Genomic DNA, 114,748 nt, shown 5'->3' with positions numbered 1-114,748 from the left:
CACTTCATCCAGAACTCGACCGGCGGTATTCTTGGACCGCAGGACAGCTTCCTGCTCGTCCGTGGATTACGGACGCTTGGTATCCGGATGGATGCAATCGAAGAAACATCACACGATCTCGTTCAGTTCTTACAGGAACAGGACGTCGTTTCAAACATCTTCTATCCGGGACTGGCATCACATCCGGGTCACGCGACACAACAGAAACAGGCGACCGGTTTCGGCGGAATGATCAGTTTTGATGTCGGTTCAGCAGAAAATGCGGAGAAACTCGTCGAAGCGACACATTTCTTCACATTGGCTGAAAGTCTTGGAGCGGTCGAGAGTTTGATTTCCGTTCCGGCACGGATGACGCATGCGTCGATTCCAGCAGAGCGTCGCGCAGAACTCGGAATTACAGATGGTCTCGTTCGGATCTCGGTCGGTCTTGAGGACGCGGAAGACTTGAAAGAAGATTTGGCACGTGCTTTCAGTCTGCTTCAACCGGTTTCAGAAAAAACTGTTTGACAAGCAAAATAACCCCTGCTAATATTCAGATTATATTAAAAATAACTAAATACCGATAACTCTTATCGAGAGTGGTGGAGGGACTGGCCCGATGAAACCCGGCAACCGCGGAATTTATTCCGAAGTGGTGCTAATTCCAGCAGACGATTGTCTGCAAGATGAGAGCAAATGGTTTTGTGTACTGAAAAAGTGCGCGCGTTTGCTCTAAAACGTGCGCACTTTTTTTTATGTTTAGGAGGGACCGTATTGATTCGCTTACAGGATGTAGGAAAGATTTATCGCTCGAAGCGCGGATCGGTTGAAGCCGTCGTCAATGTCGACTTGTCAATCGAGCGCGGTGAAATTTTTGGGATAATCGGTTATTCAGGGGCAGGGAAATCAACACTGATTCGTTTGCTGAACATGCTTGAGGCACCGACGAGCGGCTCGATTCAAATCGATGGTGTCGAAATGACGACGCTCAAACCAAAAGAATTACGGGGCGTCCGTAAAAACGTCTCAATGGTGTTCCAACACTTTAATCTGCTTTGGTCACGGACAGTCGAAGAAAACATTATGTTCCCGCTTGAGCTCGGCGGTTATCCGAAAGCCCGCCGTAAAGAACGGGTTGCCGAACTGATTCAGCTCGTCGGACTCGACGGACGTGAAGGCGCTTATCCATCGCAACTGTCAGGTGGACAAAAACAACGGGTCGGGATTGCCCGGGCACTGGCATCCAATCCGGACGTCTTACTCTGTGACGAAGCGACAAGTGCGCTGGATCCAAAAACGACCGACTCGATCCTCGAGTTGTTGGTCGACATCAACAAAAAATTAAAACTGACCATCGTCTTGATCACACACGAGATGCATGTCATTCAAAAAATCTGTCACCGGGTCGCCGTCATGGAAGCCGGAAAAATCGTCGAACAGGGACCGGTTGCTGAAGTATTCCGTCACCCGAAACAGGCGATGACAAAAGAGTTCGTCAAACAATTGACGTCACCGTCTGAAAACGAATTGACGTTTGCGAAATTACGCGAGCGGTATCCGACCGGGAAAATCGTCCAGCTGACGTTTGTCGGTTCGACGGCGGAAAGTCCGATCCTTGCCGAAGTCATGAAAGATTCGAACTTATTATTCAATATCATCGGCGGAAACGTCGGACAGACGCAGGACGGAGCACTCGGAACGCTGTTCATTCAGTTGCTCGGTTCGGAACAGGAAGCACAAGCGGTCATCGCCAAACTTCAAGCGAGTGACGTTGAAGTGGAGGTGGATCACCGATGAGTACATTTTTTGCAGATGTGGATTGGGATATGGTCTGGGAAGCAACCGGCAGCACCGTTTATATGACGGCCGTTGCAGGGCTCGCAACGTTTGTCCTTGGATTGGCAATCGGTCTGTTGTTATATGCGACGAACGAAGAATTGTTGTTTAAAAACCGAACACTATATTCCGTGCTCAGCTTTTTAGTCAATATCTTCCGCTCGATCCCGTTTATCATTCTATTGATTCTGTTGATCCCGATCACGAAAATCATCGTCGGATCATTCTTAGGACCAACGGCTGCATTACCTGCGTTAATTCTCGGTGCAGCACCGTTTTACGGTCGGATGGTCGAACTGGCACTTCGTGAAGTCGATAAGGGTGTCATTGAGGCGGCTGAATCGATGGGAGCAACGAAGTTTCAAATCATCTATAAAGTCCTGATTCCGGAAGCCTTGCCGGCAATCGTCTCAGGAATCACCGTTACGCTTGTCGCACTCGTCGGTTACACGGCAATGGCCGGGTTAGCCGGTGGTGGTGGACTGGGGGACATGGCCTTCATCGAAGGATTCCAGCGTTCACAAAATAACATCACGGTCATCGCGACACTGTTGATTCTTGTCATCGTCTTCATCATTCAAATTATCGGTGACCTGCTTGTCAAAGCCATCGATAAACGGTAACACCTATCTTATTTAACCTTGGGAGGAATCATTCATGAAACTTTGGAAAAAATTCGTCGGCACAGCAACCGTATCGGTCTTAGCAGTCAGTCTTGCAGCATGTGGAGAAGAATCTTCATCAGGCAGCAGCGATTCAAAAACACTCGTCATCGGAGCGTCAAACGTTCCCCATGCTGAAATTCTCGAGCACGTCCAAAAAGAATATGAAGCAAAAGGCTATAAACTCGAAATCAAAAAGTTCCAGGATTACGTCCTGCCGAACAAAGCACTTGCTGAAAAAGAAATCGATGCGAACTATTTCCAACACGTCCCGTACCTGGAGCAACAGGAAAAAGAAAACAAAGACTATAAATTCGCGAGTGCCGGCGGCGTTCACGTCGAACCGCTCGGTGTCTACTCTAAAAAATACAAGTCTTTGGATGAACTGCCAAAAGGTGCAACGATCTTAACGAGCTCAAACGTCGCTGAACGCGGACGTGTCTTGACGTTCCTTCAAAACGAAGGGCTGATCAAGTTGAAAGACGGTAAAACAACCGATGCACAGCTCAAAGACATCGCGGAAAACCCGAAAAACATCAAGTTCAAAACAAACATCGAAGCGTCACTCTTACCGCAAGCTTACAAAAACAACGAAGGCGACGCGGTCCTCATCAACACGAACTATGCGATTGACAACGGGTTGAACCCGTTGAAAGATACGATTGCCCTGGAAGACGAGTCTTCACCGTACGTCAACATCATCGTCACACGTGATGGCGATGAAAAAGACAAACGCGTCACAACATTGCTCGATATTCTCCACGAGAAAAAGAACCAGGACTGGATCACTAAAGAATATAAAGGTGCGGTCGTTCCTGTCAGCAAATAAGTTGCTTCCTTCAATGCATTCTTCCTATATAATGGAAGGATGCATTGTTTTTTGTGCGAAAGGGGGATTTCCATGCAACGTTTGAAACAGCTTCATCCACTGACGGTCGGCGTCCTGCTCGGAACGTTTTTTGCAAGACTCGGGACATTCATCACGATGCCGTTTTTTGCGATTTACTTGTCGGTCGTTCTGAAGTTCAGTCCGGTTGATGTCGGCTGGATCCTCAGTATCTCGGCCATCGCCAGTCTGGTCATGAGTTTCGTCGGCGGGACATTATCCGACCGCTACGGCCGCCGGACGATGATGCTCAGCGGAACGTTTGGTTTTGTGCTTGTCTTTATCGGACTGGCCCAGGTCGAGACCTTTTGGGCATTCTTCATCCTGAGTGCCTTAAACGGTATTTTCCGGTCCATCTTCGAACCGTCCGCCCGGGCGTTGATCAGTGATACGACCGATGAAAAGAACCGGCTGTTCGTCTTTAACATCCGTTACACCTGCATCAATATTGCAGCTGCGATCGGACCGGGGATCGCCTTGTTGCTCAGTGCCGGCAATACGGCGGTTACCTTCTATATTACGGCGTTCGTTTACTTCGGCTACGGCCTCGCAATTTTTATTCTGTTCCGACGTCATCCGATCACGGAAAGTCACGGCGGGAAAAAGGTGTCGTTCGGGGCAACGGTCCGTCTGCTGAAGACCGACGTCGCCTTTACGTTCGCACTCGCCGGAATCATCTTCGGTGTCTTCGGATACAGTCAGTTCAACTCGACGTTGCCGCAGTTTTTAACGACGACGACCTTATTGTCCGGGGGAACGAGTCTGTTTGCCTTGTTGATTACGATTAACGCGATCACCGTGCTCGTCGTTCAGTACCCGATCATGAAGTTCGGTGTCAAGACATCACCGCTCGTCTCGATCACGGTCGGTATTGCGACCGTTGCCGTCGGATTATTCGTCATGGGAACGGCCGGTACGGTCTGGCTGATGATCGGCGCGATGTTCATCTTCACATGCGGGGAAGTGATGATGTTTACGATGACGGACATTTTAACGGACAGCTTTGCGACACCGGAATTACGGGGAAGTTACTTCGGGGCGATGGGCTTGACATCGATTGGTCAATCGGTCGGACCGGTCATCGGCGGACAATTGTTACTTTATTTTGGACCGGAACGTCCGCTGCCGATTTTCGGTATTTTAGCCCTCTTGACAGTTCTCGGAATACCACTGCTCTTACTGTCACAGCGGGTTCATCGTCAAACGAAACCGGAAGAAGAGAAGGAAGTCGTCTCACTTTAAAGTCATTCTCACTAAAAGGCTCGGTTTTGAGAAAAAACCATGAGCGATGACGCTTGAATAATGTGGTATGATTCATTAAGATTAGAATGATACTAAATTAGTAACTCTCGTGAACTGAATCGTCAGACACGAAATGAATAGATGGAGGGATTCTACATGAAGGCTTCACACTTAAAGATTGAAGATTTACACGTTGCAATCGACGGCAAAGAAATCTTGAAAGGCGTCAACTTAGAAATCAAAGGCGGCGAAATCCACGCGGTCATGGGACCAAACGGGACTGGTAAATCAACACTCGCATCTGCATTGATGGGTCACCCGACGTATGAAGTGACATCAGGATCAGTCACACTCGACGGCGAAGACGTCCTCGAAATGGAAGTCAACGAACGTGCGCAAGCAGGTATGTTCCTTGCCATGCAATACCCAAGCGAAATCAGTGGTGTGACGAACTCAGACTTCCTGCGTTCAGCAATCAACTCACGCCGCGAAGAAGGCGATGAAATCTCACTCATGAAATTCATCCGTCAACTCGACGCGCAAATGGGTCTTCTCGAAATGCCGGGCGAAATGGCACACCGTTACCTCAACGAAGGTTTCTCGGGCGGAGAGAAGAAACGGAATGAAATTCTCCAAATGACGATGCTGAAACCAGCGATCGCCATCCTTGACGAAATCGATTCAGGTCTTGATATCGATGCGCTTAAAGTTGTCGCAAAAGGTGTGAACGAAATGCGTTCACCTGAATTCGGCTGCTTGATCATCACGCACTATCAACGTCTCTTGAACTATATCGAGCCTGATTTCATCCACATCATGATGGGCGGAAAAATCGTCATGTCTGGTGGTAAAGAACTTGCTCACCGTCTCGAAGCAGAAGGTTATGACTGGGTTAAAAAAGAACTCGGCATCGAAGAAGTCGAAATCGAAACAAAAGCGTAAGACGAGGGAGGAAGCATGATGACTGTAGAACTGAATCTTGCCGTAAATCGCGAGGCAGTGGCAGAACGTGCGACTCGCTTAGGGGAACCGGCTTGGATGATTACCAAGCGTCAAGATGCACTTGATCTTGCCCCGACGCTCGCATTGCCAAAAGTAGAAAAAATTAAAATCGGTGGCTGGAACTTCACAGAAGGTACAGCAGATCTCGAAACGGTAACTGGTTTGACACCGGATATCGAATCGTTGATCGGTGAAAACCGTGACCATATGCTGATCACGCGTAACGGACAACTCGTCCACGCGCAAAACAGCGAAGCGACGAACGGCGTCATCTTCACGACGCTTGAAGACGCAATGAAGCACCATCCGGAGCTCGTCGAGAAATACTTCATGACAGAAGGCGTCAATGTCAACGAAGATCGTCTCGCAGCACTCAACGCAGCACTCATGAACGGCGGTACATTCCTGTATGTACCAAAAGGCTTGAAGTTGACTGTTCCGATGCAGGCCATCTATACGTTGGAACAAACAGGCGGTGCGTTGTACCACCATGCGATCATCATCGCAGATGTCGACAGTGAACTGACGTATATCGAAAACTTCGTCTCTTACGGCGAAGAAGCCCATAACGTCAACGTCGTGACAGAAGTCTTCGTCGAAGACAATGCGAAAGTTCTTTTCGGAGGCGTCGATACGCTTGCGAAAGGTGCTGTGACGTATATGAACCGTCGCGGTGTCGTCAAACAAGGCGCGAAGCTCGAATGGGCACTCGGTCACATGAATGACGGACACACGATCACGGAAACGAAAACACACCTCGTCGGTAATGATTCGTTCTCGGACACGAAAGCCGTAACGGTTGGTCGTGGCGAGCAAAAACAAAACTTCAACGTCCGGACAGACCATTTTGGTAAAGGTTCGGAAGGTTTCATCTTGATTCACGGTGTTCAGAAAGATTCAGCGACATCGATCTTTAACGGAACATCAATGATTCACCATGGCGCTTCAAAATCAAACGGTGTCCAAACGGAACGTGTCCTCATGTTGTCTGAAAAGGCACGGGGAGACGCAAACCCGATCCTCTTGATTGACGAAGATGATGTCATGGCAGGACACGCGGCATCTGTCGGTCGTGTCGATGAACTTCAACTCTACTACTTGATGAGCCGTGGTCTTTCACGCAAAGAAGCAGAACGCCTCGTCGTTCACGGTTTCTTACAACCGGTTGTTTCGGAACTTGCGATTGACTCTGTTAAAGAACGCCTCGTCCAAGTGATCGAAGGGAAAGTAAACTAATATGGGAATCGATGCATCCATCCGCAATCAGTTTCCGATTCTTGACCAACAGGTTAATGACCGGAAACTCGTCTATTTAGATAGTGCGGCTTCGTCACAAAAGCCGCTCGTCGTCATTGAGGCGATTGAGAACTACTACAAGACGGTTCATTCGAATGTGCACCGTGGCGTCCATACGCTCGGAACACGAGCGACGGATGCGTACGAAGGTGCGCGTGAGAACGTACGTCGTTTCATCAAGGCGCAACACCATGAAGAGATTATCTTTACCCGCGGGACGACGACAGCAATCAATATCGTCGCCTCAAGTTACGGAATGGAGCATGTGGAAGAAGGGGACGAGATTGTCGTCACGTACCTGGAACACCATGCGAATCTCATTCCGTGGCAACAGGTCGCGAAAAAGAAAAAAGCGAAACTGAAATATGTGGATTTGACGGCAGACGGTCGTGTAACGATCGAAGCGGTCAAAGAACAGATTTCGGATCGGACGAAGATTGTGGCAATGGCCCACGTTTCGAACGTCCTTGGAACGATCAACCCGATTAAAGAAGTCACGCAACTCGCCCATGCTGCCGGTGCCGTCATGGTGGTCGATGCAGCGCAAAGCGCACCGCATCAGCAGATTGATGTTACGGATCTCGATTGTGATTTCCTCGCGTTTTCCGCTCACAAAATGTGCGGACCGACCGGCATCGGTGTCCTGTACGGTAAAAAAGCATTGCTCAATGCGATGGAGCCGGTTGAATTCGGCGGTGAGATGATTGATTACGTCGGGCTGGAAGAGTCGACGTTCAAACCTTCTCCGTACCGGTTCGAAGCAGGAACACCGATTATTGCAGGCGCAGTCGGCTTATCGGCAGCGATTGATTTCTTGGAACAAGTCGGACTCGGTAACATCGAAGCCCACGAACGTGAGCTCGCTCAGTATGCGATGGCACAAATGCGTGACATCGAAGGACTGACGATTTACGGTCCGGAAGAACGTGTTGGTCTCGTCACCTTTAATCTCGGTGATGTCCACGCACATGATGTCGCGACGGTTCTCGATATGCAAGGAATCGCAGTCCGTGCCGGTCACCATTGCGCGCAACCGCTGATGCGCTGGCTTGGAGCCAGTTCTACGGCACGAGCCAGCTTCTACCTGTATAATACAAAGGAAGAAGTAGACGCATTAGTGACAGGACTTCGCCAAACGAAGGAGTATTTCAGTCATGGATTTTAACAATCTCGATCACTTGTACCGTCAAGTGATCATGGACCACTATAAAACGCCCCGCAATCGTGGTGCGATTGACGGTGGTGTGACAATCGATATGAACAATCCGACATGTGGCGACACAATCCGTCTGCAGCTCGCAATCGAAGACGATATCGTCAAAGATGCGAAGTTCGACGGTGAAGGATGTTCGATCAGTATGGCGTCTGCGTCGATGATGACACAGGCCGTCAAAGGAAAAACAGTCGAAGAAGCATTACAACTCGCCAACGTCTTTTCCGAGATGGTTCAAGGAAAAGACTACGACGATGAGAAATTTGATCTCGGGGATGCCGAAGCACTGTCTGGTGTGACAAAATTCCCGGCACGAATCAAGTGTGCGACACTTGCCTGGAAGGCGCTCGAACGCGGCGTCGAAGAAGGGAAGTAACTTCGGTCAGTAAGTAAGAGGAGGAAACGAACATGGCTAAGAACATGCCTGAAATTGGCGATTATAAATATGGTTTCCACGATCGCGATATCTCGATCTTCCGTTCAGGACGCGGTTTGACGACAGAAGTCGTCGAGACGATTTCTAAAATGAAGGAAGAACCGCAATGGATGCTTGATTTCCGTCTGAAATCGCTTAAGATTTTCAACGAACAATCGATGCCAGCATGGGGCGGCGATTTATCAGATCTTCGTTTTGATGACATCACGTACTACGTTAAGCCGTCAGAACGTGCTGAAAAATCTTGGGATGAAGTACCGGAAGAAATCAAACGTACGTTTGATAAACTCGGAATCCCGGAAGCTGAGCAAAAATACCTTGCAGGTGTTTCGGCACAGTACGAATCAGAAGTCGTTTATCACAACATGAAGAGCGAGCTGGAAGATCAAGGGATCGTCTTCAAAGATACAGATACAGCACTGAAAGAAAACGAAGATTTATTCCGTGAGTACTTCGGTAAATTGATCCCGCCGACAGACAACAAATTCGCTGCCCTCAATACAGCGGTTTGGTCAGGTGGATCGTTCATCTATGTACCAAAAGGCGTCAAGATGGATACGCCGCTTCAAGCCTACTTCCGGATCAACTCGGAAAACATGGGTCAATTCGAGCGGACGTTGATCATCGTTGACGAAGAAGCATCGGTTCACTACGTCGAAGGATGTACAGCACCGGTCTACACAACGAACTCGCTTCACTCGGCGGTCGTTGAGATCTTCATCAACAAAAATGCGTATTGCCGTTACACGACAATCCAAAACTGGGCAAACAACGTCTACAACCTCGTTACGAAACGTGCAATCTGTGAAGCCGGCGCAACGATGGAATGGGTCGATGGTAACATCGGTTCGAAATTGACGATGAAATACCCTGCCGTCATCCTTAAAGGGGAAGGCTCACGCGGTATGACATTATCAATCGCCATCGCTGGTAAAGGACAACACCAGGACGCAGGCGCGAAAATGATTCACCTCGCACCAAACACGTCGTCCACGATCGTCTCGAAATCGATTTCGAAACACGGTGGGAAAGTCACGTACCGTGGGATTGTCCACTTTGGCCGTAAAGCAACCGGCGCACGTTCGAATATCGAATGTGACACGTTGATTATGGACAACCAGTCGACATCAGATACGATTCCGTACAACGAAATTCTCAACGACAACATTTCGCTTGAACACGAAGCGAAAGTATCGAAGGTCTCGGAAGAGCAATTGTTCTACCTGATGAGCCGCGGGATTTCACAAGAAGAAGCAACTGAAATGATCGTCATGGGCTTCATCGAGCCGTTCACAAAAGAATTGCCGATGGAATATGCGGTCGAAATGAACCGTCTCATCAAGTTCGAGATGGAAGGTTCAATCGGATAATGTTTCTGCTCTCTCATCTCTGGATGAGAGAGTTTTTTTATGACCGGATGAAACGGGTAAAGGATTGAAAAAGGAGGGAGTCATCATGCGTGATATCGTCTATTCCTTTCAAGTCTCGCTCGACGGCTACATCGAGGATGCGTCGGGCAGCATCGCCTTTGCGTCACCGGATGCGGAACTGCATCAGTACTTCAATGATTATGAAAAAGCATTTGATACCCATGTGTACGGCCGTCGTCTGTATGAGATGATGCACTACTGGGAAACAGCCGATCAGGAAGATGAACCGATCATCATCGAGTATGCGAAAACATGGCAGGCCCTTGAAAAAGTCGTCTTCTCGCAAACGTTGACGGCCGTCGAGGGCAATGCCCGTCTTGCGACCCGGCCGCTTGCCGAGGAACTCGCGGCATTAAAGCAGGCACCGGGTAAACAGATTGCGATCGGCGGGGCGACCCTTACCGCGGAAGCCATCCGTTTGGATTTGGTGGACTGTTATCATGTCGTCATCTATCCCGTCTTACTCGGTGGAGGGAAACGAATGTTTCCGCTGTTTGAGCAATCGTTGTCCTTACAGCTTGTAGATCAACAGACCTTTGCTTCCGGTTGCATCGCCTTGACGTATGAACGGATGCGAACCGACTCTTTATGATCATTAATGAATCCATGAAACAAGCAGTCTTTCCTCCTTATTTTTCAAGGAGTAGGAAGGAATTGCTTGTTTTTTATATGAAGAACACATGTGTTTTCCGAGAAGAGTCTTGAAGAGGAAATTCACGATTCTGCTATGCTATGATGAACAATAAGCAGAGGAAACGGAACGGAGGGAGCAGGATGATTTATGTCGGCGTGACCGGTTGGGGCGATCATGACAGCCTCTACCCGACACCACAGGATCGGAAAGAGAAGCTCGCCGCTTATGCGGGACACTTTCCGGCAGTCGAAGTCGATTCAACGTATTATGCGATTCAGCCGGAACGCAACTATCAGAAGTGGGTTTCGGAAACACCGGATGATTTCCGGTTCATCGTCAAGGTCCACCGGGCGATGAGCGGTCATGACCGGGAAAACAAGGATCCACTTGGTCCGATCTTTGAACAGTATCTCGCCTCGATCGAGCCGATGCGGCAAAGCGGCAAGATTGCCGCGATTCTCGTCCAACTGCCACCGTGGTTTGACGTCAGCAAAGTACATCTTGAATATCTTCAGACGATTCGGAAGTCGCTTGCCGGCCTCCCTGTCGCAATCGAATTTCGGAATCCGTCCTGGTATTCGGACGCCTATCAGGAACGAACGCTCCGGTTCTTGGCCGAGCATCAGTTCATTCATACGATTTGTGACGAGCCGCAGACGGAAGACGGATCGGTGCCCTTCGTCCCGGTCGTCACACAGGAGACGGCATTTGTGCGTCTGCACGGCCGGAACGTCGCCGGATGGCTGAAAAAGCCTGGACAAAGCAGCGAGGACTGGCGGAAAGTCCGGTGTCTATACCGCTATTCAGAAGAAGAATTACAAGAGTTGGCCCTACATATCCGTTCACTTGCCGAACAGGCAAAAGACGTGTATGTTTTCTTTAATAACAACTCGGCAGGGGATGCCGTACCGAATGCGAAACGTCTCATCGAGATTTTAAGTCTCGATTATGAATCGCTCGCGCCACGGCAAATTTCACTGTTTTAATACCTGGAGGAGGCTTAAGCGTGAAGTTACACGTCATTCATTATAACGATCTGCATTCACACTTTGATATGTGGCCTCGCTATATGTCGTTTATGAAAGAACACCGGACATATGACTCCCTCGTCTTTGACTTGGGAGATCATGCCGACCGGGTTGCTCCGGCAACGGAAGCGACGCAAGGAAAAATTAACACCCATCTCTTAAACGAATTATCGCCGACGGCTGTCACGATCGGAAACAACGAGGGCATTACGTTTCCACATGACTGGCTGGCGGAACTATACAGCGATGCGACGTTCCCGGTGCTTGTCTCGAACTTGTCGGCCCCATTCGCCAAAGCCGGTATGATTCAGGAATTACCGACGGGGAAAGTCGGTATTTTTGGACTGACGGCGCCGTATTATGAATTATATGATTTACTCGGCTGGTCGATTGAAAATCCGTTCGAAGCAGCGGCCCGCGAAATCGAAGCATTGCGGGATCAGGTTGATGTGCTGATCTGTCTGAGTCATCTTGGTTTTTATCAGGATGAAGACTTGGCGGAACGGTTCCCAGAACTGGACTTGATCATCGGATCGCATACGCATCATGTTCTCGATGACGGTGTTGTCCGGAATGGTGTACTGATTGCCCAGGCAGGAAAACACGGACAGTATGCGGGCGAGATTTATCTGAATACGGATACGGGCGAAAAAGAAGCGGTTCTTCATCCGCTCGAGTCCTATTCGGCGGACGAAGCAACAGCCGTTCTGCTTGATAAAGAGCAATATCTGGCGGAACGTCAGATGAAACAACCGATTGGCCGGACATCAGGTCTAGCGAATGACTGGTTTAATCCATCGCCGTTCACGCAGCTGCTCGCTGATACGATGCGCGATTGGTGTCAGGCGGACCTCGCCTGTGTGCCGGCCGGCATGCTGCTTGGTTCATTGTCCCCGGGACCGGTCTCATCTTACGATTTACACCGGCTTTGTCCGCATCCGATCAATCCGTGTAAGGTGACAATGACCGGAAAAGAATTAAAACAATTCATCGCCGAAGTCGATACGAACCGCTTTGAACAGTTAAAAGTCCGCGGACTCGGCTTCCGGGGAAAGCTGATGGGCAAGATGCATTATGCCGGAAACCGGCAACATCTGGACGATGCGAAACATTACACCGTGGTCCTTCCGGATATGTTTACATTTGGTCCTTTATTTCCGGAAATCAAAGAAATGCCGAAAGAATATTTCATGCCGGAATTGTTACGGGATCTGCTCTTTGATCGCCTATCGGAGAAGTCAGAATTTGGTGAATTACCCATCCGCAAACACTGAATATTTGTTATACTGTAACAGAAATCAGGTCAGTTTTTTACGGATAAAGGGGGAAACCGATTCATGGGACGCAGAGAGATACAACGTAAACCAGAATGGCTGAAGATCAAGCTGAACACGAATGAGACTTACACAGAACTCAAAAGTATGATGCGTGAAAAAAAGCTTCACACGGTATGTGAGGAAGCAAAATGTCCGAACATTCACGAGTGTTGGGCGGTTCGCCGGACGGCGACATTCATGATTCTTGGAAGCATTTGTACACGGGCCTGCCGTTTTTGTGCCGTGACGACAGGACGTCCAAATGAACTTGACTTAGAAGAACCGAAACGCGTAGCGGAATCCGTTCGTCTGATGAATCTGAAGCATGCCGTCATTACAGCGGTTGCACGTGATGATTTAAATGATTTCGGGGCAGGGGTATATGCGGAGACGGTACGGGAAGTCCGTCGCATGAACCCGGAAACATCGATTGAAGTTTTACCGTCCGACATGGGTGGGAACTTCGAGGCGTTGCAGACGCTGATTGAAGCCAAACCGGACATCATGAACCATAACATCGAGACGGTTCGCCGTCTGACACCAACTGTCCGGGCGAAAGCGACATACGACCGAACACTCGAATTCCTGCGCCGTTCAAAAGAACTGGCTCCTGAAATTCCGACGAAATCAAGTCTGATGTTGGGTCTTGGGGAGACATGGGAAGAAATCCTGCAAACGATGGACGATCTTCGTGCCAATGACGTCGATATCATGACGATCGGTCAATACCTGCAACCAACGAAAAAACATTTGGATGTCATCAAGTACTACACACCACAAGAGTTTGCCGAACTCAAGCAGATTGCGCTCGGAAAAGGCTTTTCACATTGTGAAGCCGGTCCGCTTGTCCGTTCGTCGTATCATGCCGACGAACAGGTCAACGCTGCGAAAAAAAATAAAGCCGCTTTACCGATTGATTGATACCGACAGACCGTCCACGCCACGTGCGAGGACGGTTTTCTGCTGTCTGACGATTCGTTTTCAAGTATGATTATGGTAAGATAAAGGAAGCAGGGGGTGGAAAAATGATACAAGTCAATCGTGAAAGATATGAAATCGTGGAAGAAAAAAGAGAAGGATTCAACGAAGAAGCATTCATCGGACGTTTCAGTGATGTTCTCGAGAAATATGATTATATCGTCGGAGACTGGGGGCACGGACAGTTGCGGCTCCGCGGTTTTTATGAGGACAATCACGAAAAAGCAACCTTCGATACAAAAATCTCCCACGTGGCGGATTATTTGTACGAGTATTGCAATTTCGGCTGTGCCTATTTTATCGTCAAACGGATGGAATTCGTAGAAGGAGAAGAAGCACCACCTCGCTTCGACGGATCTTCGGCGAATACGTTAAAACTGAAACGGAAGTTTTCGGCAGCGAAAGAAGAGATGAAAGAAGAACAGTAATCAAAATGACATCTGAAAAGACGTTTCTGATTGGGTGATTTCGGCTAATAGTATAGTATCACGCACCTATAGGGGGAACTATCCATGAGAATCGTCGGGATTTACAAGTCTGTACCAGAAGTTGTCAGTGCTGTTCATGATTTACGTGTCGCAGGTGTTGTATCAACAGATTTGAAAGTCGTTGCCCATGATCGATATGATCTGGAACAGATCGAGGAATTGGCCGATTTGAACAATCATCAAACATCAACACGTCTGTCGCAGGAAGAACATATGAATCTGTGGCAGGAGATCAAAGGAATCTTTAAAAAAGACAGCAACGGACCTTCTTCACACAGCGATGTCCTCGAAGCGAGTGGATTAACGAAAGATGATGTCAACCGTGCCAATAAAGCAGCGGAAGAGGGACAATTCGTCTTACTCGTCGGCGATGAAGCGGATCAACATTCGGAACGTAAAGCCCATGATGAATCCGACAATACGAATGTCTTCAGCGGTCCCAACACACTCAACGAGCGTAACGACCGGTTACTGTAACAGTAAAACAGCCAACTCCCTTCGGGAATTGGCTGTTTTTTTGCTTATAATCCGATATAGTCGCGTAAGTATCCTTCAAGTTCATCCGCCGCTTCATCCTCAAGATCAAAGGCATGAGCGATATAGCCGGGTTCATCAAAGTCATCCGGACCGATGATGGCAAACCGGTTGGATAAGAGATTCAACACTAAAATCTTTCCGAAAAAATGTTCGGAATGGGTGATCGCTAAATCAAACCGGCTCGTCTCACCAATCCAGCAAACGAATCGGGTTTTTGTCTGTTCGACGTCATCATATAAAAAATCACGTTCTTGCATCATCTGTCAGTTCCCTCATTTCCTTCATCTCTGCTTAGATTAAAGGGTTTGAGGAACCTTTTGCAAGTACGGTTTACGTGACAGGCTGTGTTCGGCGATGACTTTCCGGATCGTCCGTGTTTTTGAACGCATGACGAGTGATGTCGTCTCGACGATATCATCCGTCAAGAAGCGGACGCCGTCGAGCATTTCACCTGTCGTCACGCCTGTTGCTGCGAAGATGCAGTCGTCACTTTTGATCAGATCATCAAGCGTCAACAATTGCAACGGATCCGCAAGCCCCATCCGGATGACGCGTGCTGTTTCTTCCTCGTTCATCGGGTGCAGACGTGCCTGCATATCGCCGCCCATTGCTTTGACGGCAGCTGCTGTGATGACGCCTTCCGGTGCCCCACCGGTTCCAATGAAGATATCGATGCCCGTTGATGGTGAGAGCGGAGCGATTCCGGCTGATACATCGCCGTCTTCAAACAGACGGACACGTGCGCCGACACGCATTGCCGCTTCCCGGAAGTGATCATGGCGCGGACGATCCTGCATGATGACCGTGACATCTTCAATCCTTTTCTGATTTAGTTCTGCTGCTTTTTGAATGATGACTTCAAGCGGATCGTCAAGTGAGACATGTCCTTTTAAGTTTGGTCCGACTGTCAGTTTATCCATATACATATCCGGTGCGTGTAACAATGCTCCCTGGTCAGCGACCGCGATGACGACCATGGCGTTACCGAGACCTTTTGCCACGATGTTCGTTCCTTCGAGCGGATCGACGGCGATATCGACGATAGGACCGCTTGTCGTACCAACTTTTTCGCCGATGAATAACATCGGTGCTTCGTCGAGTTCCCCTTCACCGATGACGACCGTTCCTGCCATGTTGACGGTGTTCAAGACTTCGCGCATGGCTGTTGTTGCCGCATCATCGGCTTCGTTTTTCTTCCCCCGGCCAATCCATTTGGCGGATGCCAGTGCAGCTGCTTCTGTTGCTCGGACGATTTCTAGTGCTAATTCGCGTTCCATCTATGAATAACCTCCAAGTCACCTAATGTGACATACTATTTTCGTAAAAATCTAAATTGAGGATAACACATTGCGCAATGTGATGCAAACAGCCTTTCTGCTTTTCATGTTTCGCCGATAGAGCTAAAATGAAGGGTGTGAGGGGGAATGGAAGATGTATTTTGTGAATCGTGAAAAGATTGAACAAACCGTGGTTTGTTTGGAAACGGCATTGCGTCAAAGTAAAGAGTTAACGGGGGATGCTTTGACGGTTTCACTGGCGTGGGAACGGATTGGATTTTTAGTGATTGAAAGCATCATCGACATCGGAAACAGTATGATTGATGGTTTCATCATGCGTGATCCGGGAAGTTATGAAGATATCGTCATGATTTTAGAAGATGAGCGGGTCATCGACGCGTCACTTGCGACGAGTTTGAAGCGCATCGTGGCACTCCGGACACAAATCGTCCGTGAATTTACGACATCAAGTACAGCGGAAATCCGCAACGTTTTGTTTGAGGAAGAAACACAATTACGTCGTTTCCCGGACGCGGTCCGACATTATCTAGAGACAGAACTCGGACCCGTCTCGGCATTTTTACCAAATGAGGAGTGAGTCAGCATGAAGGCAAAAGGCTATTTATTTGATTTAGACGGTACGATGTATAACGGGACAGAACCCGTCAAAGAAGCGGTTGATTTCGTCAACCGGTTGCAGGCAGAAGATGTACCGTATCTGTTCGTTACGAATAATGCTTCGATGACGGCAGAAGCCGTCGCTGAGAAATTACGCGGCATGGGTGTTCACTCGAATGCGGAACATGTCTTAACCAGTGCGATGGCGACAGGTCGCTACATCGCAGAACTCGATCCGGGTGCGAAAGTCTATGCCATCGGAGAAGGCGGATTGGTTGATGCTCTTGAGCGTCAAGGCTTACAAGTCGTTGCGGATGAGCATGCCGATTATGTCGTGATTGGTCTTGACCGTCAGATCACGTATGAGAAGTTAGCGATCGGAGCCCTCGCGATTCGGGCCGGCGCCCGTTTTATCTCGACGAATGGAGATATCGCGATTCCGACAGAGCGCGGCTTCTTACCGGGGAACGGGGCGTTGACATCGGTGTTACGCGTGACGACGGAAAAAGAACCGTTTTATATCGGGAAACCGGAACCGGTCATGGTCAATATTGCGGCTGAGATGATCGGTCTTGCGAAAGAAGATCTCATCATGGTCGGAGATAATTACCATACCGACATTTTATTCGGGATCAACGGCGGTATCCGGACGATGCATGTCAACTCCGGCGTTCATACACCGGTCTTCATTCAAGGACAGGATGCCCAACCGACCTACATGGTCGATACGTTGGCAGAATGGATTCTTTAAACAAAAAAATCCCCATTGACGGATGTCAGTGGGGATTTTACTTCATTAGAAAACTTGTTCGACTTCAACGACGCCGGCTACTTCTTCAAGCAGGGCACGTTCGATACCAGCTTTCAGTGTGATTGTTGAACTTGGGCAGCTGCCGCAAGCTCCCATCAAACGGAGTTTGACGATACCATCTTCTACATCTACGAGTTCAACGTCTCCTCCGTCACGAAGAAGGAACGGACGCAATTTTTCGAGTACTTCGTTTACTTGATCAAACATTTCCATGCGTAAACACATCCTTTCTTATAGAATCATTGTAACAGGGTTGAAAAATGTTCTCAATCTGGAAAACTTGTATACTAAAAAAGAAGTGTAACAAATAGGGGGGACCACAGATGGAAATCAAGGTATATGGGGCGGCACAGACGTGTCCGAGTTGCGTCGGGGCACCGAGTTCAGAAGAGACCTACAGCTGGCTGCAAGCCGTTCTTGGACGGAAGTACGAGACGGCATTGACTTTTGAATATGTGGATTTCGAAGCGGCACCGGTCGAGGATGAATGGATTACGGCTCTTCAGGACGATGTTTATTTTTATCCGCTTGTCCTGCTTGACGGTGAGATGGTCGATGAAGGATACGTCCAGTTGAAAAAAATTACGCAGGCAATTGACAGAAGACTTGAAAAAACGGCCCCGGAATGACCGGCGCCGTTTTTCTTATTTAATCTTTTTATGTTTCCAGAGCACACCGGATTTCAGAAGGCGTGGAACTTTCCCTGTCAACGCCTGTTTCCCCATGACGATGCCGAAGCCGTCTGACTTTCCGAGTGATCCGAGCATACCGCGTAATTTGATTTCCGGCAGTTTCGGCAATGTCTTGCCGGCCCATTTTGCCTGCAGGACATCGACGACCTGATCCGCTTGATGCTCCGCAAGCTGACCGCTTGGCGCATACGGGAGACTGGCACAATCCCCGATGACGAACACATTTTCATGTTCCGGCACATGGTGGTGTTCCGTCAGCTTGATCCGTCCGCCGCTGTCAGCTTCAAAACCAAGATCACGGACGACTTTAACCGGTTGCGTACCCGCTGTCCAAATCGTTAAGTTCGATGGATAGGCGTCATCCCCGTTTTGAACATCATCCGCCGTGACGAAGGTGACGTTCGAGTTATTGATGACTTCGACGTCATGCTCCTCGAACCATTCCTGGACGTAGGTCGACACTTTATCCGAGAGGAAGGACAGAACGGACGGTCCCCGGTCGAATAGGCGAATTTTCAAATCTTTCCGGCTTTCGTGCAGTTCACTCGCGAGCTCGACTCCGGATAATCCGGCTCCGACGATGGAAACGATCGCACCGGGTGAAAGTCCGCAAATCGCCTGTTGTGTTTTCCGTGACTCTTCGAGTGTCTGGATGCTGTAAGTAAACTCTTGTGCCCCCGGTATGTTATGGTATTTATCTTCACAACCTAAGGCGATGATCAAATCATCATAAAACAATTCCGTTCCGTCTTGCAGATGAACGGAGTTCGTCTCTGGTGAAATCTTTACGACATGTCCATACTTATATGAGAGATGTTCCCCTTCCGGAAACGCGATCCGGACATCCCGGTCCGACAATGTTCCGGCAGCAAGTGCATAGTACTCTGTTTTTAACGCGTGGTACGGTAAACGATCGACGAGCGTCACAGCAACATCTTCATCCTTGAATCGTTCACAAATCCGCATGCCACCATATCCGCCACCTAAAACAACCAGTTGCTTCATAACTTAAAATCCCCCTTAGTTCCCCTAAATCAGTCTGACCTTGTATAATACGACATGAGGAAAGATAATTCCTGCCTGAAGGAGGAAAAAAAGTGAATCCGATTATTGAATTTTGTATCAGTAACTTAGCGACAGGGACTCAGGTCGTCATGCAACAGCTCGAACGGGACCCGAATGTCGATGTCGTCGAATATGGTTGCCTCGGTTATTGCGGGATTTGTTCGCTTGACCATTTTTGTCTCGTCGATGGAGAAACCGTTGTCGGGGAGACACCGGAAGAACTGCTTGAAAAGATTTATCAGAAAATCGAAGAAAACGAGCTCTAAAAAAATCCCCGTGTCTCACAAGAGACCGGGGATTTGTGTCTGTCAGCGGGCGCGGCTTCGGACTTAGACAGTTTGTTGACGACGTGTCATCCAAGGTTTTAGTTTCAGGAACAGCGGGATGAAGAGTGCTGAGATGAACATCGCCTTGATGATGTTAAACGGTAAGATACCGGCTGTAATCGTCGTCCACTTGACGGCAGGGTCAAGCATGTAGTCCATACCGAAGAACCAAGCGTACGCTGGAAGAATCAAGATATAGTTGAGGATGGCAAGACCGAATGCCATCGTGATCGTACCTGCGACAAGACCGGTTGCGAGACCTTTTGTCGATTTCTTTTTATGATAGAACCAACTGACCGGAAGAATGAAGGCAACGCCAGCTGCGAAGTTGGCAAGCTCACCGACCGGAACACCACTTCCACGGAAGATGTAGTACAGGACGTTTTTGAGTGCTTCGACGATGACGCCGGCAACAGGTGAGAACATGATTGCGGCGATCAAAGCAGGAACATCACTGAAGTCGATCTTCAAATAGTTCGGTAAAAACGGAAGCGGGAAATTCAGTAGCATAAGAACAAATGAAATTGAACCTAACATCGATAATGTGACCATTTTTTGTGTGCGTTTCATACGAGTATAATCTCCTTTTGCTCGTTCCTCTCGATGAAGTATTGGCATGTCTGCGTTCAAAATAAACCCCCATCGAAGTGTTCGATGGGGGAGAAGTCCGCAGTAAACTAAGCCTGATCGATTTTTGCAAAATCGGTTCAAGAAAGAAACATGCCGCCATCTTCTCCCATCCAGACTATACTGTCGGCTCCTGAGTTACACAGAATCAGCAAATAGCGCCCTATTCGCTCGCGGGCTTCAGGCGAATCGCCTGTTTACCGCCGGTCGGGAATTTCACCCTGCCCTGAAGATGGAACGATTTAATTTTTTTTAATACAACTTATTTATACAACGAATTCAAGATTGTTTCAAGCAACTAGGTTTCGATTCCCCTTAAAATTGCGTATACTAATAAAAAAGGGAAGGTGATGACATGATTCATTTAACAGAAGCGGCCGCACTGCAAGTCAAAGAAATGATGTTGCAGGCGCCGGACGATGAACAAAATCTGCGCATGCTCGTCCAAGGCGGCGGATGCAGTGGTCTCTCCTACGGCATGGGGTTTGACAGTGAAAAAGAGACGGACTTGACCTTTGAGCAACACGGAGTCAAAGTCATCGTTGATCAAAAAGATTATCCGGTCGTTAAAGGACTGGAAGTAGATTATAAACAATCCATGCTCGGAGGCGGATTCACGATTACGAATCCAAATGCAATCGCGACATGCGGTTGCGGGACGTCGTTCCGAACGGCGACGAATGCCGGCACACCGGGCGGCTGTTAATGAAATGACTTGTATCGCAGACGATTGCCGTCTGCGATTTTTTTGTTTTCACGAGCGATTGACAGGACTTTTCAATGGAGATGGAGAAGGACTAACAGGAACGTTAGCACGCTATGATGAGGGAGGACTATCGATGCGAAAGGTACTGATTTTCGGTGGAACACGCTACTTTGGTCGACGGTTGGCATTACGGCTCGCGGAATCGGGGGACGATGTGACGATTGTCACGCGTGGGGAACATACGCCGCCGGTCGCGAAGGGCTTGACATTTTTTAAAGGGGACCGGACATCAAGCAGTACGATGAAGGATCTTGGAAGTCAAAACTGGGATATCATCTATGACAATATCTGTTTTAATCCGTATCAGGCGAAGCTTGCGGTCGATGCCTTCGAAGGAAAAGTCGGTCGTTACATTCTGACGTCGACGATGTCGGTCTATGAGCAGGGCGGGACAAACATTTCCGAGCGGTCCTATAATCCGTTTCCCGGGAAATATGATCTTGAAAAAGAACATGATTACGGCGAAGGAAAACGTCAGGCGGAAAGTTATTTCTTCCAACGTGCGACTTTCCCGGTCATTGCCGTCCGTTTCCCGGTTGTCCTCGGACCGGATGATTACACGGAACGGCTGATCTTTCATGTCAAACGGGCACTAGCCGATCAACCGGTCATCGCTGAAAATCTGTATGCGAAGATGGGATATATCTCGAGTTACGAAGCGGCAGCTTTCCTCGAGTGGTGCGGCCGTTCGACGATGACAGGACCGATTAATGCCGCGAGTGACGGCGTATTATCGATTCAGGACTTAATGGATAAGATTGATCACGTGGCAGGAACGACATCACGGTTTGAGACGACAGGCGAAGAGCCGTCACCGCTTGCACCGGATCACGATTTCTATATGGATACGACGGCAGCCAAACAAGCGGGATATCTCTTCCAACATGTTGATGACTGGCTTGATCGTTTGATTGAAGAGGAGGTCCGGAACCACAAATGATTACCTTAATTAAACCATCGCTGCACTTGGAACCGTAATACCTTGATTATGTATCAGAGTGGCAAGAGTCCGGTGAAAGCATCGTTCCGAGTGTCGTCAGTAAAACGTTTCTGCCGTTGGAGGATTTTTTGGAAGAACAGGAACAAGAGGAACGGGTGGCCCCGACGAACTGGGTGACCCACTCGACGTATTGGTTGTATGACGGGGAAACGATTGTCGGTGCAGTCAATTTCCGGCATGATCTAAACGATCAATTGCAACAAGTCGGAGGGCATATCGGTTATGGCATTCGACCGAGTGCGCGCAATAAGGGGTATGCGACGGAAGGATTACGGCAAGCGCTTGAAGTTGCGCGAAAGCGGGGACTTGCCTCCGTCTTGATCACTTGTAGTGCGGATAACACCGCATCCGGTCGTGTCATTTTGACAAACGGTGGTCAAGAAATCGAATCTTACATCAAAGAAGATGGAACACGGGTCCGGCGATTTATCATTCCACTATGAATACCGGATTTTTAACGATTCGACGAGCCGACATGGAAGACGCTGCTGCGATTGCCAGGATTCATGTCGCATCTTGGCGGGAAACATATCGGACGATTATTCCGGATGCATATCTCGATGAGTTATCTGCGGAGAACCGGGAACCGGGTTGGCGGAACAGTCTTGCCGAAGGTCCGGTTTTCGTGGCACTTGATCAGACAAACGAAATCGTCGGTTTTGCGAACGGTGGACCAAATAGGGAAAATGATACGACGGAGGGAGAGCTGTACGCGCTCTATCTGTTGAAAAGTCATCAGGGGCAACGAACCGGTAAACGGTTGTTTGATCACGTGTTGGAAGATCTCAGGCGGAAAGGCTTCTCGTCTTGTATGGTAAGTGTGCTGGCAGATAACCCGTCCCGTCATTTTTACGAACGTTTCGGCGGACGACTCGTTTCCGAAAAAACCATCGAGCGGGGTGGGAAACAGCTGAGTGAGTGGACGTACCGAATTACACTCGATCCCGTATCCAACGCATAAGCCCAAAAAACAGCGTCCCTTCGATTTCCGAAATCGAGGGGACGCTGTTGTTCGTGATCACTTAATGATTTTTCACTTTTTCGAACAGACTTGTTGAGTGTTGCGGATGGCGGGCTGATGGATCAACAAGCAACTTCGCCTGGTTAACGGCAATCGGTGCTTCTCCGAAACCGGTCGCGATCAATTTGACACGACCATCATACGTCGCGATGTCGCCGCAGGCAAATACGCCGGGAATCGCAGTTTCCATCTTCGAGTTGACACGGATGGAATTCCGTTCGAATTCGACCTCCCACTCTTTAAGCGGTCCGAGTGATGAGACGAAACCAAAGTTACAGACGACATCATCAGCACCGACGACAATCACTTCATCCGTTTCGGCATGTTTGAATGTCAGCGTCTCGATACTGTCTTCTCCGGTGACGGATTCAAGGGTATAAGGTGTCATGACATTGACGGACGAGTTATGCAACAATTCGACCGTATGCTCATGGGCGCGGAATTTATCACGTCGGTGAACGAGTGTGACGGATTTCGCGATTGGCTCGAGCATCAGCGACCAGTCGACTGCGGAATCACCACCGCCGAGCAGGACGACCTGGCGATCTTTGAAGCGGTCCATCTCGTTGACGAAGTAGTGTAAGTTACTGCCTTCAAATCGTTCTGCGTCCGCGACACCGAGGGGACGAGCAGCAAATGAACCGTTCCCGGCTGTCAGGATGACGGTTTTCGTATAATGTTCCCCCTTGTTCGTGACAAGACGGATCAGTCCATCATCGAGACGTTCGTATGCAAGGACGGTTTCGCCGAGCACATACGTCGGATCAAATTCATTTGCCTGTTCCAGCAGCCGATCGACCAGGTCCTGGGCTTTGACTTTCGGGAAGCCGGCAATATCGTATATATATTTTTCAGGGTAGAGCGTCGCTAGCTGTCCGCCGAGTTGCGGCAGACTTTCGATGACTTTCGTCTTCATTTGACGCATCCCTGAGTAAAACGCGGTGAACAGCCCGACCGGACCGCCCCCGATAATCGTGACATCATATGGTTGGTGCATCTGAGTCCCTCCTAAAATTGGATACCTCTATTATATAGGAAGTAGGGTTCGATGTTGCAAGTACGGGACATCTCACATTTTTTTGGGTTTGCATAATTTCCCTTTGCAATCTATGATAGAAAATGGTTCAATAAACGTATAGACGTGTGAACATTATTTGAACAAAGTTTTTGAGCATTTATCTGCAATTGAATGTGAAGAAAATCACAACAAAACTATTATGCGTAAGGGGTATCAGAACATGAACACACCAAACATTGTTATTCTTGGAGCCGGCTACGGTGGATTGATCACAGCAGTCAACCTTCAAAAGAAACTTGGCGTCGACCAAGCCAACATCACATTAATCAACAAACACGATTACCATTACCAAACAACGTGGCTACATGAACCAGCAGCAGGTACGATGTCTGCTGAACAAGCGCGTATCTATATCAACGATGTCATCAACCCTTCACGCGTCAAGCTTGTAAAAGGAATCGTCGAAAAAGTCGATACAGCAAGCAACACAGTGAAACTCGTCGACGGTGGAACAGTCCCTTACGATTATGTCGTCGTGGCACTCGGCGGAGTTCCTGAAACATTCGGAATCAAAGGATTGAAAGAGAACGCTCTAACAATCAGTTCATTGAACAGTGTCCGTAAAATCAAAGAGCACATCGACTACTCATTCGCAGAGTACAAAACGACAGGTTCAACAAACCGTTCACTCTTGACGATCGTCGTCGGTGGCGCTGGGTTCACGGGTATCGAGTTCATGGGTGAGCTCGTCAACCGGATTCCTGAACTGTGCAAACAATATGACATCCCGCGCGAACTCGTTCGTGTCGTCAACATCGAAGCTGCACCGACTGTTCTTCCAGGATTCGATGCAGATCTCGTAAACTACGCACATAAATGGCTTGAGCGCCAAGGCATCGAGTTTAAACTCGGTAACGGCATCAAGGAATGTGGACCGGGCAGCGTTACATTCGGACCGCTCCAAGGGGATACAACAGAAACAATCGAAGCGAACACAATCATCTGGACTGGTGGCGTCAGCGGTAACCCTGTTGTTGCAGCGTCTGGTTTTGAAGCAATGCGTAACCGTGTTGTCGTTCAAGAAGACCTCCGCGTTCCTGGGCATGAAAATGTCTTCATGATCGGTGACTGTTCAGCTGTTATGGATCCGGCTTCAAACCGCCCATACCCGCCGACAGCACAAATCGCAACACAACAGGCACATAAAGTGGCTGAAAACATTGCTGCACTCATCGGTGGACGTCAAACATCGACATTCACATACGAGAACAAAGGAACTGTCGCTTCACTTGGTCATAAAGATGGAATCGGAATGGTCTTCGGTAAGAAGATTTACGGCCGTAACGCATCGTTCATGAAAAAAGTCATCGACAACAAACATTTCCTTGAGCTTAAAAAGATTGGTCTTGCCATCAAAAAAGGTAAATTCTAAGTTCACGTTTTAGGCAAATGTACACTCGTGCATTTGCCTTTTTTGTCGGTTATACTAAAAGAGATTCAAAGGGGGAACATTATGCATATCATTCAAGCCGTGATCGGGAGTGTTCTATATCTCGTCATGTTCTTTAGTATCGGTTTTATCTTAAACATGTTGTTACGCAGTACGTGGATCATGCTTGTCCTGTATCCGATCATCATCATCATGATGATTGATAATCAGTCGACACTGGATTATTTCACGAATGCGCGTGAAGCAATCCCGAAACTCGGGGAACGCATCATGGGTCTGCAGACGGCGGATATCACGATGTTCGTTGCCGGTCTTGCCGGAATCATCATCGCCGGAATGTCAATTCGCTTCCTGCGTAAGAGCGGTTACCAAATGTTTTAAAGTCTACTTGAGCGAGTAGGCTTTTTTAGTATGTGAAAACACGTTATAATAAAATCAGTGTCTTTAAAAAAATGTGTAAGAGCAGATAGGGTTGAGAGCGAATGGATAAACAAATGTACCACGTTATCAAAGTCTTAAATAATAATGTCGTCATTTGTTCGACTGGTGCCAACCAGGAAGTCATTATCCTCGCAAAAGGGATTGGCTTCGGTCGGAAGCCAGGCGATCAACTAACGGATCTTGATAAATTGGAAAAAGTGTATACGTTAAAAGATAAAGACGAGCAAGCGCAGTACAAGGCGCTTGTCGGACATCTGGATGAAAACTTCATCGCTTTGATGAATGAGATCGTTTCAATGATCGAAACGCGATTCGGAAAACGGGTCGATGAGCACATTCATATCGGACTGACGGACCATTTGACGTTTACGTTCAAGCGGCTCGAACAGGGAATGGAAGTCACAAATCCGTTTCTTGCGGAAACGGAAGCGTTATATCCGGAAGAGTATGCGCTCGCTGAAGAAATCGTCGAATTCATCAGTGCCGAGATGAACTTTTATTTACCTCCGGCCGAAACAGGATTTATCGCCCTTCATATTCACTCGGCGACGAACTTCAAAGATGTCCTCGAAGTGAACCGGCATCATCAATTGGTCGGATTGATTGCCAGTCATATTGAACAACGATTACAAATTAAAATCGACCGGAAATCACTGGATTACAAGCGTTTAATCCGGCACTTGCGTTCAGCGATTGAAAGGGTTTCCAATGGGGAGTACCTAGAGGCGCCAGAAAAAGTAGAAAAGCTATTGCGCGAAGAATATCCGCTGTGCTATGATACTGCTTGGGAGCTGATGTCCATCATGGAACGTCAGTTGAAGAAAGCGGTACCGCGCGGTGAAGCGACGTATCTTACGATGCATCTGCAACGCTTAGTGCAGTACGATTTAGGTAAATGACCGCACGGACTACGTGTTACTGATACGATCAGGCATGAGTGGGATGTCGGGCAAGATGATTTATTTCCGTTATTTTTACGGGATAAGTGTATTTTGTCTACAATCCGCTCGTGCCTGATTTTTTTCTGTAAAAATCGGTCAGATGTCTGACTTTTTTCGACCTGTCATTGGTATTATTCCTTATTCTTAGCTCGTACATCAAAAGGAGGAAACACACATGTTCAAACAGATTTTCGCTGTTCTTCAACGTGTCGGTAAAGCGTTGATGCTTCCTGTTGCGATTTTGCCTGCTGCCGGGATCTTACTTGGATTCGGTAACGCGATGCAAAATCCGAACTTGACGTCAAAACTCGAGTTCTTAAAAAATGATGCAATCATTAAGGTTGCAAAATTGATGGAAGCAGCCGGGGACATCATCTTCGGTAACTTAGCACTCTTATTCGCGGTCGGTGTCGCGATCGGATTAGCAGGGGACGGCGCAGCCGGACTTGCAGCCATCGTCGGATTCCTGATCATGAACAAAACAATGAGCGTTTGGCTCGGCGTTACACCAGAAATGGTCGCTAACGGACAAGGTTACGCTAACGTACTCGGTATCCCGACACTTCAAACAGGTGTGTTCGGTGGTATCATCATCGGTTTAATCGCAGCCTGGGCCTACGGGAAGTATCATAATCTCGAATTGCCGCAGTTCCTCGGGTTCTTCGCAGGAAAACGTTTTGTTCCAATCGTTACAGCAGTTGTTTCATTATTCGCAGGTCTTGTACTTGTTTTCGTTTGGCCGTTCGCTCAAGACGGATTGAACACATTCTCCCACTTCATGATGGAGAAAAACCCGACACTTGCAGCTTTCGTCTTTGGTCTCATTGAACGTTCATTGATTCCATTTGGTCTTCATCATATCTTCTACGCACCATTCTGGTTCGAGTTCGGTTCGTACACGAACAAAGCCGGTACAGTCGTTCACGGTGACCAAGCGATCTTCTTCGCTCAGTTAAAAGATAACGTTGCATTGACAGCTGGTACATTCATGACTGGTAAATTCCCGTTCATGATGTTCGGTCTTCCTGCAGCAGCACTTGCTATGTACCATGAAGCACGCCCAGAGCGTCGCGCAGTCGTTGGTGGTCTTCTTGGATCAGCAGCACTTACAGCTTTCTTGACAGGTATCACAGAGCCAATCGAATTCGCATTCTTGTTCGTTGCTCCGATCCTGTTCGCAGTTCACGCAGTCTTCGCAGGTCTTTCGTTCATGACAATGCAACTGTTGAACGTTAAAATCGGTATGACATTCTCAGGTGGATTGATTGACTTCCTTCTCTTCGGTGTCCTTCCAGGACGCACGCAATGGTGGCTCGTCATCGTCGTCGGTCTTGTGCTTGCAGTTGTTTACTACGTCGGATTCCGTTTCGCAATCCGCAAGTTCAACTTGAAAACACCAGGTCGTGAAGACGAAGTACAAGAGACATCAATGGCACAAGGTTCTGAACTCGCAGCTGGTATCCTTGATGCACTCGGTTCTGAATCAAACATCAAACACCTTGACGCATGTATCACACGTCTTCGTGTTGAAGTTCTTGATAAATCAAAAGTTGATAAAAACGAATTGAAAAAATTAGGTGCGGCTGGAGTACTTGAAGTTGGTAACAACGTTCAAGCCATCTACGGACCAAAATCAGATAACATTAAATCTGAGATTCAAGCCGTCATCAACTCACGTAAACAAGAAAAGTCAGTCTAATATTTAAAAGAGCTTTCCCAATTTGGGAAGGCTCTTTTTTTGTGGAAAGAAACATCAGACAAATAGTTTTGCGCAAGAAACATTAAGGGTATGAAGTAAGTAGTTTGGTCAAAAAAAGGAGGGAAATCACTGATGTGGAAAAATGTGTTCGGTGTATTGCAACGGATCGGTAAAGCTTTGATGTTACCGGTCGCAATCCTACCGGCAGCGGGGTTGCTCCTGGCGTTTGGTACGGCGTTTCAAAATCCGAATCTGACGCAGTATCTTCCGTTTCTCGAAAATGACGCACTGGTCGTCATTTGGCGGGTCATGCAGGATGCAGGGGATATCATCTTTGCCAACTTAGGATTACTGTTTGCCGTCGGGGTTGCGATTGGTCTTGCGAACGGTGAAGGGGTCGCAGGATTGGCCGCAATCGTCGGATTTTTGATCATGAACAAAGTTATCAGTTCATTTTTACAGATTACGCCTGAAAAGATTACAGAAGCACAAAAATCGAGTGATTTATCGTATGCGACCGTTTTAGGAATTCCGACCCTGCAAATGGGGGTGTTCGGAGGGATTATCGCCGGGTTGATTGCGGCGTACAGCTATAATAAATTCTTTAAGATTAAACTTCCGGATTTCCTTGGATTCTTTGCCGGTAAACGATTTGTACCGATTGCTACAGCGCTATTCAGTTTAGTCGCTGGTTTTGCCCTGTCCTATATTTGGCCACCAATCGGGACGGGAATCAACACGTTCTCGAAAACCATCATCGAATCAAACGAAACGTTATCTGCCTTCATCTTTGGATTAGTCGAACGTTCTCTCATTCCGTTTGGTCTCCACCATATTTGGTATTCAAGTTTTTGGTTCCAGTTCGGTGAATATACCGATAAAGCCGGTAATCTCGTTAACGGGGATCAGCGGATCTTCTTCGCCCAGTTAAAAGATGGTGTTCCATTTACAGCCGGAACGTATATGACCGGGAAATACCCGTTCATGATGTTTGGACTTCCTGCTGCGTGTCTTGCGATGTATCATACGGTTGCGAAGGATCGCCGGAAAGCGGTTGAAGGGTTATACTTCTCGGCTGCCCTGACTTCTTTCCTGACAGGGATTACTGAACCTGTCGAGTTTTCATTCGTATTCGTTGCCCCGTTATTGTTTGCAGTTCACGCTGTGTTTGCCGGATTGTCATTCATGATCATGGACATCTTAAACGTCAAGATCGGGATGACCTTCTCCGGAGGATTGATTGACTATACGTTGTTCGGTATTTTACCAAACCGAACCTCCTGGTGGCTCGTCATTCCGGTCGGTCTTGTCTTCGCGGTCATTTATTACTTCGGCTTCCGTTTCGTCATCCAGAAATTTGATCTGAAGATTCCTGGACGTGAAGCGATTCAGGAAGGGGCAGCGACAGCCGGTGCGACAGCTGGTGAATTGCCATATGAAATTCTCCAGGCATTTGGCGGACCTTCCAATATCAAACATTTAGATGCCTGTATCACACGGCTCCGGATTACCGTCAATGATAAATCCGGTGTCAATAAAGAGCGCTTGAAACAGTTGGGTGCTGCCGGTGTCCTCGAAGTCGGGGATAACGTTCAGGCTATCTTCGGTCCGAAATCGGATGGTATTAAAACTGAGATGGCAGAAATCATGAACGATCCGAATTACCAACCACCAGCCAAACCGGAAGCCGATCCGATTCCGCAGGTTCCGACAGGCGCGGAAGCACGGACGGAAAACCGGACAGATGACCGATCCGGATTAGCCGGAACAGATGGTGCCTATGTCCCGAGCGAAGGATACGTCTCGCCACTCAGCGGTGTGATTCGTTCTCTCGATGATGTACCGGATCAAGTCTTCTCCGGACGGATGATGGGTGACGGTTATGCCATCGAACCGACGGAAGGATATGTCGTGTCACCTGTTTCCGGTGAAATTACGACCTTCTTCCCGACCAAACATGCGATTGGTATTTTGGCCGATAACGGGGATGAAATTTTGATTCATATCGGTATTGATACAGTATCGCTCGAAGGAAAAGGATTTGAAGCGCTCGCGAAAGCCGGCGACCGGGTCGAACCAGGTTCACCGTTATTGAACGTCGATCTGGAACAAATCCGACCACTTGTCCCATCATTGCTCACACCAATCATCGTCACGAACAGCGGCGACCGGAAAGTCTCCGTTGATGTTGGTAAAACCGTTGAAGCGGGTGAAAAGATTTCGTATGACATTAAATAAGAAGTGGATGCTGAACACGACTCCGATTTTGGAGTCGTGTTTTTTTTGTATTCCGTGAACATTCAACGATGAGATTTTGCACATATGATGATACAATGAATAAGCTATTATGAAGATTAGCTATTTTTTGATAAGGAAGAGGTGAGTCGATGGCTACGACTTCGACAAAAACACGTTATGTCGTGTTAGGATTACTGATCGGGATTTTAGTGGCAGCAATGGATAATACGATTGTTGCGACAGCGATGCCGACGATTGTCAGCGAATTAAACGGCTTCGACCAATATGCGTGGGTCACATCGGCCTACATGATTGCGACTGTAGCCGGGATGCCGATCTTTGGTAAGTTAAGTGATATGTACGGACGGAAGCGATTCTTCTTATTCGGCATGTTGCTGTTCATCACGGGGAGTATCCTGTGTGGAATGGCGGACTCGATTGTTGAACTTTCCGTATATCGTGCGATTCAAGGTTTGGGTGGCGGAGCGTTAATGCCGATTGCCTTTACCATCATCTTTGATATTTTCCCGCCTGAAAAACGCGGGAAAGTCAGTGGTTTGTTTGGGGCCGTCTTCGGAATTTCAAGTATTTTTGGTCCGTTGCTGGGTGCCGTCTTAACAGATGCCATCAACTGGCGTTGGGTCTTTTACATCAATATTCCCCTTGGATTATTGGCGCTTGCCCTTGTTTCTCTGTTTTACAAGGAGTCACCGATTCACCGGACACAAAGAATCGATTATGCCGGTGCTGTGACGTTGGTGGCAGGACTTGTTTTGTTCTTGCTGGCCCTTGAAATGGGCGGAAAAGATTATGCGTGGAACTCACCGCAAATTCTCGGTTTATTTGGCGGGGCGCTTGTTGCCTTCATCGTCTTCGGGTTCATCGAACGCCGGGCAGCGGATCCGGTCATCACGTTCAGTTTATTTAGACGGCAACTGTTTGCCGCGACACAAGGCGTAGCCTTCTTTTACGGTTTTGTCTTCATCTCTGCCAGTGTCTTCATTCCGATTTTTGTCCAAGGTGTCTTCGGGGGCAGTGCGACCAACTCGGGTCTGATCTTGATGCCGATGCTGATTGCATCCGTTGTCTCTGCCCAGCTCGGCGGACGATTACCGAATAAATACGGATTCCGGAATGTCATGCTTGTCTCAGCGGTCTTCTTCTTGTTAGGAGTGTATCTCTTAAGTACGATGTCGCTTGAAACATCGCGCACAGCCATCACAATCTATATGATCATTTTAGGATTTGGTGTCGGCTTCAGCTTCTCGTTACTCAACCTGGCAAGTATCAACGGGATTGAGATGCAACGACGGGGTGCAGCCACATCAATGGGATCGACGTTCCGGACGATCGGCATGACGCTCGGTGTAACGGTCCTTGGAATCGTCCAATCGCGGACCTTCTCATCGACGATCAGTGAACAGTTACCGGGTGGAAACGCACCGGACGGCGGACAATTCCCGACGGCTTCAGCCCTTGCGAAAATGCCGCCGGAAGTAGCAAATGCAATCAAATCGTCACTTGCCGAATCGATTTCGTCGGTCTATCTGTGGGCATTGATTCCAGCCGTGCTCGGCGTTATCTTTGTCTTCTTGATGGGGAATGAACGACCAACCTTAAAAGAAGGACAAGGCGAACGACCGAAAACAAAACAAGCATAATATGCAGGTTAATCTATTTAGTTAAGCATCAACAAAAAAGGAAAGGGGATGTCGAATCCGCTTTCCTTTTTTTGTTGTTTGAAATCATTCGATGCCTGAGACTCTATAATAGGAAAACGTGCAAGTTGCGTTGCCAGAGACAAAAAACACGCCCCGAAAACGGGACGTGTCAGAAAAGATTATTTTTTGATATCGAACGTCGTGCTGAGGAAGTTAACGACATCTTCCGCTGTATCCATATCGAGTACTTCTTCGACGATCGCTTCACACTCTGCTTTGTTCAAGCGAGTCATCAAGCTACGTGCGCGAAGGACTGAAGAAGCAGACATTGAGAATTCGTCGAGTCCGAGTCCGAGAAGGATTGGAAGTGCGAGTTCTTCTCCTGCCATCTCACCACACATGCCGACCCATTTGCCTGCTTTGTGTGCTTCTGTGATGACGTTGTTCAAGAGGTTCAAGATAGCCGGGTTAAACGGTTGATAGAGGTATGAAACTTTCTCATTCATCCGGTCAGCCGCCATCGTGTATTGAATCAAGTCGTTTGTTCCGACTGAGAAGAAGTCGACTTCTTTTGCGAATTGTTTCGCCATGACAGCTGTTGAAGGAATCTCGACCATCATACCGACTTCAACGTCTTCTGAAACTGTCACACCTTCTGCTTGAAGGTTTGCTTTTTCTTCGAGAAGAAGTGCTTTTGCTGCACGGAATTCTTCGAGTGTCGCGATCATTGGGAACATGACAGCAAGTTTTCCATACGCGCTCGCCCGGAGAAGGGCACGGAGTTGCGTCCGGAAGAGATCCGTTTGATCGAGGCAAAGACGAATCGCGCGGTATCCGAGGAACGGGTTCATCTCATGCGGGAGATCGAGATAAGACAATTCCTTGTCGCCACCGATATCGAGCGTCCGGATGACGACTTTTTTATCGCCCATCGATTCGAGAACCGTTTTGTATGCTGTGAACTGCTCGTCTTCCGTCGGGAACGTTTCCGCATCCATGTAAAGGAACTCTGTCCGGTAGAGTCCGACTGCTTCCGCGCCGTTCTCAAGGACACCTTTAACATCGTTTGGTGTTCCGATGTTTGCTGCAAGCTCGACATGATGTCCGTCAGCAGTGACTGTTTTTTCGTTTTTGAGTTTTTTCCACTCTTCTTTTTGCGCGATGTACGCTGAACGTTTTTCTTCGTATTCTGCGATTTGTTCGCTTGAAGGATTGACGATGACGTCACCCTCTGTTCCGTCAAGGATCAAGAAATCACCGTGTTTGACTTCCGTCAAGACGACTTTTGTTCCGACGACAGCCGGGATTTCAAGAGAACGGGACATGATCGCCGAGTGCGAAGTCCGTCCACCGATGTTCGTAGCAAATCCTTTTGCATACTTCCGGTTGAGTTGTGCTGTATCTGAAGGTGTTAAATCTTCGGCAATGATGATGACTTCTTCATTGATTTGAGCCGGTGTAACGAATGTGATACCGAGCAAGTGGGCCATTGTCCGTTTTGTAACGTCACGGACATCGGCTGCACGCTCGCGCATGTATTCGTTATCCATCGATTCAAAAATCATGACCATCATCTGTGACACTTCATCAAGTGCTTGTGCTGCATTGGTTTTTTCATCGTCAATTTTTGCGTTGACTTGGCTGACGATTTCCGGGTCTTCCAGGATCAACAAGTGAGCTGAGAAGATTTCCGCTTTGTCTGCACCGAGTTCTTTTAATGTGTTTTCGCGGATGATTTCAAGTTCACCCTTCGACTTAACGATGGCGGCTTGGAAACGTTCCTTTTCTGCTGCCGAGTCCTCGATTTTATGCGTCGGAATGTCAAAGACAGGTGTTTCCATTACGAATGCCTTTGCAATCGCAATCCCTGCAGAAGCGCCAATTCCTTTGATGTGCTGTGCCATGTGCATTACCCTCTTTTCAGTAAGTTTTTTCGCCGCAGCGACGTCATTTCTTTGCTATCTATAGATACCCATAAACGCATCTCTCTTAACGGGTCGCTTGCGGACTCTCCCTTTGAATGAAAACGTAGACATTTCTGTCGTTGCCAAATGACCGTTAAATAGAAGTGCCTGTCCTTTTCACCTGTTTAATCCTATCATATTGTGAAACGGGCAACAATTGTTTGAAACGTTCCAAATCGACAAATTAAAGAACGTCTTTTTTGAGAACGGTTTCATTCGTCTCAAAGGCTATCAGTTGGAAAATCAGATCAAACGCTTCATACTTATACCTATCACTAAAGGGGGATTTGAATATGCGATGGAATCAAGTAGATCCACAAGCTCATGTCGAAGTACTCGTTGTCGGTATTTCAGGAAACCAGCCGGTCGAGGAACGGATCCGGTCACTATATCCGGATCGTTTGGATGAATGGGTACGCCGCGGGGACATCTCAACGAAACAAGGAGAACTCCGTTTGCTGCCGACACTGACGGGAACGGTGGAACGAGTGTTGTTCGTCGGTCTTGGCAAGGCGGAAGGACTTACAACGGACGGTCTGCGCCGGTTATTCGGAAAAGCGGCTCAGTTCCTGAAGGCACGCCAGCTGTCCAAAGTAACGATTGACGCGACGACCTTCCCGGATCAACCGGTCGAACTGATTGCCGAGACGTTTGGCTTAGCTACATATGAAGTCAAACATTACAAAACTAACACCCGTGCGACATATGATCTGGATGTAACAATCTGGTCAGACGCCGGCGAACAGGCGGTCGAACGTGGAGCGGCACTCGCACAAGCGACGAATCTCGCGCGTCGCCTTGTCACGATGCCCGGAAACTTATTGACGGCACCGGCTTTGGCAGATGAAGCCCGCTTTATTGCCGAGCGTCACGGGCATGAGTTGAAGATTCTTGAAAAAGCCGACATGGAAGCACTCGGAATGGGCGCATTGCTTGCGGTCAATCAAGGATCAACAATTCCACCAAAGCTGATTGTCCTTGAATACAAAGGAGCAGGCGACGACGCTCCGATTGCAGTCGTCGGAAAAGGAGTGACGTTCGATACCGGCGGTTACTCGATTAAACCAAAAGACGGGATTGTCGGGATGAAAGGGGATATGGGGGGAGCGGCAGCCGTCCTCGGATTATTCGAAGCGCTCGGTCACCTAAAACCGAACGTCAATGTCCTCGGTGTCATTCCGGCGACGGATAACATGATTTCCGGTGACGCCTTCAAACCGGATGATGTCATCACGTCGATGGCAGGGAAAACAATTGAAATTCTGAATACGGATGCAGAAGGACGACTTGTCCTCGCAGACGCTGTCACCTATGCGAAAGAATATAAACCGAAGATGATCATTGATCTTGCTACGCTGACAGGCGGAGTGTTAGTGGCACTCGGGACAGAAATTACCGGCGCCTTGACGAATGATGCCGGTCTGTACGAACGATTCGAAGCCGTAACAAAAGAGACGAATGAGATGGTCTGGCAGATGCCGTACGTCGATCAGTTCATCAAGCAAGTCCGCCGCTCGGATGTCGCCGACTTAAACAATTCACCGGGACGAATGGGACATATGATTTTCGGTGGTGCGTTCGTTGGTGAATTTGTGGGCGACACACCATGGCTCCACCTTGATATCGCGGGGACGTCCGAACAGAAAGCCGCGACGGAGCTCGGTCCAAAAGGGGCGACCGGTGTCATGGTCCGCAGTCTCTATCATTTCGTCGAACGCGAAAAATGATGCGCCTAAACAGTGTCCTCGTGTTGGTAACGATCATCAGTATTGTTTGGTACCTGGATTCACGGGAACAGATTCCTTTAGCAGCAGCGACTTTCTTCGGCGTCTTTACGATATTATCGCTGCTCAAGAGTCTGCGGGAGAAGTCCAATGGACGTCACCGGAATTGATGCGGCAAAAGCCGGATGGGTCGCCGTTTCGATTAAAGACGGTCAGTTTTCCTGGACCGTCGCTTCATCGCTCGACGAAATCGAATGCGGGACCCGGACCTATATCGACATGCCGGTCGGACTGGAAGAAAACACACGGCGGGCGGTCGACCGGTTACTACGGGAAGAATTGAAGCCCGGCCGGACGAGCAGCGTCTTTAACGCCCCGTTACGGACTGCACTTGAACAACCGGACTATCACACAGCAAACGACTATTCAAAGCAACACGCAGGTTTTGGTTTATCGAAACAAGCCTGGTACCTGTTGCCGAAAATCGAGCAGGTTCGGACCCATTACCAACCGGGATGGGTCGAATCCCATCCGGAAGTCTGTTTTGCCCGACTGACGGGTCATCCGGCACGTCACAGTAAACGGACGGTCGAGGGAGTGACGGAACGGATTGCATTGTTGCAACGGTATGCTTGTCCGGCTTACTGGGAACTCAACGTGCGTGGTGTCGCGACGGACGATTGGATCGATGCTTGTCTGCTTGCGATTGCGGCAACGTTACCGGCGGTTTATTTGCCGGCTGATTGCCCCGTTGATATAACCGGATTTCCCTTATATGCAGCTTTACCAAAAAAGATCACCTTCACCGAAACGGTGTAGGTGATCCTTTGATAAAGTCCCAAAGATAATGAAAGATTTGAGCGTTGTGTAGTGCTTTAATGATGACCGCAATCAAGGGGCCTAAAATTAATCCGAAGACACCGAATACCTGAATGCCGACAAACAAGGCGATCAAAGCGGTGATCGGTTGGATACCGATATTATCGCCGACGATTTTAGGTTCCATGATATTGCGTTGTAAGATGACGATTGCATAAAGGATAGCGAGACCGATGGCGAGACCCGTATCTCCCGTAATGATGGAATAGGCAATCCAAGGCAAGAAGACGGAGCCGGTTCCAAGGTAGGGCAGGATATCAAAAAATGCTGCGATAAAGGCGATGGCAAACGGATGCTCGACACCGATGATCAACAGTCCAATCAGGACGATGAAAAAGGTGATCGTAATCAATGTCAGCTGCGCTTTAATATAACCGAATAAAGCAGACCGGAGACTCGTGACGACCGATTCGGCACGGGCGAACCACGGCAACATCTCGTATTTTTTCAATCGCAGTTCATATCGGTGCCAGTCTTTGGAGATGAAGAACCAGGCGAGCAAGACGATGACTAAAATCAACGCGATGGACGGCAGCGTGGCTAAAACCGTCTGCAACATCCCGGCGACGCTTTTCGAGCCTTCACCGATGGCACTGGCGAGTGAACTGCCGAGTGACTGGATACTGTTTTGGACGGTGTTTTGTTGTGACGGTTCAAGCGACCGGAGGGCTTCCGACGCATCGTTCCAAATCGGAGCCAGCTTTTCATTGTAGAGTTTCTGGAAATAAAGACTCAGCTCCTGGATTTGGGCCGGCAACTGATTGGCGACAAACACAAGTCCACGAATCAACTGCATGATGATCAGGACGAGTGAGCCGATCAACAAACCGCTCATTAAAATGATCGACAGCAGAGCGCCCCAACCGCGGTTGATCCGAAGCCGCTTTTGGAAAAAGTCGACGAGCGGCCGACTGAATAAAGCCAGTAAAAAAGCAAAGACGAACGGGTACATGAAAGAAGACAAGCGAATTATCAGCCAACCGGTGAAAAAGATGGCAAGGATGACGCCAATGAAACGGGCTATTTGCCATAAACGTTCAGTCGACATAAGCAACACCTCTTACTATGTATGTAATGTCATCATCATATCATGTTTGCCAGACGAACGTATCATTCAAAAGGAGGAATTCAGATGAAACGAAAAGAAATGGGAGTACTCGTCTCACTCGCCGTTGCAAGCGGTCTCGCTGTCCGTGAATGGCGTAAGAATAAACAGTTTGCCAAACGATTTAAGGAACAATCGGAAGACCGAATCGTGAAAGGAATGGCGGAGGTGCAGGACGATGCAGGAGATGATTCTTCTTCAGCAAAAGGTTGATGAAACGATTCGGGCACTTGGCGGATACTTTCGTCCATTGTCTGGACTAGCCCGTTTGATTGAGGAAGTCGGTGAAGTGGGGGAAGCGCTCGAAACTGGAGATGAGTTGTCATTTCAGGCGGAACTGGTGGATGTCCTGATGATCTCGACCTGTCTTGCGAATCAATACGTTACGGATTTGGCACAGCAGCATCAACAGCTCGGAACGATGGAAGACGAGGGGCAAGGTTCGTTTTACCGCCTCGTTCATGAAGTGGGGCAGGTCGCCCGTGTGATGAACGGATATGAAGGGGACAAACCCCCAAAACAGACGGAAGATATCATTCCGATCGGGATGTCGCTTGCCCGTCTTCAACGGGAGTTGTTCCGACTGGTCCGTCCTCACGGCATCAATCTTCTGCAGGAAATCGATCGTACAAACGAAAAAAATTTAAATCGTGACCGCAAACGGTTTGCGTTAACACGTGATCCGGTGACGGAAGCGACGATTGATCATTTCCGGAGTGCGACCGGTAATACGGAACGTCTCTGGGGGGCACCGGCTTATGAAAGTGATCTCGCGCTTGAGGCGCACATTCAAGCGGCTTTACCGTCGCTCCGCCGGTTCCTGCGTTGCGCCCGGATCGAAGGGATTGCCGGATTCGTCATCGAAGCTCCGATGGAACGGACGGACAGTTTGCGGAGCGTCAAAGATCAAGCGGATGAAATCGGCCGGATCGTTAAAGAGCAGACACCGTTGTCGTTTAAAGAAGCACCGTACCGGATTGATGTCTACGCACCGCAACTGGGTCCCGTGTCACCGTATCATGCGGAAGATGATCACCGGATGTTCCTCGTTTTACATGTCGATGAGTAAATCAAAAAATGTCCATTCCAGTCGGAACGGACATTTTTTGTATGGTTTATCTTGAAGGATTCGATAATTCGACTTGCTTTTGATTCAAGTGTTGCATGAAACGGTTGATCCGGTGAATCGCCTGCTGGAGCTGTTCGATCGAACTGGCATAACTGGCCCGGACATACCCTTCACCGCTTGCGCCGAAGACAGAACCGGGGACAACTGCAACGCGTTCCGCGAGCAACAGTTGTTCTGCGAACTCTTCGCTCGTCAAACCCGTCCCACCGATATACGGGAAGGCATAAAATGCTCCGCCCGGCGAATGCGTCGGCAATCCGGCATCGTTGAGCGCCTTGACAAAGTAGTTCCGGCGTTGGCGGTAACTGCGGACCATATCCGGAACGGTCTTGTGACGCGAACGTAACGCTTCGATTCCGGCAAACTGAACGAGCGTCGGGGCACACATCATCCCGTACTGATGGACTTTAAGCATCGCCTGGCTGATCGCGGGAGGGGCACAGGTGAAACCGAGCCGCCAGCCGGTCATTGCAAAGGCTTTAGAGAATCCGTTGATGACAATCGTCCGCTCCCGCATGTCAGGGAGAGTCGCAAAACAGGTCGGCTCATCTTCATACGAAAGTTCGGCGTAGATTTCATCGCTGATGACATAAAGATCATGTTTCTTCGCGAGTAACGCAAGATCGGCCAATTGATCGCGTGTCATGACGGAACCGGTCGGATTCGAGGGGAAACAAAAGATGATGGCTTTTGTCCGCTCTGTCATGACGGCTTCAATCGTTTCCGGCTGAATCGTAAACCCGTCCTCTGCGCGACAGGCTGCCGCGACCGGAATGCCGCCTGCCAGTTCAATCAACGGAGCATAGGAGACGAAGGCAGGTTCGACGACGATGACTTCATCACCCGGATTGATCAAGGTCCGGAAGGCTAAATCCAGTCCTTCCGACGCACCGGTCGTGACGATGATTTCATCTGCGACCCGGTAATCAATCGAAAATTTTTCTTGCATGTACAACTTGATTTCTTGGCGTAATTCGACTAATCCGGCATTGGCACTGTATGCTGTATAACCTTGTTCGAGCGCCGCGAAGCTGGCTTCCCGAACGTTCCAAGGCGTAACGAAATCGGGTTCACCGACACCAAGCGAGATGACATCTTCCATCGAACCGGCCAAATCGAAAAAACGCCGGATGCCGGAGGGTGCCAACCGTTCGACACGTTCAGATAAATGTTTCATGGAGACACCTTCAATCGTTTGTCCTCATCATCCTGGCTGAATAAAACACCATCATGTTTATACGTTTTCAGACGGAAGTGTGTTGTCGTCGAAATCACGGAATCGAGTGTCGATAGTTTTTCCGAGACGAACTGTGAGACTTCCTGCAGTGATTTTCCATCGAGGACGACTTGTAAATCGTAGGCTCCTGACATCAGGTAGAGTGATGTCACTTCCGGGAAACGATGAATCCGTTCTGCGACTTCATCAAAACCGCGCCCCCGTTTCGGCGTCACTTTAACATCGATAAAGGCGGTCACACCGTGGTGGGCGTGGATTTTTTGCCAGTCGATGACGGCTGTATAACCGAGCAGGACACCGTCTTGTTTAAATGTTTCGAGTGAGGATAACACCTCATCCTCTGTCAAATTAAGCATTTGAGCGGCCAGGACAGGATCGACCGGTCCGTTCTGTGTCAATAATTCAAGTAGTTCCAGTTGTTTGTCTGTATACATAATCATCACTCGCTTTCTGTCAGGCAACCATTGAACGTCCGGCGTGTCTCGCGCAGGCGCGAGCGGCGTTCCTCTTGCACGATGTGGAAATTTTTCATATCAGTTGTCGGAAGATGATGCTTCTCGACGAGACGGTCGAAATAGACGCGGCGCGATGCATCCTGCTTCGCCGATTGGTGGTTACCCGAAGGATTAAACGCATACAGGACGGTCGCCCGGGCCGGGTGCAGAACGAGATGATCCTGCCCGACACGTAAAATCCAGTCCCAGTCCCAATAGTTGAAGACGTCTTCGTCAAATAAACCAAGCTCTTCGTGAAGCGACTTCCGGTAAAGTGAACCGGACGGGATATAAGTCGAATCCTCTTTCATCGCTTCCCGGTCATACGGATAAGCGAACGGTTCCGTTGTTTTGACGACACGATGATCCTGTTGCCATTCGTAGGTGAACAGTTCCGCATCGACGTACGTTAAGTCCGCTCCGGCTTCGAGATCGCCGACGGCTTCTTCGATATGTGAAGGTAACAATAAATCATCATCGTCGTGGAGAAGAATATACCTTCCGTTTGCTAACGAGACACCGTGGTTTCGTGCCCGGACATGGTGATTTTCCGGCAAATCAATTGCCGTAATCGTCAGCTTGTCCTGAAAATCGGCAACGACGGAAGTCAGCGGCTCTCCATTATTGTTCAAGATGATGACTTCAAAATCCTGATAGATTTGTTTGGTCAGTGCGGTCAGTGCTTCGCGCAACTCACGCAACCGGTTATATGTGGGGATGATGACTGAGACCATCGGCATTTAAGTCGTCTCCTTAGAACAAAGACACCCTTGAAATTCAGGTGTCCTTGTGAGATATTTACATTTTTTCTTCGATTGTCGGAAGTAAGACATTCCATTCAGCGTCAGCTTCTTTTGTGACGGTGACGAAATCACCGTATGCAAATAGATTATCGATGCCGTCAATCGTGATGAGTGATGCGAGCAAAGCGTCTTCCGGTGTATCCCCTTTTTTGACGCTGGTGCTTTTGGCACCGAAGCGGTCTCCGTCGAGGGTGATTTTTACTGAGTTCGGGTTAGGCGTGTAATCAACTTGCATAATCAGTCTCCTTTCAAAGTTCACACGAATCTTCACATAAAAGTAAGTTCGTTGCGAGTAAAATCAATTCCTGCTGATCCGGTCTTTCATCAAAAGATTCTTCAAAAACGATCCCGATTGCTTCCGCAAGCGGGCTTATTTGATCATGAACCGTCAGTAAGCTTAGTATAGCAGACATTTCCGTCGGATAATTTCCTTCTCCTAGGTGAAATGGATCATATTTTTTTAAAAGTTCTTCTGAACTCATAATCAATAAAACTCCTTATCTCAATATATCTCAAAAGGCGGTAATCCGCCTTTTCAAATTTGTTTGACCTGATTTTCAATGCAAGGGGTTATTTTTTAGTCATTCAGTGATAACCTATATCTTGTAGATAAATAGGTTTAAAAATGCCTGAAACGTCTATATATAGAGTGAGGATTAAAATGTTCTTTCTATATGTAGGGCGTCTTTTTTTAGTTTAGCGCATTTTTTACGGTAACGGAACCTATTTTAAAGTTAGAGAATGGGAGTGGTTCATAGTGGCATCTCCACTGAATACAGCACGCATCTATCAAGGTGCAATGACAATAGAAGATGTATATACGGTGATCCGTCAGATTACGGCAGCGTACTCAGAGCTCGACGTCGAACGTTATACAGAACGGGCGATTCGGGCACTCGAAGGGAAGACGTTACAGGCGGATCAAGTCTATGAACTCTTAACAATGCATGCACTTGACATGTTAAAGGCAGAGGAACCGAATTGGACATTCGTTGCGACAGCAACGTACTTGAACCGGTTGTATCTGGAAGCAAGTGAAAATCGCGGCTACGCAGCGGACGAACGGTACGGTTCACTTTATCACTTGATTGAAAAATTAACGGAGATTGGTATTTTTACGCCACACCTCTTAGAAACATATACGAAAGAAGAAGTCGAAGAACTTGCGGCATCGATTGATCCGTCACGTGATCATCTGTTCACGTATATCGGACTCCGGACATTATCCGACCGTTACTTAGCGCGCGACCACGTCAAAAAATTATACGAATTGCCGCAGGAACGTTTCATGATCATCGCCATGACACTCATGCAGACAGAACCGAAAGAGCGCCGGATCGAGCTCGTCAAAGAGTCTTACTGGGCACTGTCGAACCTCTACATGACGGTTGCGACACCGACTTTATCAAACGCCGGTAAATCATACGGCCAACTGTCTTCATGCTTCATCGACACGGTCGATGATTCGCTTCGGGGCATCTATGATTCCAACACCGATGTCGCGACGCTCTCAAAAGGCGGCGGCGGAATCGGCGTCTACATGGGGAAAATCCGGTCACGCGGATCGGATATCAAAGGCTTTAAAGGCGTATCGAGCGGTGTCATTCCGTGGATGAAACAATTAAACAATACAGCAGTCAGTGTCGATCAGCTTGGTATGCGCCAAGGTTCGATTGCTGTTTACCTCGATATCTGGCATAAAGACATCCTTGAGTTCCTTGATGCGAAATTAAATAACGGGGACGAGCGGTTACGGACACACGATTTGTTCACAGGCGTCAGCTTACCGGACCATTTCATGCGGACGGTCGAAGCACGCGGCGACTGGTACTTGTTTGACCCGCACGAAATTCGGACCGTCATGGGCTTCAGCCTTGAAGATTCGTTTGACGAAACGGAACAAGGTGGCAGTTTCACGGAAAAATATACAGCCTGTGTCAACGAACCGCGTCTGAGCCGGACGAAAGTACCGGCGATCGATCTCGTCAAACGTTATATGCGTTCGCAGCTTGAAACGGGTACACCGTACATGTTCTTCCGCGATGCGGTGAACCGTGCCAACCCAAATAAACATGCGGGAATGATTTACTCGTCCAACCTCTGTTCGGAAATCATGCAAAACATGAGTCCGACGACGGTGACGGAAGAGTACACGGAAGACGGCAAAATCATCATCACGAAAACACCGGGCGATTTTGTTGTCTGTAACTTGTCTTCGATCGCACTCGCACGTGCAGTCCGTGAAAATGTGCTCGAACGGTTGATTCCGATTCAGATGCGGATGCTCGATAACGTCATCGATCTCAATACGATCGACGTACCGCAAGCACAGATCACGAACCAAAAATACCGTGCCGTCGGTCTCGGGACATTCGGCTGGCACCATCTGCTCGCTCTCGAAGGCATCCGCTGGGAGTCGGTCGAGGCCGTCCAGTACGCCGACCGTCTTTATGAAAAAATCGCCTATTTGACGATTGACGCGTCGATGCAACTGGCGAAAGAAAAAGGGGCTTACCGTCTCTTTGAAGGATCGGAGTGGCAGACCGGGGAATACATTGCCCGCCGTCACTACAAAACAACGCCTGAACTGAACTGGGATCGTCTGCAGGCAGATATCACAGCACATGGTATGCGGAATGCCTATCTGATGGCGGTCGCACCGAACTCGTCGACGGCGATCATCGCCGGCAGTACAGCGTCGATTGATCCGATTTACAAGAAAGTTTACGCGGAAGAAAAGAAAAACTACAAGATTCCGGTCACAGTGCCCGATTTAACACCGGAAACGAACTGGTTCTATAAATCAGCGTTTGAGATTGATCAACTCTGGAGCATTCGTCAAAATGCCTCACGTCAACGTCATATTGACCAAGCGATCAGTTTTAATCTCTACGTTAAAAACAGCGTCAAAGCAAAAGAGTTACTCGAGATGCACATGGAAGCATGGCAACTCGGGATGAAGACGATTTACTACACACGTTCGACGACTGTCGAAATCGATGAATGTGAGTCGTGTTCATCATAAGAGAAGGAGGACGATATCATGAAGGCAGCAATCGTATATGTGTCAATGAGCGGAAATACAGAGGAGGTTGCGGAACTGATTGCAAAAGCATGTTCCGAAATGCAGGTCGAACCGACGATGATCTTTGCCGATGATGTGACGACGTATCAGCTGGTCCCTTATGATATCGTCTATTTTGGTTCTTACACCTGGGGAGACGGACAACTGCCGGATGAGATGCGGGATTGTCTGAAGGTCGTCTTAAAAGAAAGCCCGCACGCGATTCCGCAGGCGGCTGTCTTCGGGACGGGCGATAAGATGTTCGTCAAATATTGCCGTGCCGTCGATGAGATGGCGTACCATCTCGCGAAGTTCGGGGTTCCGCTCGCAGGTGAATTACTCAAAATCGAACAATCGCCGCGTAACCGACCGCATGCGGTCAAAGAGTGGACACGTCGAACACTACTGCAATTACAGCAAGAGGGAGCCGAACAACATGGAACAACTACAAAAAATCAAACTGCTTGATGCCCGACACCCGAATCGCGCGACCGCGATCATCGGCGGGGAAACAAGCTCAATCGTCAATTGGAACGACATTGCGTATCCGCAGTTCTATTCCATCTATAAACAGCTGTTATCGAACTTCTGGATTCCGGATGAGATTTCAATGTCAAAAGACATGCAACAATGGAATCAATTAAGCGAGCGGGAACAGGATGCCTTCAAACGCATCATCGGCTTATTGTCGATTCTCGACTCCGTCCAGACCCGTTATATTTTGGAGTCGGCGATGTTCACATCGGACGCGTCAATTCATGCGATTCTCGCGATTGTCGCCCAACAGGAAGTCGTTCATAACCAATCTTACAGCTATGTGCTGTCGAGTCTTGTCCCACTGTCGGAGCAGAACAGGATTTTCGACATCGCGAAAGACGACGATATGGTCATGAAACGAAATGCCTTCATTTTGGATCTGTATGAAGATTTCCAAAACGACCGGACACCGGAAAACTTTGCGAAGTCACTGGTGGCCTCGATCGTTCTTGAAGGAATCAACTTCTATTCCGGATTTGCTTTCTTCTATAACTTGGCGCGCCATCAGAAAATGGTCGGAACGTCGACGATGATCAGTTATATCCAGCGTGACGAACTGCAACACTCATACTTCATCAGTCAGCTGTTGCGTGCCGTCTTGACAGAACATCCGGATATCGACGCCGACGGTTCATTCACGAAATTTGTCTACGCGACATTCGAGCGTGCCGTTGATCTTGAAATCGAGTGGAGCGAATACGTGTTACGTGACTTGGACGGACTTGATGTCAGCGAAATGCGTGACTATGTCAAATACCTCGCCAACAAGCGTCTCCGTGTCATCGGACTTGACGATTTGTATGAAGGACATGATGAAGACGTCATGCCATGGATCCGCGCCTATTCCGACGACTCGATGAATGCGACGAAATCCGATTTCTTCGAGCAAAAATCGCGCTCGTATGCAAAAGTAACGGATGCAAACGGATTTGATGATTTGTAAGTCTGTAAACGGACAGAAATTTTGATTGCTTCACCATGCAATTTCCTTTACGCTAGGACAGGTGAGGTCATGCTCGACTCCTGCGGAAAACAAGCCGATCTGACCCTGGAAGATGCACTGCATCTGAAGCGGCAGGATGACTTGTCAGCGGAAAGCGAGCAGACCGAATCGGTCCTTTTTGCGTTGAAAAGTAAGAAGAAACAAAAAAAGGGCCGGACTCAAAAAGTCCGGCAGAATCAGGGGGAATACTTGAAGTCTTACTACTAATTTGTTCCCTCGTAAAATAAAAAATAAACAATTTGAAAAATATTTTTTACCATCCGTAAAAAGTATGTTATTATAAGTTGATGAATTTAGTTAGGGAGTGTATAAACTATGGCAAACTTTGAAAAAGACCAAGTCGTTACTGGTAAAGTAACTGGTATTCAAAACTTCGGTGCTTTCGTAGCACTTGACGAGCAAACACAAGGTCTCGTCCACATCTCAGAAATCTCACACGATTACGTAAAAGACATCAACGATTACGTAAAAGTTGGCGATGAAGTAACTGTTAAAGTTCTCGACATCGACGAAGCTAACAAAAAAATGAAGCTTTCGATCAAAGCAACACAGGAAGCTCCAAAACGCGAAGCACGCGCTAAAGGCCCACGCAAAAACACTGGCCGTCGCGATGCAGGTCCTGCTTTCAAACAAGAAGAAGCTCCTGGCTTCAACGTGTTAAAAGGCAAATTGGAAGAATGGATTGAAAAATCAAACTTCCAAAAATAAGATTTTGAAAGGGAATCGACATCGGTCGGTTCTCTTTTTTTGCGTTATAAGCATTAAAATAGATGCAAAAGGGGAATGTGTGGATAATGTAAGGTGTTCATTACTTATCAAGGGGGCAACACACAATGGAAAACTTCGAATATCGTAATCCAACGAAACTTATTTTTGGTGACGGTCAAGTCAGCAAAATTACAGACGAATTGAAAGCTTTAGATGCTAAAAAAGTCATGCTCGTATTTGGCGGCGGCAGTATTAAACGCAACGGTGTTTATGATGACGTGACACGCGAACTGAGTGCGGCAGGGATCGAATACGTTGAATGCGACGGCGTCGAACCAAACCCGCGTATTGAAACAGCGGAACGCGGTATTAAAATCGCACGTGAAGCTGGCGTTGACGCATTGCTTGCACTAGGTGGCGGTTCAGTCATCGACTGTACGAAACTGATTGCTGCCGGTATCCCGTACGAAGGCGAAGCATGGGATCTCGTCATCGGGAAAGCAACACCAAAAACGGTCATCCCGTTCGGAACAGTCTTGACGCTTGCTGCAACAGGTTCAGAAATGAATTCAGGCTCGGTCATCACGAACTGGAAGACACAAGAAAAATACGGTTGGGGCAGCCCGTTAACATTCCCGACGTTCTCAGTCCTTGATCCGAAGTACACAGTCAGTGTACCGAAAGACCAAACGATTTACGGAATCGTCGATATGATGAGTCATTGCCTTGAGCAATACTTCCATACGGCACATGCACCGGTTCAAGAACGGATGACGGAAGGCGTCATGAAAGCGGTCGTCGAAGCAGCACCGAAACTCGTCAACGATCTTGAGAACGTTGAACTCCGCGGTACCATCCTGTTTGCCGGTACGATGGCACTCAATGGTGTCCTGCAAATGGGCGCACGCGGTGACTGGGCGTCACACAACATTGAGCATGCGGTTTCAGCTGTTCATGATATCCCGCACGCAGGTGGTCTGGCGATTCTCTTCCCGAACTGGATGCGTCATGTCCTCGACGAGTCAAACGCACACCGTTTCGTCACGCTCGGTGAAAATGTCTTTGACGTTGATACGACTGGTAAATCAGAAATGGAAGCAGCACACGCTACAATCGATGCCATCAGTGCGTTCTGGACGTCACTCGGTGCTCCAAACCGTCTTGCAGATTACGACATCAAAGAAGATACAGTCGACTCAATCGTAAAATCAGCAATGACACGCGGAGACTTCGGTAACTTCAAATCACTTGGCAACGAAGATGTCCGCCAAATCGTAACAGCGGCTTTGTAAGCGCCATAACATTTGCTAATCTTTTCACAAAAGACTTGAACGACCTTCCTTCTTGCGTTTTAATGAAAAGGAAGGTCGCATTTGTTTGCGAATGAATAAGGAGGACGAGTGAATGACAACGGTACGTTTTGATTATTCGAAGGCCCTACAATTCGTAGGACAACATGAAGTAGACTATATGGCGGATACGGTAAAAACATTACACGGAGCAATCCACAACGGCACAGGTGCCGGCAGTGATTTCTTAGGATGGGTCGATTTACCGACAAACTATGACAAAGCGGAATTTGAAAAAATTCAGGCAGCAGCTGAAAAAATCAAGTCGGATTCAGACGTCTTGTTGGTCGTCGGAATCGGCGGATCGTATCTTGGTGCACGTGCTGCAATCGAGATGCTGGGTCATTCGTTCCACAACTTATTGTCAAAAGAAGAGCGGAAAGCTCCGCAAATCATTTATGCTGGACATAACATTTCTTCGACGTACTTACACGATTTGTTCCAAGTACTTGAAGGAAAAGATGTGTCGGTCAACATCATCTCGAAATCAGGCACGACGACAGAACCGGCGATTTCGTTCCGTCTGTTAAAAACGTTCATGGAAGACAAGTACGGTAAAGCGGGTGCGAAAGACCGGATTTATGCAACGACGGATAAAGCACGCGGCGCTTTGAAAACACTTGCGGACTCGGAAGGATACCAGACATTTGTGATCCCGGATGACGTCGGAGGTCGTTTCTCTGTCTTGACACCGGTTGGTCTGTTGCCGATCGCAGCAGCCGGCATTTCGATCGAAGAGTTGATGGCAGGTGCACGTGATGCCCAGGTTCAGTTCTCAAACGAGAACTTGGCGGAAAACGAAGCGTACCAGTACGCAGTCGTCCGGAACGCATTATACGCTAAAGGGAAAACGATCGAGTTGCTCGTCAACTACGAACCGGCCTTACACTATGTGTCCGAGTGGTGGAAACAGTTGTACGGAGAGTCAGAAGGAAAAGACTTCAAAGGAATCTTCCCGGCTGCCGTCGACTTCTCAACGGATCTTCACTCGATGGGACAATATGTCCAGGAAGGACGTCGTGATTTGTTCGAAACAGTTATTAAAGTCGGACAAGCGCGTCATGCATTAACGATTGAAAAAGACGCCCAGGATCTCGACGGTTTAAACTTCCTGGAAGGAAAATCGATTCAATTCGTCAACGACAAGGCAGCGGAAGGAACGTTGCTTGCCCACACAGATGGACAAGTTCCGAACTTGACGGTCGAATTGCCTGAGATGACACCGTATCATCTCGGATTCTTGTTCTACTTCTTCGAAAAAGCATGTGCCATGAGTGGATACCTGCTTGGTGTGAACCCGTTCGATCAGCCGGGTGTTGAAGCGTACAAGAAAAACATGTTTGCCTTACTCGGTAAACCTGGATTTGAAGCAGAAAAAGCAGAGCTTGAAGCTCGCTTGAAATAAGCATCCGGACATCTCTCGATTCAGAGGGATGTCTTTTTTTGTCATTCTGGCAAATTCCTACGCACTTTCACTTTTAGAATGCTTTCGAAACAGGTAAAGTGAAGAGAGAAGAAGAAATGAGGTGCACGCACGTGATTACGTTTTTAGATTATTATCAAAATCGGGTTGAACTGAGTTTTGAAGACCATCCGTTTTCAGTCCATCCGCTTCATGTCTGGGTCATTGCCGTGTACGAAGGGAAATGGTTACTGACGCATCACAAGCAACGGGGATATGAGTTTCCGGGTGGAAAAGTCGAGCCGGGGGAGACGGCGGAGGAAGCCGCATACCGGGAAGTCATGGAAGAGACAGGGGGACGTATCGAACGTCTCCAGTACATCGGACAATACCGGGTCGAGGGGCGAGGGGACACGATCATCAAGAATATCTACTTCGCTCAAATCGAATCACTGGTTCCACACCTGGCTGTCGATGAGACGGACGGAGCCTATTTACTAGACGATATCCCGAAACGTTTAGATACGAACCGCCAATACAGCTTCATGATGAAGGACCGTGTCCTTCCGGAGACTCTTCGTGTACTCGCCGAACGCCGATTGGTTTGAGCTCCCGCGGCAGGGACCGTTCCGCACCTTTCGGGTCTTTTATGAAACATCCGACGGGGAACGGGTCGGAGCGTATGTGATCCTGCCGGTTCATGCGAACGGGCAAGGTCTTTTGTATTTACGTGGTGGGACACGTAATATCGGCATGATTCGGCCGACTCGCTTAATGCAGTTCGCGCAAGCCGGTTATCTCGTCATGGCTCCTTTTTACCGCGGTAATCTAGGAGGGACGGGGAAAGAAGACTTCGGACACCGGGATATCCTCGACGCCATCAGTGCGTTTGATTGGCTCGATCAATATGTCGAGCGGACATCGGTCTTCGGTTTTTCCCGTGGCGGACAGATGGCGCTTTTACTTGCGCACCATCGTGAAGTCGCCCGGACGGTTTCATGGGCCGGTGTAACGAATCTGACTTGGACGTATGAAGAACAACAGACGATGCGAAAAATGCTCAGACGGTTTACGGGAGGAGTTCCGCAACAACAGTTGCAGGCATACCGTGTCCGGTCGCCATTGTATTTTCCGCCTCAAGGGGAAATCTTGCTGATTCACGGATTATATGATCAAAATGTCCGACTGCGTCATGCGACGAATTATGCGGCCCGTTATCCGGAACAGACCCGCTTGATCATCTATCAGTACGCGCATCAATTTCCAATCCATCAAAAAATGCTTGTGACGAAACAAGTCATTGATTGGATGTTATCTGAATAGAAAAGACTTACAAAACATCTTGATGCCTTGCATTGAGATGTTTTTTTCTCCAAATGATGGGAACATTGATATGTTTTAAAAAAGAGATTTTTTAAAGGAAAACGATATTTGGTATACTAGAACATATAAAATAAGCCAGATTAACGGATTTAGAAGGGATATATGAGATGGAAATCTTACTTGCGCGACAACCGATTGTAGACCGGTTTGGTTCGATTGACGCTTTTGAGCTGCTCTATCGTTCCGTTGAAACACCTGCAGTGTTTGATGGTGACTTGGCGACGATGGATGTGTTGACGAATACACTGATTCATCTCGGAGTAGACCGTGTAGCAGAAGGAAAACGATTATTCATTAATTTCACAGGCGATCTGTTGCAGTCTGAACTGATTGATCATCTGGATCCGACTCAATTCGTGATTGAAGTATTGGAGACGGTTCAGATCGATGAAATGATGCTCCAGACGCTGCAAAAATGGAAAGAAGCCGGCTTCGTCCTGGCGCTTGATGATTTCGTAACGGATTTGTTGCGTCACCACGGTCCGGAGCTGTTTGATTTGATTGATTTGATAAAAATTGATATCGAAGCCATCAATCCACGCGAACAAAGTGCAATCTTACATATTTTAAAACGGAACTATCCGCATATCCGCTTTTTGGCTGAACGGGTTGAAACACACGAGGACCACACGCGAAGCCTTGCGATGGGGTATGACTGGTTCCAAGGATACTTTTACGCCAAACCGATGCTGATGAAAGGAAAGGCCGTTCCTCCGCAAGTGCCTGTCCTGTTGAAAATGTTGAAGTGGCTTGATACGGATGACCATTATGATGACGTCGTGGATGAAATCGAGGGCAATCCTTACATCAGTGTGCAAGTACTGCAATTGATCAACTCTCCGGGCATCGGTCTTCGGAACATGGTCAGTTCCGTCCGTCAAGCAATTTCCTTGCTGGGCTTTTCCCAACTGAAGAGCTGGATTTCGTTGATCGTCTTGCGTGAGATGAAACTAGCGAGTCCGTATCAATGGTCGGACGAATTATTGCGTTCATCCTTGCATTGCGCAAAACTATGCGAACTGTTTGCGACGGAAACGAAGACACTGAAAGCAGAAAGTGCCTACATGATCGGCTTACTGTCACACATCGATGCCTTGCTTTCCGTGGATATCGGTGAAATCATCGATCAGCTTCCGATTGAACCGGCTTTGAAAAATGTCTTGCAAGGGGAAGATCACCCGTTTCGCGATTGCCTGTTGCTTGCGATCAGCGCAGACCGGGGCGAGTTTGAACGGTTTGAGATGCTCAGTAATCGGTTCGGGATTATGAAGCACCGGGCTTATGAGTTACTGAAAGAGAGTCAAGTTTGGCTTGCGCAAAAGGAACTCCATTTAAAAGACAAAACCGATTCAATCGTCTAACAGAAAAAGGTTGAGCATCCGTTACGGAGCTCAACCTTTTTTGTATCAGTATGATGTTAGACACGAGGACCGGCTGATTTGATGGCATCGGTCGCACTTTCGAAACGCGCGAAGTTCTGTGTGAACTTTTGTGCGAGTGCAGTCGCTTGTTGTTCGTAATCGGATGGATTTGCCCAAACTTTTACCGGATTGAGCAGGTCAGTCGGAACACCAGGTACTTCAATCGGCATATGCAGACCGAAAATCGGATGTTCTTCTGTCGGGATGTCTGCAAGCAGACCGTTGACGGCCGCATTGACCATCGTTCGTGTATAGGAGAGTTTCATCCGGCTTCCTGTACCGTAAGCGCCGCCGGTCCAGCCTGTGTTGACGAGATAGACTGTGACACCGTGACGATCAATCAGTTCCCCGAGCATCGTCGCATATTTTTCCGGAATCAACGGCAGGAATGGTGAACCGAAGCACGTCGAGAATGTGGCTTCCGGTTCTGTAACGCCGCGCTCCGTTCCAGCCAGTTTTGATGTGTAGCCGGATAAGAAGTGATACATCGCTTGTTCTTTCGTCAGTTTACTGATTGGAGGCAAGACACCATAGGCATCCGCCGTCAGAAAGACAATCGTTTTCGGGTGACCGGCGCGTGACGGAATGGCGATGTTGTCGATTGCTGTAATCGGGTAAGCGGCACGTGTATTTTCAGTCAATGAAGTATCATCATAATCCGGAATCCGCGCATCATCGAGGACGACATTTTCAAGAACGGTTCCGAAGCGGATCGCATCAAAGATTTGTGGTTCTTTTTCGCGTGACAGATTAACTGTTTTCGCATAGCAGCCACCTTCGATGTTGAAGACACCGTCATGAGACCAACCGTGTTCATCGTCACCGATTAATTGGCGACTGTCATCAGCAGACAGCGTGGTCTTACCAGTTCCTGAGAGTCCGAAGAATAAGGCGACATCGCCGTCGTGTCCGACGTTTGCTGAACAGTGCATCGACAAGACTTCTTGTTGGGGTAAAAGATAGTTCATGACAGAGAAAATTGATTTTTTGATTTCTCCGGCATACTCCGTTCCGCCAATCAAGACGATCCGGTGTTCGAATGACATCGCGATGAAGGTCTCGGAGTTTGTGCCGTCAACCGCCGGATCCGCTTTAAAATGTGGTGCGTAGACGACCGTAAACGGTTCAAAGGCTGCAACCGTAGGATATTCACGTAAAAACAGCTGTTTCGCAAACAAATTATGCCAAGCATATTCGGTTACGACGCGCACTGGAAGGGTGAAATGCGTATCGGCACCAGCAGCAGCTTCTGTGTAGTAGAGTTGATCTGCTTCGTTCATATAACGAAGAACTTTTTGTAACAGTTGCTCGAATTTGTCCGACTCCATCGGTTGATTGACATGACCCCAATCGATATGCATCTCACATAAGTCATCACGGACGATGAACTTGTCTTTCGGTGAACGACCTGTAAATTTCCCCGTTTCTACAGACAAAGCACCATTTTCTGCAAGAACTCCTTCTTTGTTGCGAATTGCATGTTCGACTAGTTCAGCAACAGACAGTTGTTTGAACACATGCTCCTTCTTGAGTAGTTCTTCGATATTCAGGACCGTCATCGGCATCCTGACCCCACCTTTCCCCTACGTTGGTTTTGGCTCTACTATTAGTATGACACATTTATTATATATGACATACTAATGATAGAGCAATCATTTTCATGCGCTGATTTCTATTTATCTGGAAACGCTTTCAGCATTAACAGTTTAACATCTCTCCCGAAATTTTTCGACTAGAAATTAAAACGTTGCTTGACAGAGTGAGCACAAGTTTATATCATGTAATTCGTAACGGATACTCTTATTCTGAGCAGGTGGAGGGAACAAGGCCCGAAGAAACCCGGCAACCGTCTTATATTAATTTCATCATTAATGTAGGAAAAGGTGCTCTCCTGAAGCGAAGTAAACACTTCGAACGATAAGAGGGTAAAGGAAGAACGCACAACCTTTCCCTGACCATTTTTGGACATGGAAAGGTTTTTTTCATTTTACCGTCCCACTCAACTAGGGGAAATGAGTACACCGTCAAATTCTTTTTTGGGAGGGTCAAACATGACAAACCTTAATCGCCGACTGTTTACGTCGGAATCAGTAACAGAAGGTCACCCGGATAAAATCTGTGACCAGATTTCGGATTCAATTTTGGATGCAATTCTTGCAGCCGATCCAAACGCACGTGTTGCGGCAGAAACTTCTGTCACGACAGGACTCGTATTAGTAGCAGGAGAAATCACGACATCAACTTACGTGGATATCCCGAAAGTCGTTCGTGAAACGATTCGCGAAATTGGCTATACACGCGCTAAATACGGTTTCGATGCAGACACTTGTGCTGTATTGACATCAATCGATGAGCAGTCAGCAGACATCGCTCTCGGTGTTGACCAAGCGCTTGAAGCACGCGAAGGAAACATGTCAGATGAAGAAATCGATGCAATCGGAGCAGGAGACCAAGGTCTGATGTTCGGTTATGCAACGAAAGAAACACCTGAACTCATGCCACTTCCGATCTCACTTTCACACAAACTGGCTCGTCGTCTTGCAGAAGTTCGTAAAAACGGACAACTCGATTACCTCCGTCCGGATGGTAAGACGCAAGTCACGGTTGAATACAATGAGAACAATGAACCTGTTCGCGTTGATACAATCGTCATCTCAACACAACATGCAGAAGAAGTGACGCTTGAGCAAATCCAAGCTGATCTGAAAGAACATGTCATCGCACCGGTCATTCCGACTGAGTACATCGATGCCGATACAAAATTCTTCATCAACCCAACTGGTCGTTTCGTCATCGGCGGACCACAAGGTGATGCTGGATTAACAGGCCGTAAAATCATCGTTGATACGTATGGCGGATATGCACGTCACGGCGGTGGAGCTTTCTCTGGTAAAGATCCAACGAAAGTCGACCGTTCAGCTGCTTACGCAGCGCGTTACGTCGCGAAGAACCTCGTAGCTGCAGGTCTTGCAGACAAAGCGGAAGTTCAACTCGCGTACGCAATCGGTGTCGCACATCCGGTATCAATCGCGGTGGATACATTCGGTACAGGAAAACTTCCTGAAGCACAACTGGTTGAACTGGTTGCTGAAAACTTCGATCTTCGTCCGGCTGGAATCATCAACATGCTTGATCTCCGTCGTCCGATCTATCGTCAGACAGCAGCTTATGGTCACTTCGGTCGTACAGACATCGAGTTACCATGGGAGCAGACAGATAAAGCCGCTACTCTTGAAGAGCAGGCAAAACGTTTCGCATAATTCATTGTTCAGAAACATCCTTCTAAAGGGTGTTTCTGAACTTTTTTTGTTTCTCCTGAACTTTGCAGGGATACGACTGAAATTTCTAGAAAAGGGTAAAAGAACATGAGTCTGTATTCTGTAAAAGGAAAAGGGGGATTTCGGTATGGAGATACGCGAAGCGGTTCCGGCTGATGCAGCACGCATTCATGATATTGCGCTCACGTCTTGGATGGACACATATGAGGAAATCTATTCAGAACGCTCGAAAGCCCATTTCGTTCAAGAAGCGTACCCGCAGGAAGAAGTGGTCCGGGCGATTCGGACAGCGGAGGAAGCACGTGGAGAATATTTCAACGTCGGACTGATTGACGGGGAAATCGTCGGTTTCATTCACGCGATTGATGTTGAGGGAACATGGGAAATCGTCCGATTGTATGTCTTGCCGAAATACCAACAAAACGGGATCGGACGCCGGCTGATCCGCGAACTGGAATTGCAGGGAGCCTCTCCGATCGAAGTGTATGTCGAATCCCGGAACTATAAAGCCCGCCACTTTTTAACGTCGTACGGATTCAAGGAAATCAGTGAGACGACAGAGGAAGTCTTCGGACAAGTGGAACCTGTGACGCGTCTACAACGTATATATTAAAGAAATGGAATCCGACTTAAGGCGGTTTGGCTGGAGTCGGATTTGTTGCATACTAAACAGATATCGAATGAAGAGGTGAGTTTGTGGTAGAACAACCAACCGGAGTGATCGTTCTTGTATATCCACTCCAATTACGTGCTCGGCCGAGTGAGGCGCTGATTCGTGTATTAGAACGCGAATACGAAGTTCTCCTGGTCGATGCACCCCGTCGTGTATCGTTTGAAGAACATCAACAGCTGTTAAAAGAAGCATTACGTGAAGCCGGTAAACGAAAATTACCGATTCACATCATTGCCTGCAGTATGGGGGCACTTGTCGTCAATCGGCTGCTTCAAGAATATGAGTTGCCGATGGCGAGCCTGACATTCATCTCGCCGTTATTTGATTGGCACAACTCGAAGCAACTAGGCGGCGTCAAACAAGTGTTTGCAAGTGCTTTCGACCGGTTCCGTCCGGATGCTCCGCTCGGCACATTGCCGTTCGGACAGAACAATGAGGATGCTGCACGTCTCGGTGAATTGACGTATGCGGAATATCGCGAGATTGAAGAAGAAATCGTCATCCATGACGAAGAACGTAAGAAACTGCCGCGGGTCCATCTCGCTTGTTTTTATGCACCGGATGATCAGTTCGCCGACGTCAAGTTGACGCTTGAAGTGTGCCGGAAGATGGGCGGAGACCAGATTTATCTGCAACGTCTGCACGGTTTCCCGCACTTCAGTTTTGAACGTTTGAATACGCGGTTTGCTGAAAAGCTATTGCTGTTTCTAAAGATGGTGGAAGATTAAACGGCAACAAGAAAAAGAGGAATCCGGATAGCATCGGGATTCCTCTTTTTGTTTAGTCGATTGTTTGTTTCTTTAATTTTTTTTCAATCGCGACGATGAACGGGGGATTGTTTTGCTGATTCAAGAAACGATATTGCAGGACGGCATAATCCTGTTGCGGGAGGGAAGAAACATGTTCCAATACCGCATCGCGTTCACGTCGTCCTTCCGAATGGCCATGGTAGATCACGAGGACAACCAGACCGCCGGGGACAAGAACCGGAAGGAGGGCACGGAGTGCTTCGAGTGTTTCTTCCCCGGTCGTCGTAACGGATTTATCACTCCCCGGTAAGTACCCCAGATTAAATACTCCGGCACGAATCGGGCGTTGTTCAGCAAACAAGCGGGCTCCGACATGAATATGACTTTCATGGTACAAATCGACCCAGTCGAAAACGTGAGCCGCCTGCAGACGGCGTGTCGTTTCTTCGATGGCCTGCTCCTGGACATCAAACGCGATGACCCGTCCGCTCGGTCCGACCTGTTCGGCAAGAAAATGCGTATCATGACCGTTCCCGGCAGTCATGTCGACGACACAATCCCCCTCATGAATGACTGATTCCAATAATTCTTTGGCGTAAGGCAATACACGTGCAAGTGACATGGCAAAAACTCCTCTTTCTGATAATATGCTCTATTTTTTTCTAAGTACCCGGAAAATTGACCCTTTAGTCAATTGTATCATTTTTCCGATTGTTCGTTTAATAGCGAAGTTCCTTGACAGAGGGTAGCGTAATTTCGTAAAGTGGCAAGGTTGGAAACTACATTGGAGGATACTTATCATGCCGAAATTACCTCGCGCGGTCTGGATTCTGGTATTGGCGATGGCGATCAATACGACAGGATCTTCTTTTTTATGGCCGTTTAATACATTATACATTCATGATTATTTAGGAGAGTCGATGACAAAAGCCGGAATGGCTTTATTCGTCAACTCGGCTCTCGCCATTGTCGGAAACTATATCGGCGGAAAAGCATTTGACCGGTTAGGCGGGAAACGGACGCTTGTCATCAGTGTCATCGGGCTGGTCCTTGCCTCGATTGGTCTTTGGCTGTTCCATCAGACCTTCACCGGATATGTGCTAATGTTGGGATTGATCGGATTCGTCGGAGGAATGGTATTCCCGACGATCTATGCTTTGACCGGTGTCATCTGGCCGGAAGGTGGAAGACGGGCATTTAATGCAATCTATGTTGCCCAAAACGTCGGAGTGGCACTCGGTACCGCGATCAGCGGACAAATTGCAGCAATCGACATCCAGTTCATCTTCATCGCCAATCTGATCCTTTACTTATTGTTTGCCGTCGTCCTCTTGGTGGGACTGAACTGGATTCACGTGCATCCGGTCAAACGTCAATCGGTATCGGCAGGGGAGGAAGTGCGGGAACCGCTTTCGAAGAGTTCAGTCCGGACGATGCTGTACGTTTCGGTCGGCTATGCGCTCTTGTGGTTTGTGTATGTTCAATGGCAGGGAACATTTTCCGTGCATACAAAATCCCTCGGTGTGACAATTTCCGAATACTCGATTTTATGGACGATCAACGGTGCACTGATCGTATTTGCGCAACCGTTATTGACACCTGTCCTGCGCTGGTTTGGTGACGACTTGAAACGTCAGTTGCTGACGGGAACCGGCATTTTTCTTTTGTCCTACGCGATCGTGCCTTTTGCCGGCGGATTCAAGATGTTCTTAGTAGCGATGGTCATTTTGACGATCGGTGAGATGTTCATTTGGCCGGCGGTTCCGGCAATGGCAGCCCGCCTGGCTCCGATCGGGAAAGAAGGCGAGTTTCAGGGGTATGTCAATATCGCCGCTTCGGCAGGGCGGATGATCAGTCCGACTGTCGGAGGGCTGATTTATGATTTATCCGGTATGAATGCCGTGTTCATGACATTGATTGGATTGATCCTGCTGGCAGGATTCACATTCGTTCGGGCTATACCAAACAAGGCGGTAAAATGAGAAAAGGACAGAAGCGGTCGCTTGATTCCGCTGTCTGTCTTTTTTGTTGAAGAAGCATATTAAACATGTAAAATGGGTATTGAATTAAAAGGTAAAAATTAATTGATTAACCAAATTAAAGGAAAATAGTTATGTTCGACGTGTCATATGCCGGAGGTGGAAAAAGATGAGGCGATGTATTTTTGTGGAAGATCAGTTGACGTGGGCATCACTTGTGGAAAATAAATCACTTGATATTTTTTATAGCTATGAATATGTTCATTTGAATGCCCGGACCGATGAAGCGGCCGGACTGATTTATTTTCAAGGAGCATCAGGTGAATTATTTTATCCCTTCTTGAAGCGGCGGATTTTTGACACCGAATACTTTGATTTGATTACGCCTTACGGATACGGAGGTCCGGAAATCATTGGTGAGTTGACTTCAGAAGAGCTGACCGATGCCAAACGTTCGTTTCGACAATGGGCGATGCGTCAAAAAATTGTTTCCGAATTGATTCGTTTTAATCCGCTGACGGAAAACCATAAACGTGTAGCAGATTGGACTAAAACGGAATTCATCCGCCACACGACAAGCATCGATCTTCGGCCTTCTGTAGAAGAAATCATGCAGACCTTTCATAAAAAAAACCGGAGTATGATCCGGAAATCCTTGGCGTCAGAGCTGACGGTCCGAAGAGGATCGAAAGAAGATCTGCCAACCTTCATCCGTCTTTACTATCAAACGATGGACCGGAAGGATGCTTCGTCCCATTACTATTTCACGACCGAATATTTTGAACAGTTGTTTCAACCGACAGAACTGTGTGAACCGTTATTGCTGATTGCGGAGTGGCAGGGAGAAGCGGTCGGTGGATATTTCGTCCTGCTCGGGAACGAGTATGCACACGGACATCTGATCGGCTGTCAACGTGATGAACATAAACTTTTTCCGAATCAGCGCCTGGAGTATGAGGCGATTTTACATTCCAAGTCAGCCGGCATGGTCGAGCAGCACCTCGGTGGCGGCTATAAGGAACGGGACAGTCTGTTTGAAAGCAAATGTCGCTATACAGGTTACCGTATGTTTGAATACCACCAAGGAAAGACGATTCTTCTTCCCCATGTCTATGAACAATTGTGTCAACGGTACGGAAGCGACGAAGCAGCCAACTATTTCCCGGAATACCGTTATCAGGAGACGGTTTTAGCCACCTGATCATCTGCAGATGATCAGGTTTTTTGGTAGGCTGATAACAGGAGGGGAAATCATGAAAAAAACAGGTTTGATTTTTGATATGGATGGGGTCATCCTCGATAGTGAAATTCAATATTTTAAAGTCCATCAACAGATGTTCAACACGTTATCGATTCCGCTGGATTTGACGCAGTATGCGACATTCATGGGGAAAACCGGGGATGAGATGTGGGAGGAACTGATCACACAACACGCGTTACCGCACTCGACGGAAGCATTGCTGGCACTCGAACACGAATTATTCCAACAGCATGCGAAGCCGGAGACCTGCGGTTTGAAGGACGGCGTAAAAGAACTGATGGAACTGGCCCGGACGGAAGGATACCGGATTGCGATTGCGTCCTCGAGTTCACTTGAAAAAATTAAACGTGTCATTACGCATTATGAATTGACGGTCGATGCTTATACGAGCGGATTTGAAGTCCCGCGTTCCAAACCGGATCCGGCGATTTTTTGTCTGGCGGCAGAGCGGATCAATCAGTCACCCGAGGCCTGTATCGTCATTGAAGACGCCGCAAACGGGATGATTGGTGCCAAAAAAGCGGGCATGGAAGTCATTGCCCTGCTCGACGATCGGATGCCGGCACAAGTCTTGCATCATGCGGATCATGCCGTATCATCGCACGCCGCGATTGGAGAAATTTTACGCAACCGTTGACGGTAAGGGAAGGTTCGGCTTACACTTACACATAGATAGTCCATTGCGACGAACTGAAGTAGTAAGGGAGTCATTCCGTTTTAGAGAGCTGGTGGTCGGTGCAAACCAGTCGGAATCGTCCGTGAACTCGTCAGGGAGCATGATTCGTGAAACCAAGTAGCGAACTCCGGTCCTTCACACCGTTATCTGTGAATCAAGTGGTCTGCTTCAGCAGACAACGTGGGTGGTACCGCGGGAGACAAACCGGTCTTTCGTCCCTATTCCTAGGGGCGGAGACCGGTTTTTTGTATATTCAGAGGAGGAATAAAGATGCCGTACAATCATCGTGAAATCGAACCGAAATGGCAAGCGCGTTGGGAACAGGACAATGCGTTCGTCACAACAGAAGATCCGGAAAAAGAAGGCTTTTATGCGTTAGACATGTTTCCTTATCCATCGGGAGCAGGACTTCATGTCGGTCACCCGGAAGGATACACGGCAACCGATATCTTGGCCCGGATGAAACGGATGCAAGGATACAACGTCCTTCACCCGATGGGATGGGATGCGTTTGGACTTCCGGCGGAGCAGTATGCGCTTGATACAGGAAATGACCCGCGGGAGTTCACTGCCCAAAACATCGAAACCTTTAAACGTCAGTTAAAAGACTTGGGATTCTCGTACGACTGGGATCGTGAAATCAATACGACGGATCCGAAATATTACAAATGGACACAGTGGATTTTTACGAAATTGTATGAACAGGGACTCGCTTTCGTTGACGAAGTCGCCGTTAACTGGTGCCCGGCTCTTGGAACGGTGCTTGCGAACGAGGAAGTCATCGACGGGCTGTCCGAGCGTGGTAATCATCCGGTTGTCCGCGTCCCGATGCGGCAGTGGGTTTTAAAAATTACCGAGTACGCGGACCGTTTGCTCGAAGATTTGGATGAACTCGACTGGCCGGAATCCGTCAAGGAAATGCAACGGAACTGGATCGGAAAATCGGAAGGTGCGGAAATCGACTTTACGATCGACGGTCATAAAAAACAAGTGACGGTCTTCACGACACGTCCGGATACCGTCTTCGGCGCAACGTATCTCGTTCTGGCACCGGAGCATCCATTTGTCACGGATATCACAACAGAGGATCACGAAGAAGCGGTTAAAGCATACATCGCGTCTGTCCAGACGAAGTCAGATTTGGAACGGACGGATCTTGCGAAAGAAAAAACAGGCGTCTTCACGGGAGCTTTTGCCGTCAACCCGATTTCCGGCGAACGTCTGCCAATCTGGATCGCCGATTATGTCCTCGCGACATACGGAACAGGCGCGATCATGGCCGTTCCGGCACACGATGAGCGTGATCATGAATTTGCGAAACAGTTTGACCTTCCGATCATCGAAGTCGTCAAAGGCGGTAACGTTGACGAAGCAGCGTATACGGATGAAGGCGAACACGTCAATTCACAAATGCTCGACGGATTGTCAAAACAGGAGGCGATTGAAACGATCATCGCTGAACTGGAGACGAATCAAGTCGGACGCAAAAAAATCACGTTCCGATTGCGTGACTGGTTATTCAGCCGTCAGCGCTACTGGGGTGAACCGATTCCGGTCGTCCACATGGAAGACGGAACGATGAAGACACTCGATAAATCGGAACTTCCACTTGAATTGCCGATGATTCCGGAAATCAAGCCGTCCGGCACAGGTGAATCACCACTCGCCCTTGCAGAAGACTGGCTCGATTACACGGATCCGGTCACGGGACTTAAAGGACGCCGCGAGACGAATACGATGCCACAATGGGGCGGCAGCTGCTGGTACTACCTCCGCTTCATTGATCCGCATAATGAAGAGGCGATTGCCGATCCGGAAAAACTAAAATACTGGCTTCCGGTCGATATTTATATCGGAGGAGCCGAGCATGCCGTGCTTCATTTACTGTATGCCCGCTTCTGGCATAAAGTCTTGTATGATATCGGTGTCGTACCGACGAAAGAACCATTCCAAAAGTTGTATAACCAAGGGATGATTCTTGGAGAAAACAATGAAAAAATGTCGAAATCACGCGGAAACGTCATCAATCCGGATGAAATCGTCAAATCGCACGGTGCAGATACACTCCGCTTGTACGAAATGTTCATGGGACCGCTTGATGCTTCGGTGTCGTGGTCGGAGAACGGTCTTGACGGGGCACGTCGTTTCCTTGACCGAGTCTGGCGTCTGTTCGAACGGACGGCGGACATTCAGGACGTGACGACAGTCGATGCAGACTTTGAACGTGTCTACCATCAGACGGTTAAAAAAGTAACGGAAGACTTCACGAACATTCAGTTCAACACCGGAATTTCGCAGTTGATGGTCTTCGTCAACGAGGCTAATAAACAACCGGTCTTACCGCGTCACTTCCTTCGCGGATTCATTCAATTGCTGACCCCGGTCGCACCGCACCTTGGGGAAGAGTTATGGGAACAGCTTGGTTTTGAGGATACATTGACATATGCGGCATGGCCGACATTTGACGAAACGAAACTCGTCAGCGATACAATGGAATTCGTCATTCAAGTCAACGGTAAAGTCCGTTCGAAGCTCGTCATCAGCATGGAGGCAACAAAAGAAGAAATTGAAGCCCTTGCATTTGCCGATGAAAAAACACAAGAGTGGATTGGCGATAAAACGGTTCGAAAAGTCATCGTCGTTCCGAAAAAACTGATCAATATCGTAGCGAACTAAGGCAAAACCCCTCATCTGATTCGTCAGATTGAGGGGTTTTCGTTTATCTCCGTCGCAAGTCCGCTTTTTTTTTAGGGCGCCTTCTGCTAAACTGAATCAGAAACCGAGACAGAAAGGCGATTTGTGTAAATGAAACGAACTTATATAGTCTATACAACGATTTTTGCCGTCGTCTCCGGTCTGATCCTTTGTGTGTCGCTCGTCTTTTCGAGACCTGAGACCGTCGCACAAATCAAAGAGACGTTTGCCAAAATTGAGACACAATCGAAACACCAAGCAGCAGTCAAACAAGTACCGGCGAAAACACCGTCTTCCATTCCGAATCCGGAAGAACCGTTGATCAAAAACGTCCAACAGATGTTGTACGATGATTCGATCGGTTCCTATCTTGTCGTAACGGAAGATTATCACTTTTTCGAAATCAGCGGGACCGGCGAACGAATCAATGCGTCATTCCAAATCGAGGATGAAGGCAAATTGATGTTATCGGGACTTGACGGCATGACGCTCGTTGACGGCGAGACCGTCGCCTTATTGACGTCCAATCAAATTCTCGTGACCGTTAAACGGGAAGAAGGCGTCTGGAAAGAAGACAAACGGGAACGGGTGGCAGGTACGACGATCCGCGACAGTTTCCACGGACTCGGTTACGATGCCAAGAAAAAACAATTCTACACGATCAATCACATTCGTTCGTTAGCGCGAAGTGAACTGACGTATTTCACGACGAAACAAGATGAAATAAAAATCGATAAAGATGCGACCGCAAAGGAAAAACGCGCTTTAAAGAAAAAACAAAAACCGCCGTATTTGACGATTGTAGAGCGAAAGCGGATTGACACGGCCGGCGGTATGCGCAGTGATGCGAAAAAAGCCTTCACGGAAAATTTCCGTCCGATTGGTCTTGCTGAACGGCAAGGGCGGATTTACACGTTGGATTCGGAAGCATTATTCCTGTATTCGATTGACACGAAAGATGTGACGATTACAGGGGAGTCGGCAAGCCCGAAAGTCTACGGGGCAGAAGGCATATTTGTTCAGGACAATGAGTTGTTTGCTTTGATCCAAACAGATAAATTCTCGAGCCGTTCGTTTACACCAATCGACTAAAAGGCTAGCTCCGTGTGGAACTAGCCTTTTTGTCATAACGCGGTCAGTGCAGCATTCGTGCCGGCGCAATGTCCGGTCACGAAAGCGGCTGTGATATTATAACCGCCTGTATAGCCGTGGATGTCGAGGATTTCGCCGGCGAAAAAGAGACCGTCTGCTTTTTTCGACATCATCGTTTTTGGTTGGATTTCCTTGATCGAAACACCGCCGCCGGTGACGAACGCTTTATCAAAGTCGAGTGTTCCGACTGCTTGAAGCGGGAAGCGTTTGAGCGTCGCCAGCAATTGAGTGAAGTCCTGTTTTTTAATTTGCGTACAGACTTCATCTCCAAAACCAATCCGGGCAAATAACAGATCGAGCAATCGTTCCGGAACAAATCCTTTTAACGCATTGCGGACCGTTTTTTTCGGGTTAGCGGCAAGGGCAGCTTGGAACCGTTCCGTCAGGGCACCGATCGATTCTTCCGGGAACAAGTCGATCGAAAGATGGACAACACGCTCACCGGACCGTTTTCTTTCTTTGATCGTGTACTGACTGCACCGTAAAGCAATCGGACCACTCAGACCGAAATGGGTAAATAACAGATCGCCGGTGTGCGTCTTGATCGGTTTATCTTTTTTACCGTGAACCGTCAGCGCGACGTCACGTAACGAAAGACCCTGAAGTGTCTTTTCTTGGATGAACGTATCGTTCAGTAAAATCGGCACTTCGGTCGGGAAAAGTTCCGTGATCGTATGACCGGCTTTACGTGCCCAAGGATAACCGTCGCCGGTTGAACCGGTATGGGGAACCGATTGTCCACCGACAGCGACGACACAACTCTTCGCTTCGAGGCGGGATCCGTCCGCAAGCAGGACGGCTGCGAACGAACCGTCCGGATGGAAGTCAAGTGTTGCAACTTCCGCATTGATTTGAATTTCAGCGCCGTGCTGGCGGATTTGATCAATCAATACCCGGACGACGTCAGCTGCTTTATCGGAAACCGGGAACATCCGTCCATTATCCTCTTCCTTCAGAGCGACACCAAAGCCCTCGAACAGTTCAATGATGGATTCGTTATTGAACTGAGAAAAGGCACTGTAGAGAAAACGGCCGTTTCCGGGAATCGATTGAACCAATTCTTCCAATGGTTTGCGGTTCGTGACGTTGCATCGACCGCCGCCTGAAATTGCCAATTTTCGTCCGAGTTTACTTCCTTTATCGAGCAAAAGCGTCTTAGCGCCTGCTTGTAACGAGGCGAGCGTTGCCATTAAGCCGCTTGGTCCGCCTCCGATTACGATTACATCATACATGTGGTCACCTCATTTGTTGGATTCTGCTTGTTTCACTTTAGCAGAAGTTTGTACTGTAAACAAACCGTCTCTTTCTTTTATGGAAGCTGAGCGGTATAATGATTTGCAATTGTGCAAGAGAGAACTTGTATATTGAGACGTTTATCGAGTCAAGAAAAAATAGAAAGTGCGAGGAAGGTTATCCATGTCGACTGTGAGCAAAAAGCAAGAAACTTCATCCAGTAATACCGGATTCGTTCGTGGAACGATGTTGTTGTCCGGTGCATCACTCATATCTCGTGCCCTTGGTCTGATTTATCTGTTTCCGTTTCAGTTCATGGTCGGAGCGACGGGAATCATGTTTTACACGTATGCCTATAACTATTATGCCATCATGATTGGTCTCGCAACAGCCGGTATCCCTGTAGCCGTTTCGAAGTTTGTCGCGAAGTACAATGCGATGGGGGAATATGATACAAGCGAGCGTTTATACCGATCCGGCTTAAAAATCATGTCCATCACCGGTATTGTTTCCTTTCTGGCCTTATTCTTACTGGCTCCGTATCTGGCTCACCGGGCAATTCCCGGAGGAGATGTCGACTCGGCTTCTTACGTTGGTGCCGTCACGATGACGATTCGCGGAGTCAGTTTCGCCTTGATTCTGATTCCGGCGATGAGTATGACGCGCGGGTATTTCCAAGGGTATCAATCGATGGGGCCGACTGCGATTTCACAAATCTTGGAGCAGATTGTCCGGATCATCTTTTTACTGGCCGGTGTCAGCATCGCGATTTATCTGTTTGATACCGATGCAGCCTGGGCAGCAACGATTGCGACATTCAGTGCCTTCATCGGGGCAATCGGCAGTGTCGCTGTGCTCGTTTATTATTTCCGGAAACGTGCTCCCGGCTTAAAAGCGTTACGCGACGGTCAGACGACGATATCGCCGAATCGTCCATTATCAGGATTGTATAAAGAACTGTTGACGTATGCGATTCCGATCGTTATGGTCGGTCTGTCGACACCGCTTTATCAGGTCATTGATCAAAACACGATGAATGCGGCTTTACAAAGCATCGGATACACGCTTGAAGCCGCCGGAAACGCAACAGCCTATCTGATTGCAGATAGTCATAAAATTGTCTTGATTCCGGTTTCGGTCGCGACAGGATTATCCTTATCCGCGACACCACTTTTGACGGCCTCGTTTACACAAGGGGATATGCGGAAAGTCCGGAAACAAATCTCGCAAATTTACCAACTGGCGTTTTTCGTAACGATTCCAGCGGTCGTCGGTATGATTTTACTGAGTGAAGAGACATTCCATGTCTTATTCCCGAGAGATCAGGCGGCATGGGTCTATTTATTAAGTTATGCACCAAGTGCGTTATTCCTCGCGTTGTATTCCGTGACAGCGGCAGTGCTGCAAGGAATCAACCGGCAGTATTTCACGATTATTGCGACACTGGCAGGATTGCTGACGAAGTATCTATTGAACGCACCGTTGATTCACTGGACCGGAGACGGAACAGGGGCCGGATATGCAACCATCCTTGGATACGTCGTCGCAACCGGATTGATGTTCTTCCGGATTACACAAACGGTTCAGTTCCCGTTCAGCACAGTCTTGCGCCGGACGTCACTGATTATGATCATCAGTGCCATCATGGGTGCGAGCGTCGCGCTCGTCAAATGGGGATTAGCAGCTCTGCTTCCCGCTACGACGATCGGTTCACTCATCATCTTAATCGTCGGAGCCGGAATCGGGATTGTCGTCTTTGCAGGTCTTGCCATTTGGAGCGGTCTTGCGGAAGCCGTACTTGGACGAAAATTTTCAATGAAACGAGGACGAGGAAATGCGTCTAGATAAATTACTCTCAAACATGGGAGCAGGATCCCGAAAAGAAGTAAAACAATTACTCAAGTCGGGTGCGATTCAAGTCGATGGCGAAATCGTCTACGACCCGAAACAGCACGTCGATACAGAAAATCAACAAGTGTTATTATACGGCGAACCGGTCACGTATCAAAAATTCATTTATTTAATGATGAACAAACCGCCCGGCGTAATCAGTGCGACAGAAGATAAGCGGGATCAAACCGTGATTGATTTACTGTTTGACGACGTGACGTACTTCAAACCGTTCCCGGTCGGACGACTCGACAAGGATACGGAAGGGCTGCTCTTGCTGACGAATGACGGATCATTTAATCATGCATTGATGTCACCGAAAAAACACGTCGAGAAAGTCTATTATGCGGAAGTCATCGGTACGCTGACAGAAGAGGACGTGGAGGAAGTTGCAGAAGGGGTCACACTTGAGGACGGCTATAAAACAAAGCCGGGCAAGCTGGTTATCTTGGAAGCAACGGACGAAACATCAACACTCGAGCTGACGATTACCGAAGGGAAGTTCCATCAGGTCAAACGGATGATGCTTGCTCTCGGAAAAGAAGTGACGTATCTGAAACGGTTGTCAATCGGACAATTGCCGCTTGATCCGACACTTGAAGCAGGAGAATACCGGGAACTCACACGTGGCGAATTAGCCTTGTTTGACTGGAAACCGGAATAAAAAAAGACGCTCTTCTTATAGAAGAGCGCCTTTTTGAATTATTGATTACGCAACGCTTCCGCAATCGGGAAGGGACCGCTTAATACTTCGAACTGACGTGTTTGAGTCGGGTGATCAATCAAGGTTACGAAGAGGGCCGCGATATCATCACGTGAGACTTCGCGTCCTTCATACGAATCAAAGTGTTCTTTCGTCTCGATCGTACCGCTCGGTTCATCATAACTGAGTGGACCCGGACGGACAATCGTATAATCGAGACCGCTGTCTTTTAAATGACGGTCGGCCGCACCTTTTGATTCCAGATAAACTTTTAAATCACCTTGCGGATGATCGGCACCGATTGAACTGAGCATCAAGAAACGCTCAATCCCGCTTGCTTTGGCCGCATCGATGACTTTAATGGCTCCATCCTGATCGACGGCGCGCGTCAGCTCTTCCGAAGCTCCGCCGGCACCGGCTGCAAAAATAACGACATCCGCATCTTTGACGACATCTGTCACATCTTTCGTTAAATCACCAAGACGGACCTCGGATGCGCCAAGAGCGATTAAGTCATTGATTTGATTTTCTTCCCGTACGACGGCGATTGCTTGATGCTGACCTTGTTTCCCGATCAGTTCAACCATTTTTCGCCCTGTTGTTCCGTTTGCTCCAATGATTAAAATATTCATCTCATCATCTCCTTCTCAAACTAGATATACCCTGCCTGAAAAAAAAATAACAAAAAAAGACGCGAAGGATTCGCGTCGTTACATAAAATAGTTTGATGAAACATCTTAATCAGCCGGCTTGTCGTTGTTTTTTACTTGATGTCCAAGTACCGCGTCTTGGGCTTACAATGAGGTTGTTGTATTCGAGCACGTTCAAGTCACGCTGGACGGTTCTTGAAGTAATGCCGAACTCTTCAACCAAGTCTGCTGTCGTAGTAGCTCCGTTCTCATTGATATAGAGATAAATCGATTTAATCCGGGTCAACATACGGTCTGTAGAATCTTTCATTGGTATAACCACTCCCCCAATGGATAGAATAGTGTTCTAAAGCTTCGGGTGACAAAAGACGATGATGAATTAAGTTGTTTCGCCTTTAGTATAACTCTTTTAATATAGAATGCAAGTAATTTAACCGAACGTTTTCAAAAATCACACAAACTTTCAATAGTTAATAGCGAATGAAACGTCTTTTATTCATTTTAATGTTCGCTAAAAACGTAATAACAAAAGATTTGGTATTTTGGATGTTCGTAATTGTCAAATTTTCGCTATACTTAAAGGTGAACGAATTAGCGGACAAGGGAGAGAAGTCAAATGGTCAATTGGAAAGAAGAAGTCATGGCACGACGTGAAGATCTCTTAGTTGATTTAAAGGAGCTATTACGCATACCGAGTATTCTCGATGAAACGACGATTCAAGAAGGTGCTCCGTTCGGGACGGAAGTCAAACGGGCACTCGATTGGATGCTTGCGCTGGGGGAACGGGATGGATTTATTACGAAGAACGTCGACGGATATGCCGGTCACCTCGAGTATGGTCAAGGAGACGAATTACTCGGAATCCTCTGCCACCTGGACGTCGTACCAGCAGGCGGTGACAATTGGACATACGGACCGTTCAATCCGACATTAGCCGACGGGAAATTGATTGCGCGGGGTGCAATCGATGATAAGGGACCCACGATGGCGGCGTATTATGCCTTGAAGATCGTCAAAGAGTTGGGGCTTCCGCTTTCAAAACGGATTCGTTTGATTGCCGGTGGGGATGAAGAAAGCGAATGGCGCTGTGTGAATCATTACTTCAAGCATGAAGAAATGCCGACGCTTGGATTTGCACCGGATGCTGATTTCCCTATCATTAACGCTGAAAAAGGATTGTATGACGGATTACTCGTTCAAGGTAAACCCGTAAAAGCAGCAGATACAGGCTATCAACTCGTTCGTTTTGAAGGCGGAGAGCGTCCGAATATGGTACCGGGTCACGCGACGGCTACGGTTCATGTCGCTGAACGGGGAACGATCGAAGAAGATTTCCATCAGTATCTGGAGAAACAAGGTGTGACAGGGACAGTCAAGGAGACGGCTGAAGGACTTGTCTTTGATGTCATCGGCGTCGCAGCGCATGCGATGGAACCGGATAACGGGAAAAACGCAGCCCTTCATTTGGCACGTTTCCTGCATACCCTTCATCTTGATTACAATGGCCGCCGTTATCTCGAGATGGTCGTGCATATGTTCCGTGATTCACGTGGTGTGGCGCTTGGTGTGGCTGCATCCGATGAAACCGGCGACTTGACGATCAACGGAGGCGTTTTCCGTTACGGACAAGGGCAAGGGACGGCTTCGCTTAATATCCGTTATCCTTATAGTGCTGATTTCACAGAACGCTTACAGTTGATTAAAGAAGCAGCCATCGCATACGGGTTCGAACTTCAAACACGCACACATATGCCGCCGCATCATGTCGATCCGAACCATGAACTGATCCGGACACTCAGTGCGGTCTATGAACGGCAAACAAATCAAAAGGCCGACTTGATTGCGATCGGTGGCGGAACCTACGCCCGTTCATTGACAGCTGGTGTTGCATTTGGACCTGTTTTCCCGGGCGGACCGGAAGTCGCGCACCAAGTGGATGAGTATGTTGATTTTGAAGAGTTGTTATTAGCTGTCGCCATCTATGCAGAAGCGATTTACGAATTGGCGAAATAAACATCTGTTCATCTGAAAAACCAATTTATAAGGAAATGAATCCCCCGAATCCATTGTGATAGGGGGATTGATTCTTGAAGGAGAGTCAGTTGTGATCCATCGTCAAAAATATCATTTTCAAGCCCTTTATTTTTTCATCTTCTTTGGGCAAGGTGCACTTATTCCCTATTTGGCACTGTATTTTTCCAATGATGCGTTTCAATTATCAGCATCGGAAATCGGAACGATTGTTGCAGTAGGTCCCGTATTATCGATTGTCTTACAGCCGATTTGGGGAATGGCCGCCGACCGGTTCGGGCGACCGAAACGTTTATTATTGGTGGCCTTACTCGCGGCAGGTCTCTTAACCATCAGTTATTTACTGACTTCTATTTATTTATTTCTGTTATTGATTTCTTCACTCTGGGCGTTGTTCCAGTGCGCACATATTCCGCTCGTCGATACATTGGCGATTGAATTCTCCAAAAGAAAATCAGTCGACTACGGGGCGTTACGCTTATTTGGCTCCGCCGGTTTTGCGCTCGCTGTCTTTATTCTCGGACAGGTGACGGAACAGGGCTCGCTCGGTGCAATTTTTTATGCGAGTGGAACAGCACTCGTTCTCGGATTTCTGGTGTTGATTGGAATTGAAGAAACCCCTGTTTCGACGGTCGAACGTGAACACATTCCATTGAAGGCCTTGTTTTCGAATAAACGTTTTTTACTGTTTTTAGCAGGCGGCAGTTTAGTGTTTGGACCGATTTTTGCCAACAATTATTACTTCGGCAGTTACGTGACGATTCGTGGAGAGTCGACGGCACTCGTCGGAACGCTGTTTTTTGTTGCGGTGTTATGCGAAATTCCATTCATGCGTATTGCGACACGAGTCATGATGCGGTTTGGGCCGATTCCTGTCTTGGTGTTTATTTCCGTCTTATCCGCGTTGCGGACCGGAATCTTGGCGCTTGAGCCGCCAATTTTTACACTTTGGATTTTGGCGGCATTACAAGGACTCATCATCGGTCTGTTGATTCCTGTCGCTCTTGATTATGTCCGTTCGCTGGTACCGCCTTCAACAGTGGCGACGGCAGTCAGTACGTATATGGCGACGACGACCGGTCTTGCGACGGCATTATTCAATTTAATGAGCGGGATTGTTTTGGATCAATGGACCATCTACGCGGTATTTTGGGTATATACAGGTAGTAGCCTGTTAGGTGCTTGTTTGTATCTGATCAGCTCAAAAATCAAGGAGTGATCCGTATGCAAAAACACTTTTTCATCGCCATTCCGGTTGCTGACGAGACGTTGGCGCGATTCGCGTCTTCCCTGAAACTTGAGCGTTATTACAAAACGGTATATGAACCGAACGAATATCATTTGACACTGCGTTTTTTAGGCTCACTAACCGATGACGAGTTGAGAAACTGGCGGCGTCAGCTGACGGAGATTACGCAAATGACTTCCGCCTTTACTTTAAAATTAGATCACCTTGAACGATTTGGATTAGCAGAACGACCCCGTGTCTTTGCTGCCGGACCGGCATATGAGGAAAAACTGTTTCAGCTTGCCCGGCAGATTGATCCGAATCCGGCTAAACCGTTTGTTCCACACATTACCCTTGCGAAGAAGTGGAATCAAGAAGTGTCGCTCCACCCACCCGAACAAACACCTGCCGCCAGCTTACATGTCAAAGAAATCGTTCTGTATCAGATTTGCCCGGACAATCAACCGCGGTATCAGGCAGATACACGATTTCAATTTGGGAAGAATGAACGAGGTGATATGATTGGCATTATTGATGAAACTTTATGATTTAGAAAGCCGTTACGAAAGAAATCCGCTCGAAACTTCAAAACGTTTTAAAGATCAGCAGCTTGTTGATTATGCGAACGTCTTGAAAAAATGGGAGACGGGTGAATTGTTCCCGGGTGAGACGATCATCCGGCCGAAAAAATGGTGGCAGCCTTTTAAGAAACCGGAAATGTTTCAAGTACCGGGAAAACAAATCTCGAAGTCTGCTTTTGATAAATGGTACAAAAAGCGAGTGGAAGTCCAAAAATTAATTTATGTCGCAGGCGGAGCGACGGAAGATGACATCTGGCGGCTTCCTTTAAGACGACACCTGGATTTTTATCAGATGCTGCATCTCTTGAATGATCAATTCGGTATGTTTTACCGTGCCGTCATTCAGTACCAGCAAGGAGAAGTGGAACTCAGTCCGTTTGTCGTAGGGCCTTCTGCCATCTATATACTGGATTGGTTAGACGGCGAAGAGAGCATCTATCACATCAAACGCAGTAAACTGTGGCGCGAACAACCATTCAAAGCCTCGCCGAAAAACATCGTTAATCCGTTAATCAGTTTAAAACGGACAGAGGATATCCTGCGATTGATTTTAGGTTCCGAATTCATATTGCCAATCGAGCGTGTCGTCATAGCGTCACAAGGCTATTTCGATCAAATGCCAAAAGAGACAACGACGACTTACGTCAGTAAGATTGATTTTACAGAGTGGTTGCGGAAAATGAATCTGTCGGCTGTGCATACAAAAGCTTTTCAGATGCGCGTATGCGAACAGATTTTAAAAGAGACCGTTTCGGTGACATTCCAAATGGCACTGAACAGTCAGGAAAACGGGCGGATTCAAAAATAGGGAGGGAAGCGGCAAGATGTTTGCTTGTCGCGTAAACAGATGATAAATAATGAATCGGAAACGCAACAAGTCAGATTGTATTCAGTTGAGTTCGTGACATTTCAAACCATCTTAATGGAAACCGAAACACCGTTTGGACAAGGTGAGTTTTCGCTCGTCTGTGATGGTGAGCCGATGGACTACTCCATCGAAAATCGGGAAGATATGGACGGAACAATCAAACTGACACTGCTGCTCGACCGGGCGGTTGAATTGGAACGCTGTTATGAAATCATCTTACCCGATCAGGAACGAGTCCGCGTGCTGCCAAATCGGATTGTACAGACGGCAGGATTTGATCGTAAATACAGTTATGAAGGACCTTTGGGTGCGGTCTATGAAACCGACATGATTTCCTTATACGTCTGGTCCCCGCTGGCTGAACGGTTGGAATGTATCCGCTACGATCAAGACGGTGTCGAAAGGGACAGCCGGGACTTTGAACGGCAAGAACGCGGCGCGTATCGGTTAGTGGTTCCCCGTTCATGGGAGAACAGCCTGTACCGTTACCGGGTCACGACGTATCAAGGAACAGAGGAAGTTGTTGATCCTTATGCCAAGGCTGTCAGCGTAAATGGACAATTCGCGGTTCTGCTTGATGTCGAGCAAGAAATCAACCGACAGTTTCCTCACCGGCAAAAACGGCCGTTGTTAATCAAACCGACAGATGCCATCCTTTATGAAGCACATATTCGGGATTTCACGATTGATCCTTCTTCCGGTTCTCATTATCCCGGACAATACCTCGGTATGACGGAAACAGGGACCGTATCACCGGAAGGACGCTCGACAGGCATCGATTATTTACTGGACCTCGGTGTGACCCATCTCCAACTGTTACCGGTTCATTTGTTTACGACGACGGAAGAAGTGAGCCGCCTTCCTTACAATTGGGGATACGATCCTGTTCAGTGGTTTTCACTGACAGGCTGTTATGCCAGCGATCCAATCGATCCAAAGGTCCGGATTCTTGAGTATGTCGGGATGATTGAACGGCTTCATGCAGCGGGAATTCGAGTGACGTTTGACGTAGTCATGAATCATGTCTACATCCGGGAACGGTCAGCGCTCGAATACCTGGTGCCGGGCTACTATTTCCGCTATGAAATGGACGGAACACTTGCCAATGGAACTGGAGTCGGGAATGACACCGCATCGGAACGGTTCATGATGCGACGGATGATTGTGGACTGCCTGACCTATTTTGCAGACATTTTTCATGTGGACGCCTTTCGTTTCGATTTGATGGGCATTCATGATATTGAGACGATGAATCATGTCCGGTCAGCATTAGATCATATTGATCCGACCATTCTTGTGTACGGCGAAGGATGGGACTTGGCGACACCATTACCGCAACGTCAAAAGGCAATCAGTTCAGTCGCTTCACAAATGCCGCGAATCGGTCATTTTAATGATGTTTTCCGGGATGCTTTAAAAGGCTCGACGTTCAATGAAACAGACTGTGGTTTTGTATCGGGCAACGGTTGGTGGGAAGGGGAAGTACGCAACGGAATGGCCGGCAGTATCACGTTGAATGGTCAGACGACGGGGCGTTTCCCTGAGCCGACGTATTCGATCAATTATGTGGAAGCACATGACAATCACACCTTGTACGACAAGTTGACACTCGCCCGGCCGGACCTCGATGAAACGACACGGTTACAGATGAGCCGACTGGCCCAAACGATTATATTTTTATCAGCCGGCATCCCGTTTCTTCATGCCGGACAAGAGTTCGGCCGAACGAAACAAGGCGTCGAGAACAGCTATAATGCACCTGATGCGATTAATCGGGTGGACTGGACGTTACGGGACCGCCAGGCACAGATGGTCGAGTATTTAAAAAACATCTTGCAAATCCGTCGGATGCACGGTGGATTCCGGTTGCACCGAGCTAACCAAGTGCAGGAACTGATGCATTTTTTGCCGATGCAACCTGGAGTCATCGCATACGAAGTAGGGGCTATTCATTCCTACGATGCCTGGCAACGGACGCTTGTCGTGCATAATGTGACGTCTGAGAAGATTGATATCGCGCTGGATCATCCTAAATGGAATGTGCATGTTTATGGTAACGAAGCATCTATCACACCGATTGAGAAGGGTGTTTCGCAGATCACGGTCCTTCCGTTGTCAACAACGATCGCCACATGTTAAGATAATCATTGTGCCTTAAGGCAAATCTACTAAAAAGTTGAGCGGATTATAATGGAATTAGATATTTTAGATGCGCTTGGCGAAGGCTGGACCCTTACGCCAGCAGGCGGAATTACGGGAGAAGCATACATTGCCTCAACGGGGCAGTCAAAACTCTTTTTAAAACGAAACTCCTCGCCATTTTTGGCGATTTTATCAGCGGATGGTATCGTGCCGAAGCTGCTTTGGACAAAGCGGATTTACAGCGGAGATGTCATCAGCGCCCAGCAATTCATCGAAGGTCAAGAGTTGGAACCGGAAATGATGGAACGGCCGGAAGTCGCAAGGTTGCTCGGAAAGATTCATGATTCGAAGGAACTGTTGTTCATGTTACAACAATTGGATCAGCGTCCGATCGAACCGGATGAACTCTTGCGGCAGTGTCGTTTATATTTTCAACCTGCTGAACTGGCACAACCGGAATTGATTGAACAGGCCATCGACTATTTGTCCGAGCGGTTACCTTACGTCCGGACAGACGAGCAAGTCGTCTGCCATTCGGATTTAAATCATAATAACTGGTTGGTCGGAACAGACGGACATCTGTATCTTAATGATTGGGATGATGCGATTATCGCAGATCGTGCGTATGATCTGGGGATGATGTTATACAGTTATGTCGATGAAGAGTGCTGGCCAGAATGGTTTGCGCATTACGGACATCCGTTGACGAAAGATTTGAAACAACGCATGTACTGGTACGTCGTGGCGCAAGCAGTACTCTCGATTTACTGGTATGAAGATACAATGCATCCTGATGCAACAGAGAGTTATCTTTTTTTAGCGCAATTGCTGGAAATGGAACAGGAAGATTAAAGCGGCGATCTGTTCAAGACAAGAATTTTAAAACACTAACGAAAAACGTGCGGACACAAGTGATTCTGTGTCCGCACGTTTTTTAGCCTTCGGCAATTTGGATTTCTTTTTCGATATCATGACTTTCAAGATCAGCTGTCCGGTACGCTGCTGTCGTCGGCAAACGTAAGTCCAACTTTGGTTTTTCCTCGAATGTAACGGTTACGTCTTGTACCGTATAGTCGAAGACATGTCCGCCACCGCTTCGTTCTTGATCGATGAAATGAAGATGGTAGCCGGCGACTGCGATTCCATGACCAAACCGGGGTGTGAAATAACCGGCTAACGTACCGTCGATGTGTTCGAATGTCCGGGCGCTTTGTGTCGCGACGGCTTCAGTGATTGGACGGAATGGTTTTTCCTGCCGAGCGACGGTTCGTGTCTTGACCTCGGAAAATCGTCCTTCAATCCGGACGGCGTAAAAGCTGTTGGTCGTACCAAGCTGTTCACTTAGCCAGTGTTCAAAATCAGCTTTAGACATCGTTTGCTTCACGGACAACGACTGTTCGGGAACGAATCGCGTAAGAGAACAGAACGGAGTTGTCGTTTTGGGATCGAGCGGACGGGCGCTGCCGTCCGACCGCAGTTGATAAAAGGAACCGTCAAAACCAATCATTTCCCCGTCGAGATGGTCGAATGTACCGATTCCGAAATCATAACCGGAAAGAATCGATTCGTAGCGTGTTTCACTTTCGAATACACCGTCGAGTAAGGCCATCATTGTCGAAATCTGAAGTAATGTATCGTCATGCTGCATCGCTTTCATCTCCTTATCAGTTCAATTGATCCAAGTGTACCTCTTTACCGAGTGTAATGTTATCGCTGTAGTCGATCGGAACATCCACGATGACAGGTCCCTCTGTTTGCCATGCTTCTTCCATGACCGAGATGAGTTCGGACGGATGATTGACACGGAGTCCTTTTGCGCCGAAGCTTTCAGCGTATTTTACTAAATCGACTTCTCCGAACGAGGTACCGGATTTCCGTTTGTATTTCATTTCCTGCTGGAATGCTACCATATCAAACCCGCTGTCCCGCCATACGAAATGGACGAGCGGAGCATTCAGGCGGACTGCCGTTTCCAGTTCCATGGCGGAAAAGAGGAATCCACCGTCGCCGGAAATCGAGACCGCTTTTTTACCCGGACGGACGAGCGTCGCGGCGATTGCCCAAGGTAATGCGACACCAAGTGTCTGCATGCCGTTGCTGAACAAGAGATGACGAGGCTCGTACGACCGGAAGTGACGTGCCATCCAGATGTAATGCGATCCGACATCTACTGTGACCGTGACGTCGTCCGCGATTTGTTCGCGTAATGTTTTCATGAAGTAAAGCGGATGAGTCAGTGGTGAGTCCTTCACGATTGGCGGGATGTCCCGTTCTTCCAGACGTTGTTGAAGACCGTGTAAAAATTCAGTTGAGCTTGCCGGAAGTGTCAATGCATGCAAACGTTCTGATAACGCATTGATGGTTGCTGCAACATCACCGACGAGTTCCCGGTCCGGACGATAGAAGTGATCGATTTCGGCCCGCATCTGATCAAGATGAATCAATGTCCGCTCGTGAGACGGTTGATTCCAGAATTTCGGATCATATCCGATTGGATCGTATCCGATCGATAAGACGAGATCGGCTTCAGCAAGCAAGGCGTCTCCCGGTTGGTTACGGAAAAGACCGACCCGTCCGTAAAAATTAGATTCAAGCTCGCGTGACAACGTACCGGCGGCCTGGAATGTCTGAACGACCGGGATCGACACGCGTTCGAGCAAAGCACGGATGGCCTGAACGACACGCGGTTGACTCGAGCGCATACCGAGTAACAAAACCGGTAACTTCGCTTGTTCAATCAGGGTAGCCGTCTCATCAATCCATTCTTCTGGAGCGATTCCGAGTTTAGGTGCTTCGACCGCTTTGAACGAAGTGACGTTCGCTTCATTTAATCCGACATCCTGCGGAATGCTGACAAAAGCGGCACCGGACGTCGTTTCCGCTGTCCGGAAAGCATTGGATAAGACTTCAGGGATATTGTCGGCATCTTGAACTTCAGCGCTGAAGTTGGTAATCGGTTTGAACAGTGCCTGGTTATCCATCGATTGGTGGGTCCGTTTCAACCGATCGGCTCGTGTGACGGCACCGGCAATCGCGACGACAGGGTCACCTTCCGAGTTGGCCGTGACAAGACCGGTCGCGAGATTGGAAGCACCGGGTCCTGACGTGACAAGTACCACGCCGGGTTTGTCCGTCAAGCGGCCGATTGCTTGTGCCATGAACGCGGCATTCTGTTCATGACGTGCGACGATCAGTTCCGGTCCCCGGTCCTGCAGAACATTAAAGACAGAGTCAATTTTCGCTCCAGGAATCCCGAAGATATAGTCGACACCCTGTTCGATGAGGGTATCTACGACCAAATCGGCTCCTGTTTTCTTCTGTACTAAGTCATTTGAATCACTGTTTTGTTTTTCTTTCATTACAATTCTCCTTTTCTACCAGTAGTTTTGGTTGTTCGATAGCTGTAATATAAAAACTGTTTCGTGAAAAGTATACATCTGTTTCAATGAGAAACCAAGGTGAATCCTTCAGAAACTAAAAAAGACACCTTGTGATCAACACAAGATGTCTGCCGCTAACTGTTTATTCCGCATTCACTTTTCCGAACGTCGCCCAGACGAAAAGAGCCGTTACACCCATGACGAGAACGATCGGAGAACCCCACGCAATCAAGAAGTCTTCCAACATTAAAACCTCCTTTAGGAATCATCGTACTGTAAGTGTAGTAGATTGCTCACTTATTCTCAAGTGACGATCTGCTGAACATTCTTTTGGGAGAATGAAGAACATCTTATATATTTACCCGAATCATGATAAACTTATCTGCGGATAATTTAAGAATCGAAAGGATGAGCAGTATGCGTTTACGTCACAAACCATGGGCACTGGATTATATGAAAGAGCAATCCTCCATCTATATAGCAGACCCGTCGACTCTAAAAGGAAACTGGTCGAATGAATTTAAGAATGAGAATCCGATTTACATCGAAGTCGGATCAGGTAAAGGCGCCTTCATCACAGGGATGGCAAAACAGTATCCGGAGGTCAACTTCGTCGCAATCGAACTGTTTGAGAGTGTTGCAGTCGCCATCGTTCAAAAGATGGTGGAAGAACCGCTTGCTAACGTCCGTGTCTTGACGGTCGATGCCAAAGACTTGCGTGACTTCTTTGAAAAAGGAGAGGTGGCCCGTGTTTATTTGAACTTCTCCGATCCGTGGCCGAAATCACGGCATGCGAAACGCCGCTTGACGTACAAAACGTTTTTGGCAACCTATGAAGATATTTTACCGGAAAAAGGGCAGATTCATTTCAAGACGGATAACCGGAAATTATTTGAATCAAGTCTGATGACGATGTCTGCTTACGGGATGACATTTGATTGGATGTCACTTGATTTACATGCCAACGAGCCGGAAAATAACGTCAGAACGGAATACGAAGAACGATTTTCAGCAATGGGTCAACCGATTTATCGGATGGAAGCAACGTATACAAAATAATTTAGACAAAAAGTTTTCTTATTTTCCTAGCATTTCTTTCACACTTTTTTCTTATTAATTGGTACAATGTTGTTGACTGAAGAACTGTATTTACAGGTAAAGGGGGAAATTGGGGATGTGGCAAAAAAGCTTAGCCTTCGTAACGGCACTCTTTCTCGCATTGAGTATCGGACAATCGGTATTCGCTGCGATTGATACGTCATCTATGCAAAAAGCACTTGACGAGGATTTGAAGAGTACACATTACGACTATAAAAAAGGTTCTGTAGAAATTGAAGATCCAAAAACATTCACTGGTGAAAAAGGTGAAAATATTATCGGTGGAATCGCGGTAATCGAGACAGTTCGTGATGGAATCTTCATCACGATCAAACGTGAAATTCATTTCTACAACGCAGACAGCGGTAAATTACTTACAAGCGCAGATGCGGCTAAAGTAAAAGGCGTCAAAGAATACATCGACAGCAACTCGGATAACCTGCACCAAAAGGTGGTTTACTGGTTGCCGATGTTACTGATGTTATTAATCATTGCAGTACCAGCTATCATGCTATACGTTGTTGTACCGCGTCTGTATTCAACAAGTGAATACATGAACCCGATCTACGAACGTAATGATAACCCGCGTTAATCTTTTATGAATTAAATGAAAATCCCTTTTCTACCCGAATTACCGGGTGCGACAAGGGATTTTTTTGATGAATTCAGACGAATAAGACGAGTAAAAAAGCAATGATGGCCGGAAGCCCTTGTTTGAAAAGAATTGAGGTGTTGGCAGTAGCTGCACCATACAGAGCGGCGACGATGACACAACCGAGGAAATACAATTGGACCGCTGAGGAATCAAGGATCAGCCCGAAAATCAGACCAGCGGCAAGAAAACCGTTATAAAGACCTTGGTTGGCAAACAGTGTTCGGATCTGCGGATTGGAGACGGCTTCTTCGGTCAGACCGAATGTACGCCGGGCAGATTTTGATGACAGGAAAAACATTTCAAGTGCCAGAATATAAAAATGTTCCACGGCGACTATTAAAACGAAGAGAGTAGCGAGTAAAGACATGTCGAGTGTCTCCTTTCTGAAAAAAACCATACTTCGTCGATCGAAGTATGGTCCGTCTATTATGCGTATTCGAGTAAAGCACCTGTTTCCGCATCAACTGTGAATTGATACGTTTTTTCATCGTCACCTTCAAGGACCGAGATGCCACCTTTGTAGCTTTGGTAGTCACGTGACTCGTATGCGTACGCCTCTGGTGTTGCAGAGATCCATGCACCTTGGACACGTCCTTTTGCTGAAAATGTGCGTTTCGTGATTTCGAGCGCTTCCTCGGCAGAGAGTTGTTTGTTGTCGACAGCCTTCTTGACTGCGAAAGCGGCAACGACCGCTGCTGCGAGACCGATAATCCAATAGCGTTTTTTCATTAAAATTCCCCTCCTTACAGGTTCTATTCCTACTGTACCAAATAATCCGTCCAGTGAGAAACAAAAGGTTAAGTGATTGAAGCAAAATTTTGTATAATGAATGAACAGGAGGGGATACATATGAATGAAAAAACAAGAGACTTGTTTCGAACATTGACAGAATTGAACGGTGCACCCGGGTTTGAACATGATGTCAGACGCTTTGTGAAAGAACGGATTACACCGGTGACGGATGAAATCGTCATGGACGGTCTTGGTTCAATTTTCGGAAAACGCACGGGTCAGGCGGATGGTCCGAAAGTTATGGTTGCCGGTCATATGGATGAAGTAGCTTTCATGGTCACACAGATTACGAAAAACGGGATGCTCCGGATTCAACCGCTCGGTGGCTGGTGGAGTCAGGTTCTGCTTGCACAACGTTTTTCGATTTGCGGCGATAACGGGATCATTCCCGGTGTCATTGCGTCAACACCACCACATCTGCTGACGGATGAAGTCCGGAATAAACCGATGGCGATCAAAGATATGTTCATCGATGTCGGGGCAGACTCAAAAGAAGAAGCGGAATCCTTTGGTATTCGTCCGGGTATTCCGGCTGTCCCGTTTTTCCCGTTCACACCGATGGCGAACCCGAAAAAAATCATGGCCAAAGCATGGGACAACCGCTACGGCGTCGGGATGGCAATTGAGTTGTTGGAAGAAACGACAGCAGCGGATCATCCGAACGTCTTATTCTCAGGTGCAACGGTTCAAGAAGAAGTCGGCTTGCGCGGTGCACAAACGTCCACCAATCTGATTGATCCGGATGTTGCTTTTGTCGTCGACGCCTCACCGGCCAACGATGCTTCAGGAGATAAAACGGAATTCGGTCAGCTTGGTCAAGGACCGTTGTTACGTATTAAAGACAGCGTCATGATTTTATCGAAAGAAATGACGGATTATGTGCTCGATACAGCGGAATCGAACAATATTCCGTATCAATATTACGTCGGAGCAGGTGGAACGGACGGAGGCGTCATCCATCGTTCGAACAACGGAATTCCAACGACGGTCGTCGGTCTTCCGGCACGTTATATCCATACACATGCTTCAATCATGCACACGGATGACTATGATGCGGCAAAAGAATTACTGAAGAAACTGGTCACGCAACTGGATGCGACGACACTTGCGACGTTACAAATTAAATGAACGTGATAGAAGAGGGGATCGTTGCGATCCTCTTTTTTGGTTTCAACTGTCTTGTCAGATGAAAAACAAATGTATGACCTTTTTTTAGAGTTTGTTATAATGAATCTGATTTTAAACAGAAGGAAGTGGCAGCTTGTTAAAAAGAAAAGGAATTTTACTCAGTCCGAAAGTATATTTTATTACGGTACTCAGTTATATGGCATTAGGATTATTCAGTTCTTTGATTATGGGACTAATTTTAAAGACGATTGGTGAAGGGTTAATCACAAAAGGAATCGATGCGGAAATACTCGTCACGGTCGGGCAGCAGGCTATCGCACTGACAGGGCCGGCAATCGGAGTAGCGGTTGCCTTTGCGCTCGAAGCTCCGCCGCTTGTCTTGTTTTCAGCCGTTGCGGTCGGTGCCTTTGGTTACGAAGCGGGAGGTCCTGCCGGAAGTTACGTGGCAGCCGTCATTGCGACCGAAATCGGAAAACTGATCTCAAAAACGACGCGACTCGATATCATTTTGACGCCATTCATCACCTTGCTCATCGGTTTTGTGAGTGGAAAATATGTCGGAGCTTGGATTGGAACGCTGATGACCGATTTAGGGGAAATCATCCGGTGGGGAACAGAAAGAGAACCTTTAGTCATGGGGATTTTTGTAGCGACCGTCATGGGTCTCGCTTTGACGGCTCCCATCTCGAGTGCAGCTCTCGGAATCATGTTAGGTCTGGATGGACTGGCAGCCGGTGCTGCAACGATCGGCTGTGCCGCACAAATGATCGGTTTCGGTGTCATCAGTTATCGCGATAACGGGATTGGGGGTTTCATTGCCCAAGGAATCGGCACGTCGATGTTACAAGTGGGTAATATCATTCGAAATCCATGGACGATTGTCCCGCCGACACTGGCGGGCGCACTGCTCGCACCGTTCGCGACCGTTTTATTGACGCTCGAAAGTAATGCTGAAGGATCGGGTATGGGGACAAGCGGACTGGTCGGTCCACTGATGATGCTAAAAACGATGGGATTCGAAGGCGAGTACTACTTAGCGGTTTTCGTATTGTGTTTCCTGGCACCAGCACTGATCAGTTATTTGATTTACCGTATCCTCCGTCGCATGGGACGGATTAAAGACGGGGATCTGAAAATCGAGTATTGATGAACAAATTTTTTCGAAGAGTAGATAAGCAAGGGTGGCAGATTATCATTCTGCCACCCTTGCTTTTTTGTAGAGAATGACTCAAAAGTCAGTCCCTTCATGTTCACAGTGAAAAGCCGAACGCACTGGAGTAAAAACTGGTGAAAAAGACATACAAGTATAAAAGATAGAGCGGAATCAAATACCGCATCCGAACGATCGGCAATTTTCTGGCGAGCCGTTTCCCGATTGCTTCGAGCAACATGATGATGGCAAATCCGATTACAAGAAGGATCAGGATTTGAGGCAGGCTACGTTCGGAATCGATAAACGAATAGCCGTACCGGAGACAGCTTGTCATGCCGACAAAACCAACAAATCGTTCAAAAGGATGCTTAACAGGTTGATCAGTCATAATAATTTCCTTTCAGGACATTTTCTAGTTGCAGTATAGCAAACAGAGCACGAAAACGCACAGAAACATTCGAATATGCTATGATGGAGCCAATGAAAAAGCAAGTATTGAAGGAGTGTAACAGATGAAAAAATTAGAATCGAAAGAACAATTTGATCAAGCGAAAAAAGAAAAATCGATTTTCCTCTTTTCAGCGGATTGGTGCCCGGATTGCCGGTTTTTAGATCCCTTCATGCCGGAAATGGAACAGACGTTCAGTGAATTTAATTTTTATTACGTCGACCGCGATCAGCACATTGAAATTGCCCAGGAAATGGACATCTTCGGAATTCCGAGCTTTGTTGCGTATCGTGAAAATGAAGAAACGGGTCGTTATGTCGGGAAAGAACGAAAAACACCTGAACAGGTGACCGCATTTTTAGAAACAGTCTGAAACAAAAGCGAGCGCTGACTCGCTTTTTTTAATAGGAAAGGATGAAATGGATTCATGGAACTACAACAAATTCGCCGCCTCGTTACGGAGGCATTTGATACCACTCAATATACAACGTATTTCGATCGGGAAAAATCGGTTCTCCGCATCGAACGCAAACAGGATCGGACAGGAGTCGATCTGGGATTGAATCCGCTTGTAGCGAAAGCAAAGCGTCGCGGTGTCATAGCGGTCGAAGAGACGATCGAATACATTAAAGCCGTTTTGGAGCAGACGGAACCGGTTTCGCTGATTGGTCATGAACAACGGGTCTTCCCTGTCATTCGGGCAAAATCTTTTGCCGATGAGACGAAAGATGGCAAAAAAATCATCAGTACACCACATACCGGTGAAACGAAAATCATGTACGCGCTTGATTTAGGGGCTACGTACCGGTTGATTGACGAAGAATTGTTGAATCAAGCAGGATGGACGACCGAACATTTGTCAGAGGCAGCGCGGTTTAATTTAAAATCACTCGAAGCGCCGTTTAAGATGGATGAAGTGGCCGGGAATATCTTTTATTTCTTGAGTACGGGTGACGGCTACGAAGCGAGTCGTGTCTTAAACAAACAATTATTGAGCGATTACGCTGAAAAAATGACAGGAGAGTTTGCTGTCGGAATTCCGCATCAGGACGTGCTGATCTTTGCTGACATTCGAAACGACGCGGGATACGATGTTCTGCAACAATTGATGTTTGACTTCTTCACGAACGGACGGGTTCCGGTAACGGCACTTCCTTTCATGTACGAAGAAGGCAGACTCGAACCTGTCTTCGTCCTTGCAAAAAACAAGCATCCGAAAAGCTGAATAATCTGCTACAATAGGCATTGTGAGAAAGTTTGAAGGGAGTCATGGATTGCATGAATGTTTTTTATAATAAAGAAGGTGTCGGAGACGTCTTGATGGTCATCTTAGCAGATGCACCCCGCGCTGAAATCACTGCCGAAAGAAAAGGCGATGTAGCAACGATTTTCCATGGCGAAGACGTAATTGGCTATAACATCTTCGAAGCATCAAACCAGTTTGAATTAAATGCTGTAGGACCGGTCGACTTGACACCGGAAATTGTTGAAACGATTCAACGCGTACTAGGAGAAAATGGAATCAATTTTGAAGCACGTGAAATTGATTATTCACCTAAATTCGTCGTCGGATTCGTAGCATCTGCCGAAAAACATCCAGATGCGGACAAGTTGTCGGTTTGTCAGGTAGAGGTGGATGGTCAGACACTGCAAATCGTCTGCGGGGCACCTAATGTTGCCGCCGGACAAAAAGTAGTCGTCGCTAAACCGGGGGCGGTCATGCCGTCCGGATTGATTATTCGTCCTTCCGCTTTACGTGGAGTGGCTTCTAGCGGAATGCTTTGTTCTGCCCGGGAACTGGCATTGCCGGATGCACCGCAGGAAAAAGGAATTCTTGTACTCGAAGATACCGCGAAAACGGGGGAAGCATTTTTAATCGGTCGATAATTCGGCCGATTTTTTAACAAGATGGAGGGGTGAGGGAATGAGCAATCGTTATGAGCAGTCGTTAAAGGAACAAGCAGCACGGATTCGACGTGAATTAGCAGGCGAAAAAGAAACGAAACCCGTCGAACGTCCCAAAAAAGAAGAACGTGAAGATCGATTCGTGTTGACGGATGTTCCATCGCCTATTTACGGATTCCAACGACCTAAAAAGCAACGGTCGATCCAAGAGGAAATCCATTCGGACGAATCTGAAGTCGATGTTTCAAGTGTACATGAAGAGGAAAAGTCATCAGAAGAGTCGCTTGAACATGAGACAGAGGAATTGAACGAAGGGTCGCGGATCGAGACGATGGAACAGACGGATCTAACCGAAGCGGATGCTGGCTTAGTACCGATGACAGATTCAGAGATTCTCGTTCCGGAACCGTCGATTGAAGAAAATTCTTCGCCGGAGGATATTGTCGAAAATCAAGTCGAAGCACAAGCGTCAACAGAAACTCTTCTTCCTGAAGAAGAAGAGGATGCAGTTGAAGAAGCAGAAAATCCGGGTGCAGAAGAAACGGACAAAGAAGATACGGTAGAAGAAACAGTTGCAGAAGAAACCGACAAAGAAGAAACAGTGGAAACGCAAATCGAAGCGACTCCTGAGGTTCCTTTAGCAGATCAGACGGTACAGGAAGAAACAGAAACCATTCCGTCCTCAACAGATATGGTACACGTGGATTCTCAGATGGAAGAACCGCTCTCTGCCGACGACGCTTCAGTTGATGAAATGAAGCAAGTAGTTGCAGTGGAAACAGAACCGACGGCAAACCAGTCGATTCAAATCAAAAAGCCGGTCGGTCCGCCGGTAAACGTCGTGATGACGACGAAGGACTTGATGGCGATGTATCGTGCACGTCGGGAACAAAATAATTTACATGGTAAAAAATAAGTCGGTTTGCTATAATGGTACAGGTTTTGTACCCAAGCCCGATGGTACGGACCGGAACGTGAATTGGAGGGCTCATATATGACAAATTATCATTTTGTAGGGATTAAAGGAACAGGGATGAGTGCGCTCGCCCAAGTACTGCATGAAATGAATCATCAAGTACAAGGTTCTGATATTGACAAGCATATTTTTACAGAGGATGCCTTACGGGCAAAAGGAATTCCGTTTTTCCCGTTTAGTGCGGAAAACATTAAAGAAGATCAAGTCATCATCCAAGGGAATGCTTTTGGGGATGACCATCCAGAAATTGCTCGGGCAAAGGAACTGGATTTGACGATTTATCACTATTACGATTTCTTGGGGCATTTAGCAGATGAGTATCGGTCTGTTGCGATTACAGGATCACATGGTAAAACATCGACGACTGGTTTACTCTCGCACGTCTTGAGTGGAATTACACCAACGGCATTTCTGATTGGTGATGGAACAGGTGCCGGTGTGGCAGAAGCAAAAGCATTTGTCTTTGAAGCGTGCGAGTACAAACGCCACTTCTTATATTACAAACCGGACTATGCCATCATGACGAACATTGACTTCGACCATTCTGACTACTTTACGGGAATCGACGACGTCGTCTCGGCATTCCAAGAGATGGCGATGCAGGTCAAACAAGCAATCGTTGCTTGTGGAGATGACGAGCACCTGCAAAACCTTCAGGCGAATGTTCCGATTCTGTATTATGGTTTTGGAGAAAATAATGATTTCCGTGCAGAAAACGCGACGTCGACGCCGGACGGAACATCATTTGATGTCTATCTCCGGGATGATTTTTACGGGACGTTCCTGATTCCTGGTTTTGGCCGACACCATGTCTTGAATGCGTTGTCTGTCATTGCGATCTGCCAGTATGAAGGACTGAACAAAGAAGAAGTCGCTGCACGTCTGTCTACATTCGGTGGAGTGAAACGTCGTTTTAGCGAAACAAACTTCGGTTCGCAAATCCTTGTTGACGACTACGCGCATCACCCGAAAGAAATCAGTGCGACGATTGAATCGGCACGCAAGAAATATCCGGATCGTGAAGTCGTAGCGATTTTCCAACCGCATACGTATACCCGCTTAAAGTCATTCATGGATGATTTTGCGACATCATTACGTGAGGCGGATGCTACTTATCTGTGTGAAATCTTTGGATCGGCACGTGAGCAAGAAGGGCAAGTCCGTGTAGAAGATTTACAAGATAAAGTGCCGGGGTCTGATATTTTGACGCGGGACAATGTATCGATTTTACGTAAACATGAAAATGCCGTGTTGCTCTTTATGGGAGCAGGAGACATTCAAACGTATCAACACCAGTACGAGAACGCAAAGTAATATCGTGAAGTATAAACAGGCGCTGACATTCATTTGTCAGCGTCTTTTTTGTCGGTTTCGTGAAACAAAAAATCGGAAGTGATTTTGAGGAGAAATCTGTTGAATTTTTGATTGCATCTTGAATTGATTTTTGGAATAGTGGGGGTATGTTATTTAGAAAGGAAAGACGTCATGGGACAAATTTTACTCATCTTACTGTTGCAGCTGATTTACGTACCTGTTTTGACACTACGTACCATCATGCTCGTCAAAGGAAGAACTATCATTGCAGGTGTGTTAGGAACGGTTGAAACGTTGATTTATATCTTTGCGCTCGGAATCGTATTCCGTGACTTGACGACAGTCGGCATGATTGTCTACGCCCTTGGATTCGGGCTTGGAATTCTGATCGGAGGATTCGTCGAACGGAAGCTGGCAATCGGATACAACATGATTCAAGTGCATACACAGGACTTCCCAGCAGAGCTGATTCAGGTCATCCGGGATAACGGATTCGGAGTCACGCATTATCAAGGGCAGGGCCGTGATGGAATTCGATACCGTCTGGATGTACTAGCAGCCCGGACGAGAATGAAAGTGTTGCGTAATCTGGTCGAGGAATATGAACCAAAAGCTTTTCTTGTCGCATTTGATTCCGTTGATTTCAAAGGAGGCTATATGCTCAAGGGATTAAAACGATCCCAGTAAGGAATTTCATTATCGGTCTCTGAAAGAATCTCCCATGAAATCATGTTTAAGTTTTGTTATTTAAGGATAAAGACGATATAGAACAAAACACAGTTTTATGAGAGGAGAGATCGATCATGATTAGTAATCACGCTAAGAGTGCTTTAAACCAACAGGTGGCAAACTACGGGGTACTGTTTGTAAAACTTCATAACTACCACTGGTACATTAAAGGTCCTGATTTCTTGACGCTGCATGTAAAACTTGAAGAGTTATACACTTGGGTTTCAGAACAATATGATGTCGTGGCAGAACGTCTGTTGATGAACAATGGAATGCCTTCTGCGACGCTGAAGGAATATTTAGAGCAGACGACGCTTGAAGAAGCAAAACCGGGTTTATCGGCAGATGAAATGGTGGAGTCGGTCATCAGTGATTTCCAACAGATTCGCAAAGAAATGCTAGATGCAATCGTTCATCTTGAATCGCAAGACGTAACGGTTGAAGATGATTTGCTGGCACAAGCAAAAGAAATCGAGAAACAAATTTGGATGTTGCGCGCGACATTAAAAAAATAACTTAAAAAAGCGGATGGCTTCATCCTATGTGGAATAAGCCATCCGTTTTCCCTTACTTTAAGTTTTCAGGATTCAAGACGTCGAGTTCAGGTAAAACGAAGCGACCGTCTTTGCGAATCAAAACATCATCAAACCAGATTTCTCCGCCGCCGTAATCAGGACGTTGGATGTTCACGAGATCCCAATGGATGGATGAGTCGTTTCCGTTGTATGCCTCGGCATATGCTTGACCAGGCGTAAAGTGGAAACTGCCGTCGATTTTTTCATCAAACAAGATATCTTTCATCGGGTGTTGGATGAATGGGTTGACACCGATTGCGAATTCTCCGACGAAACGAGCTCCGGCATCTGTATCAAATACTTGGTTGATGCGTTCCGTATCATTCGCAGTCGCTTCGACGATTTTTCCGTCTTTAAACGTCAGTTTGACGTTCTCGAAGGTAAAGCCCTGGTAAGGGGAAGGTGTATTGTATGAAATCGTTCCGTTGATTGAATCTTTGACCGGTGCCGTAAAGACTTCTCCGTCCGGAATATTGGCATTGCCGGCACACTTGATGGCTGGAATGTCTTTGATTGAGAAAGTCAGGTCTGTTCCGGGACCGACGAGACGAACGCGGTCTGTTTTATTCATCAAATCGACGAGGGGCGTCATCGCTTCACCCATCTTCGCGTAATCGAGCGTACAGACATCGAAGTAGAAATCTTCGAAAGCTTCTGTCGACTGGTTCGCCAGTTGGGCCATTGAAGTCGTCGGGAAGCGCAATACGACCCATTTCGTACCTTTGACACGATCTTCGGTATGCATTTTACCGAGCGTTTTACCGTACAGCTTCATTTTGTCAGACGGGACATCGGAAAGTTCATTGATATTGTCTCCTGCACGCAGACCGATATAAGCATCCATCGCCTGCATTTGTTTTTGTTCGATGTCTGCCATCAACTGAAGTTGTTCTTCCGACGCATTGCGGTACAATTTCCGTAACACACGGTTATCCTTTAAGAGGACGAATGGAAGACCGCCGGCTTCATAAGCGGCATCAACGAGTGCTTCGACAAGTTCACGTTCGATTCCGAAATTCTCGATCAAGACTTTTTCACCAGGAGCAAGTGCTACTGAATAATTGATAAGATTCGTTGCGAGTTGTGTTAGGCGCGGGTCACGCATGAAAAGTTCCTCCTCAAAATGATGTATGTAGGTTTCATTTATCATTGTAACGGAAATAAACCATTTGGAGTAGCAGGAACAACTTCTCCGACGTCGAACTACCAACTAGACACTAGCAAAAGAAATTGGAGGCACGAACCATGGAAATTACATTAGGCGGAATTGCCGGACTGGTTGCTGCGATTGCATTCGTAGTACTCGTCATCTTCCTCGCACGCGTATTGAGCGCAGCAGGCAAGACACTTAACAACGTAGCAGATACGACAGCAGGGCTTGAGCGTCAATTAGACGGCATCATGATGGAGACGACAGCGTTGTTACACAAAACGAACCGTCTTGTCGATACGATTGAAGAAAAAACAGAATTACTTGCACCGGTTGCGAACTCGATCGAAGAACTCGGAACATCGCTCAATAAAGTAACAGATTCAGTTCGTACTGTGTCTGACACGGTCGCAGGTGCTGCCGATACAAACAAAGAACAAATCGCACAAGCTGTCCGTTGGGGATCAGTCGCGGTTGAACTGTTTAAAAAAAATAAGCCTGAACCAGGCCAAGACGTGACCTCTTCGACAACAGCTACAACAACAGTCGAAAAGAAACCGCGTCGTCGCTTCCGTAAAAAAGCAGAAACACCGGTTACACCGGAAATCGTTTCTGTCCCGGATGTCGAGAGTATTCCAGATGAGTTGAAGGGAGATCGTTCATAATGACAAAACAACATCCATACCAAGCACAAGATACTTCTAAAGGTGGCGGATTCCTTGCCGGCATCATCGTCGGTGGACTAATCGGCGCAGCAGCGGCTTTATTATCAAGTCCGAAATCGGGTCGTGAAATGCGCGGAATGCTTGATGAGCGGACAGCACCGGCACGCCAACGTTTAAACGAACAGACACAGGTCGTTCGCGAAAAAGCAGAACCACTCGTAGGCGAATGGATTCAATTAGCAAAAGATAAAGCAGCACCTGTCATTGAAAAAGCGAAAAAGAATCCGACAGTCCAGGAAGCGGCGCAATATGCCGGTTTTGAAAAAGACCAATCGAGCATCGATGCTGCACTTGCAGAAGCGGAACAACTGGTCCGTGATATCGAACGTGAAATCGGGGATGAAGTGGACGGCGCTTCTGTCGCAGAACAACTCGATACAGAAACCGTTGCAGAACTGTCGGATTTCCGTGAGCATCTCGAAGAAGAGCAGGATGATTCAGAAGATGAGGATAACGATCCTCAGTCAAAATTAAGCCATGAAAAGAAACCTAAAAAATAAAGAATCGGAGCGTACTGCCTGACTTTTAACGGGTAGTACGCTTTCTTTATATACAATTGCAAAAGAGTTCGCTATAATTAGTTGCTATTACGAGCTATATGCTGATTAGGGAGTGGTAGAAGAATGGATCAACATGCAGAATTGAAACGTTTACGGGATGAACTTGATTTAGTGAACGCTGAGTTGCTGGCGTTAATTAATAAACGAGGGGAAATAGCGGTTGAAATTGGTGAAGTTAAACGTGCCCAGGGAATCGACCGGTATGATCCGGTCCGTGAACGCCAGATGCTTGAATCGATTGCAGCGAGCAATCATGGTCCATTTGAAACAGGACGCCTACAGCACGTATTTAAAGAAATTTTTAAAGCCTCACTTGAACTTCAAGGGGAGGATCGGACACGGAAGTTGTTAGTCTCGAGAAAACAAAAACCTACGAATACAATCATTCGCATCGGGGATGATGTGATTGGTGATGGTTCCCAACAATTGATTGCCGGTCCATGTGCAGTCGAAAGTGAAGAACAGGTGTTTGAGGTGGCAGAGCAACTTGCGAAACATGGTGTTCGATTCATGCGTGGCGGTGCTTACAAACCACGGACATCACCATACGATTTCCAAGGTCTTGGATTAGAGGGATTAAAGATGTTGAAAAAAGCAGCTGATGCGCATGGTCTTCATGTCATCTCTGAAATCATGACGCCAAGCGCGGTCGAATCAGCACTTCCTTACGTAGACATCATTCAAGTCGGTGCCCGCAACATGCAGAACTTTGACTTATTGAAAGAAGTAGGGCGGACGAACAAGCCGGTGCTGTTGAAGCGGGGCTTATCGGCTACACTTGAAGAATTCATGTACGCTGCGGAATACATCATGGCAAGCGGAAATGAACAGGTGATCCTATGCGAACGCGGAATTCGGACGTATGAACGGGCGACCCGCAATACACTCGATATCTCCGCCGTTCCGATTCTCAAACAAGAAACGCATCTTCCGGTCATGGTCGATGTAACCCATTCGACGGGCCGTAAAGATTTACTTCTTCCGACTGCAAAAGCAGCGTATGCGATCGGAGCTGATGCCGTTATGGTAGAAGTCCATCCGTTTCCGGCGCTTGCGTTATCGGATGCAAACCAACAATTAGATTTTAATGAGTTCGATTCGTTCATAGAGAATCTGACTTCTACTTTTCCGGCACTAAACGTTCAATGATTTTCTAAAAAGACTGTTCTTTAGCGAATGAAAACGTTTTACAATGAGGGAAGAATGGGAAAAGAAAGTTATCTTTTCCTGTCTTCCTTTCGTGTTGCCTAAAAATGAAAACAAGAATGAAAACAAAAAGGTTGTCTAAAATAAGGAGGAATTTGTTTTGAACAGTAATATAACGATTTATGATGTCGCACGGGAAGCCGCCGTCTCCATGGCGACCGTCTCGCGTGTAGTGAATGGAAATCCGAACGTCAAACCGTCGACACGGAAAAAAGTACAGGATGCCATCGACCAGCTCGGCTACCGTCCGAATGCCGTCGCGCGAGGTCTTGCCAGTAAGAAAACGACGACTGTCGGGGTTATCGTACCGGATATTTCAAATATCTTTTTTGCAGATTTAGCGCGGGGAATTGAAGACGTTGCAACGATGTATAAGTACAATATCATCCTATGTAACTCAGATCAAAATCCTGAAAAAGAAATTCATTTGTTGAATACGTTACTTGGTAAACAAGTCGATGGAATCATCTTCATGGGCGGGCGTCTTCATGAAGATCTTGTCCGTGAATTTAAAACATCACCTGTTCCGATTGTATTGGCGGCTACTTTAAACCAAGATTATGATTTGCCGGCCGTTAATATTGATTACGAAAGTGCTGCACATGATGCTGTAAAATCTCTGATTGACAATGGTCATAAACGGATCGGATTCATTACTGGGCCACTGGAACAACAAATTAATGGCGAAAAGAAATTTGCCGGCTACCGGAGCGCCTTGGAAGAAGCTAATTTACCGTTTGATGAGCAAAACGTTGTCCTTGGAAACTACACGTACGATTCAGGTATGAAGGCGATGAACCAATTACTTGAACTCGGGGATGCTTGTCCGCGTGCGATTTTTGCAGGGACAGACGAAATGGCGCTTGGTGTCATTCACGCTCTTCAAGATGCCGGTCATCAAGTTCCAGAAGACTTTGAAGTCATCGGTCATGATAACACACGTCTTGCGACGATGATTCGTCCAAAACTGACGACGGTCGTTCAACCGATGTATGATATCGGAGCCGTTTCCATGCGTTTGTTGACGAAAATCCTCAATAAAGAAGAAATCGAGACAAACGATGTGACGTTACCACACCGAATCGAACAACGGGATTCTACACGTTCTTGATCTAAAAAAGTCTGTTCCTTTCCGATTGGAAAAGAAACAGACTTTTTTTATCGTTTAACGACGATCGTTTGGTCTTGGTGATGGTGTAATTGATCGTTCTCGACATGAAGTCGGACGATGGTCTCTCCTGGATGTGTCAATGAGACTTCACCTACGTATTGATCCGATTTTTTAGTGAGCGGCAGATACGTATGTTTTTCGATACCGGGTTCGATGACTTCAATTTGAACATCTGCCTTGAGCGGTTTGCCGTTTAGGAAAACATGAAAGGAGACGGGAAGTTTTGACCCGGCTTTCATTGTTTTAGCGCCCATGTAATGAACGGATAATCCTTCAACGGTAGCGTGTTCATGTGCATGTTCAGTCTTCTTCTTTTTTGTGCCTTCGTGCGAGTGATCCATGACGACGAATGAGATCTTATCCATATGGTGGAGTCCGTTTTTATCATTGATATGATAAAGACCTTCGTATTCGCCTTCGGCAAGCTTGGCTTCGGCTTGATAAGTACCTTTCTTTTTTAATGCCGCTTTAAACTTTTGATGAACCGCTTCTTTTTCATCCGCTTTCCAGACTTCGAAAGCTACGTTTTCCAGATTAACAGCCTTTTTGTTTTCAAGTGCTGTCGCTTGGAAAACTACTTTTTGGTTTTCCATCGTCTTCGCCGGTACATCAACTGTAACGTCGACCGGTTTTTTTCCCGAGCCTTGCATTGTATCGTGATCCATTGCTTGTTTGTCATTCGCGCATCCGGCAAGCAAAAGTCCTGTCGCGAAAAACATCCCCATGAAGCCTATTGTTTTTTTCTTCAACACGGATTCCCCCAATTTTCGTTTACTAAATAAAGTAATGAAAGCTTATTCAGTATAACAAGAACTTGTGAAATGCCCACGAAGTAATTGTGAAAAGAACAAGACATTTTTAATCATTTGAATAAGGGGAGGAGAACGATAAGTGTTCTTTTTTAGAATCATCGATGAACGGCCACAGTAATCGTTTAACGGTCTCCCAGTTTTTTTCTTCGATTTCCGGACGACGAGGAATCATCGGATACAGCGGAACAGGATCGGCCCATGTCACCGGAACCGTCGGACTCTCTTTCTGCCATCGCTGAATCCATTCTTCCGGAAGATTCCCGTGGAAGGGAGATTGATTCGTTAAAGCAGCAAATACTTGACTCCAGGCGCGAGGGACGACGCGGTACCAATCGTACCCGCCGCCACCTAAAGCGACAATCCGGCCGTCTGTGTACCGGTCAGCAGCCTCAACAGCGATTTGAGGAATCTGTTCGTAGCTTTCCATCGTTAACGACAGATGGGTCAAGGGATCAAGGGCATGTGCATCTGCACCATTTTGAGTAATGATGAGATCCGGTTTAAAGAGTTCGCATGCTTCGAACAAAACAGTCCGGTAAGCCTGCAAAAAAGAAGCGTCTTCCGTAAAAGCGTCAAAGGGAACATTCCAGCTCCAGCCGTAGCCTTCCTCTGCTCCACGCTCCGTCACCATTCCGGTTCCGGGAAATAAGTAACGTCCGGTTTCGTGAAGCGACAATGTCATGACATCCGCCCGGTTGTAAAACGCCCATTGAACACCATCACCGTGATGGGCATCGGTATCGACGTATAAAATCCGGCAATCGTATTTTTGAATCATGGCTGCCATCGCGACGGCAGTGTCGTTGTAGATACAAAAACCGGAAGCCCGTCCGCGAAAGCCGTGATGCAGTCCACCTCCGATATGGAATGTCCGCCGGTATTGACCGGACAGGACGAGTTCGCATGCTTCAATCGTTCCGCCGACGAGCAAGGCCGCACTCTCATGCATCTGGTCAAACAGCGGGGTATCCTCAGTCCCTAATCCGTACATTTGCGCCTTCATCGGAGAAAGTTCGCCGTGTCCTGCGAGTTTCACCGCCTGTATGTAGTCCGCATCGTGTATCAGCGACAATTCCTCGTCGGTTGCCGGACGGGGGACGATGCAATCGACGGTCTCGAGAGCACCGGTTGCTTCCAACAGCGACAAGGTCAATTCGAGTCGGATCGGATTAAACGGATGGGAGTCGGAGAACCGGTAGGCGGCCTCTTCCGGGCTGTAAAGATAAGCAAACTCCTTCATCGGCTCATGTCAGGACCGACGACGTCGAATCCTTCCTTTCGTAATTTTTCGATGACGCGGATTGGATTCATTGTTTGGACACGAAAAGCGACGATTCGGACGTACGGATCATTTGTCGGGTAGACCAGGACGTTTAGGATGTTGACGTTTGTTTTCGCCAGGAGTCCGGCAATTTTAGCAAGTGTTCCTGCCGTATTTTCGACGCGGACTTCGATTTGGGAACTCGGTTCAAGGGCACCAGTCAATTGGACGAATGTCCGCAACAAATCCGTCTCTGTCACTAAGCCGACCAATCTTCGTCCCCGCACAATCGGAAGACAGGAGAGACGGTGTTCGTAAAATAAGACCGCCGCATCTTCGATGAAATCGAGCGGGTGAGCGGTGATGGGTGTTCGTTGCATGATGCTTGAAACAGCATTTTGCTGATCCTTCAAAAAAGTTTCCGGGTGAAAGACGCTGCTTGCGCTTTGCATCTCCTGAAGACCAATCAGCCCGAGCAGTTCCTGACGGGCGTTCGTCACAGGCAAGTGACGGATTTTGTGACGGCGCATCAACTCAGCCGCATGAGCAATTGAATTCGTAGGTTGGATGGTGATACAGTGTGTCTTCATGATTTGTTCGATTAACATGCGATCCCTCCTTAATCGTACATGAAGCGACGGCGGAGCCGTAAGGCATCGAAATGCGCTACGACTTCAGGTGCGACATGTTTACCGATCCGTGCCATTAAACAATTGGCAGGATGCGAGGCGATTTCTGGATCGTCCGTCGGGAAAAACACCAAACCACCGTGATTCATCATCTTTTCCATGATTTTGCGGTAGTCCCAAACGGATAAACCACTTCCTTTTAAATCCCAGTGCCAATAATATTCTGTCGTTAAAATCAAATAATGTTCCATCGCCGGATCGAGCATCGAAACTTCGAGGAGTTTCTTACCGATTTGTTGTCCCCGAAAACGGGCTGCCACTTCGATGGCACCCAGTTCTAAAATATACGGATTGTTCCCTTCGCTCCATGTCTCATACGGATCGGGATACAGGAATGTTACGTAGCCGATGATATCATTTCCTTGTCGGGCGATGATGATGCGTCCTTCTTCCAACGCAGCGATCTCAACGAGTGCTTCGTGTTGCTCCGCTGGTTGTCGAAAAGCTGTCAGCCCGGGATCGAGTGTGTAAGTAGCAAGGATCTGGCTTGTGACTGGTCCTTCGATTTCCACCGGACCAAGCGATGTTTCATGAGTACGATGATTGAATTGTTTTTCAAACATGTAAGCGTCACCACCTTCTTGTTCATTATAATCGAAAGCAGCAAAAGAAAGAGAGGGATTTTTTAACAAATTGACGGCAAATGGATTGAACTACACGATAACTAGCTTATAATGTAGGAGAGAACAGTGAAGGGGAGGAACGAGACATGAAAGTTTTGAAAGCGCTTCCGGGGAAGCATTGGTTATCCGAATATGATGGTTCAGATTCATATGATTGGCAAGAAGCGGAACAGTATTTTTCGTGGTCGACGACGGGGAAAGTCAACATGGCCTACGAAGCAATCGATCGTCATGCAGAAGGTGAACGTGCCAATAAGACGGCATTGATTTATTTTGACGGGACAACGGAACAGACGTTTACGTATGCCGATATGAAAAGACTGACGAATAAAGCGGCGAACGTCCTGAAAGACGCAGGAATCGAAGCGGGAGATCGGATTTTCATTTTCATGCCACGTTCACCGGAATTGTATTTTGCCTTACTCGGTGCGTTGAAAGTCGGCGCGATTGTCGGTCCACTATTCGAAGCCTTCATGGAGCAGGCAGTCCGGGATCGCCTGCTGGATTCGGAAGCAAAAATGCTGATTACGACAAAAGCCTTATTGCCGCGTGTTCCTGTTGATGAGCTGACATCTCTCGAACAGATTTTCCTGGTTGATGAAGACGTCGAGGAAGACGATAAAATCAAGGACTTCCGACAAGCGTTTCAACAAGCATCTGAATCGTTTGAGCCTGTCTGGCTGGACCGGGAAGATGGTTTGATTCTTCATTATACATCGGGTTCGACGGGTAAACCGAAAGGCGTTTTACATGTTCAAAATGCCATGATCCAACATATGATGACAGGACGATGGGTGCTTGATCTACAGGAAGACGACGTCTACTGGTGTACGGCAGATCCGGGATGGGTCACGGGGACAAGCTACGGTATCTTTGCACCTTTCTTAAACGGTGCGACGAATGTTGTCGTAGGCGGTCGCTTTAACCCGGACTTCTGGTACAGTGTCATCGAGAAATATAAAGTAACTGTGTGGTACAGCGCACCAACTGCTTTCCGAATGCTGATGGGAGCAGGGGCGGAAGTCGCCAATACACATGATTTGTCCAGTTTACGGCATGTCCTTTCCGTAGGAGAACCTCTTAATCCGGAAGTCATCCGCTGGGGGAAAGAAGCTTTTGATCAACGGATTCATGATACGTGGTGGATGACGGAGACAGGGGCCATGATGATCTGTAACTACAAATCCATGGATATCAAACCGGGATCGATGGGGAAACCGATTCCGGGAACAAAAGCGGCTATTGTAGATGATCAGGGAAATGAGTTACCTCCGTTCCGGATGGGAAATTTGGCATTAAAAACACCTTGGCCGTCGATGATGCGCCAAATTTGGAACAATCCGCAAAAGTACGAGTCGTATTTCTTTAAAGGGTGGTATGTATCAGGGGACTCGGCTTATATGGACGATGAAGGATACTTCTGGTTCCAGGGTCGTGTCGATGATGTCATCATGACTGCCGGAGAACGTGTTGGACCATTCGAAGTGGAAAGCCGCTTAGTCGAGCATCCGGCTGTTGCAGAAGCGGGTGTCATCGGGAAACCGGATCCGGTTCGCGGTGAAATCATTAAAGCCTTCATTTCGCTGAGAGACGGTTATGAGCCGACAGAAGAGCTCAAACAAGAAATTCAAAAGTTTGTCAAAGAAGGATTAGCCGCACATGCTGCTCCGCGTGAAATTGATTTCCGCGATAAATTACCGAAAACACGTAGTGGTAAAATCATGCGTCGTGTTTTAAAGGCGTGGGAGCTGAATCTTGAAACGGGAGATTTGTCGACGATGGAAGACTGAGGAAACATCATAAAACGAGACCATCTATTTCCGGAAAAATCGGAAGTAGGTGGTTTTATTTTTTAATTTTAAAAGGAAACCTAAAAAAACACCGACTTGTTTAGAGTCGGTGTTTGAGTGACGGAACTTGGATTACTCTGCATTTTTCCGATTCTCATCGGCTTTCTTTTTGGCATCAGCTTTGGCTTTTGCTTCATCCGCTTTACGTTTGGCATCAGCATCAGCTTTGGCTTTTGCTTCATCCGCTTTACGTTTGGCGTCAGCATCGGCCTTGGCTTTTGCTTCATCCGCTTTACGTTTGGCATCCGCATCGGCCTTGGCTTTTGCTTCGTCCGCTTTACGTTTGGCATCCGCATCTGCCTTGGCTTTTGCTTCATCTGCTTTACGTTTGGCGTCAGCATCGGCTTTGGCTTTTGAGTCGTCCGCTTTCTGTTTCGCGTCAGCGTCGGCTTTGGCTTCTGCTTCTTTTTTCTTTCGATCTTGTTCGGCTTGCTTTTTCTTTTCCGCTTCCGCTTCCGCTTTTTTCTTCGCTTCCGCTTCTTTTTTCTTTTGATCTTCCTCTTTGAAACGACCGGTATTTTTGAAGTCGTCTGCACTGACAGAGGCTGGCTGATTGAATCGGGCACCTGACTTGAAGTAACTGCTGTTTGCGTTATATGTCAGATTCGCCATTTGAGCCCAAAGATTTTGTGTCCGTTGATAGTACGTCGTCGCACCCATCAAGGAGTTGTTTTGGTCATGTCCGGTCCAGACGGCAAGCGTGACACCAGGTGTTGAACCGACAAGATATGAGTCTTTGATTTCATTCGTCGTCCCGGTTTTACCTGCCCAATCACCAGGTGCCTTGAGTAATGAATTGGCATATTGCGCCGTTCCTTTATCAAAGACACCTCGCATCATATCAAGCGTTAAATAAGCCGTCCGATCCTGGTAAATCCGTTTTTTCTTTGATTTTGCTTTATAGATGTTTTTGCCGTCTTTCGTAATCTTCGAGATGACATACGGTTTGACGTATTGCCCGTAGTTGGCAAGTGTCGCATAGGCGCCGGCCAGTTCGACCGGTGTGATTTCCATCGTTCCTAACGCGGCAGATGGTGCATAGCGGATGTTATCGGGAATTTCAATTCCCATATCCACTAATTTTTGAATCGAGTTCGACATGTTCATCTTTTCATACGTTTTAACGGCAGGAACGTTAAGCGAGAGTTCCAGTGCTTCCCGGACAGTGACGTTTCCGCGGTAACGTCCGCCTTCGTTATTGATCGGGTTATCACCGGGTTGACGCGGAACGGTCTGGTAATAATATTCTTCGTCATTAATGGTGGATGCCGGTGTGATCAATCCGTTTTCAATTCCGTTTGAATAAACAAGAATCGGTTTAGCGGTAGAACCGATTTGGCGTTTCGCCTGGAAAGCGCGGTTGAAGTCATCCGCTGTCCCATCCGTGTAACGTCCACCGACAAATCCCAGTATCCGGCCGGTTTCATTTTGAACCATAACCGCAGCGGTCTCTTCCGGATCTTTTTTCGTGACGGTCTTTTTCGTTTTTGGATTAACGACTTGTTTGTATTGCGGCGCACTTGGGAAATTGGCCGCATTTTTAGCCGGTGCCTGCATCGCTTCATGAATCTTTTTATCGAGCGTCAAATGAATTTTATATCCACCTTGTTTCATGGCAATCATCGCCTGATCCCGGTAGTTGGCTTTGACTTCGGCCAGTTCAGAAGGTTTGACTTCATCCTCTTTAATCCCGTCCTGTTTCATGAAATAGCTGGTCATGATTTTAAGTGCTTCTTTTTCGGCTAAATCATAGACGTAAGGATACGTATCGCGGGAACGTTTTGAGGTTTTGGCAAAGTCCTTTGTAATATCGTATTTTACAGCTTTTTCATATTGGGCTTTTGTAATACTTTTTGCGACATACATCCGCTTCAAGACGGTTTTCATCCGATTGGTACTCGGCGTCAAATCTTTTTTGACGACCCCACCTTGAAGGTAAGGCGTATAGTAGTAAGGGTTTTTTGGAATACCGGCCAGGAATGCTGCTTGCGGTAATGTCAGTTTTTTAGCGGGTTTATTGAATACACCACGTGACGCAGCTTCGATTCCGGCGATATTTCGCCCGAGTGAATTCCGTCCGAATGAAACGACGTTCAGATATGCTTGAAGAATTTCATCTTTAGTCATTGCATTTTCGAGACGAAGTGCCAAAATGATTTCTTTCGCTTTTCTTTCAAAAGATACTTCATTCGTCAAAATTTGGTTTTTAATCAATTGTTGTGTTAACGTACTTCCGCCCGTCCGAGAAGACGAGTTCGTCAATTCCTGTAAGACGGCACGTAAAGTGGCTTTTGGAACGACTCCATCATGCTCATAGAAATCAACATCTTCCGTTGATAAAACAGCATCGAGCAGATAAGGAGAAATTTCTTTGATATTGACAGGTTGACGTTCTTCGTCTGTGGCGATGTTCGTCAGCTTTTCGCCACTTCCCCAGTAGATCTCACTCGTAACGGCGTAACTGTTTACTTGTTGTTTCATTTCTGTTAGTTTCGGAGCTTTTGTATCTTTGACGAGCGAAGCGAAATAGCCGCCAGCTGCTCCGACAGAAAAACTTCCGACCAACAGGACCCCTATAATGAGGAATAAAATGATATTCCAAGACACATCATATGTGATATTTGACCAGTGCCGAACGGCTTTCGTCCGGGGATGATTCCAAAACTTGAACCAGTTCTCGCGCATAAATGATCTCCTTTACATCTTAAACTTGGGTGTAAATTAACATTAAATCACAGATAGACGTATTATACCATAACTGAAGTATTAGAAAATGGCTTGACAGTGGATTCTGCTTCAACGTATCATGGAAACAGCTTCATCAAATGTATAGTAAAATCAGCTGTGATTGGAAAAAAGTAATGAACCGCTCCCTGTATCAGAGACCTAGTGGTGCTGCGAACTAGGACATAGCGCTTCATGAATTACGCTTCCAGGAGCTTCTTGAGAAATCAAGCGGACTGCCCCGTTATCGGCAATCTAAGTGGCATGATTTTCATGCAATTAGGGTGGTACCACGGAATATTCCGTCCCTTCGTTTCAGACGAGGGGACGGTTTTTTTTTAGACTATTTTAGGGGGAAGACAGATGACGTTACTTGAAGATTTAGAGTTTCGCGGATTGATCAGCCAGATGACGGATGAAGAAGGAATTAAGGAGTTACTTTCCAGTCCGACGACACTTTACACAGGATTCGATCCGACAGCTGATTCGCTCCACATCGGACATTTACTGCCGATTCTTGTCTTACGACGCTTCCAGGAAGCAGGACATCATGCGATTGGATTAGTTGGCGGAGCGACAGGGATGATCGGGGATCCAAGCGGTCGTTCGACGGAACGCTCATTGAATACATCAGATATCGTTGAAGAATTTGCTAACCGGATTAAAGGGCAGTTATCCCGCTTTTTACCGCTTGATGGTGAAAATCCGGTGACGATTGCGAACAATCTTGACTGGACAAAGGATTTGACGATCATTGATTTCTTACGTGATATCGGAAAACATTTCCCGATCAGCTACATGCTCGCGAAAGATTCCGTTGACTCGCGTCTGCAAAATGGGATTTCATTCACGGAGTTTTCTTACATGTTGCTTCAGTCATTCGATTTCCTGAAGCTGTATGAAAATGAAGGATGCCGCCTGCAGGTCGGCGGAAGTGACCAGTGGGGGAACATCACAGCTGGAATGGAATTGATCCGCCGTGTCGGTCACGATCAAAAGGCATTCGGGATTACCGTACCGCTTGTGACAAAATCGGATGGACAAAAGTTCGGGAAAACAGCCGGCGGAGCAGTCTGGCTCGATGCCGATAAAACGACGCCGTACGAATTTTACCAGTTCTGGTTCAACGTCGACGATCTCGATGTCATCAAGTTCTTAAAATACTTTACGTTCCTGACACCTGACGAAATCAACGCACTCCAACAGGAAGTCGAAACGGCACCGGAAAAACGCGTCGCGCAACGCCGGTTGGCTGAAGAGATGACGGTTCTTGTTCACGGAGCAGAGGCGCTTGAACAATCGGAACGCATTACAAAAGCACTTTTCAGCGGGGAAATCAAATCGTTGAAAGCAGAAGATATTGCCGATGCCTTTAAAGGCATGCCGCGTTTCACACTCGGTGAAGCAACCAATCTGGTCGATATCCTTGTTGAAGCCAAAATCAGCCCGTCAAAACGTCAAGCACGTGAAGATGTAACGAACGGTGCGATTTACATCAATGGAGATCGTGAACAAGAATTAACAAAAGAGATCACAAAACAAGATGCGATCGGTGATTTTACAATTATCCGCCGCGGGAAAAAGAAATACTTCGTGCTTGAACATACTTAAATAGAATGAAAAACAACGCTGACGATTTCGTCAGCGTTGTTTTTTTGTTTAAGCGACACGGAACAACCGGAGCGGAAGCAGTCGAACCGCGATTGTCGTTGCAAGCAATGCTTTCAGGACATCTCCCAAAATAAACGGTGTGTTGATGACCAGGGCATCCATGAAGGAAAGGTGGAGAACCAGCATTAATCCGAATGTACCAAGGACATAGACAAGACCAAGTCCAAACACAATCATCCCGATGAACAACGGCAGGAAACGGCGGGTCTTTTCAGCGACCAGACCGATGAAGAAACCGGCAATCGGAAAAGCAATCAGATAACCGACAGTCGGACCGACGAACGGGGCAAGTCCTCCTTTTCCACCGAGCAACGGGAGACCGGCAGCGGCAAGCAATAAGAAAATCAAGACAGCCAGTCCGCCGCGTTTCGCGCCGAGAATGGCGCTGACCGTCATGATGGCCAGCATTTGCAGTGTGATGGGCACAGGACCGACGAGTTGAAGTTGCGGCAACAGACTGACCGCAGAAATGATGGCAGCACCTAACGCAATAAATGTAAGATCTTTTGTTTTCATAAGATGACACGTCCTCTATGTTTTTGTGTTAACCAATATAAAATAAAGGTTAACACAAAAAAAGCAAAAGGGAAACATAAAAAAAGCACCCACCGGAGTGGATGCTTGAAACAACTGATTAACGTGAGTAGTACTCAACGACGAGTTGTTCTTGGATTTGATCGTTCAATTCAGAACGCTCTGGAAGACGGACGAACGTTCCTTCGAGCTTCTCAGCATCGAAAGTAACGAAGTCTTTAGTTGCTGGTGCAACTTCGAGTGCTTCTTTGATAACGACAAAGTTCTTCGATTTTTCGCGAACTGAGATCGTTTGACCTGGTTTCACGCGGAACGACGGGATGTCGACGCGAGCGCCATCAACTTGGATGTGACCGTGGTTGACGAGCTGACGAGCAGCACGACGTGTACGAGCCATACCCATACGGTAAACGACGTTGTCAAGACGTGCTTCAAGTAAGAACATGAAGTTCTCACCGTGGATACCAGGCATTTTGCCAGCATCGTTGAAGATACGGTTGAATTGGCGTTCGTTTACTCCGTACATGTGACGAAGCGTTTGCTTCGCTTGAAGTTGAAGACCGTACTCAGACATTTTACGACGGCTGTTACCGTGTTGTCCTGGAGCGTACGGACGTTTTGCGATTTCTTTTCCTGTTTCAGTAAGTGAGATACCGAGACGACGTGAAAGTTTCCAAGCTGGACCTGTATAGCGAGCCATAATAAGACTCCTCCTTAGTGTTCGTTATTATTTGCATAAAAATAATAACGCCATCAAACCCACGTTACGCCCATTTCATGATGTGGCACCCTCGCTTGATAGCAAAGTTACACGATGCCCCTCCGGCAAAGCCGAGTCATGAAATGTGATACGCAAGCGATTTGACCGCTATCGTTATCATTTCTGCACTTTTACAAGTATACGTCTGCTGATTCGTGCTGTCAATCAAATATGACGAAGAAGAATTTCGCTGAATGCTTCGAGACCGGCTTGATCCGTCTCATCGAAACGGCTGAGTTCAGGACTGTCGATATCGAGGACACCAATCGTTTTTCCGTCTTTAATCAACGGGACGACGATTTCCGAATTCGTGGCCGCGTCACAGGCGATGTGTCCCGGGAACGCATGAACATCCATGACGAGTTGTGTCGTCTGATCTTGTGCCGCTGTACCGCAAACGCCACGACCAAGCGGAATCCGGACACATGCCGGTAATCCTTGGAATGGTCCGAGCACCAATTCGTTTTGTTCTTGATCCATCAGATAAAAACCGACCCAGTTTGTTCGGTCGAGAAATTGACCGAGGAGTGCACTTGCATTTGACAGATTGGCAATCTGGTTTGTTTCTCCCGTCAGCAAAGCATCAAGCTGTTTATTCAACATCTCGTATTGTTTTGTACGATCGCCATCATAAGTCGTTGTCTCAAACATATAGAATTCCTCCTGAAAAATCATATTTCATTCATCTTATCGGGTTTTCCCGCGACTGACAAACAATTGATTTCAGGAATTCCGACTTAAAAATCCGGAAGAAATTAGTAAAAGCCCGAGTAAATCTATGCAAATCGGTTGCGCTATACTATTATAAGGATAAGATTAAAGCGAATTTCTCAAAATATAAAGTCGCTTGATAGGGTGGAGGTCGTAGCAAATGTGGGCATGGGTGATTGGCGTCATCGTCATCGTATTACTCGTCATGCTGTTCAGCATGGTCAGTCGGAAAAAATATTATACGAAAATCGATGAACTTGATCTTCGGAAACAAGGAATCATCAGCGCGTCGATTCCGAAGGAGTTGCAAGAACTGAAGGAACTCCCGATGGCGGGTGAGACGGAGACGAAATTCACTTCCTGGCATCAAGCATGGGAGGAACTCGTGACAGTCCACGTCGCACAAATCGACGAGACATTATATCGAGCGGAAGAAGGATTGGATCGTTACCGGTTTGTTGCGGTCAAAAATGATCTGGAAGTGACAGAACAATTAATTGCCGAACTGGAAGGATTAATTGATGAAATGCTGGCAGAGATGTCAACATTCAAAACGAATCAGTCGGTCTTGGCGGAACTCAAGGCGCAAGGCGAAACAAATTCGAGCCAAGTTCGTAAATCGCTGTTGTTGCAGGCGACGTCATTCGGACCTGCATTACCTAATTTAGAAGAGCAGGCGGAACAAATCGACCGGTTACGCGTCGAGATGGTTGCCTTTGAAGAGGCGGGCGAAGTGACGAAAGCTTATGAGACCAGTCTGTTACTGGAAGCAAAAGTAGAAGAAACACGCCAACTCGTCGAAGTGATTCCGCAACAATGGAAGACACTTGCGCATGAATTACGTCAACGGATTGACCAGCTCAGTGCCGGATACAAAGAAATGACGCTTGACGGTTATCCGCTTGAACCTCTCGGAATGCAGTCGGATATCAAACGGTTTGAAGAACAACGTCTGAGCCTCGTCAAAAAACTCGAATTCCTGGAAATCGCGGGACTTGAAGAGCAGGTGCAACAACTCGCTTCGGATATCGATCAAATGTACGATACATTCCGGCGGGAAGTCGATGCAAGACATCATGTCAAAAAAGAAAATCAATCATTGAAACAAAAAGCATTACGGATGCGGGAAAAGGTCCATCAACTGGCGCAGGAATTCAGCATGCTCCGTGAGAATTACGAGATTTCAGCAGATTTAGGGGAACATTACGAATCGATTCAGCGCGATGAAGAAATGTTGTTCGGAGCAGCAAAAGATTTAGATGAATCGATTGCGAGCCGGATCATTCCTTTCAGCATGCTTGAAGATCAAATGCGGGATGCGGTCCGTTTGGAAGAACAGCTGATGCTTCAATATGAACGGTTCGCTGTTGAACTGCAGGCATTACGGAAGGAAGAAACGGAAGTCCGTCAACGTGTTGCCGAGTGGCGTCAACTGTTATCGACCATCCGATTACGCTTAAAACGACTCGGTCTCCCGAAAATTCCGGCAGACGTCGAAGAGGCTTTGCAGGCATCAAGCCGTTCACTGCAGACACTTGAGATGCGGTTGGAAGAGTTACCGTTTAACGTCCATTACATCGTTTCGCAAAGTGAAGATGTCAACGGAACGTTTAAAATATTGCAAGAACGGATAGATAAAGTAGTATTCGAAGTCACGTATGCAGAGCGACTCGTCCAATACGCCAATCGATTCCGTCGACAAGATAACGAGATACATATGTCGTTGACGATTGCTGAGACGAAGTTCCTTGCAGGAGACTATGAACGGACGATTGCGTTAGGGGAACAAGTGTTACAACAGTTTGATCCTAATTCGATTGAACGTATTCGAAAAGCATGCGGTCAACCGGAAACGATGCATGCATAATCATCACTGACAATTCAGGGTGGCCGTCCAGGTCACCCTGTTTTTGTAAAAAAAGGAGCGATTGAGATGGGGAAACTGTATGTGAACGGAATCATTCGAACGATGTCGCATGAAACAGACATTCATTCGGCGATGTTCGTTGAAGGAACGCGTATCATTGCAATGGGGGAAGAAGGAAAGTTACGCCGACGGTTCGGAAGACGGATTCTGTCAATCGTTGACCTGAACGGGAAAGCTGTTTACCCGGCCTTCACGGATGCGCACATTCATTTAATCGGATACGGAGAAGCGATCGGGCGGGTCGATGCATCAAACTATGCGACACTTGAGGAATTAGGAAAAGCATTTGTTGAGGCAGAGGCAATCAACGGGTTACATGTGGCGGAAGGGTACGATGAAACGAAGCTTGACCGGGCGCCGACGAAAGCATGGTTAAACCAACTGTTCCCGACAGAACCAGCGCTCTTAAAGCGGACGGATCGGCATACAGTCCTCGTTAATGATGTGTTATTCAAACAGCTGGGGTATAAAGCCTCAACTGTCGTCGAAGGCGGGAAAATCGGATTACTTGAATCAGGAGAAGCAGACGGATTCCTTTACGATGCAGCGATTGAACCGCTGTACGCCTTACAATCCGGATCGGTCGAGCGGAATAAATCCTCGTTGCGGTCGGCAATCAAAGACTTGTACCGTCACGGAATTATTGCTGCGCATACGGAAGATTTAGCGTATCACGGTGATTTAGAAGAAGTCCTGCAGGCATACCGGGAGGTGACGGAAGAAACAGGCTTCCATGCCCATCTGCTTGTTCATCATTTAGTCATCGATCAACTCATTCAGATGAATCCCGTGTTGCCATCGACCCTGTCGACCGGCGCAATGAAACTTTTTGTTGACGGAGCGCTTGGCGGACGAACAGCATTGCTTGGCAGAGGATACTCGGATGATGCGACGACACGCGGCATCGAAGTCCATTCGCCGGAACAATTGGAACAACTCGTCAAACGGGCCCGGAGTTACGGCTTCACGGTGGCGGCACATGTCATCGGCGATTTGGCGGTCGAACGTTTTGTCGCCGTCCTCGAAAAATATCCGGCGCCAAAAGGAACACGGGACCGTATCATTCATGCGACGGTCGTCCGTCCGGAACTATTGGCACGGATTCGTAAATTGCCGGTCTTGATTGACGTCCAACCTGTCTTCCTGCTCGATGATGCAGATTTTGCGCAGGAACGTCTTGGTCTGAACCGTCTCGATTGGGCTTATCGATTGAAGTCACTGAGGGAAACGGGAGCGCTTCTATGTGGCGGATCGGATGCGCCGATCTCGAATCCGGATGTCCGGCGGGCCTTGTATGCCGCGACGACCGGAACAGCAGGGAACATCAATAAAACGAATGAAGTTTTGTCGATGTATGAAGCGTTATTATTGTTTACGAAAAATCCGCATATCGCGACGGACACCCACGGACGAAAAGGAATGTTGCTTCCGGGTTACGACGCGGACTTCGTCATTTTCGAACAGGATTTTTATACGTTACGCGGGGAAGCTGTTTTGCACAACCGCTTGCTGGAAACTGTTCAAGCAGGTAAAACAGTCTTTGAGTCGGCACCGGTCATGAATTAAAATAAAAAAACTGCCAATCGGCAGTTTTTTTATTTTATAAGAAAGAACGTTGGATTTTATGCCAAAATGTATTATTCGTTAATTTAACGGTCTTCAGTTCTTTTTCCGATAATTGAATATCGACAGAATCTGTCCGTTTTAAGCTGAGCGCCTCATTATCCATTCCGATGATCGGATAGTCGTTGCCGTCTTCGATGATACGTAAAGACAATTTCCGACCGCGGTTTAAGAGGAACGCTGAACCGAGTGTCCGGTAACGGTTGTTGTTGACGGACGCAATCTCACTGACTTGCAGACAATGGATCAATGGATCGACGATGGCACCTGACAATGATTTGTTGTACGCCGTTGAGCCGGTTGGTGTCGAGATGACCATACCGTCCCCGCGGAATGTCTCAAACAGGAAACCGTCAATGTAAACTTCGATTGCCAGTGACTTGATGATGCTCGATTTAACGGAACACTCGTTCAGACACAGCATGGCTGGACCACCGTTGATCGAAGCTTCAAGCAACGGATAGCGGCGGACTTCAATTTCGCCTTCTGAAGCGCGGCTGCCGGTTTCTTTGAAAATCGCTTCGACTGAAGACAGATCGTTGATGTCGAAATCACAGTAAAATGAATTTTGTCCTTCACCAAACCCGACATAAATGGCATCTTCCCGGAATCCCGTAAAGCGGGCCGCCTGAAGAAAGGCACCGTCTCCGCCGACAGAGACAATGATGTTGGCTTGTTTGTGATCCTGGACGACGTTCAATCCATACCGATTTCCTACTTCAATCAGTTTACGTACCTGCGTCTCGTGTCTTTGTTTATTACGGTAATACAGGTAGACATTGTTTCGAGCCATGGTCAATTCCCCCTTGAAAGCGTTTCATGAACTCTTTCATTATACCTGTCTTTGACAAAAATCGGTACTGATAGCTTAAAGCACGGGCAGAAATCTTGTGTTATCGTGGCAGTATTTTTATAGTAGAATGGAAAACGACATATGAATCTATTGGGAAATGGGGAATTTACATGGCAACATTTAAAGGCAACGCAATCACATTAATCGGAACACCTGTTGAAATCGGACAAGAGGCACCGGATTTTGAGGTTCTAGCAAACGACCTTTCACCGGTGACACGCGATACGTATGAAGGAGTCCGCATCATCAGTGTCGTGCCGTCAATCGATACAGGTGTCTGTGATGCCCAAACACGTAAATTCAACGAAGAGGCAGCAGCGATCGAAGGTGTGACGGTCTTGACGATTTCAAACGACTTACCGTTTGCACAACGTCGCTGGTGTGCAGCAAGCGGCCTCGATAACGTCGTCACACTGTCCGACCACCGCGATCTTTCATTCGGTACACAATACGGAGTAGCAATCGAAGAACTTCGTTTGCTCGCCCGTTCCGTATTCGTCATCGATGCGTCAAATGAAGTCGTCTACGCGGAATATTTAGAAGAGTCAACGAACGAAGTTGATTTCGATTCGGCACTTGCAGCTGCTAAAGGCGCAAAAGCAACGAAGTAAGAATAGTTTACAAACGGCGTAAAACCGCTACAATGAAAGTAATGAGAAAAAACGGCTCCCAAGAAGTGCGGGGGCCGTTTCGTTTTGGAAAGGGTGGGAAACATATGGAATCGTTAGAAAAATTATATAAAGAACTGACGCAACAAGCACGTAAGTTAGAACGTGATTTGGACATGCCTTATCTTGAAGGATTAACGGAAGTCATTGACCGCTTAAATGAGCGGCATACGGAAAACGTGGAACCGGAAACAGTCCGCAAAGCGGTTTCCCTCGCAATTCTTGAAGGAATGAAACAAGCGCAACCGAATCATTTGCCGACACCGGACAGCGTTGCATTGTTTGCGGGTTATTTAATCGGGAAATTAATCAAGAAGGAGGATGTCCGTTTACTTGATCTCGGCAGCGGAACCGGCGGCATGTTGCATGCTGTCCTCAGTCAACTTCCAAAAGATACGGTTGCCGAAGCCGTCGAAGTGGATGAAACGTTGATTCGATTATCGGCATCGGTTTCGGAATTAATGGATTATCCGGTCAACTATACGCATCAGGATGCATTACGTCCGCTCCTGCTTGATCCGGTCGATTTGGCGATGGCAGACTTGCCGATTGGCTACTATCCGGATGAGGAAGTTTCAGAAACGTACGTTTTAAAACGGGACGAAGGCATGAGTTACAGTCACTTCCTGTTGATTGAACAAGCGATGAATTATGTCAAGCCGGGCGGGTTTGGTGTGTTCGTCATTCCGAATGGACTTTTTCAACATGATACAGAAGGTAAACTGAAGCAGTATTTCGAAACGAAAGCACATGTCGTCGGAATCCTCCAATTACCATTGACGATGTTTAAACAGGAGCAAGCGGCTAAAAGTTATCTGATAGTCCGGAACCACTTGGCGGGCATGACGATGCCGAAACAAGCATTACTGGCCGAGTTACCGTCGTTTACGGATGCCCGTGCGTTTGGCGGAATGGTGAAACAGATTGATGAATGGATTAACACAGAATTAAAATGAAATGCGCAAAGTGATTGAAATCTGTCGTTAATTTGACTATTCTAGTGTAGAACAGAAAAAGAGCAAGACTCATACAGATGTGAATGTCGATCGATTTGAATGGAAAAGGGGAAATAAATCATGGCAAAGATTATGGCAGTAAACGCCGGTAGTTCGTCACTGAAGTTCCAGTTACTTGAGATGCCGAACGAAACGATGATTGCAGTCGGTTTAGTAGAGCGCGTCGGAAAAGACGATGCCATCTTTACGATTAAATACGGAGAAGGACAGAAATTCACAGACGTTCTTCCACTTGCAACACATAAAGAAGCAGTTGAATTGTCACTTGAGAAGCTGATGGAATTCGGCATCATCTCATCATATGATGAGATTAAAGGTGTCGGACACCGTGTCTTACACGGGAAGGAAAAATACGCGGACTCTGTCATCATTACAGAAGACGTCATGCAAGATATCGAATCGTACACGGAGCTCGGTCCGTTGCACATTCCACCAAACTTGATCGGGATTCGCGCATTCCAAGCGATCTTGCCAAACGTACCGCAAGTCGCAGTCTTCGATACAGCGTTCCACCAAACAATGCCGGAAGAAAACTTCCTTTACAGTCTGCCGTATGAGTACTATACAGAGTACGGCATCCGCAAATACGGTTTCCACGGAACAAGCCATAAGTACGTCACAGAACGTGCCTCTGAACTGCTCGGCCGTCCGTTACAAGACTTGCGTCTGATCTCATGTCACCTCGGAAGCGGAGCGTCAATCGCAGCCGTTGCCGGCGGTGAATCGATTGACACAACGATGGGCTTCACACCACTTGAAGGAATTACAATGGGTACGCGGTCTGGTTCACTTGACCCGGCTCTGATTCCGTTCTTAATGGAGAAGACAGGGAAAACAGCAGAAGACGTCTTGAACGTCATGAACAAAGAATCTGGTATTTACGGTCTGTCTGGTCTTTCAAGCGATTTGCGTGATGTCCAAACAGCTGCAAAAGAAGGAAATCACCGTTCAGAAATGGCGCTTCGCATCTTTGCGAACCGGATCCACGGCTACATCGGACAATATGCAGCCGAGATGAACGGAGTCGATGCGATCATCTTTACAGCAGGTGTCGGTGAAAACTCGGATTCGATCCGCGAGCGTGTCTTACGCGGTCTTGAGTTCATGGGCGTTTACTGGGATCCATCACTCAACAACGGTGCACGCGGCGAAGAATTATTCATCAACTATCCGCATTCACCGGTCAAAGTCATTATCATTCCAACGAATGAAGAATTGATGATTGCCCGCGATACAGTTCGTGTAGGTGGATTGGTTGAACAAAACGCATAAGTAAATCAAACGTCTGGATGACAACGAAAGTTGTGTTCAGGCGTTTTTTGTTTGACGAATTGTAATATTAAGTGCAACACCTAGCTGAAAACACAAAAAAAACCCATAACGGCCTCGTGTAGAATAGAGTTACCACACAAAATTCAACGGAGGATTCGTTATGAGCTATATTCATCTTACCATA

The 114,748-nt window shown here is 47.5% G+C and carries 117 protein-coding genes, 3 riboswitches and 2 other annotated features (1 of these 122 cut by a window edge); of the genes, 83 read left to right on the top strand and 34 right to left on the bottom strand.

Annotated elements, in window-relative coordinates; all coding sequences use genetic code 11:
- The 16 genes from KNP91_RS07855 to KNP91_RS07780 all read left to right on the top strand — a co-directional run.
- On the top strand, positions 1–507 hold the final stretch of the coding sequence (locus tag KNP91_RS07855) for a bifunctional cystathionine gamma-lyase/homocysteine desulfhydrase (protein ID WP_214766173.1). It extends 660 nt beyond the left edge of the window; the window shows 507 of its 1,167 coding nt (coding positions 661–1,167); the start codon falls outside the window, past its left edge; it ends in the stop codon at positions 505–507.
- Positions 508–566: 59 nt separating this feature from the next.
- Positions 567–672, top strand: a riboswitch (SAM riboswitch).
- An 81-nt stretch (positions 673–753) separates the two neighbouring features.
- Positions 754–1,776 (top strand): methionine ABC transporter ATP-binding protein, encoded by a 1,023-nt coding sequence (locus tag KNP91_RS07850; RefSeq protein WP_131972343.1) that lies wholly within the window; start codon positions 754–756, stop codon positions 1,774–1,776.
- Positions 1,773–2,438 carry a methionine ABC transporter permease gene (locus KNP91_RS07845; RefSeq protein ID WP_114595160.1) on the top strand — a complete coding sequence of 222 codons (666 nt, stop codon included), beginning with the start codon at positions 1,773–1,775 and terminating at the stop codon, positions 2,436–2,438. Before KNP91_RS07850 ends, KNP91_RS07845 begins: the two co-directional genes overlap by 4 nt.
- A 34-nt stretch (positions 2,439–2,472) precedes the next feature.
- Complete coding sequence (locus KNP91_RS07840; protein WP_214849483.1) at positions 2,473–3,306, top strand: MetQ/NlpA family ABC transporter substrate-binding protein; 834 nt, start codon at positions 2,473–2,475, stop codon at positions 3,304–3,306.
- A 72-nt stretch (positions 3,307–3,378) separates the two neighbouring features.
- The gene (locus tag KNP91_RS07835) at positions 3,379–4,605 is read left to right on the top strand and encodes an MDR family MFS transporter (RefSeq protein ID WP_214849480.1); all 1,227 of its coding nucleotides are present in this window, start codon (positions 3,379–3,381) and stop codon (positions 4,603–4,605) included.
- A gap of 156 nt (positions 4,606–4,761) precedes the next feature.
- Entirely contained in the window at positions 4,762–5,547 is a 786-nt protein-coding gene (gene sufC, locus KNP91_RS07830) for a Fe-S cluster assembly ATPase SufC (RefSeq protein WP_012371204.1), read from the top strand.
- Between the two features lie 18 nt (positions 5,548–5,565).
- A complete protein-coding gene (gene sufD, locus KNP91_RS07825) occupies positions 5,566–6,843 on the top strand; it encodes a Fe-S cluster assembly protein SufD (RefSeq protein ID WP_214766165.1) in 1,278 nt (425 codons plus the stop codon).
- 1 nt (position 6,844) lies between these two features.
- A complete protein-coding gene (locus KNP91_RS07820; RefSeq protein WP_214766163.1) occupies positions 6,845–8,068 on the top strand; it encodes a cysteine desulfurase in 1,224 nt (407 codons plus the stop codon).
- Positions 8,058–8,492 (top strand): Fe-S cluster assembly sulfur transfer protein SufU, encoded by a 435-nt coding sequence (gene sufU, locus KNP91_RS07815; protein WP_012371201.1) that lies wholly within the window; start codon positions 8,058–8,060, stop codon positions 8,490–8,492. Before KNP91_RS07820 ends, sufU begins: the two co-directional genes overlap by 11 nt.
- A gap of 32 nt (positions 8,493–8,524) precedes the next feature.
- Positions 8,525–9,922, top strand: a complete 1,398-nt coding sequence (sufB, locus tag KNP91_RS07810; protein WP_012371200.1) for a Fe-S cluster assembly protein SufB — start codon at positions 8,525–8,527, stop codon at positions 9,920–9,922.
- 85 nt (positions 9,923–10,007) lie between these two features.
- Positions 10,008–10,574 carry a dihydrofolate reductase family protein gene (locus KNP91_RS07805; protein WP_214849478.1) on the top strand — a complete coding sequence of 189 codons (567 nt, stop codon included), beginning with the start codon at positions 10,008–10,010 and terminating at the stop codon, positions 10,572–10,574.
- A gap of 182 nt (positions 10,575–10,756) precedes the next feature.
- A complete protein-coding gene (locus KNP91_RS07800; RefSeq protein ID WP_214849476.1) occupies positions 10,757–11,602 on the top strand; it encodes a DUF72 domain-containing protein in 846 nt (281 codons plus the stop codon).
- A 20-nt stretch (positions 11,603–11,622) separates the two neighbouring features.
- The gene (locus tag KNP91_RS15870; protein WP_214766159.1) at positions 11,623–12,918 is read left to right on the top strand and encodes a bifunctional metallophosphatase/5'-nucleotidase; all 1,296 of its coding nucleotides are present in this window, start codon (positions 11,623–11,625) and stop codon (positions 12,916–12,918) included.
- Between the two features lie 63 nt (positions 12,919–12,981).
- On the top strand, positions 12,982–13,881 hold the full coding sequence (gene lipA / locus KNP91_RS07790; protein ID WP_131502152.1) for a lipoyl synthase: 900 nt from the start codon (positions 12,982–12,984) through the stop codon (positions 13,879–13,881).
- A 104-nt stretch (positions 13,882–13,985) separates the two neighbouring features.
- Positions 13,986–14,366, top strand: coding sequence for a YutD family protein (locus tag KNP91_RS07785; protein ID WP_214766157.1), 381 nt, complete (start codon positions 13,986–13,988; stop codon positions 14,364–14,366).
- Positions 14,367–14,450: 84 nt separating this feature from the next.
- Positions 14,451–14,903 carry a general stress protein gene (locus tag KNP91_RS07780; protein ID WP_214766155.1) on the top strand — a complete coding sequence of 151 codons (453 nt, stop codon included), beginning with the start codon at positions 14,451–14,453 and terminating at the stop codon, positions 14,901–14,903.
- A gap of 44 nt (positions 14,904–14,947) precedes the next feature.
- Here KNP91_RS07780 and KNP91_RS07775 read toward each other — a convergent pair whose 3' ends face one another.
- Together KNP91_RS07775 and glpX are read right to left on the bottom strand one after the other, a co-directional pair.
- Complete coding sequence (locus KNP91_RS07775) at positions 14,948–15,223, bottom strand: DUF3055 domain-containing protein (protein WP_114595168.1); 276 nt, start codon at positions 15,221–15,223, stop codon at positions 14,948–14,950.
- Between the two features lie 36 nt (positions 15,224–15,259).
- Entirely contained in the window at positions 15,260–16,240 is a 981-nt protein-coding gene (gene glpX, locus KNP91_RS07770; RefSeq protein WP_012371193.1) for a class II fructose-bisphosphatase, read from the bottom strand.
- Positions 16,241–16,394: 154 nt separating this feature from the next.
- Here glpX and KNP91_RS07765 point away from each other — a divergent pair, with 154 nt between their 5' ends.
- Both KNP91_RS07765 and KNP91_RS07760 read left to right on the top strand, forming a co-directional pair.
- The gene (locus KNP91_RS07765) at positions 16,395–16,838 is read left to right on the top strand and encodes a DUF86 domain-containing protein (RefSeq protein ID WP_012371192.1); all 444 of its coding nucleotides are present in this window, start codon (positions 16,395–16,397) and stop codon (positions 16,836–16,838) included.
- Between the two features lie 6 nt (positions 16,839–16,844).
- Positions 16,845–17,609 (top strand): TIGR01457 family HAD-type hydrolase, encoded by a 765-nt coding sequence (locus KNP91_RS07760; RefSeq protein ID WP_214849474.1) that lies wholly within the window; start codon positions 16,845–16,847, stop codon positions 17,607–17,609.
- Between the two features lie 45 nt (positions 17,610–17,654).
- Here KNP91_RS07760 and KNP91_RS07755 read toward each other — a convergent pair whose 3' ends face one another.
- Positions 17,655–17,882: a NifU family protein gene (locus tag KNP91_RS07755; protein WP_012371190.1), complete on the bottom strand. Its 228-nt coding sequence runs from the start codon at positions 17,880–17,882 to the stop codon at positions 17,655–17,657.
- A gap of 110 nt (positions 17,883–17,992) precedes the next feature.
- Between KNP91_RS07755 and KNP91_RS07750 the strand changes: the two genes are divergently transcribed.
- Positions 17,993–18,298, top strand: coding sequence for a DUF1462 family protein (locus tag KNP91_RS07750; RefSeq protein ID WP_012371189.1), 306 nt, complete (start codon positions 17,993–17,995; stop codon positions 18,296–18,298).
- Positions 18,299–18,313: 15 nt separating this feature from the next.
- On the opposite strand, the gene KNP91_RS07745 is transcribed toward KNP91_RS07750, so the two are convergent.
- Positions 18,314–19,366: an NAD(P)/FAD-dependent oxidoreductase gene (locus KNP91_RS07745; protein ID WP_114595169.1), complete on the bottom strand. Its 1,053-nt coding sequence runs from the start codon at positions 19,364–19,366 to the stop codon at positions 18,314–18,316.
- Positions 19,367–19,458: 92 nt separating this feature from the next.
- On the opposite strand from KNP91_RS07745, the gene KNP91_RS07740 reads away from it, so the two are divergent.
- Entirely contained in the window at positions 19,459–19,692 is a 234-nt protein-coding gene (locus KNP91_RS07740; RefSeq protein WP_012371187.1) for a YuzB family protein, read from the top strand.
- Between the two features lie 63 nt (positions 19,693–19,755).
- Here KNP91_RS07740 and KNP91_RS07735 read toward each other — a convergent pair whose 3' ends face one another.
- On the bottom strand, positions 19,756–20,322 hold the full coding sequence (locus tag KNP91_RS07735) for an ECF transporter S component (RefSeq protein WP_214849471.1): 567 nt from the start codon (positions 20,320–20,322) through the stop codon (positions 19,756–19,758).
- A 154-nt stretch (positions 20,323–20,476) separates the two neighbouring features.
- Positions 20,477–20,617: riboswitch (FMN riboswitch) on the bottom strand.
- A 117-nt stretch (positions 20,618–20,734) separates the two neighbouring features.
- Between KNP91_RS07735 and KNP91_RS07730 the strand changes: the two genes are divergently transcribed.
- The 4 genes from KNP91_RS07730 (at position 20,735) to KNP91_RS07715 (ending at position 23,106) form a co-directional block, all read left to right on the top strand.
- On the top strand, positions 20,735–21,085 hold the full coding sequence (locus KNP91_RS07730) for a HesB/IscA family protein (RefSeq protein WP_012371185.1): 351 nt from the start codon (positions 20,735–20,737) through the stop codon (positions 21,083–21,085).
- 133 nt (positions 21,086–21,218) lie between these two features.
- Positions 21,219–22,085: an NAD-dependent epimerase/dehydratase family protein gene (locus tag KNP91_RS07725; RefSeq protein WP_251135964.1), complete on the top strand. Its 867-nt coding sequence runs from the start codon at positions 21,219–21,221 to the stop codon at positions 22,083–22,085.
- A gap of 128 nt (positions 22,086–22,213) precedes the next feature.
- Positions 22,214–22,588, top strand: a complete 375-nt coding sequence (locus tag KNP91_RS07720) for a GNAT family N-acetyltransferase (protein WP_251135963.1) — start codon at positions 22,214–22,216, stop codon at positions 22,586–22,588.
- On the top strand, positions 22,585–23,106 hold the full coding sequence (locus tag KNP91_RS07715; RefSeq protein ID WP_214849470.1) for a GNAT family N-acetyltransferase: 522 nt from the start codon (positions 22,585–22,587) through the stop codon (positions 23,104–23,106). The genes KNP91_RS07720 and KNP91_RS07715 overlap by 4 nt, the downstream gene beginning before the upstream one ends.
- 61 nt (positions 23,107–23,167) lie before the next feature.
- Here KNP91_RS07715 and KNP91_RS07710 read toward each other — a convergent pair whose 3' ends face one another.
- Complete coding sequence (locus KNP91_RS07710; RefSeq protein ID WP_012371181.1) at positions 23,168–24,163, bottom strand: NAD(P)/FAD-dependent oxidoreductase; 996 nt, start codon at positions 24,161–24,163, stop codon at positions 23,168–23,170.
- Between the two features lie 241 nt (positions 24,164–24,404).
- Here KNP91_RS07710 and KNP91_RS07705 point away from each other — a divergent pair, with 241 nt between their 5' ends.
- The 6 genes from KNP91_RS07705 to KNP91_RS07680 all read left to right on the top strand — a co-directional run bounded on the left by KNP91_RS07705 (position 24,405) and on the right by KNP91_RS07680 (position 32,614).
- Positions 24,405–25,616, top strand: a complete 1,212-nt coding sequence (locus KNP91_RS07705) for an NAD(P)/FAD-dependent oxidoreductase (protein ID WP_012371180.1) — start codon at positions 24,405–24,407, stop codon at positions 25,614–25,616.
- A gap of 81 nt (positions 25,617–25,697) precedes the next feature.
- Positions 25,698–26,015, top strand: a complete 318-nt coding sequence (locus KNP91_RS07700) for a YuiB family protein (protein WP_012371179.1) — start codon at positions 25,698–25,700, stop codon at positions 26,013–26,015.
- 101 nt (positions 26,016–26,116) lie between these two features.
- Positions 26,117–26,974, top strand: coding sequence for a glucose PTS transporter transcription antiterminator GlcT (gene glcT / locus KNP91_RS07695; protein ID WP_012371178.1), 858 nt, complete (start codon positions 26,117–26,119; stop codon positions 26,972–26,974).
- 217 nt (positions 26,975–27,191) lie between these two features.
- Positions 27,192–28,715 (top strand): glucose-specific PTS transporter subunit IIBC, encoded by a 1,524-nt coding sequence (gene ptsG, locus KNP91_RS07690; RefSeq protein WP_214766145.1) that lies wholly within the window; start codon positions 27,192–27,194, stop codon positions 28,713–28,715.
- Positions 28,716–28,847: 132 nt separating this feature from the next.
- Positions 28,848–30,953: a glucose-specific PTS transporter subunit IIBC gene (gene ptsG, locus KNP91_RS07685; protein WP_214766143.1), complete on the top strand. Its 2,106-nt coding sequence runs from the start codon at positions 28,848–28,850 to the stop codon at positions 30,951–30,953.
- A 149-nt stretch (positions 30,954–31,102) separates the two neighbouring features.
- The gene (locus KNP91_RS07680; RefSeq protein ID WP_214849469.1) at positions 31,103–32,614 is read left to right on the top strand and encodes an MDR family MFS transporter; all 1,512 of its coding nucleotides are present in this window, start codon (positions 31,103–31,105) and stop codon (positions 32,612–32,614) included.
- A gap of 179 nt (positions 32,615–32,793) precedes the next feature.
- Here KNP91_RS07680 and ptsP read toward each other — a convergent pair whose 3' ends face one another.
- The gene (gene ptsP, locus KNP91_RS07675) at positions 32,794–34,518 is read right to left on the bottom strand and encodes a phosphoenolpyruvate--protein phosphotransferase (protein WP_214766140.1); all 1,725 of its coding nucleotides are present in this window, start codon (positions 34,516–34,518) and stop codon (positions 32,794–32,796) included.
- A gap of 353 nt (positions 34,519–34,871) precedes the next feature.
- Here ptsP and KNP91_RS07670 point away from each other — a divergent pair, with 353 nt between their 5' ends.
- Genes KNP91_RS07670 through KNP91_RS07660 form a run of 3 tightly spaced genes read left to right on the top strand, consistent with a single transcriptional unit; the run spans position 34,872 to position 37,121 of the window.
- The gene (locus tag KNP91_RS07670) at positions 34,872–36,305 is read left to right on the top strand and encodes a leucyl aminopeptidase (protein ID WP_214849468.1); all 1,434 of its coding nucleotides are present in this window, start codon (positions 34,872–34,874) and stop codon (positions 36,303–36,305) included.
- On the top strand, positions 36,302–36,472 hold the full coding sequence (locus KNP91_RS07665) for a hypothetical protein (protein WP_214766138.1): 171 nt from the start codon (positions 36,302–36,304) through the stop codon (positions 36,470–36,472). Before KNP91_RS07670 ends, KNP91_RS07665 begins: the two co-directional genes overlap by 4 nt.
- The gene (locus KNP91_RS07660; protein WP_012371172.1) at positions 36,453–37,121 is read left to right on the top strand and encodes a DUF429 domain-containing protein; all 669 of its coding nucleotides are present in this window, start codon (positions 36,453–36,455) and stop codon (positions 37,119–37,121) included. The genes KNP91_RS07665 and KNP91_RS07660 overlap by 20 nt, the downstream gene beginning before the upstream one ends.
- On the opposite strand, the gene ytvI is transcribed toward KNP91_RS07660, so the two are convergent.
- Positions 37,105–38,229, bottom strand: coding sequence for a sporulation integral membrane protein YtvI (gene ytvI, locus KNP91_RS07655; RefSeq protein ID WP_012371171.1), 1,125 nt, complete (start codon positions 38,227–38,229; stop codon positions 37,105–37,107). The two genes, KNP91_RS07660 and ytvI, sit on opposite strands and share 17 nt — an antisense overlap.
- An 84-nt stretch (positions 38,230–38,313) precedes the next feature.
- On the opposite strand from ytvI, the gene KNP91_RS07650 reads away from it, so the two are divergent.
- Entirely contained in the window at positions 38,314–38,499 is a 186-nt protein-coding gene (locus tag KNP91_RS07650) for a hypothetical protein (RefSeq protein WP_012371170.1), read from the top strand.
- Complete coding sequence (locus tag KNP91_RS07645; RefSeq protein ID WP_251135962.1) at positions 38,465–39,355, top strand: MazG nucleotide pyrophosphohydrolase domain-containing protein; 891 nt, start codon at positions 38,465–38,467, stop codon at positions 39,353–39,355. The genes KNP91_RS07650 and KNP91_RS07645 overlap by 35 nt, the downstream gene beginning before the upstream one ends.
- Positions 39,356–39,401: 46 nt before the next feature.
- On the opposite strand, the gene KNP91_RS07640 is transcribed toward KNP91_RS07645, so the two are convergent.
- The 5 genes from KNP91_RS07640 to KNP91_RS07620 are packed head-to-tail and all read right to left on the bottom strand — an operon-like array spanning position 39,402 to position 42,431.
- Positions 39,402–40,592, bottom strand: a complete 1,191-nt coding sequence (locus tag KNP91_RS07640; RefSeq protein WP_012371168.1) for an aminotransferase — start codon at positions 40,590–40,592, stop codon at positions 39,402–39,404.
- Positions 40,589–41,092 (bottom strand): Lrp/AsnC family transcriptional regulator, encoded by a 504-nt coding sequence (locus KNP91_RS07635; RefSeq protein ID WP_214766128.1) that lies wholly within the window; start codon positions 41,090–41,092, stop codon positions 40,589–40,591. Before KNP91_RS07635 ends, KNP91_RS07640 begins: the two co-directional genes overlap by 4 nt.
- Positions 41,092–41,886, bottom strand: coding sequence for a glycosyltransferase family 2 protein (locus tag KNP91_RS07630; protein ID WP_012371166.1), 795 nt, complete (start codon positions 41,884–41,886; stop codon positions 41,092–41,094). Before KNP91_RS07630 ends, KNP91_RS07635 begins: the two co-directional genes overlap by 1 nt.
- A 58-nt stretch (positions 41,887–41,944) precedes the next feature.
- Positions 41,945–42,184 carry a NifU N-terminal domain-containing protein gene (locus KNP91_RS07625; RefSeq protein ID WP_012371165.1) on the bottom strand — a complete coding sequence of 80 codons (240 nt, stop codon included), beginning with the start codon at positions 42,182–42,184 and terminating at the stop codon, positions 41,945–41,947.
- Between the two features lie 13 nt (positions 42,185–42,197).
- Positions 42,198–42,431 carry a DUF1871 family protein gene (locus tag KNP91_RS07620; protein WP_214766124.1) on the bottom strand — a complete coding sequence of 78 codons (234 nt, stop codon included), beginning with the start codon at positions 42,429–42,431 and terminating at the stop codon, positions 42,198–42,200.
- Positions 42,432–42,748: 317 nt separating this feature from the next.
- Between KNP91_RS07620 and KNP91_RS07615 the strand changes: the two genes are divergently transcribed.
- The 10 genes from KNP91_RS07615 (at position 42,749) to KNP91_RS07570 (ending at position 52,756) form a co-directional block, all read left to right on the top strand.
- Positions 42,749–44,974, top strand: coding sequence for a ribonucleoside-diphosphate reductase subunit alpha (locus tag KNP91_RS07615; RefSeq protein WP_251135978.1), 2,226 nt, complete (start codon positions 42,749–42,751; stop codon positions 44,972–44,974).
- Between the two features lie 18 nt (positions 44,975–44,992).
- Positions 44,993–45,481 carry a flavodoxin domain-containing protein gene (locus tag KNP91_RS07610; RefSeq protein ID WP_214849467.1) on the top strand — a complete coding sequence of 163 codons (489 nt, stop codon included), beginning with the start codon at positions 44,993–44,995 and terminating at the stop codon, positions 45,479–45,481.
- On the top strand, positions 45,450–46,493 hold the full coding sequence (locus tag KNP91_RS07605; protein ID WP_012371161.1) for a ribonucleotide-diphosphate reductase subunit beta: 1,044 nt from the start codon (positions 45,450–45,452) through the stop codon (positions 46,491–46,493). Before KNP91_RS07610 ends, KNP91_RS07605 begins: the two co-directional genes overlap by 32 nt.
- A gap of 69 nt (positions 46,494–46,562) precedes the next feature.
- Positions 46,563–46,760, top strand: a complete 198-nt coding sequence (locus tag KNP91_RS07600; RefSeq protein ID WP_012371160.1) for a hypothetical protein — start codon at positions 46,563–46,565, stop codon at positions 46,758–46,760.
- A 108-nt stretch (positions 46,761–46,868) separates the two neighbouring features.
- Positions 46,869–47,261, top strand: coding sequence for a S1 domain-containing post-transcriptional regulator GSP13 (yugI, locus tag KNP91_RS07595; protein WP_014971071.1), 393 nt, complete (start codon positions 46,869–46,871; stop codon positions 47,259–47,261).
- 125 nt (positions 47,262–47,386) lie between these two features.
- Positions 47,387–48,553, top strand: a complete 1,167-nt coding sequence (locus KNP91_RS07590; protein ID WP_012371158.1) for an iron-containing alcohol dehydrogenase — start codon at positions 47,387–47,389, stop codon at positions 48,551–48,553.
- Between the two features lie 112 nt (positions 48,554–48,665).
- Positions 48,666–50,015, top strand: coding sequence for a glucose-6-phosphate isomerase (locus KNP91_RS07585; RefSeq protein ID WP_012371157.1), 1,350 nt, complete (start codon positions 48,666–48,668; stop codon positions 50,013–50,015).
- Positions 50,016–50,146: 131 nt separating this feature from the next.
- A complete protein-coding gene (gene ytkD / locus KNP91_RS07580) occupies positions 50,147–50,620 on the top strand; it encodes an RNA deprotection pyrophosphohydrolase (RefSeq protein WP_012371156.1) in 474 nt (157 codons plus the stop codon).
- On the top strand, positions 50,592–51,335 hold the full coding sequence (locus tag KNP91_RS07575; protein WP_214849466.1) for an alpha/beta hydrolase family protein: 744 nt from the start codon (positions 50,592–50,594) through the stop codon (positions 51,333–51,335). Before ytkD ends, KNP91_RS07575 begins: the two co-directional genes overlap by 29 nt.
- A gap of 167 nt (positions 51,336–51,502) precedes the next feature.
- Positions 51,503–52,756 carry an EAL and HDOD domain-containing protein gene (locus KNP91_RS07570; protein ID WP_214766116.1) on the top strand — a complete coding sequence of 418 codons (1,254 nt, stop codon included), beginning with the start codon at positions 51,503–51,505 and terminating at the stop codon, positions 52,754–52,756.
- 56 nt (positions 52,757–52,812) lie between these two features.
- Here KNP91_RS07570 and pckA read toward each other — a convergent pair whose 3' ends face one another.
- Positions 52,813–54,381 (bottom strand): phosphoenolpyruvate carboxykinase (ATP), encoded by a 1,569-nt coding sequence (gene pckA, locus KNP91_RS07565; RefSeq protein WP_214849463.1) that lies wholly within the window; start codon positions 54,379–54,381, stop codon positions 52,813–52,815.
- A 232-nt stretch (positions 54,382–54,613) separates the two neighbouring features.
- Positions 54,614–54,740, top strand: a riboswitch (SAM riboswitch).
- 127 nt (positions 54,741–54,867) lie between these two features.
- Between pckA and metK the strand changes: the two genes are divergently transcribed.
- The 3 genes from metK to KNP91_RS07550 all read left to right on the top strand — a co-directional run bounded on the left by metK (position 54,868) and on the right by KNP91_RS07550 (position 57,495).
- Positions 54,868–56,076 (top strand): methionine adenosyltransferase, encoded by a 1,209-nt coding sequence (metK, locus tag KNP91_RS07560; protein ID WP_012371152.1) that lies wholly within the window; start codon positions 54,868–54,870, stop codon positions 56,074–56,076.
- 145 nt (positions 56,077–56,221) lie between these two features.
- Positions 56,222–56,707 (top strand): GNAT family N-acetyltransferase, encoded by a 486-nt coding sequence (locus tag KNP91_RS07555; RefSeq protein ID WP_214849461.1) that lies wholly within the window; start codon positions 56,222–56,224, stop codon positions 56,705–56,707.
- An 83-nt stretch (positions 56,708–56,790) separates the two neighbouring features.
- On the top strand, positions 56,791–57,495 hold the full coding sequence (locus tag KNP91_RS07550) for an alpha/beta fold hydrolase (RefSeq protein WP_012371150.1): 705 nt from the start codon (positions 56,791–56,793) through the stop codon (positions 57,493–57,495).
- A 52-nt stretch (positions 57,496–57,547) separates the two neighbouring features.
- Here KNP91_RS07550 and mnmM read toward each other — a convergent pair whose 3' ends face one another.
- Positions 57,548–58,138 carry a tRNA 5-(aminomethyl)-2-thiouridylate-methyltransferase MnmM gene (gene mnmM / locus KNP91_RS07545; protein ID WP_012371148.1) on the bottom strand — a complete coding sequence of 197 codons (591 nt, stop codon included), beginning with the start codon at positions 58,136–58,138 and terminating at the stop codon, positions 57,548–57,550.
- A 178-nt stretch (positions 58,139–58,316) separates the two neighbouring features.
- On the opposite strand from mnmM, the gene KNP91_RS07540 reads away from it, so the two are divergent.
- The 5 genes from KNP91_RS07540 (at position 58,317) to KNP91_RS07520 (ending at position 65,218) form a co-directional block, all read left to right on the top strand.
- Positions 58,317–59,498 (top strand): MDR family MFS transporter, encoded by a 1,182-nt coding sequence (locus KNP91_RS07540; RefSeq protein WP_214767087.1) that lies wholly within the window; start codon positions 58,317–58,319, stop codon positions 59,496–59,498.
- 166 nt (positions 59,499–59,664) lie between these two features.
- Positions 59,665–60,696 carry a peptidoglycan bridge formation glycyltransferase FemA/FemB family protein gene (locus KNP91_RS07535; RefSeq protein WP_214767089.1) on the top strand — a complete coding sequence of 344 codons (1,032 nt, stop codon included), beginning with the start codon at positions 59,665–59,667 and terminating at the stop codon, positions 60,694–60,696.
- Between the two features lie 52 nt (positions 60,697–60,748).
- Positions 60,749–61,393 carry an HAD family hydrolase gene (locus KNP91_RS07530; RefSeq protein ID WP_214849459.1) on the top strand — a complete coding sequence of 215 codons (645 nt, stop codon included), beginning with the start codon at positions 60,749–60,751 and terminating at the stop codon, positions 61,391–61,393.
- A 39-nt stretch (positions 61,394–61,432) separates the two neighbouring features.
- Positions 61,433–61,655 (top strand) — a binding site (T-box leader).
- A 47-nt stretch (positions 61,656–61,702) separates the two neighbouring features.
- A complete protein-coding gene (gene leuS / locus KNP91_RS07525) occupies positions 61,703–64,108 on the top strand; it encodes a leucine--tRNA ligase (protein WP_214849458.1) in 2,406 nt (801 codons plus the stop codon).
- 129 nt (positions 64,109–64,237) lie between these two features.
- Positions 64,238–65,218: a hypothetical protein gene (locus tag KNP91_RS07520; RefSeq protein ID WP_214849457.1), complete on the top strand. Its 981-nt coding sequence runs from the start codon at positions 64,238–64,240 to the stop codon at positions 65,216–65,218.
- A 32-nt stretch (positions 65,219–65,250) separates the two neighbouring features.
- Here KNP91_RS07520 and KNP91_RS07515 read toward each other — a convergent pair whose 3' ends face one another.
- Positions 65,251–66,510 carry a BaiN/RdsA family NAD(P)/FAD-dependent oxidoreductase gene (locus KNP91_RS07515; protein ID WP_214767095.1) on the bottom strand — a complete coding sequence of 420 codons (1,260 nt, stop codon included), beginning with the start codon at positions 66,508–66,510 and terminating at the stop codon, positions 65,251–65,253.
- A 184-nt stretch (positions 66,511–66,694) separates the two neighbouring features.
- Between KNP91_RS07515 and KNP91_RS07510 the strand changes: the two genes are divergently transcribed.
- Together KNP91_RS07510 and KNP91_RS07505 are read left to right on the top strand one after the other, a co-directional pair.
- Entirely contained in the window at positions 66,695–68,359 is a 1,665-nt protein-coding gene (locus KNP91_RS07510; protein WP_214849456.1) for a putative polysaccharide biosynthesis protein, read from the top strand.
- Positions 68,346–69,065 (top strand): pseudouridine synthase, encoded by a 720-nt coding sequence (locus KNP91_RS07505; RefSeq protein WP_214767099.1) that lies wholly within the window; start codon positions 68,346–68,348, stop codon positions 69,063–69,065. Before KNP91_RS07510 ends, KNP91_RS07505 begins: the two co-directional genes overlap by 14 nt.
- A gap of 38 nt (positions 69,066–69,103) precedes the next feature.
- Here KNP91_RS07505 and KNP91_RS07500 read toward each other — a convergent pair whose 3' ends face one another.
- Both KNP91_RS07500 and KNP91_RS07495 read right to left on the bottom strand, forming a co-directional pair.
- A complete protein-coding gene (locus KNP91_RS07500; protein WP_214767101.1) occupies positions 69,104–69,736 on the bottom strand; it encodes an SDR family oxidoreductase in 633 nt (210 codons plus the stop codon).
- Between the two features lie 109 nt (positions 69,737–69,845).
- Positions 69,846–70,064, bottom strand: a complete 219-nt coding sequence (locus KNP91_RS07495) for a DeoR family transcriptional regulator (protein WP_012371138.1) — start codon at positions 70,062–70,064, stop codon at positions 69,846–69,848.
- Between the two features lie 306 nt (positions 70,065–70,370).
- Here KNP91_RS07495 and pepV point away from each other — a divergent pair, with 306 nt between their 5' ends.
- From pepV to KNP91_RS07465, 6 genes are all read left to right on the top strand, one after another.
- Complete coding sequence (gene pepV, locus KNP91_RS07490) at positions 70,371–71,768, top strand: dipeptidase PepV (protein WP_214767103.1); 1,398 nt, start codon at positions 70,371–70,373, stop codon at positions 71,766–71,768.
- Between the two features lie 91 nt (positions 71,769–71,859).
- Positions 71,860–73,005 carry an MFS transporter gene (locus tag KNP91_RS07485; RefSeq protein ID WP_214767105.1) on the top strand — a complete coding sequence of 382 codons (1,146 nt, stop codon included), beginning with the start codon at positions 71,860–71,862 and terminating at the stop codon, positions 73,003–73,005.
- Positions 73,006–73,010: 5 nt separating this feature from the next.
- Complete coding sequence (gene thpR / locus KNP91_RS07480) at positions 73,011–73,562, top strand: RNA 2',3'-cyclic phosphodiesterase (RefSeq protein ID WP_214767106.1); 552 nt, start codon at positions 73,011–73,013, stop codon at positions 73,560–73,562.
- The gene (locus KNP91_RS07475; RefSeq protein ID WP_214767108.1) at positions 73,537–74,403 is read left to right on the top strand and encodes a hypothetical protein; all 867 of its coding nucleotides are present in this window, start codon (positions 73,537–73,539) and stop codon (positions 74,401–74,403) included. The genes thpR and KNP91_RS07475 overlap by 26 nt, the downstream gene beginning before the upstream one ends.
- 39 nt (positions 74,404–74,442) lie before the next feature.
- Complete coding sequence (gene pulA, locus KNP91_RS07470) at positions 74,443–76,602, top strand: type I pullulanase (RefSeq protein WP_214767110.1); 2,160 nt, start codon at positions 74,443–74,445, stop codon at positions 76,600–76,602.
- A gap of 51 nt (positions 76,603–76,653) precedes the next feature.
- Entirely contained in the window at positions 76,654–77,457 is an 804-nt protein-coding gene (locus tag KNP91_RS07465; RefSeq protein WP_012371132.1) for a phosphotransferase family protein, read from the top strand.
- Between the two features lie 82 nt (positions 77,458–77,539).
- On the opposite strand, the gene budA is transcribed toward KNP91_RS07465, so the two are convergent.
- The 3 genes from budA to KNP91_RS15900 all read right to left on the bottom strand — a co-directional run bounded on the left by budA (position 77,540) and on the right by KNP91_RS15900 (position 80,229).
- Positions 77,540–78,253: an acetolactate decarboxylase gene (gene budA / locus KNP91_RS07460; RefSeq protein WP_214767112.1), complete on the bottom strand. Its 714-nt coding sequence runs from the start codon at positions 78,251–78,253 to the stop codon at positions 77,540–77,542.
- A gap of 16 nt (positions 78,254–78,269) precedes the next feature.
- Positions 78,270–79,964: an acetolactate synthase AlsS gene (alsS, locus tag KNP91_RS07455; RefSeq protein WP_012371130.1), complete on the bottom strand. Its 1,695-nt coding sequence runs from the start codon at positions 79,962–79,964 to the stop codon at positions 78,270–78,272.
- 163 nt (positions 79,965–80,127) lie between these two features.
- Positions 80,128–80,229 (bottom strand): cytochrome bd oxidase small subunit CydS, encoded by a 102-nt coding sequence (locus tag KNP91_RS15900; RefSeq protein WP_413230418.1) that lies wholly within the window; start codon positions 80,227–80,229, stop codon positions 80,128–80,130.
- Between the two features lie 173 nt (positions 80,230–80,402).
- On the opposite strand from KNP91_RS15900, the gene trmB reads away from it, so the two are divergent.
- Together trmB and KNP91_RS07445 are read left to right on the top strand one after the other, a co-directional pair.
- Positions 80,403–81,044 carry a tRNA (guanosine(46)-N7)-methyltransferase TrmB gene (gene trmB / locus KNP91_RS07450; protein WP_012371129.1) on the top strand — a complete coding sequence of 214 codons (642 nt, stop codon included), beginning with the start codon at positions 80,403–80,405 and terminating at the stop codon, positions 81,042–81,044.
- Between the two features lie 115 nt (positions 81,045–81,159).
- Complete coding sequence (locus KNP91_RS07445) at positions 81,160–81,675, top strand: hypothetical protein (RefSeq protein ID WP_012371128.1); 516 nt, start codon at positions 81,160–81,162, stop codon at positions 81,673–81,675.
- Positions 81,676–81,748: 73 nt separating this feature from the next.
- On the opposite strand, the gene KNP91_RS07440 is transcribed toward KNP91_RS07445, so the two are convergent.
- Entirely contained in the window at positions 81,749–82,105 is a 357-nt protein-coding gene (locus KNP91_RS07440; protein WP_012371127.1) for a DUF1304 domain-containing protein, read from the bottom strand.
- A gap of 59 nt (positions 82,106–82,164) precedes the next feature.
- The gene (locus KNP91_RS07435) at positions 82,165–82,467 is read right to left on the bottom strand and encodes a PepSY domain-containing protein (RefSeq protein ID WP_012371126.1); all 303 of its coding nucleotides are present in this window, start codon (positions 82,465–82,467) and stop codon (positions 82,165–82,167) included.
- A 120-nt stretch (positions 82,468–82,587) separates the two neighbouring features.
- On the opposite strand from KNP91_RS07435, the gene KNP91_RS07430 reads away from it, so the two are divergent.
- Entirely contained in the window at positions 82,588–83,658 is a 1,071-nt protein-coding gene (locus KNP91_RS07430; RefSeq protein WP_214849454.1) for a M42 family metallopeptidase, read from the top strand.
- A 133-nt stretch (positions 83,659–83,791) separates the two neighbouring features.
- A complete protein-coding gene (locus KNP91_RS07425) occupies positions 83,792–84,805 on the top strand; it encodes a PTS sugar transporter subunit IIC (RefSeq protein WP_214767114.1) in 1,014 nt (337 codons plus the stop codon).
- A gap of 103 nt (positions 84,806–84,908) precedes the next feature.
- On the opposite strand, the gene KNP91_RS07420 is transcribed toward KNP91_RS07425, so the two are convergent.
- On the bottom strand, positions 84,909–85,199 hold the full coding sequence (locus tag KNP91_RS07420; protein WP_214849452.1) for a hypothetical protein: 291 nt from the start codon (positions 85,197–85,199) through the stop codon (positions 84,909–84,911).
- A 124-nt stretch (positions 85,200–85,323) separates the two neighbouring features.
- On the opposite strand from KNP91_RS07420, the gene KNP91_RS07415 reads away from it, so the two are divergent.
- The 7 genes from KNP91_RS07415 (at position 85,324) to KNP91_RS07385 (ending at position 90,698) form a co-directional block, all read left to right on the top strand.
- Positions 85,324–85,632, top strand: coding sequence for a thioredoxin family protein (locus KNP91_RS07415; protein ID WP_012371122.1), 309 nt, complete (start codon positions 85,324–85,326; stop codon positions 85,630–85,632).
- A 54-nt stretch (positions 85,633–85,686) separates the two neighbouring features.
- Entirely contained in the window at positions 85,687–86,484 is a 798-nt protein-coding gene (locus KNP91_RS07410; RefSeq protein WP_012371121.1) for a DUF1444 domain-containing protein, read from the top strand.
- 53 nt (positions 86,485–86,537) lie between these two features.
- Positions 86,538–87,146 carry a YtpR family tRNA-binding protein gene (gene ytpR / locus KNP91_RS07405; RefSeq protein ID WP_214767118.1) on the top strand — a complete coding sequence of 203 codons (609 nt, stop codon included), beginning with the start codon at positions 86,538–86,540 and terminating at the stop codon, positions 87,144–87,146.
- Positions 87,147–87,183: 37 nt separating this feature from the next.
- The gene (locus KNP91_RS07400; RefSeq protein WP_214849450.1) at positions 87,184–88,080 is read left to right on the top strand and encodes a hypothetical protein; all 897 of its coding nucleotides are present in this window, start codon (positions 87,184–87,186) and stop codon (positions 88,078–88,080) included.
- A gap of 78 nt (positions 88,081–88,158) precedes the next feature.
- On the top strand, positions 88,159–89,454 hold the full coding sequence (gene murC / locus KNP91_RS07395; protein ID WP_012371118.1) for a UDP-N-acetylmuramate--L-alanine ligase: 1,296 nt from the start codon (positions 88,159–88,161) through the stop codon (positions 89,452–89,454).
- Between the two features lie 171 nt (positions 89,455–89,625).
- Complete coding sequence (locus KNP91_RS07390; RefSeq protein WP_012371117.1) at positions 89,626–90,141, top strand: DUF2179 domain-containing protein; 516 nt, start codon at positions 89,626–89,628, stop codon at positions 90,139–90,141.
- A 116-nt stretch (positions 90,142–90,257) separates the two neighbouring features.
- Positions 90,258–90,698, top strand: coding sequence for a Dps family protein (locus KNP91_RS07385; RefSeq protein WP_012371116.1), 441 nt, complete (start codon positions 90,258–90,260; stop codon positions 90,696–90,698).
- A 52-nt stretch (positions 90,699–90,750) separates the two neighbouring features.
- Here the strand turns inward: KNP91_RS07385 and KNP91_RS07380 are convergent, their stop codons facing one another.
- Entirely contained in the window at positions 90,751–91,863 is a 1,113-nt protein-coding gene (locus KNP91_RS07380; RefSeq protein ID WP_214849448.1) for an aminopeptidase, read from the bottom strand.
- Between the two features lie 140 nt (positions 91,864–92,003).
- Between KNP91_RS07380 and KNP91_RS07375 the strand changes: the two genes are divergently transcribed.
- The 4 genes from KNP91_RS07375 (at position 92,004) to ccpA (ending at position 95,510) form a co-directional block, all read left to right on the top strand.
- On the top strand, positions 92,004–92,573 hold the full coding sequence (locus KNP91_RS07375; protein ID WP_114595229.1) for a DUF948 domain-containing protein: 570 nt from the start codon (positions 92,004–92,006) through the stop codon (positions 92,571–92,573).
- Positions 92,573–93,133: a YtxH domain-containing protein gene (locus KNP91_RS07370; protein ID WP_012371113.1), complete on the top strand. Its 561-nt coding sequence runs from the start codon at positions 92,573–92,575 to the stop codon at positions 93,131–93,133. Before KNP91_RS07375 ends, KNP91_RS07370 begins: the two co-directional genes overlap by 1 nt.
- Before the next feature lie 123 nt (positions 93,134–93,256).
- Positions 93,257–94,342 carry a bifunctional 3-deoxy-7-phosphoheptulonate synthase/chorismate mutase gene (locus KNP91_RS07365; RefSeq protein ID WP_012371112.1) on the top strand — a complete coding sequence of 362 codons (1,086 nt, stop codon included), beginning with the start codon at positions 93,257–93,259 and terminating at the stop codon, positions 94,340–94,342.
- 157 nt (positions 94,343–94,499) lie between these two features.
- Entirely contained in the window at positions 94,500–95,510 is a 1,011-nt protein-coding gene (gene ccpA / locus KNP91_RS07360; protein ID WP_114595232.1) for a catabolite control protein A, read from the top strand.
- Positions 95,511–95,557: 47 nt separating this feature from the next.
- Here the strand turns inward: ccpA and KNP91_RS07355 are convergent, their stop codons facing one another.
- The 4 genes from KNP91_RS07355 to KNP91_RS07340 form a co-directional block, all read right to left on the bottom strand.
- A complete protein-coding gene (locus KNP91_RS07355) occupies positions 95,558–96,322 on the bottom strand; it encodes a FixH family protein (protein WP_214767124.1) in 765 nt (254 codons plus the stop codon).
- 106 nt (positions 96,323–96,428) lie between these two features.
- Positions 96,429–97,622, bottom strand: coding sequence for an acetoin utilization protein AcuC (locus KNP91_RS07350; protein ID WP_214849446.1), 1,194 nt, complete (start codon positions 97,620–97,622; stop codon positions 96,429–96,431).
- The gene (locus KNP91_RS07345) at positions 97,619–98,251 is read right to left on the bottom strand and encodes an acetoin utilization AcuB family protein (RefSeq protein ID WP_012371108.1); all 633 of its coding nucleotides are present in this window, start codon (positions 98,249–98,251) and stop codon (positions 97,619–97,621) included. The genes KNP91_RS07350 and KNP91_RS07345 overlap by 4 nt, the downstream gene beginning before the upstream one ends.
- A gap of 11 nt (positions 98,252–98,262) precedes the next feature.
- On the bottom strand, positions 98,263–98,895 hold the full coding sequence (locus KNP91_RS07340; protein ID WP_214767128.1) for a GNAT family N-acetyltransferase: 633 nt from the start codon (positions 98,893–98,895) through the stop codon (positions 98,263–98,265).
- A gap of 146 nt (positions 98,896–99,041) precedes the next feature.
- Here KNP91_RS07340 and acsA point away from each other — a divergent pair, with 146 nt between their 5' ends.
- The gene (gene acsA, locus KNP91_RS07335; RefSeq protein WP_214767130.1) at positions 99,042–100,745 is read left to right on the top strand and encodes an acetate--CoA ligase; all 1,704 of its coding nucleotides are present in this window, start codon (positions 99,042–99,044) and stop codon (positions 100,743–100,745) included.
- 132 nt (positions 100,746–100,877) lie between these two features.
- On the opposite strand, the gene KNP91_RS07330 is transcribed toward acsA, so the two are convergent.
- Positions 100,878–103,490, bottom strand: a complete 2,613-nt coding sequence (locus KNP91_RS07330; RefSeq protein ID WP_214849445.1) for a transglycosylase domain-containing protein — start codon at positions 103,488–103,490, stop codon at positions 100,878–100,880.
- Positions 103,491–103,640: 150 nt separating this feature from the next.
- Positions 103,641–103,842: a binding site (T-box leader), on the top strand.
- Positions 103,843–103,892: 50 nt separating this feature from the next.
- Between KNP91_RS07330 and tyrS the strand changes: the two genes are divergently transcribed.
- Positions 103,893–105,140, top strand: coding sequence for a tyrosine--tRNA ligase (gene tyrS / locus KNP91_RS07325; RefSeq protein WP_214849444.1), 1,248 nt, complete (start codon positions 103,893–103,895; stop codon positions 105,138–105,140).
- A 48-nt stretch (positions 105,141–105,188) separates the two neighbouring features.
- Here the strand turns inward: tyrS and KNP91_RS07320 are convergent, their stop codons facing one another.
- The 3 genes from KNP91_RS07320 to KNP91_RS07310 form a co-directional block, all read right to left on the bottom strand.
- Positions 105,189–105,716 carry a biotin transporter BioY gene (locus KNP91_RS07320; protein ID WP_214767134.1) on the bottom strand — a complete coding sequence of 176 codons (528 nt, stop codon included), beginning with the start codon at positions 105,714–105,716 and terminating at the stop codon, positions 105,189–105,191.
- Positions 105,717–105,834: 118 nt separating this feature from the next.
- Positions 105,835–106,434 carry a 30S ribosomal protein S4 gene (rpsD, locus tag KNP91_RS07315; protein ID WP_012371102.1) on the bottom strand — a complete coding sequence of 200 codons (600 nt, stop codon included), beginning with the start codon at positions 106,432–106,434 and terminating at the stop codon, positions 105,835–105,837.
- 225 nt (positions 106,435–106,659) lie between these two features.
- Positions 106,660–107,145 carry a GAF domain-containing protein gene (locus tag KNP91_RS07310; RefSeq protein ID WP_012371101.1) on the bottom strand — a complete coding sequence of 162 codons (486 nt, stop codon included), beginning with the start codon at positions 107,143–107,145 and terminating at the stop codon, positions 106,660–106,662.
- A gap of 220 nt (positions 107,146–107,365) precedes the next feature.
- Between KNP91_RS07310 and ezrA the strand changes: the two genes are divergently transcribed.
- Together ezrA and KNP91_RS07300 are read left to right on the top strand one after the other, a co-directional pair.
- Positions 107,366–109,072, top strand: coding sequence for a septation ring formation regulator EzrA (gene ezrA, locus KNP91_RS07305; protein ID WP_214849443.1), 1,707 nt, complete (start codon positions 107,366–107,368; stop codon positions 109,070–109,072).
- Between the two features lie 66 nt (positions 109,073–109,138).
- Entirely contained in the window at positions 109,139–110,698 is a 1,560-nt protein-coding gene (locus KNP91_RS07300) for an amidohydrolase (protein WP_214849442.1), read from the top strand.
- Positions 110,699–110,732: 34 nt separating this feature from the next.
- On the opposite strand, the gene KNP91_RS07295 is transcribed toward KNP91_RS07300, so the two are convergent.
- On the bottom strand, positions 110,733–111,548 hold the full coding sequence (locus KNP91_RS07295) for an NAD kinase (protein WP_012371098.1): 816 nt from the start codon (positions 111,546–111,548) through the stop codon (positions 110,733–110,735).
- 164 nt (positions 111,549–111,712) lie between these two features.
- On the opposite strand from KNP91_RS07295, the gene tpx reads away from it, so the two are divergent.
- From tpx to KNP91_RS07280, 3 genes are all read left to right on the top strand, one after another.
- The gene (gene tpx, locus KNP91_RS07290) at positions 111,713–112,219 is read left to right on the top strand and encodes a thiol peroxidase (protein ID WP_148206690.1); all 507 of its coding nucleotides are present in this window, start codon (positions 111,713–111,715) and stop codon (positions 112,217–112,219) included.
- A 104-nt stretch (positions 112,220–112,323) separates the two neighbouring features.
- Entirely contained in the window at positions 112,324–113,232 is a 909-nt protein-coding gene (locus KNP91_RS07285; RefSeq protein ID WP_012371096.1) for a class I SAM-dependent methyltransferase, read from the top strand.
- Positions 113,233–113,352: 120 nt separating this feature from the next.
- Positions 113,353–114,564 (top strand): acetate kinase, encoded by a 1,212-nt coding sequence (locus KNP91_RS07280; RefSeq protein ID WP_012371095.1) that lies wholly within the window; start codon positions 113,353–113,355, stop codon positions 114,562–114,564.
- Positions 114,565–114,748 lie beyond the last annotated feature (184 nt).

The sequence above is a fragment of the Exiguobacterium sp. s138 genome, assembly GCF_018618775.1.
GTDB lineage: Bacteria > Bacillota > Bacilli > Exiguobacteriales > Exiguobacteriaceae > Exiguobacterium_A > Exiguobacterium_A artemiae.
Note: the sequence above shows the minus strand (reverse complement) of the source record. Positions and strands in the feature narration are given on the sequence as shown.

What these genes read in the sequence shown, in the direction of transcription:
- KNP91_RS07845 (WP_114595160.1), top strand. Translation starts at nt 1,773, where the DNA reads ATGAGTACATTTTTTGCAGATGTGGATTGGGATATGGTCTGGGAAGCA.
- KNP91_RS07840 (WP_214849483.1), top strand. Translation starts at nt 2,473, where the DNA reads ATGAAACTTTGGAAAAAATTCGTCGGCACAGCAACCGTATCGGTCTTA.
- KNP91_RS07835 (WP_214849480.1), top strand. Translation starts at nt 3,379, where the DNA reads ATGCAACGTTTGAAACAGCTTCATCCACTGACGGTCGGCGTCCTGCTC.
- sufC (WP_012371204.1), top strand. Translation starts at nt 4,762, where the DNA reads ATGAAGGCTTCACACTTAAAGATTGAAGATTTACACGTTGCAATCGAC.
- sufD (WP_214766165.1), top strand. Translation starts at nt 5,566, where the DNA reads ATGACTGTAGAACTGAATCTTGCCGTAAATCGCGAGGCAGTGGCAGAA.
- KNP91_RS07820 (WP_214766163.1), top strand. Translation starts at nt 6,845, where the DNA reads ATGGGAATCGATGCATCCATCCGCAATCAGTTTCCGATTCTTGACCAA.
- sufU (WP_012371201.1), top strand. Translation starts at nt 8,058, where the DNA reads ATGGATTTTAACAATCTCGATCACTTGTACCGTCAAGTGATCATGGAC.
- sufB (WP_012371200.1), top strand. Translation starts at nt 8,525, where the DNA reads ATGGCTAAGAACATGCCTGAAATTGGCGATTATAAATATGGTTTCCAC.
- KNP91_RS07805 (WP_214849478.1), top strand. Translation starts at nt 10,008, where the DNA reads ATGCGTGATATCGTCTATTCCTTTCAAGTCTCGCTCGACGGCTACATC.
- KNP91_RS07800 (WP_214849476.1), top strand. Translation starts at nt 10,757, where the DNA reads ATGATTTATGTCGGCGTGACCGGTTGGGGCGATCATGACAGCCTCTAC.
- lipA (WP_131502152.1), top strand. Translation starts at nt 12,982, where the DNA reads ATGGGACGCAGAGAGATACAACGTAAACCAGAATGGCTGAAGATCAAG.
- KNP91_RS07785 (WP_214766157.1), top strand. Translation starts at nt 13,986, where the DNA reads ATGATACAAGTCAATCGTGAAAGATATGAAATCGTGGAAGAAAAAAGA.
- KNP91_RS07780 (WP_214766155.1), top strand. Translation starts at nt 14,451, where the DNA reads ATGAGAATCGTCGGGATTTACAAGTCTGTACCAGAAGTTGTCAGTGCT.
- KNP91_RS07775 (WP_114595168.1), bottom strand. Translation starts at nt 15,223, where the DNA reads ATGATGCAAGAACGTGATTTTTTATATGATGACGTCGAACAGACAAAA.
- glpX (WP_012371193.1), bottom strand. Translation starts at nt 16,240, where the DNA reads ATGGAACGCGAATTAGCACTAGAAATCGTCCGAGCAACAGAAGCAGCT.
- KNP91_RS07765 (WP_012371192.1), top strand. Translation starts at nt 16,395, where the DNA reads ATGTATTTTGTGAATCGTGAAAAGATTGAACAAACCGTGGTTTGTTTG.
- KNP91_RS07760 (WP_214849474.1), top strand. Translation starts at nt 16,845, where the DNA reads ATGAAGGCAAAAGGCTATTTATTTGATTTAGACGGTACGATGTATAAC.
- KNP91_RS07755 (WP_012371190.1), bottom strand. Translation starts at nt 17,882, where the DNA reads ATGGAAATGTTTGATCAAGTAAACGAAGTACTCGAAAAATTGCGTCCG.
- KNP91_RS07750 (WP_012371189.1), top strand. Translation starts at nt 17,993, where the DNA reads ATGGAAATCAAGGTATATGGGGCGGCACAGACGTGTCCGAGTTGCGTC.
- KNP91_RS07745 (WP_114595169.1), bottom strand. Translation starts at nt 19,366, where the DNA reads ATGAAGCAACTGGTTGTTTTAGGTGGCGGATATGGTGGCATGCGGATT.
- KNP91_RS07735 (WP_214849471.1), bottom strand. Translation starts at nt 20,322, where the DNA reads ATGAAACGCACACAAAAAATGGTCACATTATCGATGTTAGGTTCAATT.
- KNP91_RS07730 (WP_012371185.1), top strand. Translation starts at nt 20,735, where the DNA reads ATGATTCATTTAACAGAAGCGGCCGCACTGCAAGTCAAAGAAATGATG.
- KNP91_RS07725 (WP_251135964.1), top strand. Translation starts at nt 21,219, where the DNA reads ATGCGAAAGGTACTGATTTTCGGTGGAACACGCTACTTTGGTCGACGG.
- KNP91_RS07715 (WP_214849470.1), top strand. Translation starts at nt 22,585, where the DNA reads ATGAATACCGGATTTTTAACGATTCGACGAGCCGACATGGAAGACGCT.
- KNP91_RS07710 (WP_012371181.1), bottom strand. Translation starts at nt 24,163, where the DNA reads ATGCACCAACCATATGATGTCACGATTATCGGGGGCGGTCCGGTCGGG.
- KNP91_RS07705 (WP_012371180.1), top strand. Translation starts at nt 24,405, where the DNA reads ATGAACACACCAAACATTGTTATTCTTGGAGCCGGCTACGGTGGATTG.
- KNP91_RS07700 (WP_012371179.1), top strand. Translation starts at nt 25,698, where the DNA reads ATGCATATCATTCAAGCCGTGATCGGGAGTGTTCTATATCTCGTCATG.
- glcT (WP_012371178.1), top strand. Translation starts at nt 26,117, where the DNA reads ATGGATAAACAAATGTACCACGTTATCAAAGTCTTAAATAATAATGTC.
- ptsG (WP_214766145.1), top strand. Translation starts at nt 27,192, where the DNA reads ATGTTCAAACAGATTTTCGCTGTTCTTCAACGTGTCGGTAAAGCGTTG.
- ptsG (WP_214766143.1), top strand. Translation starts at nt 28,848, where the DNA reads ATGTGGAAAAATGTGTTCGGTGTATTGCAACGGATCGGTAAAGCTTTG.
- KNP91_RS07680 (WP_214849469.1), top strand. Translation starts at nt 31,103, where the DNA reads ATGGCTACGACTTCGACAAAAACACGTTATGTCGTGTTAGGATTACTG.
- ptsP (WP_214766140.1), bottom strand. Translation starts at nt 34,518, where the DNA reads ATGGCACAGCACATCAAAGGAATTGGCGCTTCTGCAGGGATTGCGATT.
- KNP91_RS07670 (WP_214849468.1), top strand. Translation starts at nt 34,872, where the DNA reads ATGCGATGGAATCAAGTAGATCCACAAGCTCATGTCGAAGTACTCGTT.
- KNP91_RS07665 (WP_214766138.1), top strand. Translation starts at nt 36,302, where the DNA reads ATGATGCGCCTAAACAGTGTCCTCGTGTTGGTAACGATCATCAGTATT.
- KNP91_RS07660 (WP_012371172.1), top strand. Translation starts at nt 36,453, where the DNA reads ATGGACGTCACCGGAATTGATGCGGCAAAAGCCGGATGGGTCGCCGTT.
- ytvI (WP_012371171.1), bottom strand. Translation starts at nt 38,229, where the DNA reads ATGTCGACTGAACGTTTATGGCAAATAGCCCGTTTCATTGGCGTCATC.
- KNP91_RS07650 (WP_012371170.1), top strand. Translation starts at nt 38,314, where the DNA reads ATGAAACGAAAAGAAATGGGAGTACTCGTCTCACTCGCCGTTGCAAGC.
- KNP91_RS07645 (WP_251135962.1), top strand. Translation starts at nt 38,465, where the DNA reads ATGCAGGAGATGATTCTTCTTCAGCAAAAGGTTGATGAAACGATTCGG.
- KNP91_RS07640 (WP_012371168.1), bottom strand. Translation starts at nt 40,592, where the DNA reads ATGAAACATTTATCTGAACGTGTCGAACGGTTGGCACCCTCCGGCATC.
- KNP91_RS07635 (WP_214766128.1), bottom strand. Translation starts at nt 41,092, where the DNA reads ATGATTATGTATACAGACAAACAACTGGAACTACTTGAATTATTGACA.
- KNP91_RS07630 (WP_012371166.1), bottom strand. Translation starts at nt 41,886, where the DNA reads ATGCCGATGGTCTCAGTCATCATCCCCACATATAACCGGTTGCGTGAG.
- KNP91_RS07625 (WP_012371165.1), bottom strand. Translation starts at nt 42,184, where the DNA reads ATGCAAGTTGATTACACGCCTAACCCGAACTCAGTAAAAATCACCCTC.
- KNP91_RS07620 (WP_214766124.1), bottom strand. Translation starts at nt 42,431, where the DNA reads ATGAGTTCAGAAGAACTTTTAAAAAAATATGATCCATTTCACCTAGGA.
- KNP91_RS07615 (WP_251135978.1), top strand. Translation starts at nt 42,749, where the DNA reads ATGACAATAGAAGATGTATATACGGTGATCCGTCAGATTACGGCAGCG.
- KNP91_RS07610 (WP_214849467.1), top strand. Translation starts at nt 44,993, where the DNA reads ATGAAGGCAGCAATCGTATATGTGTCAATGAGCGGAAATACAGAGGAG.
- KNP91_RS07605 (WP_012371161.1), top strand. Translation starts at nt 45,450, where the DNA reads ATGGAACAACTACAAAAAATCAAACTGCTTGATGCCCGACACCCGAAT.
- KNP91_RS07600 (WP_012371160.1), top strand. Translation starts at nt 46,563, where the DNA reads ATGCTCGACTCCTGCGGAAAACAAGCCGATCTGACCCTGGAAGATGCA.
- yugI (WP_014971071.1), top strand. Translation starts at nt 46,869, where the DNA reads ATGGCAAACTTTGAAAAAGACCAAGTCGTTACTGGTAAAGTAACTGGT.
- KNP91_RS07590 (WP_012371158.1), top strand. Translation starts at nt 47,387, where the DNA reads ATGGAAAACTTCGAATATCGTAATCCAACGAAACTTATTTTTGGTGAC.
- KNP91_RS07585 (WP_012371157.1), top strand. Translation starts at nt 48,666, where the DNA reads ATGACAACGGTACGTTTTGATTATTCGAAGGCCCTACAATTCGTAGGA.
- KNP91_RS07570 (WP_214766116.1), top strand. Translation starts at nt 51,503, where the DNA reads ATGGAAATCTTACTTGCGCGACAACCGATTGTAGACCGGTTTGGTTCG.
- pckA (WP_214849463.1), bottom strand. Translation starts at nt 54,381, where the DNA reads ATGCCGATGACGGTCCTGAATATCGAAGAACTACTCAAGAAGGAGCAT.
- metK (WP_012371152.1), top strand. Translation starts at nt 54,868, where the DNA reads ATGACAAACCTTAATCGCCGACTGTTTACGTCGGAATCAGTAACAGAA.
- KNP91_RS07555 (WP_214849461.1), top strand. Translation starts at nt 56,222, where the DNA reads ATGGAGATACGCGAAGCGGTTCCGGCTGATGCAGCACGCATTCATGAT.
- mnmM (WP_012371148.1), bottom strand. Translation starts at nt 58,138, where the DNA reads ATGTCACTTGCACGTGTATTGCCTTACGCCAAAGAATTATTGGAATCA.
- KNP91_RS07540 (WP_214767087.1), top strand. Translation starts at nt 58,317, where the DNA reads ATGCCGAAATTACCTCGCGCGGTCTGGATTCTGGTATTGGCGATGGCG.
- KNP91_RS07535 (WP_214767089.1), top strand. Translation starts at nt 59,665, where the DNA reads ATGAGGCGATGTATTTTTGTGGAAGATCAGTTGACGTGGGCATCACTT.
- KNP91_RS07530 (WP_214849459.1), top strand. Translation starts at nt 60,749, where the DNA reads ATGAAAAAAACAGGTTTGATTTTTGATATGGATGGGGTCATCCTCGAT.
- leuS (WP_214849458.1), top strand. Translation starts at nt 61,703, where the DNA reads ATGCCGTACAATCATCGTGAAATCGAACCGAAATGGCAAGCGCGTTGG.
- KNP91_RS07520 (WP_214849457.1), top strand. Translation starts at nt 64,238, where the DNA reads ATGAAACGAACTTATATAGTCTATACAACGATTTTTGCCGTCGTCTCC.
- KNP91_RS07515 (WP_214767095.1), bottom strand. Translation starts at nt 66,510, where the DNA reads ATGTATGATGTAATCGTAATCGGAGGCGGACCAAGCGGCTTAATGGCA.
- KNP91_RS07510 (WP_214849456.1), top strand. Translation starts at nt 66,695, where the DNA reads ATGTCGACTGTGAGCAAAAAGCAAGAAACTTCATCCAGTAATACCGGA.
- KNP91_RS07505 (WP_214767099.1), top strand. Translation starts at nt 68,346, where the DNA reads ATGCGTCTAGATAAATTACTCTCAAACATGGGAGCAGGATCCCGAAAA.
- KNP91_RS07500 (WP_214767101.1), bottom strand. Translation starts at nt 69,736, where the DNA reads ATGAATATTTTAATCATTGGAGCAAACGGAACAACAGGGCGAAAAATG.
- KNP91_RS07495 (WP_012371138.1), bottom strand. Translation starts at nt 70,064, where the DNA reads ATGAAAGATTCTACAGACCGTATGTTGACCCGGATTAAATCGATTTAT.
- pepV (WP_214767103.1), top strand. Translation starts at nt 70,371, where the DNA reads ATGGTCAATTGGAAAGAAGAAGTCATGGCACGACGTGAAGATCTCTTA.
- thpR (WP_214767106.1), top strand. Translation starts at nt 73,011, where the DNA reads ATGCAAAAACACTTTTTCATCGCCATTCCGGTTGCTGACGAGACGTTG.
- pulA (WP_214767110.1), top strand. Translation starts at nt 74,443, where the DNA reads ATGATAAATAATGAATCGGAAACGCAACAAGTCAGATTGTATTCAGTT.
- KNP91_RS07465 (WP_012371132.1), top strand. Translation starts at nt 76,654, where the DNA reads ATGGAATTAGATATTTTAGATGCGCTTGGCGAAGGCTGGACCCTTACG.
- budA (WP_214767112.1), bottom strand. Translation starts at nt 78,253, where the DNA reads ATGCAGCATGACGATACATTACTTCAGATTTCGACAATGATGGCCTTA.
- alsS (WP_012371130.1), bottom strand. Translation starts at nt 79,964, where the DNA reads ATGAAAGAAAAACAAAACAGTGATTCAAATGACTTAGTACAGAAGAAA.
- trmB (WP_012371129.1), top strand. Translation starts at nt 80,403, where the DNA reads ATGCGTTTACGTCACAAACCATGGGCACTGGATTATATGAAAGAGCAA.
- KNP91_RS07445 (WP_012371128.1), top strand. Translation starts at nt 81,160, where the DNA reads ATGTGGCAAAAAAGCTTAGCCTTCGTAACGGCACTCTTTCTCGCATTG.
- KNP91_RS07440 (WP_012371127.1), bottom strand. Translation starts at nt 82,105, where the DNA reads ATGTCTTTACTCGCTACTCTCTTCGTTTTAATAGTCGCCGTGGAACAT.
- KNP91_RS07435 (WP_012371126.1), bottom strand. Translation starts at nt 82,467, where the DNA reads ATGAAAAAACGCTATTGGATTATCGGTCTCGCAGCAGCGGTCGTTGCC.
- KNP91_RS07430 (WP_214849454.1), top strand. Translation starts at nt 82,588, where the DNA reads ATGAATGAAAAAACAAGAGACTTGTTTCGAACATTGACAGAATTGAAC.
- KNP91_RS07420 (WP_214849452.1), bottom strand. Translation starts at nt 85,199, where the DNA reads ATGACTGATCAACCTGTTAAGCATCCTTTTGAACGATTTGTTGGTTTT.
- KNP91_RS07415 (WP_012371122.1), top strand. Translation starts at nt 85,324, where the DNA reads ATGAAAAAATTAGAATCGAAAGAACAATTTGATCAAGCGAAAAAAGAA.
- KNP91_RS07410 (WP_012371121.1), top strand. Translation starts at nt 85,687, where the DNA reads ATGGAACTACAACAAATTCGCCGCCTCGTTACGGAGGCATTTGATACC.
- ytpR (WP_214767118.1), top strand. Translation starts at nt 86,538, where the DNA reads ATGAATGTTTTTTATAATAAAGAAGGTGTCGGAGACGTCTTGATGGTC.
- KNP91_RS07400 (WP_214849450.1), top strand. Translation starts at nt 87,184, where the DNA reads ATGAGCAATCGTTATGAGCAGTCGTTAAAGGAACAAGCAGCACGGATT.
- murC (WP_012371118.1), top strand. Translation starts at nt 88,159, where the DNA reads ATGACAAATTATCATTTTGTAGGGATTAAAGGAACAGGGATGAGTGCG.
- KNP91_RS07390 (WP_012371117.1), top strand. Translation starts at nt 89,626, where the DNA reads ATGGGACAAATTTTACTCATCTTACTGTTGCAGCTGATTTACGTACCT.
- KNP91_RS07385 (WP_012371116.1), top strand. Translation starts at nt 90,258, where the DNA reads ATGATTAGTAATCACGCTAAGAGTGCTTTAAACCAACAGGTGGCAAAC.
- KNP91_RS07380 (WP_214849448.1), bottom strand. Translation starts at nt 91,863, where the DNA reads ATGCGTGACCCGCGCCTAACACAACTCGCAACGAATCTTATCAATTAT.
- KNP91_RS07375 (WP_114595229.1), top strand. Translation starts at nt 92,004, where the DNA reads ATGGAAATTACATTAGGCGGAATTGCCGGACTGGTTGCTGCGATTGCA.
- KNP91_RS07370 (WP_012371113.1), top strand. Translation starts at nt 92,573, where the DNA reads ATGACAAAACAACATCCATACCAAGCACAAGATACTTCTAAAGGTGGC.
- KNP91_RS07365 (WP_012371112.1), top strand. Translation starts at nt 93,257, where the DNA reads ATGGATCAACATGCAGAATTGAAACGTTTACGGGATGAACTTGATTTA.
- KNP91_RS07350 (WP_214849446.1), bottom strand. Translation starts at nt 97,622, where the DNA reads ATGAAGGAGTTTGCTTATCTTTACAGCCCGGAAGAGGCCGCCTACCGG.
- KNP91_RS07345 (WP_012371108.1), bottom strand. Translation starts at nt 98,251, where the DNA reads ATGTTAATCGAACAAATCATGAAGACACACTGTATCACCATCCAACCT.
- KNP91_RS07340 (WP_214767128.1), bottom strand. Translation starts at nt 98,895, where the DNA reads ATGTTTGAAAAACAATTCAATCATCGTACTCATGAAACATCGCTTGGT.
- acsA (WP_214767130.1), top strand. Translation starts at nt 99,042, where the DNA reads ATGAAAGTTTTGAAAGCGCTTCCGGGGAAGCATTGGTTATCCGAATAT.
- KNP91_RS07330 (WP_214849445.1), bottom strand. Translation starts at nt 103,490, where the DNA reads ATGCGCGAGAACTGGTTCAAGTTTTGGAATCATCCCCGGACGAAAGCC.
- tyrS (WP_214849444.1), top strand. Translation starts at nt 103,893, where the DNA reads ATGACGTTACTTGAAGATTTAGAGTTTCGCGGATTGATCAGCCAGATG.
- KNP91_RS07320 (WP_214767134.1), bottom strand. Translation starts at nt 105,716, where the DNA reads ATGAAAACAAAAGATCTTACATTTATTGCGTTAGGTGCTGCCATCATT.
- rpsD (WP_012371102.1), bottom strand. Translation starts at nt 106,434, where the DNA reads ATGGCTCGCTATACAGGTCCAGCTTGGAAACTTTCACGTCGTCTCGGT.
- KNP91_RS07310 (WP_012371101.1), bottom strand. Translation starts at nt 107,145, where the DNA reads ATGTTTGAGACAACGACTTATGATGGCGATCGTACAAAACAATACGAG.
- ezrA (WP_214849443.1), top strand. Translation starts at nt 107,366, where the DNA reads ATGTGGGCATGGGTGATTGGCGTCATCGTCATCGTATTACTCGTCATG.
- KNP91_RS07300 (WP_214849442.1), top strand. Translation starts at nt 109,139, where the DNA reads ATGGGGAAACTGTATGTGAACGGAATCATTCGAACGATGTCGCATGAA.
- KNP91_RS07295 (WP_012371098.1), bottom strand. Translation starts at nt 111,548, where the DNA reads ATGGCTCGAAACAATGTCTACCTGTATTACCGTAATAAACAAAGACAC.
- KNP91_RS07285 (WP_012371096.1), top strand. Translation starts at nt 112,324, where the DNA reads ATGGAATCGTTAGAAAAATTATATAAAGAACTGACGCAACAAGCACGT.
- KNP91_RS07280 (WP_012371095.1), top strand. Translation starts at nt 113,353, where the DNA reads ATGGCAAAGATTATGGCAGTAAACGCCGGTAGTTCGTCACTGAAGTTC.